The sequence below is a fragment of the Candidatus Tisiphia endosymbiont of Temnostethus pusillus genome (genome assembly GCF_964264675.1).
Lineage (GTDB): Bacteria > Pseudomonadota > Alphaproteobacteria > Rickettsiales > Rickettsiaceae > Tisiphia.
The window spans coordinates 57672-173014 of sequence record NZ_OZ183472.1 but is presented as its reverse complement, the minus strand read 5'-3'; the positions used below and the strand labels follow the sequence as shown (position 1 = coordinate 173014).

Sequence of the window (115343 nt, the reverse complement as noted above, 5' to 3'; positions counted from 1 at the left end):
AGAGTGTTTGGCGCACCCGAGAGGAGTCGAACCCCTAACCTTATGATCCGTAGTCATATACTCTATCCAATTGAGCTACGGGTGCTATATATACTCTTCTGTTTTAAAGAATTGCTTTTTGAGATATTATTGGATTCACGTACCAAAGTACGCTGAGTGCGTTCCTAATTCATTTTCAATTCGTAAGACCATTCGAGTATACTTGAATCCTAGAGAGCATAGTGTGTTCATTTTTATAAAACATCTTAAAATTGAAAATTTTTAGAAAGAGTATACTATATCCCTAAACTCCTATTATGTCAAGATCATAAGTTTCCAAACCTAGAACAGAGCAGTTTAAAAATCGTAACTGTGAGTAGAAAGAAGGTGCAAATGTTTAGAACAGGAATAAAAGAACTAAAAGATACTGCAAGCTAGGAGATAAGGTATCTAGAAAGGGATAAAGATAGTAAGAAAGAGTTGTAATGAATAGTTGTAAAATGTAAAAGTTTGTATAAAATACTCCGTTAATAGATTTACAACTTAAAATAACGGAGCTATTTATAAGCATAATTACATATTTAGAAAAAGTCAAAGATTTTAGAAAAGTGCGGGAACGAAGGTACGATACTGTAAGTGTAGTTAAACTAATAGTAGCAGGGTTGTTAAGCAATAAGAATAACTTAGAATAGATATCCAGGTTTGCAAAAAGTTTTAGCAAAGAAGAATTGTTAAAATTTAACAGAAGTCATTGGTCATGCGAAAATAATTTAAACTGGATAAAAGATAAGGTTTTTGAAGAAGATAAGTCAACTATTAGTACTGGAGAAGCTCCGTTAATAATGTCATTATTGAGGACAATAACTCTTGCTATAATAGCTATATTTTCAAACAAAATTACTGAAACTAGAGAAAATTTTAACAATTACAGACATAGGTTATTTAAATTATTTTCAACTTAAAGTTGGAATTTTTAAACTGCCCTGAACCTAGAACAGCCTAATTAAAATATTATTTAGCCAAACCAATTTATTAAAGTAAAAGTGATAGCATAATGCATGACTGAAGCAAAGATTGCTGCTGCAATGTCATCTACCATAATACCAACACCCCCTTTGATATTAGCATCGAGCCAATTTATTGGCCATGGTTTTATTATATCAAAAAATCTAAATAACACTAAGGGCAAAGCAAATAAAAAGATAAAATTTATTAGTTGTGAACTTAAATATTTTGTAAGTCCTGAGTAGTTTACGAAAACCACAGAAAAACAACTTAGTATTATTGTTAGCATTTGACCAACTACCTCATCAATCACCACTTCTTTTGGATCGTCCTGTGTATCATACTGTATGTATATTGAAGAGAAGTACGTGCCTAATATAAATAACAATAGGCAAATCAAAAGAGTAATAATAAAGAGAGTAATAAGTTGTGCTTGTAAAGTTGTGAAATTAGTAAATGAAAAAATTAGTTGATTAGTTATAGAAAGATATAAGATCAAGTAGCACAAAGGGAAAGCAGCTAAAGACCCAAATGTACCAGGACAATATTTTATTCTACCTATATAGAAAAAAGTTACAAAAAGTTCTACAAATTTTTTTCTTTTAGACATAATTCTGCTTAATTTTCTGATAATTCAAATAATTGATGCAAACAACGTATTGTTTTCTCGGTATCTAGGTCTTTTATTAGGATAGAAATTTTAATTTCTGAGATTTGTATCTTTTTCACTGATATATTTTCTTTTTCTAGTTCATTTAATACCATACCAAGTAGAGTCTGATCATTTTTAATACCATAACCAATAATTGATACTATAGAAATTTGACTGTCAATGATAAAATTATTTATTTGATTAGTATTTTTTAGATCATCTAGTAAATGTTGTAATTTATTTTTATCGGATAGTTGGATAATGAAACTATATTGTATATTTGTCTTAATATTTTCCATTAATTCTAGGTGAATATTATGGTCAGCGATGAGTTTGCATATCTTAGAAAAACTCAATTGGGAGGATACCAGTAATTGTAATAAATTTTTGTTGGAAGTAATACCAGTAATTTGCCTATTTTCCATAATTTTATCTCTAGATGTTATTAGTGTACCATTTTTTTCATGGTATAATGGGAATAAAAACGACGATAAAACGCGTATGGGTACATTATATCTAATAGCAACCTCTAAGGAACGTGGATGCAACACTTTAGCTCCACAAGATGTAAATTCTAGCATTTCTTCAAAACTAATCTGTGATAATTTTGTTGCTCCCGGGACAATGCGAGGATCGGCAGTAAACACTCCTTCCACATCAGTGTATATATCACATCTATCAGCTTTCATAGCAGCTGCAATTAAAGAGGCGGTAGTATCTGATCCTCCTCGACCAAGCGTTGTCAACCTATTATTATTCGTAACACCTTGGAATCCAGCAACTATTGGAATGATGTTTTGCTTAATACATTCTATTAACAAACTAGTAGAGAGTTGTTCAACCAAAGCTTTGCTATAATTATCATTGGTTAGAATCGGTAATTGCCATGCCAGCACAGATCTTGCACTCATGCCTTGTTCTTGTAGTTTAAGGGCTAGTAAAGATGCTGTTACCATCTCCCCGCTACAAAGAGCGACATCATATTCTGCGAGTTCTGAATTGGTCTTAAGACTAGAGACTTCATTACATAGAGTAACTAGTTGGTTGGTAACCCCGGTCATAGCTGAAACGACAATTATTACTTGATTGCCATGCTGCTTTTCAAGCTTAATTATTGGAATAATTTCTTTTATTCTTGCAATGTTAGCAACGGAAGTTCCACCAAATTTTTGAACTATTATTGACATAAATCTGCAAGCGTAATTTTCGATGTCATTCCTACGTAGGTAGCAGAACCTAAAAAAATAGACCAAGAGGGTTTTTTAAACTTTTTTAGACCCCTGTCTACGCAGGGGTAACATTGTGTGGTGAATAGGGATGACATCTGCAGGCAGAAATAGCATCATCACTGCACAATATTGACTATTTTATAGTCTCTCTTACTAGAAAATTCTACTTTGCCTGCAATCAATGCAAATAACGTATGATCTCTACCAAGTCCAACATTTTTACCTGGGTAAAATTTAGTACCACGTTGTCTAACAATAATGTTACCTGGTATCACATATTGTCCATCATATTTTTTAACACCCAACCTACGACCGATCGAGTCTCTGCCGTTTCTAGAACTACCACCAGCTTTTTTAGTTGCCATTTATATATCCTTAAATAAATCCTATTATAGTTTAGTAATGTCTAATATTTTCAGTTCGGTCAATTCCTGCCTATGACCAGTCTTGCGACGATAATTCTGACGACGTTTTTTCTTAAAGACAATAACCTTACTATCTTTAAACTGGTTAGTAATTTCGGCAGTAACAAGAGCTCCTTTAACCATTGGCGTACCTATAAAAGATGGCTTTGAATCTTCACCAATCATCAATATTTGGTCAAATTGGATTTTTGCACCTCTTTCACCGTCAATTTTTTCTACTTTGATGACACTGTTTTTGCCGACTTTATACTGTTTCCCGCCTGATTTGACGATTGCGAACATGAAAAATATCCTAACTAAAATTTAAACAAATTAAGTCGACATTATATTACCAGCAACTATTTTAGTCAATAGCAATTCGTAATTAAATAGATAATGCTATAAATAAAAGATAGCCCGTATTATTTATAATAATACAGTTTCTAATCATTATTATTGACCTTGTATTGTTGACATGATTAGTATACTCTTCTGCTCCTACGAATTGTTTTTTGAAAATACCATGGATTCGCATGTTCACCATTCATTTTCAAATCCAATTCTTCAAATCATTTGAGTATAACAACGATAGTTGCTTGCCTTATCACAACCACACATTCTGTCTTCTTATAATTTTATTTTGGTTTTAACTATTACTTATTTTGGATTTATTTGTTGACTCTTCAGTTGTCTTACACTTTTCTTGTTGTTCAAGTATGCTCAAAATACTTTTGATATACAGTTCGATATCCTCTAAGTGATACACTACGCTTAAAATGTTATCATCTCTTTTACTGGTTACAGCACTTAACTGTTGTAGTTCTTTAAATAAACGAGATGTATCTGCCTTAGCTTTGCCAAATATATTTGAGAAATCTTTACTAGTTATATTTATCTGATGCAAATATTTCAAAGATATTAAGATTAATAAACCTTCAATAATAATTAATATTATTGCTAAGTATTGCTGACACATTCTAATTTCTTATTGTTTTGTTATGATATCGCTTCAACATGTTTTTTTTGTGAACTATCTTGTTCTTTTAATATTGGGATTAAAATATCTTGAGTTGCATCTTGCTGTTCCATACATACTACCCCAATTCGTAATAAGAATTAGTTAATTCTTATTACGAATTGGCTTTAATATAAGGAAAAATGCATTCTTGAAGCAATTCTGCAAGTGCATTTTAACTTTTTTCACCATTCAATATGTGATTTTAATTATTAAAATCACATATTGAATGGAGTGTTATATTTTAACAATCAGGTGGGCAGCCGCTTCAAACCTGACTGTTTCTATATATAACACTGAATTCGATGTAACAAGTTACATCGAATTCAGGTTATTTAAATAAATACTTTGATAAACTACTTTACCTTGTACAAACTTTAGTATATCAATACAGTTAATACTTATAATATTATGCATAATAATATACATTTATTTTTAGTGTATATAAATACATAATATTGTCAACTGAAATGTCTAACTAAATTCATTTATTTATAAGAATGTCACACTTAATTATTAAGAAAAATATTGAAAGGCTATTAAAAGAAAAAAATTGGCGTGTTGCTGATCTTGAAAATAAGATTGGACAAGGTAGAAGCGTTACAAATATATTCAGGGGTACTTCCAAAAATCCTACTATAGAAGTATTGCAATCTATAGCAGGTGCTTTTAATATTGAAATTCAAGAATTATTATTAGATCACGATAACCAAGATTCTATACTTAATATTTCTTTGCTTCGTGATACTTGTGATAAAATCATTAATGAACTTGAGCTAATTCACTATCCTATTGCTGTAAGGTATAGTAACGTATTTGCTCTTATTAAAGAAGTATACGAATACTCTTCACAGTTGAGTTTAAATAAAGCTGATGAAAATTTTACTAAATGGCTTATTCAAAAACATTATAAAAAATAATTCTAATATTTAGATTAACACTGGGTTCTAGAGCATTATTCACTTCAGACAATATGCTTTTATGGGCATACTCCATATAATTTTTTACTCCTAGGGTGATCAGAACCAAAATATGTCAAAAGAAGTGAGTAAAAATAAGTGCATTGTATATGTCTGTCACTTTTATTGGTTAATTTCGTAGCAGTTTTTGCTGCCTGAGAGAAGGCATAACTTACATTATCCATATTGCCGATGTTTTTGATATTAAATATATTCCAATAAATATTTTTAGCTAATCTATAATTAATCATAGCCTCTTCTGCTTTCCCTAAAGTACTTAATATATTTGCTTTTACTACTAAAGCATTAGCTAAAAATATATCTATGGAATTCTCTAACTCATTTTCCCTATTGTTTCTATCTTGGTCTTGTATCAGTATATCAACTGCTTTTACTATATGTTTCCAAGCATCATTCTGCCTCTTTAGTCCTAATTCAGATTTTGACAACTCTGTTAAACAATATGCTATTGTTGTAGATGTGATATCTTTAATTTCATTTAGATCACTACTCATTATCTTAGTATATACATCGTTAGTTATAGCGTAAGCCTCTTCAAATCTTTGCATATTATTTAGTATCTCTGCTTGCAAAGTATAAATGGGTGCAAGCCATGCATTTTCTTGTCTTAATTCTACATCACTTATTTGTGCCAATATCCTAGATTTATTTAGCTGAGCTTTTTCTTTACTTATCGTATCTATAATTGCTAATAAAGCCTGCTGATACTTCCCTTGAGTTAATAATATTCTAGCCATACCATAATCTATCATGCTTGCTTTATGCATAAAGTTTTTATTATTAAGCATTATACTTTGTATAATATGTAAGTTATCTTCTGCCTCCTTTATTTGCCCTGTGAATACCTGAACTTGAAACATTTCATAATAAATTGATGATTTTGCTACCTCATTGTTTGGTAAACTATTTATGGCGTTTTTAGCCTTCACTAAATATTGCATGACTATATCTGAATGGTGATTAACAACAAAGTATTCATATCGTCCTATACGTCCTAAATACCTACTATACGCTACTTGCTCTAATTCTGTCATATTTTGCCAAATCAACTTATGTTCGTGTTCTTTAAACCAACTTACCATTTTTTTGGCATTATATGGTTCTCTAGAACGTAAGTAGTAGCCAAGTAGGCTATTATGCAAGACCATGCTTGTATAAATATTACTATTATACTTATCTGCATTAGCTAGCAGTACTTCTACATTACTTTCAAAGGTATTATCCTGCATAATTAAATAAAATTGATTTACCATCTCCCCTGACATTAAATGTTGTATTTTAATAAGTAGTTTATCAATAGTTTTCTTATTAGTAGCTAAATCGTATATATTTAATATCTCATATTTTACTGCATCATGCATTCGAAATACTTTTTTATTTCTATTGTTACTAATTTGTTCAATTAAACCAAATCTTACTATCTCATCAATTAAATCGGATAATTTCTCCTTATCATCTACTAGATGTTCTAGTAAATTATTACCTATTTTTTGATTATTTAATAACGCCATATAGTATAATAGTGTTTTGGCTTCTGATGTAATTTCATTTAATACTATTGATAAATGTGCATTTAATTTGTTATCATGTTTTCGTATATAATTTATATACTCTTTGATTGTCATGTGGTTATTGCTTTGTAAAAAAATAGCACTATGTCCAATTATATTAGTTGGATAACCTTTTAAATTACATGCCAAATCTTTTTTAAATTCCTCTGATCGCTCGTCTATAAGCTTATTAATTGCCATAAAAATGTCTTTTTCTTGTAAATAAGGAACTGAGATTCTTGGTAGTAAATATTGACTATCTTGCGAACAAATCATAATATGTCCATTATGATGCCAATCAATAATATCCTTAATTTTGTTATTTTCATTAATATGTAAATTATCGAATATTAATAACCACTTCCCCTGAGGTTTAAGATATGTCATAAGGTTTTGTTTAACGCTTCCGGTACTTTCTGAAATGAAACACCCCGTTTTTGAACATATTTTTTGATTTATTTCTTTGGCCAATAAAACAAATTGTGGGATTAAATCTATACTTGCATCTAAAAACGCAATAATATCGTAATCTTGTTGATATTTTTGTGCATATTTTCTAGCTATTTCACTTTTTCCTATACCACTGATACCTGTAATACCTACTATTTTGTCTCTTATTAATAACTTTCTTATGTTGTTAATTTGTTCTTCATGATTAACGAAATAGTATACTGGCTCTTCTTTATTAAAAAGAAGTACTGCATATGCTTCACAAGTAGAAATTACTACTATAAATAGTAATAGTATAAAGTTTTTCATTTTAAGTCGTTAAGTTTTCTATACTTATTCATTTTAATTATCTGTGCCTTTTGGGTAGTGTCGGTATTTAACTCTGTTGGTACATTATCTAATTTTATTTCTATTGTTGTAGAGTACTTATTTTTAGTTACTTGACAATTTATTTTAAAACTTTTTAACAAAATAAATATTTGTCCCAAATTTAATATGTATAAATTAGCTGTATCATTAAATATTTTTTCAGAATATCTTACTGCTAAATTTTGGTCTAAACTAAACCCTTCACCGATAAAGGTAATCAAGTTGTTTTGAAATATTAACTTTACACATCTCGATCTTTCTGTATTTTTATTAAAGTACAAGATATTAGATAATACACTAACCATAATTTGGTTAAATATTTCCGATTCAAAAGGCACTTCAAGTGTCTCTATATTACTGACTATATCTAATTTAATATTAGAATTATAGCAAGCTGTGTATCCTGTATAATAACTTTGTAGATATAAAATTATCGGAGTTAGTTTTATTGTATGGTAGTTAATTTCATTGTGGGACTCTAATGTTGTTATTGGTAATGGAAAATATTCACTATTATATCCTAGTTCTTCTTCTACATTAACAGTATTAGAGATATTAAATGATTTTTTATTATTACTACTTTTAGAATAGTGATAACATTTTAGAGTAAACTCTTCGTTTATTTTGTGAAATAATAGAATATTTTTACTATGTTCCATACTGTTAGTTAAATCTGTCTCTAACTTGTTAAGTTTAAGTTTAATTTTTTTATCTCTATAAGATAGATACAATACTATCATACATAGTACTAAAATTGTAAATACAGAACCTATATTTAATAATAAAATTTGCTGCTTAACCCTAGAGATAGCTTGTTGTGTATAATAAGAATTAGGAGAAATTTGTATTGAGATATTATAAGTGAGGTCTTTATTAATGTAATACTGCTTGTTCACACTCTCCTGAAATTCTACCACACCATTAGATATAATTGAATGATTATTAATAGTAATATTGTATTTAAATGCTTGGTTTGATACTATATCTAGTAGTTCTTGTAGAGTGGTATAAGGTAGATCATTCTTGCCATACACGCTATTTGGTATATGATACTTCGAAATGAAAACATGATTCCTAATATGTTCTTTTAAAATAGAGATTTGATCAGATATATCATTACTACTTAATATATAATTAATATTAAATTTATCAACTAAAAGCGATCTAATTATATTATGATATTCTTCTAATTTTATTAGGTTTTGCTGATGATATTCATGATTGATACAACGACGTACCAATATATTTGTTAATATAACAAAGCTACTCACAAATATCATAGATATTGCACTTGCTTTTAAAATGTTCTTCCTTTTAATAAACATTTTTGTTTTTTTCGTTCATGATTTAATAACATTTTGTTAAGTATTATGGAAAGCAATTTAAGCTCAATAGTATGTAATACCAATCCTCGAATTTATATTTAGCAAATAATTCATACAACAAATCGATTTAATTAGTGAAGCATTTAAATATCTCCCATGCAGCTCACTTCCTCATACATGGAATAATCTTTCGGAAAAACATCACACTTTAAAGGATAATCTTCTATCTGTGTACTATGATCTACACCCCCCAAAAACTTTTATACACTCAATATTCTCAGCACGCAATGCCCTTTTTATGCCATCATGATCAGTTTTTTTATCAAAAACACTAAAACAGCCCCATTATCATTTTCATAAATTTTGCTTGCGTATAACCGAGCATCTGCATTTATTTTAAGTTCTAGAAAACATGAGCCTAATCATTTTAACCCCATTAAGGTTAGGATTTTTTACTATACCTTTCTTTAAAGCAGTGGTAAATTGTTGCTGCTCGGATATCTCTAATGATCCTAACAGTTCAGGGTCAATGCTAGTATAATTATTATGTTTCTTACTAAGACGTACTACAACATCTTTATTCTTTGTTGTATATGATACTTCGTCAGAAATGTTCCAACTTTGATAAGTTTCTTGGTGATTATCAGACTTTTTATCATGAAAAAAGCGAGTAATTTTTTTAATATTTTGATAACACTTTCCTCGCCCTTCTTTAAATGCTCACGAATTAATACAAGATTATATAATTGTCTCCAAAATTTTAATTGTTCCATTGAATTCTTATCCATTTCTTGAACAAACTTTGATACAAATTCCTCTAGAATCTTTATATATTTTATTTTTTCTCCATTAGTTATATTAGTTGCATCAAGGGAACATAAAATATGATTGACTATAAAATTTCCTATTTTACTCGTACCTAAAGAGCTATTTAAAATTGCTTGTAATTTATCATCAAATTGTTGTTGTTTAATACTAGAGTCATGTACTGAACTACTAGCTAATAAGCTAACACTTGTAGACACTTTTGTAGAGTGTTTATGTTTCATATAAGAACCAGTGTTAAGAATGAGCCGTTTTGCTGCCACTTAGAATTAAATTACGCGAATTCGGGATATATTGAAACTCAAGGTGAGTAACGTCTTACATTCTACACGCTAAAGACATATGGGGTTTTACGGCATTTTTTATAAAAACAGAAATATTTTCTTATATATTAAACGACTTCCCACAGCCACAACTACCTTTTTCATTTGGATTATTAAAAGTAAACCCCGATTTAAACTTATCTTCTACATAATCCATTTCACTGGCTAGAAGATACATTAGAGCTTTTGGGTCAATTAATATTCGTACACCTTTATCTTCTATCACCTCATCAAACTTATTCTTGTTATCCGCATATTCTACATAATAAGATAGACCGGAACAACCACCAGACTTTACGCCAATCCTAATACCAAAAGACGGTCTATTACGTTTATCTATCAGTCTCTTTATTTGCTGGGCTGCTGCATCAGTCAATGACATAACATTTTTCATAATAGCTACTTATGGTTTTTTAGTTCTATAATCAGCTATTGCCGCTTTTATGGCATCTTCTGCTAATAAAGAACAATGGAGTTTTACTGGTGGCAAAGATAATTCCTTAGCTATTTCAGTATTTTTTATACTACCAGCCTCATCAAGAGATTTACCCTTAACCCATTCAGTTACTAAAGAGCTTGAAGCAATAGCAGAACCACAACCAAATGTTTTAAATTTGGCATCTGTAATAATTCCATCCTCACTAACTTTAATTTGTAGCTTCATTACATCACCACAGGCAGGAGCTCCCACGAGACCTGTTCCAACATATGCATCATTTTTGTCTAATGACCCTACATTACGAGGATTTTCATAGTGATCCAGCACTTTTAAACTATATCCCATGTTATTTCCTCTTTATTAATGTTCTGAAATCTCACCTAAAATATCACTACCACTATCACTATCATTATCATCTAGTGGACTTAGAGATGCAAATTGACTAGATAACTGCCTATCAAAAAATTCATTATCAACAAATTTATGATCAGGGAATCTTGTCTCCAACAACGTCTGAAGATATGGATGTTGATCATAAAGGTCGTCCAATGAATGCCCCTGACTTTCATCATTAATGTCCAAAGGATATCGCTCAGGATGGTCTAAAATATGTCGAGCATATACTATTCCCGGCTTAACAACTATCTCCTTCTCTCCAATCTTCTGTTTAACCTCCACCTCACATAATTGGAATATAATATCCATCAACGATGATGGTTCATTATAGATAGCTTCTAACAACTTATCTAAATTTTCATCAAATGAAGTCTCTATCCCCTTATCAACACCCCATTCTTTGACCTTCATAACCATAGTCGGATATATAGCATTACCAGCAAAACACAACTTCTTAAGTTTTGGTAAATTCTCAGATGTTATTATATCTCTCATTCCTTCATCATGAATATTATTACCTTGTATATCTAGAACTTCAAGATTGTCTAAATTCTCAGATTCTGCAATATATTTAGCCCCTGTACCAGTTATCCCTTGTGCAGCAAGTGACAAATGAATAAGATCAGAGAATCCTTCTGAGTTCACTATGGCTTTAACCCCTTCATCACCAATAAACTCATCTTCACAATCAGCATTATCAAATGATAATGTATGAAGATTTCCAAAGCAGTCGTCAATATTTACTAAATTTATCACTCCTTCTGCAGTAATAGAGTTAGCACCAAGATAAAGCTCCTGCAACCGATCTAATAATCCATAACGGGTATTATAATATTCTTTTATATCCTCCATCGCTTGATCAGTAATAGCGTTGAAAGATAGATCAAGTGCCTCAAGATTTAATAAGTCACCATAGGTTAATATAGCTGTACTCCCTTTATCACCTATCGAATTACTTGCTAAATTAAGCTTTGTTAAATTCTCAAAATCAGCCTCTGCTATATATTCTGCCCCTTCATCTTTAATCTCATTACCACTTAAGTCAAGATTGGTAAGCTGCTGCACCAAATTAGATTTTACTATAACCTTCACATCATCATTTTCCATGCAATTATTATGTAAGTCAAGAACAGTCAGTTTACTTAAAAATTGCTCATCGAATGGTATAGCACTCATATCACCATCCGCAAGTTGATTATTACTTAAATCCAACTCCTTAATAGCATCATTTAATACACCACTCTGAATCAACAGCTGTAAATCTTCACATGAAATATCAGTATCCGCTAATTTCAGTATTGTAACATTTGGGTTGTCCCGTATAAGCTGTATTAAATCTTCTATCGTCCAATTTTCACGCTTATATCCAGTTAGATCAACAATATCCTTTCCTTCGTTTAAATATTCTTCCAATTTTTTCATTATTCTTCCATATTTTTAGTTAATTATTATTAATACAACACATTTATCAATGCATTGCCCACTTGATTTGCTTTAAATTAATTCCTTCTTGAACCATCTCCCAAAGAGGGCTTAGTTCTCTTAACTTGTTAATTTTTGACTTTATTAACTCTACAGCATAATCTATTTCTTCTTTAGTGGTAAATCTACCAATACCAAACCTAATCGATGTATGTGCCATTTCTTCATCAACTCCCATAGCTCTTAACACATATGACGGTTCTAGCGAAGATGAGGTACAAGCCGAACCAGATGAAACGGCTAAATCTTTAATAGCTAATATCATCGACTCACCTTCCACATAAGCAAAACTTAAATTTAGATTTCCCTTATATCTCATATTCATATCACCATTTAAATAGACATCAGCAATTTGTTTAGTAATATTATTATAAAATCTATCAAAAAGCCCTTCTACATGTTTAGCATCTTTTGCCATTTCAGATAGAGCCAATTCGCTAGCACTACCTAGTCCAACAATTAAAGGGGCTGGTAGAGTTCCAGAACGCATGCCTCTTTCCTGCCCACCGCCATTTAAAATTGGCACCAACCGTACTCTAGGTTTTTTCCTTACATATAAAGCTCCAATACCTTTGGGACCATAAATTTTATGCCCGGAAATACTTGCTAGATCAATGTTACAATCATTAACATCTATAGGAATTTTACCATATCCTTGGGCGATATCTGAATGAAAAAATACCCCTAATTCCCGACAAATTTTACCAATTTCTTTAATTGGTTGGATGACACCTATTTCATTATTTACCGCCATCACTGATACCAACATAGTTTGGTCAGTTATGGCATCTCTTAATTGTTGTAAATCAATCAAACCACTTGGCTGAATTGGCAAGTATGTTACCTTAAAACCTTCATTTTCTAAATGCCGACAAGCATCTAAAACGCATTTATGTTCACTTATCACTGTCACTATGTGATTTTTTTTACTACCATAGAATTTAGCAATACCTTTTATTGCTAAATTATTAGACTCCGTAGCTCCAGAAGTAAAAATAATTTCTTTAGGATCTGCACCAATAAGCTTTGCTATTTGTTCTCTTGACTTTTCCACAGCCTCTTCGGCTTCCCAGCCAAAAGAATGACTCCTAGAGTGCGGATTACCAAACTTAGTGGTAAAATATGGCAACATACATTCCAAGACCCTCGAATCCATAGGAGTTGTCGATTGATAATCCATATAAATCGGTAGTGCTTTACCACTTAATTTTACTTTTTGTCTTAATTCTTCTAATTTATCCATACTAGTTATTCCTTAGTGTCATTCCAACAGGAATGTCATCCTTGCTTCGATGTGGGATATAGATTCCCGCCTACGCGGGAATGACATAAAAACGGGTAATATACTTCTTCAAACGCTTTAACAAATGTCACAACATCTTCAATAGTTTGTTGATAATCAAAACTCACCCTAATCGAAGACCTGGCATCATCCTCACTAAATCCCATAGAAGATAATACATGTGATTTACCAACTTTCCCTGATGAACAGGCAGAACCGGAACTAACCGCTATGCCCCGTAAATCAAAAGCTATCAACTTGGTTTGTGCATCAGTTTTGGACACAATCATCAAGGTAGTATTAGGTAGTCTTTCAACATTTTTTGACACTATTTTTACATTTTTATAGTTGAGTAAATTTTGTTCCAAATATGTTTGTAATTTCTTCATTTCATTATATCTATCTTCTACCTCATCAGCAGCTATTGATGATGCAAGCCCAAACGAAGCGATTGCTAGCACATTTTCTGTACCTGATCTAATATTTCTCTCTTGCCCTCCACCAATCATCATCGCTTTAAGCGTATGTCCTGCCTTGACAATTAAAGCACTACTTCCCTGCATTCCCCCTAATTTATGAGCCGATATAGTAGCAAAATCAACTGCTAATTCTTTAATATTGACCGGTATTTTACCAACTGCTTGTACGCAATCACTATGAAATACCGCACCATATTTTTTGGCAATTTTAACTAGCTGTTGTATATTTTGTACAACACCGCTTTCATTATTAGCCAACATCACAGAAACTAGTTTTTTACTAGCTAGACTTGCCAATAATAATTGCTCTAAATGGTCAATATCAACAATGCCATCACTATCAACACGGATAATTTTAATATTATCTCGATATTTAGTGTGATCAAAAATCGATAAATGCTCTATGCCAGAAACAAAAATTTCTCCATCATAATAATTACTCATCAGTAAATTATTACTCTCTGTGCCAGAGGAAGTAAAAATTACCTGATATTCCCTAGAATTTATATCAATGCCAACAGATTTCGCGACCTGCTGCCTAGCTATTTCTACTAAACTCCTAGCATAACGCCCTTTGGTATGAATAGAAGACGGATTATATGCTTCTTCGAGCAAATCCTTCATAAGTTCCTTAACCTTAGGATGAACGTTAGTAGTGGAATTATGGTCTAAATATAACATATATATAACATAATTTATTCGTCCACTAATACATAAGTTAAAATAATTTTCAAAAACTTTTAGAGCTAATCTAGTGTATCAGCTAGCATGTCAGCTACAGAGATGGTGTCAAAATAGTTCCTTATATGCTTACTTAAACCTAACCATAAATGATGAGCGTTACATTTTACTTTATTAGGTACGCAACTATTCTGAGATTTTCTTAAACATCTTGTCATTTCAATATTCTCATCTACCGCATCAATAATATCAGTAATCTTGATATTATTTAATTTTTCATTAATGATGTAACCACCTTTTGGACCTTTCGCTGATCTAACTATATTAGCTTTCTTAAGCTTTGCAAAAATTTGCTCCAAGTAGTTGACCGGTATATTTTGTTTCACCGAAATTTCAGCCAAGGTAACAGGTATATCCGACATTTGCGATGCGATTTCTAAGATAGCCATTACAGCATATCGCCCCTTTGTAGTTAATTGCATACAAACAACTCCACTATAATAACATTATTATATAATACCCTACTAATTTAGTCAAGTATTATTTTATCATGGCGGTTTAAAAATCGCAGTCAATAATTAATATAAAGCTTACGTTTAACTACTACTGATATCATCTGAGCTATAGTGGGGATTCAAAAAATAACCTGAAAGGCTAGATGATATAGAAAGTAAATTGAAGGTTATATCTCTTACTTTACAAGCTTGCAGCCTAATTTTAAAAATTACTACTATTTAACGTCGAATTATCGTATAAATATATCAAATTTAGTATATAACTAAGCGTTCAAGTTTTGTTAACTTAAGCAGCCTCGGTGTTATCCCAGTCTTCGCTGTCACCCCCGCGAAAGTAGAGGTCTAAAAAACCAGCTGGGAAGACTATCAACATTTTTAGATCCCGCTACCTACGCTGGGATAACATCACTCTTAGAACATCGAGGACTATTATATACTTAAACTTGCACACTTGGTTATATAGTACTATGATACTAAATGACTGCATTTTACATACCCCCTCACTTCAAAAGTTATCTTTAATGCGAGTTTTCTGCAATATATTGATTATTATTACTTTGTTATCGGTTTTTGGTTTTGCAATAGCTGATAAGCAAGAGATGAACAAACAATTTAGCTTTATATCAGCGGATTATATTGAATATAACCAAAAAGAACAGTTTATTTATGCTAAAGGTGATGTTCAAGTTATATTGGATAATTACTTCCTAACAGCTAATTCTTTGATTTATGATATAGGGCAAGATAAACTTTGGGCTGAAGGTGATATTAGAATTAAAGATCAGCAAAATAGAGTTATTCTAGGAGATCTTGTCATATTAAAAGACAAACTAAAGGCAGGGATAATCTCAGATTTTATTTTATATTTTGGTGATAATACACTATTAGTATCAAAACTAGCAGAAAGAGTAAATGAAGATGTTTTTCGTCTGCATAATAGTACCTTTACTCCATGCAAAATACTATGTAACCAAAAACCTATTTGGCAAGTTTCTGCAAAAAATACTGAGATATATCTTAATAAGAATAAAATGGTTTATAATCACCTATTTTTTGAGGTATATGGTGTACCAATCTTGTATATACCATATTTTTCTCATCCAACACCTAAGGCTTCCGCAGAATCGGGAATATTGATACCTAGAGTGCGGGATAATGCTTTGGGAATACCGCTATATTATAGAGCTAAACCTAATCTAGACTTTACTCTAACCCCTAGGATTTTTTGGCAAAAGCATAATATTATATATAAAATTCTTGAACTAGAAGCTCGTTACAAACCGAATAAAACTGATTATATATCTTTAGACGCTAATTATGGTAAAGTGCCATATTCCATAAAGGATGGTGATGTAACGATAAAAAACCGTAAGGTGAACTCATATTATCTATTAAGCAATGGTAATTTTATCAAAAACGATTATAGATATGGATTTAGGTTACAACGTACTTCTGATAAAGCTTATTTAAAAAATTACTATAACAATTATACTCCGTATTTGATGTCTAAGTTATATTTAGAGCATGTCAATAATTATAATTACTTATTGACGGAAGGAATATATTTTGAGGGATTGGGAACAAATGATTCTAGTAGTACGAATCCATTAATTTTCCCCAAGGTTAGAACTAAGAATGTTATACCTCTAAATGACGAAGAAACTAGTAACTTAGTTGTAGAGAATAATGCATTAATTTATAAAGAAAGAAGCGGAAAGGAACTAGGTCGAGTTGCATTACAACTGGCAGTGGATAATAATTTTTTAACTGAGGCAGGTCATTTATTTAATGTTACCTTACGGAATAGATCAGATGTATATTTTATTAATCACCTATATCTAAATGATTCTAGGACTAATCATGTTCTAACTAGAAATATACCTGAAATCCAAAATATTTGGAGTTATCCATTAGCTGGAACAATTTTTGATAAAACTAGCCTGTTTGTAGAACCAATTATATCCGTGACTATTGGACGTAGACATAATTATAATAAGAAATTTTCCTTTATTGATCCATCAAAATATGAACTATCAGAAAATAATATATTCAATTCGAATCGTTATAGTGGTATAGATTATCATGAATTTGGCAATAGATTAAGTTATGGGGTTAATTCTTCTATACTATCGGAGGAGAATTATACAAGTTTATTTCTAGGACAAACCTATAACACTACTATTAATACTAACTCTATTAATAGTATCGAAAATGTTGGTAGAATTGCTAGTAGTTTTTCTGATAAGATAGAGCTATTCTATAGATTTAGAAAAAGTAGAAATTTTGATCCAATTAGAGATGAATTAGGTGGAAGTCTTAACTCTAAGAAAATTCAGTTAACTGCTGGATTGGTTCAGATTTCAAATTTACAGAAATATTATTTTACAGATAAATTAACTGATGAGAAAATAAAGCAATTCTACTATAATCTCACTTATCAATTAACAGAAAATTGGTCAGTTGTCTATGATATGAGAGTAAATTGGCCAAAAAGCAAACTAAATGTTCTTTCTAAGAGTATCCAAGTGACATACTTAAATGATTGTGTTAGAATAGCCGGAAAACTTTCAGACAACTACACGGAAGATGGTAGTAGGGGAATAAAAAAGAATTCTGCTGTACCTACTATTTCTATAGGTTTAAAAATATTAAATATGTGAGTCTAAAATTATGAAGAAGTTATTTTGTTTAGTTGCTATCGTTTTTAACCTAGCTATAGCGAAAGCAGAATTATCCAATATAGTTGCATTAGTTAATAATGAGCCAATTACGTTACATGAATTTTTAGCTAGAAAACACATGATCATGGCACTTAACAATATTAACAATCCTGATTCTCAAACAGATAAGCAACTTGACAAGATGGCAATTAACAGCGTGATTGATGATTTATTGCTTTATCAGTCTGTAAATGGTAAAAAAAGTTCTGATAGTGAGTTAAATGAGTCTATAGAGACTATTGAGCAACGTAATAAAATGGCAAAAGGACAATTAATGCAACTTTTGAAGAGTAAATCTGTAGATATTAATAGTTTTAAATCTCAGATTGGTGCTGAAATTATCAAAATGAATATTTTATCTAGTATTTCTAGATCAGTTGCTATTAGTGCAAAAGAAGTTGATGCTATAATATTAGCGACTAATTCAAAAGATGCAGAAGTATCGGCTCAAATCTTTACTTCAAAAGATAAACAGGATAAAACTTTGCAAAAGATGTATGGGTTACAAAAACGCCTTACAAATTGTCACGATATCAAAGAATCTTTATATAAAGATTTTTCTACGTTAGAGATAGTCAATCAAAATTTAAGTACTCTAGATTCTACGCTACAAACAATTCTCAAGGATTTAAATACAGGAGAGAAAAGTAGTGTTTTTGAGATGCAAGATGGGTTTAAGTTAATATTAATGTGTAATAAAAAGATAGTTAATATTACTCTAGATGAAAATAATTATGTAGTAAATCTTCTGACCAATAAAAAAATGTCACAAAAAGCCCAAAAATACTTTGAGGATATGCGTAAGAAAGCCTATATCAAAATAATGCTACCTTTGTGATATACTCGAATAATCCGAGTACACTACCTTCAATCGCCAAGCATGCTAGCCAACATGGTATTGTTCCTATTAAGAAATATGGTCAGAATTTCATTTTTGATAGTAGTCTATGTGATAAAATAGTTCGCGTAAGTGGCCTCCGAGAAAATGACTCTGTATTAGAAGTTGGTCCTGGTACAGCCGGACTCACTAGAGCTATCCTTTCTTACAACCCTAAATCTTTAACTGTGGTTGAAACTGACGCTAGATGCATACCGTTACTGACGGAAATAAGAGAGTTATACCCTAATCTACATATTATTCATTCAGATGCTTCTAAATTTGATCTATCAACCTTAAGTCACGACAAAACACATGATAAAATAACTATTATTTCAAATCTACCTTACCGAATAGGTACAGAGTTAGTCATAAAATGGTTAAAAAAATCATACTTAATAAGTAGTATGACTTTAATGCTGCAAAGAGAGGTTGTAGAGCGAATATGTGGTAAAGTTGGGACAAAATCTTATGGCAGATTATCAATAATATGTCAGTTACTTTGTTCAGTTGAAAAATGCTTTGATGTTAATCCGCAAGCTTTCTACCCTGCACCAAAAGTCCACTCTGCAATAGTTAGACTTGAGCCTTTTGATAATCCATTAACACCTGAACTAATTGGGAAAGTTGAACTAATTACCAAACTAGCCTTTAGTGAACGTCGTAAAATGATTAAATCATCTTTGAAGAAACTAACCCCGCACATAGAAGATTTGTTGTCTCAATTAAAGATTGATAATTCTTCTCGATCTGAAAATTTATCATCGCAAGATTATTTGTCTTTAGCAAAATTATGCTAGAATGAATCACTACATCGCTATTAATATCACTGCCAGTAAATATTTATTGTTAATTGTCAATTTTTTACTTTGGTATATTTGGTAATGTAATGATACAATTCTATTTACGGTAAAAGCAACCTACTTAATCATACAATCTCAGGTATATTTTTATGAGAATAACCAAAATCTTCCTAGTATATTGTTTCGTAGCTATAGTAAATCTACCTTATGCATTATGTGCAGATACAAATAAAACAATTTATATAACATCAGATGATGGTCCTCTTGGAGGAACCGAAAATGTTATTAATGTCATGACCCAAAAAAAGACTCCCATTACCATGTTCATGGTAGGATTACATTATGATAATTCGAGTCCTAGTCTAAAGAAAGCTGTTGATCTAGCTAAAAAAAACCCTTTTATTGAAATAGGAAATCACAGCTATACTCACGCTAATAACCACTATAGGAATTTTTATCATCAGCTTCCGGATGTAATTAAGGATCTTAAAAAAAATAATACTGTTTTTGGTTTCACTGGTTCACATGTCAATACTAGACTACCAGGTAGAGATGTATTCCGTCTTCCTAACCTAAGTAAAGATGATCCATATATTTCAAAAGAAGAAGATAAAGTAGAAAGAATAGATGATGATGGAATATATAAAAATGGCTTCTATCTATATGGCTGGGATTTAGAATGGGTTCATAATCAGCATGGCAAGCCAATTCAATCCTTAGATGAATTAGTGCAAGAGATAGAAGATAAATTTAACAGAAATGATACTGCCTTACCTAATAAATTAATTTTACTTATGCATGATGAGATGTTTCAAGACCAATTTAATGGCAAAGAAAATTTAAGTCAGTTAGTTGATCTTTTGCATAAAAAAAATTATAAGTTTGATTTTATTAAAAATTATCATGTAGAGTGATTTTTATCTATAAATGCTTTAAAGAATTGGATTTGAAAATAAATGGTGAGCATGCGAATCCATGATATTTCCAAAAAACAATTTGTAGGAGCAGAAGAGTATACACTAATGCTATATCGAACTTAGGTTAAGTAAGTCTATTCGCTTTACACTCCGTGACGTTCTATTATTTGGCTTTTTATCTCTGCAATAGCTTTAGCTGGATTTAAACCTTTCGGACAAGTCTTTGTACAGTTCATAATCGTATGACAACGATATAATTTAAATGGATCTTCTAAAGCATCTAAACGTTCTCCAGTATACTCATCCCTAGAATCAGCAATCCACCGATATGCTTGTAGTAAAATCGCAGGTCCTAAATATTTATCACCATTCCACCAATAACTTGGGCAAGAGGTAGAACAACACGCACATAATATGCATTCATATAAACCATCCAGCTTTTCTCTATCCTTAAGAGACTGCAATCTTTCAGTATTGGAAGGTGGCGGACTGTCAGTTTTTAGCCAAGGTTCTATCGATTCATATTGAGCATAGAAATGCGACATATCAGGTACTAAATCTTTTACTACCTTCATGTGCGGTAGAGGATATATCTTGACATCACCACGAATTTCTTCAATAGCCTTAATGCAAGCAAGTGTGTTAGTTCCATCTATATTCATCGCACAGCTACCACAAATTCCTTCACGACAAGAACGCCTAAAAGTCAATGTAGAATCTATTTCATTTTTTATTTTAATTAAGGCATCTAGAACCATTGGACCTGTTTTGCATAGATCTAACTCATAAATATCAATTCTAGGATTTTCTTCAGAATTTGGATCATATCTATAAATTCTGATATTACGTAACTTAACCGCTTCTCCAGAATGTTTATATGTAGTACCTTTACGGACTTTAGAATTAGGTGGTAATCTAAGTTCTGCCATGTTTATTCCTTATCTAAAATTCTAACTATATTTCAGAGCAATTTAAAAGTTGTAATCAATGGTGAAAAGATGTCATCCCCGTGTAGACGGCACAACTGTTGAAAGTTAAAAATCGTCTATTAGCGAAGCACCGTTAGGCACTGTGGCAATCTTCATGATAGTCAAGACCTCCTTGCCACGTCGCCGCTTGCAGCGACTCCTCGCAATGACGGTTTAAGACTTACAACAGCACTTCGCTAATAGACGATTTTTAACTTTCAACAGTTGTGGGGTGACATCAAGCACACTTCTTTACCGTAGCCACGACTTTTAAATTACCCAGCTGTTCTTTTCTGATTTAGTTTCTTAACTTTTACAGTACCACCATAGTCATTTTTTATTGGAAATAAATTTTCCTCTTCTGAATTCATTGATCTATCACTCAGCAAGTTTTTAATTTGCTGACCAGACAATGTCTCATGTTCAATCAATAATTTAGCTAACAAATGAAGTTGATCAATATGTGTAGTTAATATATTTTTGGCAAAATCATAACCTTTTTCAATAATTTTTCTTACTTCTGTATCAATTAATTCTGCTGTATGTACAGAAGTATGACCTGCTCCCCTACCACTAGTATATAGATCTTCATTACTCGAACCATGATATACTGGTCCTATTGCATCACTTAACCCCCAGTCCGTTACCATAGCTCTAGCCATTTGGGTTGCCATTTTAATATCTGAAGAAGCCCCAGAAGTAACTTTATCTCTGCCAAAAATAAGCTCCTCAGCTACCCTGCCAGCCATTGCCACCGCTATGTCAGCTTCCATTTTATCACGTGGCATAGAAAAACGATCATTTTCAGGAAGTCGCATAACCATTCCAAGTGACCTACCTCTTGGAATAATAGTTGCTTTGTGAATTGGATCAGAAGCAGGACAATACAACCCAACCAATGCATGCCCTCCCTCATGATAAGCAGTTAGTTTCTTCTGCTCATCTGACATAACCATAGAACGTCTTTCTACACCCATTAACACTTTATCTTTTGCCTCTTCTAAATCTGTCATACTTACTTCTTTTTTACCCTTGCGAGCAGCAATTAATGCAGATTCATTGACAAGATTAGCAAGATCTGCTCCTGAAGATCCAGGAGTTCCTCTAGCTATGATTCTAGCGACTATATTTGAGGCACATTTTATTTTCTTCAAATGTACTTGTAAAATTTGTTCTCTACCATCAATATCTGGATTAGGAACAGTAATTTGGCGATCAAATCTCCCAGGTCTTAGCAACGCTGGATCCAATACATCCGGTCTGTTAGTTGCAGCAATAATAACTACCCCTTCATTATCCTCAAACCCATCCATTTCGACCAGCATTTGATTTAGTGTTTGTTCACGTTCATCGTTGCCACCACCCATACCAATACCTCTGTGGCGACCTACTGCATCTATTTCGTCAATAAAAATTATACAAGGAGCATTGCGTTTACCTTGTTCGAACATATCACGGACACGGCTAGCACCAACGCCAACGAACATTTCAACAAAATCAGAGCCAGATATACTAAAGAATGGGACATTTGCCTCGCCGGCTATAGCTTTTGCTAGGAGAGTTTTACCTGTTCCAGGTGATCCTATAAGTAAACATCCCTTTGGAATTTTACCACCAAGTTTTTGGAATTTGCTTGGGTCTCTAAGGAAATCAACAATTTCAGTTAATTCTTCTTTAGCTTCGTTAATTCCAGCAACATCTTTAAAAGTAATTTTTGGGCCTTTGTCTGAAACTAGCTTAGCTTTAGATTTACCAAAACCCATGGCTTTTCCTCCACCTTGCATTTGACGCATGAAAAACACCCACCCACCTATCAAAAGAATCATTGGAAACCACGAAACAAATATGTTAAACAACAAGTTCATTTTTGTATCAGGTGGCACTATTTCAATATGAACCGAATTGCTATTTAGGCGATTTATTAGATCTGGATAGTCAGCAGCATAAGTCGAAAAAGAAGATCCATCGCTTAGAGTTCCCTCAATCATTCTACCCTGAATTTTAACAGCACTAATTGCTTTTTCATCAATTTTGGTTAAAAAATCTGAAAAAGCGATATTACTTCTTCCTCCAATAAAACCATCATTTTGAAATGCATGAAAAACAAGTATCATTAAAACAAAAACCGACACCCAAATTAGAACATTCTTACTTTGATTATTCATCTACTACTCACCTAACAGAAATGTGTAAAACGCGATATAAAATTGGGAGAGAAAGAAACACTAAGCCTTCTTCTCAAACCTTGGTCATTATAATACGATATATGGGGTATGGCTATAACTTTTTCAAGTATCTTGACTACTGGTAGGGTGAATAAAATAGCTATATGATTGTTAAAACTTGCGTCTTTCAGTATTTTAAAATCTAAATCTTGCCTTATTTTACTATAATCCTTGATCGTTAGGTTACTGATCAAATAGCCTGAATTATTAGACTTCTTGTATAATTCTACTTCTGCTGGTAATTTGGACGTCGGTGCGGTACTCGAATCCTCACATGCATTTGAGTATGATGTGGTTCTGCGTTCCGGATATCCTGCAAATTCCTGAGCTAGAGCGAATTCTACAAGAGGTCTATTGATATAGAAATGAAATCTACCATCCCATACATCTACATTATTAAGTCTAATATCTATAGGTAAATTCCTACCAAATTCTCGGTAAATTATTAGATTATTACTAATTTTTTTAATCACGCAACCATGGAGTGTCTTAATAAAGTCTATTTTTTGTTGTAATAGTTCTGTTATCATGCTTATTGAGCCTGATCTACTGGCACGGTTCTTACCGCTAATAATGATAAGTACAAAACTGATTACCTGTAGTGTTATTGCACTAGAAAATTCTGCAAATTTTAATAAATTTACAGTAGCAAAACCAAAATCATAAATTTTTACTGATTCTGCGATGCAAGCAATCAATTCCGGTTGCCATTTCTCTTCTACTACTTGGTTAATTCTAGATTGTTGAGAAGTTATTTGATTCTTTATATATTCTCCTTCTAGGGATAGCTTTTTTCTAATGATATTTCGTTGATATTTGTCAGATTTATTAGATTCATCTTCAAACCATTTTACATTATTGGTAACTAAATATGCAATTAACTGTTGTTTTGGAATGTTAAACAATGGTCTCACTATTTTAACATTATTATACCAATTAATATTGCTGCTACTAAGTCCAAATATACTACTTTTTTTTTCTGATCTTAGACAATAATTCTCTATATAATCATCCAAGTGATGTGCTGTTAAAATTGTCAATATATCTAATTTGCTACATAAATCAGTCATTAATTTATAACGACCTTCTCTAGCCCTTGCTTGTAAATTAGAAAAATTATTTTGGTGATCGAAATGAAGCTGGTGATATCTATGTCCCAATTTATGGCTTAAGTCTCGTACATACTCATGCTCCAACTTAGCCTGCTCTCGTAAATGATGATTAACTAACATCACTACTAGCTTAATACTATTAGTGCTAGTCCATTTATGTGTTAACATTAAAAGGGCTATGGAATCAGAACCACCTGAAATAGCCAATGCGATAGACCTCAGGTGAGGTCTATCAACTAGCTTTTCAATATTCCGCTGAAATTGTTCATAAAGCATTATTTAGGCAAATCTTTTTTGTCAGATTTTTTCTCAATAGAGCTAGTATCCTCTTGGTTTTTAGCTGAATTTTTGCTTAAGGATAGTATTCTTTTTTTATAGTCTCGTTCTTTGGCAAGATAGTTTTGAGCTTCTTGTGAGATTTTTTTATATAATTCACGTTTTTGACCATTAATTTTAGCCACTTCTATTCTATATTTTGTTATTTCTTCTCTTAGTTCTGCTGAAATTCCCGCAGCATAAGACTTGAAATCACTCTCAATTTTTTGTAATTCATCACTAGTGCCACTACTACTAATAATATTAGTTTTATTGGCATTTGATTTTGCAGCTGTTGTACTTGCTAAGCTATTTGAACTTAGTAATAGTAATCCTATTATAGTAGTAATTAATCTATTTTTTTTTATCATCATATGCTCCTAAAATGTTTTTATATATTTTTTGCTAAACGTGAAATCTAGCAAAATTTAATATACACTATAATAATCCTATTTAGTCAATCATAAAGATACTGAAATAATCTTTTTAATACCAAATAATATAGTAATTTTTAATATGCTATTATATTTAGAATATTGGCTATTAAATATAATAATTTTACTTGATATTAATTGATACTTTATCTAAAGTAGTTGAACGCAACAAATTTGTTAATGTACAAGGAGGAAAAAATATGGGACGTAACAAACATAATCAGGGAGACTGGGCTAATAATTACCGGGAACATAATTTTTTAAAACAAGATAAACCTCTTTCTAAAGAAGTAGAGCCTCTTAAGTTATATACAGCTAAAGATATGCTGTTATTGACAACTCTTTCTATGATTCGCTCTAAAGATAATATAGATAATTCTAACTCGATAGATAATATAGATAATCTGTCAGCACATTATATTGCAAAACGTGCAATAAGTGAGGGTGATACATTAGAGGGTGCTACTACCTCTGATGGCATTACTACTCCTAAAAATGATACTACTAAAAAACCAATTTCTCATAATCAGGATGTTAGTGATACAATGTCAACAGGAGAAATTTTATACACAGCTGGTGGTTTAGTTGGTCTTGCTATTATAAGTTCTGTTGGGATTGCTGTATACAGAACATGTAAAAGTTTTGGCAGTAAGAACAAAAACGTTGATCTCCCTATAGTTTTTCCAATAGAAGTATGTGAAAGTTCTGATAGTAAGAACGAAAATATTGATTGCTCAGTAGATACTAACTTGTCAATAATAACAATACCACTAGAAGAGATTCAAGATATATCTTTAGCAGGTAATACAACAACGCAGGTAGAACAGTAATAAAAATAAAGACCTCTTGCATAATTCTACTTCTGCTGGTAATTTGTGCGTCGGTACGGTAGTCGAATCCTCACGTACGTTTGGGAGTACGTTGCGGTTCTGCGTTCCGGTCCTCCTACAAATTCCCTAGCAGAAGCGAATTCTGCAAGAGATCTAATATTAGTATCAATTCTTCGCTGCTTTCAAAAATTATTTTTTGAAAGTAGCATGGATGAGCCGTAGTCACGTATAGCTAACTCTAGAAGGTTTTAGGCAAAAACGATCATTCCTAGCTAAAAGCGGGAATCCAAAAAATAACCTGCAAAGGCTATTAGATATTATGGATTCCCGCTTTTAGTATAAGAATGATATCAAGAGCAGTTAAACTTATGTTTATATCAACTATTGATTATAATTTTTAATTACCCTGCTCAAATTCGTGCTTATTCTTCTTGACACTAAAGACAATAAGCTTTAATATGTAGCCCTAGCCAATAAATAAGTAGGTTAGGCCTTATATGGCAGTCATTTCTAGAATTTTTTCGTATCTCTCTATAACTCGCAACACATCCCCCACCTCAAAACTAACAAATAGATTGTTAGAATACGTGTTTCCTATCGAAAGGCGTGAATTATCTAAGTTTCTAAGTGTAACATTGTTGATGTTTTGTATTTTATTTATACAAAATATTATCAGAGCCTTAAAAGATAGTCTTATTAATACTATGATTGGTACTGAAACTGTATCATTTCTTAAATTTTGGGGGGTTCTACCTTCGGCATTCCTGCTGTCAATAATCTATGTGAAACTAGTAAATAACATAAAAGGAGAGTATATATTTTACCTTATATTGTCAGTTTTTCTACTATTTTTTGCCTTATTTGCCTTTTATATTTTTCCTAATCATCTAGCATTACATTTGAGTAATGAGCATGCCGGCATTTTAATAAAGTCTTATCCCAATTTGAAATGGTTTATATTACTTTTATCTAATTGGAGTTTCTCCCTGTTTTATATTATAGCAGAATTATGGCCGAGCGTGATATTTGCGTTACTTTTTTGGCAATTTGTTAATAATATAACCTCGGTGGAACAATCGAAAAGATTCTATCCTTTATTTGGACTTTTTGCTCAAACAGGACTTTATATATCAGGGAAGTTTCTAGAAAATTTAGCTTATTTAAATCAATCTTTAATTAAAAGGTTTGACCTACAACATACAGAGACTGAACTTTCAGTACAAATTATATTAGGCTGTGTATTGGTATTAGGTGTAGTAGCATTAGCAACTTTTTGGGTGCTGAACCATAAAATATTAGATAAAATTCAGGTAGAAAAACTACAATTTTCTGTCAAGAGACAATCTATGACTATTATAGAAAGTTTTAAAATGGTTATTTCTTCAAGATATATTAGATTAATTGCTACACTACTTGTTTGTTATGGTATAGCTATAAATTTAGTCGAAGGGCCTTGGAAAGCGTCAGCTTCAAAGATTTATAAAACACCGACGGAATTTGCTGCTTTTGTTGGCAGTTATCTAAGTATTACTGGCATATTTACCATTTTATTTGTTATTCTCGGCTCTAATATTGTAAGAAGGTTGGGCTGGTTTACAGCAGCAAGTATAACGCCAATAATGGTCTTTATAACTGGCATGCTATTTTTCTCAGTATCTAACTTTGATGGGTTTTCTGCCATAATCGTGGTTAGCTTTATGCTAACCGATCCTTCTTTGATTGCTATTACCATGGGGCTAGTCAACAATGTTCTAAGTAAGTCAAGTAAATATACTTTATTTGATTCTACAAAAGAAATGTCATATGTTCCTCTAGATGCCGAGCTTAAGACAAAAGGTAAAGCAGCTGCCGACGTAATTGGGACTAAGCTTGGAAAGTCAGCCAGTGCTCTTCTCCAGTCTTTAATATTTATTATTTTGCCTTGTGCAACTTATCAATCTATTTCTATATACTTAATGACAGTATTTGGTATAATTTGTATTATATGGATGTGGGTGATTAGAGAATTGAATAAAGAATACACTAGCATAACATCATACGCGAATTTGGGATAAGAATTGATAAATTCTTATCCCAAATTCGGTGAAATTATCGAAACAATCAGATTTGAAACGGCTCTACATCTGATTTTAAAATCATGTTTTTAGCTTCAGAAAGGTTTAAAATGCATTCGCAAAACCTTTTTAAGAATGCATTTTTCCTTCTATTAAAGCCAATTCGGAATAAGAATTAACTAATTCTTACCCCGAATAGAGGTATTATGAATCTTAAACATTATTCCTTAAATCTAAGATAACAACTAATAGCTACAATTTAGCATATTAATTTTTAACTCCTGCTCTAAAATAACAACTAGATCATCAGAGGATTTTGATTTCCATTTACCAGCAACATAATAAAAATGGTAAGGACCACTAATCGGTGAAGATAACCAAATTTCTTTAGCAGCTGAGTGTTTGTTAATAACAAATACTCCTTGGTTAGTAGTTAGGGTTAGAATATCACCTTGAAAATCAATATCGATAAGACAATTCTTATCTTCTGCCTCAATCGTATCGGCAATTAAAGATATTGTTTTTTCAGCCAATTTGGCAAATTCAGTATTGTCCATACTTAATGCTCCTTTAAACTTTTGCGATACATCTCAACGTACTTATTGTGATCGTTAAGGTTATTAGAAAAATTATGCCCTCCCATAATGTTAACGACAAAATATAATGAATCAATTTTAGCAGGATTTACTACAGCTTCTAAAGATTTTACTCCAGGACAAGAAATAGCCCCAGGTGGTAAATTAAAAACATAATATGTATTATAGGGTGATTGGATAGCTAAGTCTTTTTTAGTTAATCGCCTTGCTAGTTTATCTTTCCCAAGTGTTATAGCATAAATCGTCGTTGGATCTGCTTGCAATTTCATATGTTTGGTAAGGCGATTTAGAAATACAGCAGCAATCAAAGGTTTTTCTGCGTCTAAGCTAGCTTCCTTCTCCACAATGGACGCTAAAATTAAGACGTCAAGACGGGTTTTTAATGGGGAATTGGGTGATAATCTTTCCATGACTTTGTCAAGATGCAGGGACATTAATTTTCGCATTTTATCAATGATCTGCTCTTTTTGATCACCATATGAAAAAAAATAAGTAGATGGCATTAAAAATCCTTCAGGAATTGTTCCTAGAATCTCACCAATTAAGCGTTCTTCATTATTAATCTTTTGTATTATTTCATATACAAGCATACCCTCAGGTATAATCATTTTATGAATAATCGATTTGCCACTGGACAATATTTTTAAAGTTTGCATTGGAGAAATATTTTGAGTAAAAGTATATTCCCCACTTTTTATAGGATGTTTTAATGAATATATTTTTGTAAGAAATGCAAATAAATAAGGATATTTTATGATTTTGTTATCATTTAATATCGTAGTAATTTGATCAATCGACAACTTAGGCTTAATTATTAGAGTTTTACTTTCTGCAAGTAAACCAGGTGCAAATAAGTAAAATATACAAAAATTGATTCCGCTGATCAGCAAAATCAATGTAATAGTTACAAAAACAAATTTTATTTTTAGTATTTTCTTAAACAAGCTATACCTAATTAGAATTAGATGATTTCAGAAGATTATAACATAACTTCAACCATCGATGTAATAAATTAATAATAGGCGGAACAGTAATATAGGTAGTGATAACATTTAAATAATATGTTATCATGCAGATAATTAACATTCATAAAAATTATTAATATGCAAATACAGAAATGCTATCGCGTTATTTTTCAAACCTGTGATCAATCTAATCCTCTAATTTAGTTAAGGAGTATAATCAAATGCCAAGATATGATTTGTATAGAAGTGTACATAAGTTCATTCGTAAGGAGCTGTACCAGTTCGGAGAAGAGCTAGGTAAAACAGATTTTCGAAAAATAGCAGCTGTAACTGATATTAAAGATTCTTTTGATAATATTGTATTTGATCTAAAAATGCATGCACAAAAAGAAGAAAAATATTTTACCCCACTATTTAATAAAAAAGGATCAACCGTGCATAAGCATGTTGAACAAGAGCATTTCAACCAGCAAGATGAGCTGATGGAGTTTCAAGGGATTTTTGAAAATGCGATAAAAATAGTGGATGATGATGAACGGGTTATACAGGGCTGCCATATCTGCTCCTTATATGATAAGTTTTTGTCTAACAATCTTCTACATTTTTATCAAGAAGAAACCATATTAATGCCTGAATTATGGCATCTTTATTCTGATACAGAGCTGCAGCAGGTTACCGTAGATAGTTATAGAGGTCTGCCTAAACATGTTTTATTAGATAGCTCGAGCTTCTTCCCGGTTTTGAATTTTCTTGAAAAGCGTACTTATTTACAAGATCTTAAAGAAGCTTGCTCACCTGAAATGTTTCTTGAAATTTGGAAGCGTACATTAGTCTCAGAAGGCTGTTTCACTAATGATGAAAAATCTGCTTTCGCCATGGAGTTTGATTTGCCTTTAAAAGACAGTACAGAACTTGTGAAACCGTAATATATTTAGTGATTTCAACATATTTACGCTGCATTTAATACAGCAGTTTACCGCTTACGCGAATTTGGGATAAGAATTTGTCAATTCTTATCCCGAATTGGGGTCACTTGTTATACCATTCTCCCTTACTATGTAAAACAGTCCTGATCTACAACAACGGATTAAGACCATCTCTAGAGCAACGCATATGTTGGTGACCTTTGCACAACGATTAATTAAACTTTCTACCGTAGACTCAGCTAAATTACTAGTAAATACAATAGACCTTATATCAGATTCTTGGTGTCCTTCATAATTCACAATTCTACCTCAATGATTTAAAGCATGAGGTATTTTCTTGGAATTAATAGATACATTAAATGCCATAGAGACCCATTTTCCAAGTTCTTCCTGTTGATCTAAAATCTCAGGTAATACTTTCCAATATGACATAGTTACTAGCTTATTTTTGCTATTATAGGTAAATGGCTGTGAGCCAAAAGATTTAAAATATTCAGCAGTGAAGCTATCTGCTTTAAAATATAGCTCACTTTCTGCAATAATCCCTATTATCACTCTATCTTTATACATGCCATAACCACCAAACATCGCACGAGTAGTTATTTGACCAAAAGGGGCTAATATATCTTTTATATATTCAATAAATTCATTATTTCTTACAATCTTGTACATACTTTGTACTTTTTATTTTTATAAGCTCATCATACTTTACTTTAAGCTCATCTAGAGAATAATTACCATCATAATAGCCTTGGATATTAATGATTCTTTCTAAATAAAAATTCAACTGCTCAGCATTACTCTCTAGAATATCATTATCAATTTTTAAGTCTTTCGTAATATAGCCCAATGCTTGATTTTTGATAGCTGAGCAGTATAATTTAAATTCTTGGATTTTTTTTATAATGATTGGAATATCTTCTGGCTTCATTACTATCAGTGCTACTAACATAACCACTAATATTTCTCCTAGAGACATATTTTATACTAATTTTTTATGACGATATTTAGGATTAATAATATTTTCACCTGTTAAATTAATAATATAATCATGATAATCTTGGTAATTTCCTTCAAACCACGTAGCATTTCCATCTTTATCAAAAGCAATAATATGTGTTGCTATTCTGTCTAAAAACCAACGATCATGGCTTATTACTAATACACATCCAGCAAAATCTAAAATAGCATCTTCTAAGGCTCGTAATGTGTCAACATCAAGATCATTAGATGGTTCATCAAGTAATATAACGTTAGCTCCCTCTTTTAGTAATTTGGCTATATGTACCCTGTTGCGTTCACCCCCAGAAAGTTGCCCTACTTTCTTCTGCTGGTCTCCCCCCCTAAAATTAAAAGCTGCACAATAAGCTCGACTTTTCATTGATCTAGAACCAAGTTGCAACTCTTCAAGACCTGAGGAAATCTCATCCCACACAGTCTTGTTATCATCTAAATCATCTCTTGATTGATCAACGTAACCAAGTTTAACAGTCTGTCCTAATTTAATAGAGCCGTGATTTGGATCAGTCTTGCCAGTGATAATGTTAAATAAAGTAGATTTACCTGCTCCATTTGGACCTATAATACCAACAATAGCTCCTGGAACAACCTTAAAGCTAAAGTCTGATAACAATACCTTATCACCGTATCTCTTCGCTATATGCTCTGCCTCTATAACTAAATCGCCTAGGCGTGGACCATTAGGTATAATAATTTGTGCAGTGCCGGATCTTTGTTCTTTTTGTTTGGTCAACAAATCCTGATAAGCGGTAATTCTAGCCTTACTTTTTGATTGCCTAGCTTTTGGTGATTGACGTATCCATTCAAGTTCTCTTTTTAATTGTTTACTTCTATCATCTTCTTCTTTATCTTCAAGCTCTAATTTTGCTTGCTTTTGCTCGAGCCAAGCAGTGTAATTAGAATGCCATGGAACACATCTACCACGATCCACCTCTAATATCCAATCCGTTACATTATCAAGAAAATATCGATCATGGGTAATAACTACTACCGTACCTTTATAATTTTTTAAATAATTTTCTAGCCAAGATACCGATTCAGCATCTAAATGGTTTGTTGGTTCATCGAGTAATAACATATCAGGCTTTTCTAGTAAAAGTTTACATAACCCAACTCGTCTTTTTTCCCCACCTGAGATTTTTGTAACATCGGCATCTTTATTTGGACACCTTAATGCAAACATAGCAATCTCTATTTCCCTCTCTAAACTCCAAGCATCACAACTATCTATTTTCTCCTGTAGATCAGCCTGTTTTGCTAGAAGTTCGTTCATTGCATCATCTGACATTTCCTCAGCAAATTTATAGCTTATTTCATTAAATTCATCAATTAAAGCTTTCTTATCACTTAAACTTTCCATAATATTATCAAAAACATTTTGAGTAGGATCAAGATGCGGTTCCTGAGCTAAATAGCCAACTCTAACCCCACTAGCTACAAACGCCTCACCGTCATATTCTTTGTCAATACCTGCCATAATTTTTAAAAGAGTAGATTTACCAGCACCATTTGGACCAATAATACCGATTTTTGCCCCTGGTAAGAAAGACAAATACGTTTCCTTTAAAATTTGTTTACCGTTGATGGTCTTACTTAGACCATTCATAACATAAACATATTGATACGACATAATCCTTAATCCTTTATTTTTGTAATTTATTTGTAGTTTTTAAATAGTTAATAGAACAGATTAATCTTAACTCTTTAAGGAAGCTATATACTCAATTAACCTGAAGAGTTGGCAAAATGATTAAAAGTTATAGTCTGAAATTGGTCAGTTATAAGAGTAATCAAATTACCTTTGTATTTATCAATATTAGCAAAAAATCTATCTATAGCTTCTGAGAATTGAGCAAAATTATGGTAAAATTTATTATTTGTTACAATTCTATGCATAAATTTCCATAATCGTTCAATCGGATTAAGATTAGGGCTATAGGGTGGTAAAAATACTAATTCTATTTTGCTATTTACTAGATACTCCTTTACTTTCTTTGACTTATGATACCCAGCATTATCACAAATCAAATATATCTTCTCTTTATTAGGATTTTCTGCTTCTAATTTTTGTAGAAAATTGATTATATAATCACCGTTTACTTTAGGATTATCTGTGCTAACTAATTGCAAATCAGATAAATTAATTGCTCCTATTAAATGCTTCCTTTTCCAGCCACTAAATGTTGGTAAAGTTTTATTTTGATTCTTTCTGATCCAACCATAACGGGCTTTTGTTTGATACTGAGGATGAACGCTATCCATAAAATATATAGCTTCTTTAGCCTTGAGAGTACCTTTTAACAAACTATATTCTAGCTTAAATAGTTCTTGCTTATCTATATCAAGCTTGCCGGGTACGATCTTTGGCTTCTTATATACAAAGCCTAATCTGATTAATAGTTTTGTTACTCCTGCTATTGTATAGGTAACACCGTATTTTTCTTCTATGTAATTGCTGATATCTTTGGCATAAACATAATTACATATTTCTAAATGCTCTATTAACTCTTTCTCTTCTAGCTCACTTAGCTTACTTGCACTAACACCGGTAGCTGTCTCTAATTTATTAAATTTTTGATAATCTCTTACATGCTTTCTTATAGCTTCTTCACTTAACAGCAATGCTTCTGCTATTTCTCCATAGCTCCAACCTTTATCATACAGCAAAACTGCCTTAATTCGGTCACATACTCTCCTATCTCGTTCATTACCATGACCTGACTTCAGTACCGTTCTTTGTTCAGATGTTAAAATATTTCCCATTATCATATTCTAGCTTCTTTCTTCTCTTCCTTCAACTCTTCATTTACGAGCAGTATATACATATACAACCTAAATATTTTGTTTATTTGCCCAAGTTGTAAATTCAGACATACTAAAAACACCTTTTAAGTTTCCATAAACTTGATCTTTTAACCATTGTAAAGCACCTTTTTTGTAACCATCTCCATCTATAATGATAATAACATTATAAACACTTTGTTTTCTAACATTTAATATTGTATAAGGGTATTTTTCATCTGCAGAACCGCCTGATTGTTGCCACTTAGATTCAATAACAAGACAATTAGAATGTTTTATAGGATGATATAGAATAAAATCGCATTGCCAAGCGGTATTATAGATAGTTTCTCCTAAACTAAATTGTCTAGTATAGATTGGTTGTGCTAATACTTGTGAAGCAATAAATCTAGTCTTGGGAACAAAACCGTAACCTTCCCTAACAAGACGATTATTTATAAATATCTCAAGTTCATTCCCTGTTTTATTTGCAATTGATCCACCTTGTATTTTATTCATAATTTCTAATCAAAACTTCTTCTGTATTTTTTCTTTCATTAGCTTTACAATTGATAGCACGTGGTGCTTCGATAATCTCTATATAAAAATCTTTATACAGATGCTTTATAAACTGAATATTAGAATTTGAAAGCAAAAAATATATACCTTTATCGTTTAATTCTTTACATTTTTGATAAAGTTTTATCTGATCTGTTTCTGTAAAATCAAGTTTTGTATATTTAGTAAACGATGTATTATTTATAGGATGATAAGGAGGATCAATATAAACAAAATCACCTGTATCTGGAGAAATCTTACTGAAATCTTGATATTTTATATCAACATTTTGTAATAATTTACTACAAGCTAGTATATTTGTCTCATCAACTATTGCTGGATTTTTGTATTTCCCCATAGGCACATTAAACTCACCTTTGTTATTAACTCTATACAAACCATTATAACAGGTTTTATTAAGATATATAAAACGTCCAGCAACTTCTATGTCATTATCATTAATAAATTGTTTCCGGATTTTATAGTAATATTCTTCACAATGATTGACTTTATGTTTTGCCAATAGCTTTATCAATTCTTGAGGTTTATTTTTAATCACGGCATATGTAATAACTAAATCTAGGTTTACGTCTGATATAGTCGCACCAAATGGGGCAAGAGCAAACAAAAGTGCTCCTCCTCCTATAAATGGTTCATAATAGCTTTTATAAGTTTGCGGTGTTCTTGAGGATAATTCTTTTATTAAACTTCTTTTTCCACCTACCCATTTTACAAATGGTTTTGCTTTATCGTCATTTTCAATTATTATGTCATCATTTTTTAGCACACTTTTTCCTATCCTTGATAAGGCTTCATTAAACGATATTCTTAAATTGTTTACTGATTCAATTTGCATAAGAATTTACCAAAATTTCATATGCCAAATATCTTTCGACATTACAAGAATGTTATTAAACATACCACCTATTTTCTGATTCCTCTTTCACCTGTTGTTACCTGAAATAAGCAGTATCTAATTCTTTTTTAATAATTAAATTTTTAATCCAGATTTATCCCAATCTTTATTAAAAATCTCTAAACCGAAGTCTGTTAGTGGATGATCTAATAATTGCTTGATAATTTTACCAGACATTGTAGCAACATCAGCCCCATACATACTAGCTTGATAAACATGGTTAGGGTTTCTTATAGATGCAGCAAGGATTTTTGTTTGATACTGATAATTATCATATACTTGTCTTATATCACTTATTAAACTAATACCATTTTGACCTATATCATCAAGTCTACCGATAAAAGGCGATATATAATATGCTCCGGCTTTTGCAGCGATAAGAGCCTGATTCACAGAAAAGCATAAGGTCATGTTCACTTTTTTTTCTTTATTTGCAAAATATTGGCACGCCTTAATACCATTCCATGTCATAGGTAATTTAATAACAATATTGCTGGATATTTCTAAAATTTTATTTCCTTGACTAATCATAGTATCAACATCATTTGCAACCACTTCAACACTAACATCGGAAGTTATTATCTTACATATTTCTGCAATAGTTGAGACAAAATCATCTTTTGTCTTAGACATTAAGGAAGGATTAGTAGTTATACCATCAATTATACCTAATTGATTAATCTCATCAATTTCTTTAATATCAACACTATCTAAAAAAATTTGCATTTAATTTAACCTCGACAAAATTGAATCAAGTTCTTCTAAATTACTATAGTGAAATATTAATTTTCCACCAATTGGGTAGTTTTCAATAGTTACTTTTATATTAAATCTTTCTGACAATGATTTAGCTAATAATTGTAGATCATTCTCTTTACTATTTTCTTTTAGAAATCTTTTCCCTACATGTCTATCATGTTCTGGGATTTTTGTATATTCATTTTTAGACCAATTTTTTACTATATCTTCAGTTTGTCGAACGCTTAAATCATTTTCAATAATATGGTTAGCTATTACCTCGGCCTGCTGATGATTAATTAGGCATCTTGCATGTCCCATAGTTAAAAGCCCTTCATTTATTTTATCTTTGATAGATTGTGGTAATTGATTTAGTCTTAATAAATTAGCTACATGACTACGACTCTTGCTAAGTTTTTCTGCTAATTTCTCTTGTGTATAACCAAACTCTTTTATTAACCGCTCAAATCCTTCTGATTCTTCTATAACAGATAATTCCTCTCTTTGAATATTTTCAATTAGTGCTATCTCTATAATTTCTTTATCCCCTATATCTTTTACAATAGCAGGAATATCGCTAAGCTTAGCTATCTTACAAGCACGCCAACGTCTCTCACCAGCTATAATTTTATATTTTCCATCACTGGTTGAATTAACAATGATTGGTTGCAATAAACCATTATTACTTATGGAGTCAGCTAATTCTTTTATTTTATCATATTCAAATTTTTTCCTTGGTTGATTATTCCTAGCTTCAATTTTATCAATATCTATAATTTTTATTAATTCATCTTTTTCTACAGTAAAAACCTCTTCTCCAAGCAAAGCCGATAACCCTTTGCCTAAACCTTTGTTTTTCATATATTTCTACCTAAAATCTCTTTTGTAAGTTCTATATAAGCAATAGAGCCAGTACATTTATGATCATAAATAATTGCTGGCTGACCGTAAGATGGTGCCTCAGATAGTTTTACATTCCGCGGAATAACTGTCTTAAATACCAATCTTCCTAAGCATTTTCTAACATCATCCTCTACTTGCTCAGTTAATCGATTGCGCTTATCATACATAGTAAATAAAATACCGGCAATTTTTATTTTCGGATTTAAATTCTTTTCTACAATTTCAATTGTCTTTAGTAAATGACTTAATCCTTCTAATGAATAAAAATCACACTGCATAGGGATTAATACATAATCACAAGCTACTAACGCATTAACTGTTAGTAGGTTAAGAGCAGGAGGACAATCTATAATAATATAATCATATTTACTGACCAACTTATTTAACAAATCCGATAATAAATATTCACGCTTTTTTATACTTAATAAATCCGATTCAGCACCGGATAAATTAGTGTTAGCTGTAATTAATTGTAAATTTGGAATATTCGTTTGTATTATGGCTTCTTCAATCGTTCTTAAACCAATTAATACTTGATAAATAGTAACTTTTCTATCTTGTTGGTTTATACCAAAACCAGTACTACTATTTCCTTGAGGATCTAAATCTATAACCAAGATTTTTTTATCCATTACAGATAAAGCTGTCGATAAATTTACAGTAGTTGTAGTTTTAGCAACTCCACCTTTTTGATTAACTATCGCAACTATTTTTGTCATATATGTTACTAATTTCTAGAATCTTACTATTATCAGAAGTCTCACTATCATACATAGAATGACAAAAAGACCATCTCTTTTTAGCAATTTCAATTTCTTTTTGATATTGCTCACCTTTAAATAATAAATACTTATTTCTTACATTAATATGTTGGGTATAAACAAATATTTTCTCTAACTGAGCACAGGCTCTAGAAGTTAATATATCACAATCTAATTTAACATTTTCTATTCGTTGATTAACCACATTGACTTTATTAGTAGAAATTTTAGAAGCTTGCAATAAAAAAATAGATTTTCTTACATCAGATTCTACTAAAGTAACATTTTTTATTCCAGCAATAGACAAAACTATCCCTGGAAATCCACCACCCGAACCAACATCTATTAAATGAATATTTTGGTTATTTATATACTTCATTAGCTGTAAAGAATCTAAAATATGTCTTACCCAAAACTCACGCTCGGTATTACAAGAAACGAGATTAATAGTTTTATTCCATTTTAATGTCAATGATTGATACTTCTTAAGGGCATCTAATATTTCACGTGGAACATTACGACCGTCATACATTAATGTTTATATCTTGTTTTTATATAAATTATAATTGCTATTAAAGCAGCTGGAGTAACTCCAGATATTCTTCTAGCTGCACCAATAGTCGCCGGTTTATGATAATGGAGCTTTTCTCTTACTTCTGTAGACAAGCTTGGTATTTTAAAGTAATCAATATTCTCATCTAATAATTCCAACTCTTCTTCTTTAAATAATTGAATATCTGCATTTTGTCTAATCAAATAAGAAGAATATCTTGATTCAATACAAAGATAATGAAGGATTTTTTTATTTAATGAAATAAGTTCTGGGAATATCTCTATTGTTTTATCAACACCAAAATTTGGTAGTCCTAGTAAATCAAAGGCTGTTTTATATGAACCATCTTGTGCAATAGACACACCCAAGTTAGCTAACTTAGTGGTTGTTAAAGAAATAGTTTTTACAATATTTTCTACCTTATGAATATCGTCACATTTCTTACTAAAAATCTCTTTGCGTAAATTGGATATAACACCAATATCTATGGCCATTTGAGTTAGCCTTAAATCTGCATTATCAGCCCTAACAGAAAGTCTATATTCAGATCTGGAAGTGAACATTCTATAAGGCTCCACTGTACCAAGGGTAATTAAATCATCAATCATAACACCAATATAAGCATCTGCTCTAGTCAAAATAAAATCTGATTGATTTTTTATCGATAAGGCTGCATTAATGCCAGCCATAATTCCTTGCCCCGCAGCTTCTTCATAGCCAGTGGTGCCATTAATTTGACCGGCAAAATACAAACCTTTAATTTTTTTTGTTTCTAACGTTACTTTTAATTCTCTTGGATCGACATAATCATATTCTATTGCATATCCTGGTTTTAACATAGTGGCATTTTTAAGACCAGGAATTGTTTTTAGCAATGCTAATTGTATATCTTCAGGCAACGATGTAGATATACCATTTGGGTATATAGTATGGTCGTCCAAGCCTTCAGGTTCTAAAAATATTTGATGACTTACTTTAGAGAATCTAGTAACCTTATCCTCGATGGATGGACAATATCTTGGTCCTATACCCTTGATTTGTCCAGAATACATAGCTGATTTATCTAAATTATTCCTAATAATTTCATGAGTTTGTTCAGTTGTTCTAGTAACGAAACAATTTATTTGCTTTATCTTAACAGAATTTGTAAGTTCGGAGAAAGGACGTGGCACGGTATCTCCAGCCTGCACTTCTACTTCGTTATAATCAATTGTTCTTCCATCTATTCTTGGAGGGGTACCAGTTTTTAACCTACCAAGAGAAAAGCCAAAAGATTTTAAAGTGTTAGATAAACCGTATGACGGCTTTTCACCTATTCTACCCGATGGGATTTTTTTAGTTCCTATGTGAATGAGTCCCGATAAAAACGTACCTGTGGTTAATACAACTTTTTGACACTCAATACGCGTACCATTATCTAAGGTTAATGCCTTTACTTTAGAGTCGTGGACTTCAATATTTTCTACAGACGCACATAAAATTGTCAAATTTGGGTGATTTATCAAGACATTATGCATAGCTTTCTTATAAAGTTTTCTGTCAGCTTGAGCTCTTGGTCCCCAAACTGCTGGCCCTTTACTTTCATTGAGCATCTTATAATGGATACCAGCTTGATCTATAATTTTACCCATGAGTCCGTCAAGTGCATCTATTTCTTTTACTAAAGTGCCTTTTGCTACCCCACCTATTGCAGGATTGCAAGACATTTCACCAAGATTATCTAATTTTAGAGTAATTAAAAGAGTATCTACACCTAAACGAGCAGAAGCCGAAGCTGCCTCGCAACCAGCATGACCACCACCAATAACTACAACACTATATCTCATATAGACTATAATTATTCTACAATTTCTTTTTCAGTAAAGAAAAGTTTTATCTCTCTTTCAGCACTTTCCAAAGTATCAGAACCGTGAATACTATTAGCCTCGATATTTTCTGCAAAATCTCTCCGAATTGTGCCTAGTTCAGCATTTTCTGGGTTAGTAGCTCCCATTATTTTACGATTTTGTAAGATAGCATTTTCTCCTTTAAGCACCTGTAAAACAACAGGACCAGAAATAATGCCCTCTATTAAACTACTAAAAAATGTTCTTGATTTATGTTCTGCATAAAAATGCTCTGCTTGATCTTTAGTTAAAATGGTCATTTTTTGAGCTACTATTTTCAGCCCATTATTTTCTAAATAAGAAGTAATCTTACCAATTATATTTCTTCTCGTAGCATCTGGCTTAATCATTGAAAACGTATATTCTTGAGTCACAGTAAACCTTTATTAATTTATTATTAACATTTATATAAATTTATACATTTTTGGCAAGTAAATTCTGACAGCACAGCTAAAGTAACACGTTACGCATTTTTCTAGAACTATAATTCCAAGTTAAGGAAAAAAGTATTGCCCCCAAGAAAGCAGACAAGATAAAAAATAAAAAAACACCATTCCAACCTAAATTATCAGAAATCCAACCAACACATACCCCAGCCAATGCAGCACCAAGATAACCAAATAAGCCTGAAAGACCATTAGCTGTACCAACTGCTTGTTTATTAGTAAAATCTGCTGTAGCAACACCTATTAAGACTTGCGGTCCAGATACAAAAAAACCAGCCAAAGCAAGAATAATCATGCTAAATATTTCATACTCGTTTGGTATTTGCCAAAATAAAATAAGAGTAAAAGCCAAAACAAACATAAATACTGAACCAACTGGACCACGTCGTCCTTGAAATAGATTGTCTGACATCCATCCAGCAACAACACCACCAATTAAACCTAAAATATCATAAGAAGCAACTTGTAGACCAGCTTGAGCAATAGTAACGTTTTTTAGTTCACGTAAAAATACGGGTGCCCAAAAAATTACACCTGACCGTACAATATAAACAAACATATTAGCAAAACACACATACCACACTAACTTATTACAAAATACAATTTCTATTAGTTGACGCGTTAATAAATTATCACCATTGTTTCCAAGAGATATATCACATTCTTTATACTCTTCTACTATGGGCAAATTAACCTCATTGGGAGAATTACGTAATCTATTAAATAAAAATAACGATATTAATAATGCCACTATTCCAGGAATTATAAATGCTGCTTTCCAACCATAAACGTCTATTAAATAGCCACACACTATCATAGTAGTTGCTCCGCCAATTTGATTAGAAGTAGCCCCTAAAGACCATTTCATTCCTAATTCCTTAGAAGCGTACCAATAAGTCAACATACGTGTTGCAGGCGGCCATCCCATGGATTGAAACCAATTATTCAGAATCCATAAAAAACCCAGTAAGGTTATACTAGAAGCAAAACCCGATAACAATGTTATGATGCCTACAAGGGCAAGACCAACCACCATAAATATACGAGCATTTGATCTATCGCTAAAGAATCCATTACACAACTTTCCTACACCATAAACTATAGAAGAGGCTGTTAAAATCCAGCCAAGTTGAGTTTTTGTTACCTCAAAATGATCCATTAAAGCAGGCATTGCAATATTAAAATTCTGACGACAAAATATGAATGTTGAATAACCAATAATTATTGAATATAAAATTCTAATACGCCAACTATTATACTTTCTAGCATAAGGAGGTCTTTCTTTGAAGGATGTACTTATCATCGTTTCCTTAGGTTATTACTTGCAAACATTTGAAGAGAGTATATATGCTTGTCAGGAAAAATGCCACAAGCTATTATGTATTTTGTATCTAAAACTTATTTTTTATCAAATGTACTTGAGATTTATTGCGAACTAGGTTAACCTCCTATAGAATCTAAGACAATAAAATTAATTCCAAACGACAATTATGACAAAATTATTAAGATTTTCTCTGTTTTTTGTTATACTCTTGCAATTATTATCATGCACTCCTGGTCCTCCTTACGAGATTAAAAGCCCTTGTGTGTCTGTTGAATCAACAGATTCTTCGAGTAGTGGCAACCCATGTGTTCGTAGACCGGTAAACTTAACTAGAGATATTGCCTAAAGGTTTGCTTTTATAGTAATGTACAAAATTAGTAGATTTTATAATTACCTAGTAGATTATATCTTGCCAGCAAGATGTTTGTCTTGTGCTGAAATGACTGCCACTAAAGAAGAATTTTGTCTAAATTGTTGGAAGAAATTTGACTTTATTACAAAACCTTACTGCAATATTTGTGGTTGTAGATTAGATATATCAATTTTAGATGATATGTGTTGTGCAAAATGCTTTCAATATAAACCACATTATAACATATCCCGTAGTTTAATTAAATTTAACGAGCATAGCAAGAAAATAATTCATGCTTTTAAATATCAAGACAAAACCATTCTTTCCAAAACTTTCAGCAAATTACTTTATATACAATATCACAGCGAATTTCAAGATATTGACCTGATTATTCCAGTTCCAATGAATAGATTCAAAAGATTGTTTAGAATGTATAATCCTGCTTTGATTATGGCTCAAGAAATCAGCAGACTACTAAAAAAACCTGTAAGTCCTGACGTATTAATTAAGTCAAGATGGACCAAATCCCAAACTTTTTTATCTAAAAAAGAACGAGAAAAAAACTTATCAAATAGCCTTATATTCAATAAAAAATATCAAATTATAGACCAAAAAATATTATTAGTAGATGATGTATTAACCACTGGTACTACCATTAACAAATGTGCTAAAATCTTAAAGGATTCCGGGGCTAAGAGTGTTTATGTTATGACAATTGCCATGACATAAATACTCTTATATCCCCATTTTGCACTCATTAAATTGAGGATAAGCTACTTAAAAATTCACTTTAACCTTCAAACTACCTTGGTGACCAATATATTTGCTGGCAATGTTAACATTATAGATAATACCACATTCCATCATATTATATTTCGCAGTGAAACCAGTACCAACAGTGAAGAAGGTCTTAACAGGTTTAACTGATTTAGTCGGTAATGGTTCATTTATCCCATCTAACCTTGCATCAATAATTGGTGCTTTTCCTTTGAAGTCATGATTAACGTAACCATGCAATTCTGGTATTAACAGTACTTTGTTAGCCTTCAGGGTTGCCGCAGTTCTTAACCCCAAAATACCTTCAAATTTATTGTACGACCTTTTCTTAACAACTAAGTTTTGGAATTTTGTACCAGTTTCCGTATAGCCAGCATCCTTAAATTGCGAATATCTGAACCCAATTGTTGGGGTAATCATTAACTTTTCAGAAGCTATATAATTATACCCTGTAAGTAATTGACCACTATAAGAGATAGATTTATACTTAGCAGCAGCAGTCTCTAGAGCAGTAACATTTCTTTTTACATTCGTTGCAATTAGGCGTCCTTCTGAGTTCCTAACCCTAGTTATACCATATGATGCTATAGCTTCAGTAAACCAATTATTGGTAAGATTATACAAACTATATAAGGAGAAGATATTAGTCTTACCATTAGTTTTATCACCAAATTTCTTATCCTGATGAGACATTTGTGTGTTAATTCGGCTATAAGCTGCACCAAGTAGCAGATTATCATTTACTAAACCATCAAATCCAACTATTCCACCAGCTGATTTCGCTTTATAACCACTAACCCCTTTATACGTTTCTTGGCAAGCAGTACCATAGAATGGACTACCCCATACTCCATACCTTAGCGTATCATCATCACCAGAGCCTACAGCTGATGCAGCATTTTTCATAGGTACTGAATTTCCCATCCTTGTTGCAGTAATTTGGGTATCAGCTTGAGCCATCAATCCTCTAATTATTTCAGATGTTGGATTTCTTGCAAGGCTCTCTCCTATTGGATTTTCATTACCAGGCAATATTCTATCCATCGCTTGAAGGGTATGCTCTCTATCCATCAAACCTATATTGTTCCTGAACTTACCAGCAGAACTATTACGATCTGTTACATTATTCAACAGTGTATAAAATTTCCGTTCTTCCTGTGATAGGGATTTACCAGCAATGTCTTTATCTATAACTTGCTTAGAAATGTCAGTTATATATAGTTTTAGATCACTAGAATCCATGGACCACTGTACAAAACGGTTTTGTTCACCAGTTGGGTCAAGCTTAATTTTACTGTTATCAATTGCAACAAGACCCTGACCATCAACTGATGAAATCACAACATACTTAGCACCACCCTCAGGAATTTTGTTAATATCAGTCTGAGCATTCACTTTTATAGTCAGCTGGTCTGCTTTCGATAAATCCAATTTACTACCTTTCTGAACCTCTATATTACCACCTGCTGCACTTGATGGGTCGTAGGCAGTAACTAATTCTACATCTCCTGTCAGCTGTGCCTGACCAGTATATTTTAATTGATTAGCTGCAATATCTACGGTTAAACCTTTAGCTGCTAAATTACCAGTTATAGAGGCTGTTTTAGGTAATATAATTATCTTAGCTTTATCTGCTTTAATATTAGCAAAGTTAATATTTTGTTCTAATATTACAAACTTATCTGCAGCAAAATTTACTTTTTTCCCATTAGCAGTTTGTTTAAACCAAACATTATCGGTAAACGTTACCTCACCACCAGTAATTTTGGCATCAACCAGTACTGCCTTATCAAATTTTGCAATACCTTCATTTTTTATTTCATCCGAACCAATTTGTGTACTATAGGCAAAACTTTTCAATGATCTTGATATGCTAGCTCCATCTACAGTGGAGTTTGGCACAGATATAGTTCTGTTTATAGCACCAGCAAAAGTTGCAGTCTTATCACTAGCAATGGTTATTTGCTTAGAATAAACATCACCTCTTACCGTAGCATCCTTAGCAAAGGTTACATCAGACAATCTTAATTTATCTGTTCCAAGGTTATAAGCAAAGCTTCTATTCAAGTTGAAAATTACTTTACCAGTATTATTAGTTTGAGTTGATATATCGGAATAGACACCACTATTAATAGTAATTTTATGATCACCCAGTAATTTAATAGATTTTAACCTGTTCTTCTCTAACCCAATATCTTGTATTCCAGTGGTAAAATCTGCAGCTAATGCAAGAGTATGAACATTATTACCATTAGTCCTAATACCACCTACAGTACTTGTCCTTTCTAACGTTAAAGTTACCTCTTTACTAGCATTAGAGAAGTTAATATTATTCGCTGAAACTGCTTGGGTAAGCTTTACATCTGCTCCCGCTATGTCTAAAGTATCTACTGCATTAGTAGCACCTATTGCACTATTAACGGTTATAGTTTCAGCATTACTAAATTGAACTTTACCTTGACCAGCTGCATGTCCCTTAATATTACGAGTTGTCACGCTGTTAGCAAACTCAGCAGTTGCTCCAGCAGATATTATGATGTCCTTATCATTAGCAGTTTGAACTTTGTCGCCAAAGATGGTAGTACCTTGGACTTGTATAGTACCAACAGGACTTGTTGCCGTTCCAGCTACACCAGCAACTCTATTGTTGCCTTCGAATATTAAACCAACTGCATTTCCTCCTGTTGAGTTAATAGAACCTGTTAAATTAAAGTTATTAGCAAAAGTTAAATTACCAACACCATTACCTTGAATTTCAGTAATATTATAATTGCCACCTGCTAATCTTACATCACCTACCCCAGCTCTTAACATCTTTAAGTTAGTAATAGGATTTGTTACTGCACCAATTCCTCGGAATTCTAATGTTCCCTTAGCATCACCAGTACCAGTACTAGTTACACTACCAGTGATGGTCTTACCAGCCTTCAACTTAACTGTACCATCATGATCTTGGAAATCTACATTACCTGTAATATCACCAACGGTAAGTACAGTATTTGTAGCAAATAAAATATTGCTATTAACATCACCCAATGTTAGTTCATTTACATTTAATTCCATATTTCTACTATTAATGGTAATCTGCTGAGTGTCAAATTTACCTCTACCTGAAAAAATTACCTTTTGTAATTTATTAACAGCAGTACCTAAAGATTTAGCTGCTCCAGCAATTGTCAATGTTCTTCCATTCTCAGCAGAATGAAGCTCAACTATACCCTTACCATCAGCACCTGGATTTAAATTATTTACCAAAGTTATAGTTTTATTTCCAGCATCACTATTCCGTAAGGTTAACTGAGCATCTGCATGGTCAAAAGTAATCTGATTATCAGCATGAGCATTTAAATCAAAATTAATGTGTTCTGCATCAAGTATATAATTTGCTGGACCGGCAGCAAAAACACCCCCTCGACCCGCCCCAATATGAATATTGGCAATCTGTGCGGAGGTGGTACTTTTATCGGTAAATGTTGCACCCTTAATAATGCTTAACGTAATCGCTTCATGGACGTCAAGTCCATCAGCACCTCCTGCAATAGTGACACTACCATTAACAAGCAATCCATTTAGTGCAGCACCAGCAGCACCGAAACTCTTTGCTCCTCCTGCAGATTTTAGAGTTAAAGTTGCATTCTTACCTTCCATAAACACCAAACCACCACCACCACCAGCAAATGCTGGTAAATCATCGTGAAAAATTATGCTACGATCATTATTTTCTGTATATAACTCCAAGGTCGAAGCTGCATTCAAGAAGTTAATAGTTTGATTAACAGCAACAGCAGCAGGATCATTAACTCTACCAAGAAGATTAACATCACCAGCTGAGGCATCTATTACTAGAGACCTATTTACTGCAGCGATACCTATATTTATGGTTTTAATCTTTCCAATGTCTTGATGTGTGGCTTTGAGGTTAGCCGTTTTAACATTTAAAGTACCATGATCACCATTTACTATTGTTGAGTCGAAAGTATAAGATCCGCCACCAGCAGGACCGTTAAATGTCAGTATCCCATCATTAGCAGCATCAAAAGTAACTCCTCCTGCAAAATGACCACCAATTGTTACAGTATAACCAGCAACATTACCAAAGTGCAGATCATTAGTATAGACACTTCCTCTGAATGTAGTATCACCATTAATATCAATTCGGGCAAGTCTTGCATCCTTAGCCCCAATATCTCTTAATACCCTACCAACTCCTGCAAAGATTAATGTTCCAGCTCCACCCACAGTAACAACACCACCGATTTCCGCATTATTCGCCAAATTAATTGTACCTGCATTACCGTTAAAATTCACATCACCTCTAATCCCACTAGTATTTAACGTACCAGCCGCATTAAAAGTCACAGCACCCCTAATCCCGGCATTAGCAGTTAACCTACCAGCTGCATTAAAAGTCACAGCACCAGTCATCACACCTGCAGCGGTAACATTAGCAGCAGCATGGTTTATATTAAAACTTGCGGCAGTGGCTGCACCCCTTAACTGTACAGCACCTCCTCCAGCAGCATTTCCAAAATTAACCGCTGCTAAAGCCTTAGTAGTACCAATAGCCCCGGTTACATTACCAGCTCCTGCGAAGTTTAATATACCAGCATCAGCACCAGCAGCACCACCAGCACCATCAGTATTATCCACAGCACCAGTGATTGTCTGAGCATCTCCTAGAGTAATTGTACCTGCATTACCAAGGAAATCCACATTACCCGTAATCCCACCATTGGCAATTAACCTACCAGCCGCATTAAAATTCACCGTACCAGTCATCAAACCTGTAGCAATAACATTAACATTTCTATGGTTTATATTAAATTCTGCGGCATTGGCTACATCCTTTAATGCCACAACACCAGCTCCATTGAAATTAACCTGTGCTAAAGCATTAGTAGCACCAATAGTCCCGATTACCTTACCATCTCCTGCGAAGGTTAATGTACCCTGATTATTTACACCACTGGTGTTATCTACATTACCAGTGATTGTCGTACCAGCTGCTAGGTTAAGTACAGAAACTGCATCGGTAAGTTTAGTATTAGTAGCCCAAACATTACCGCCTAAAGTAACTGCTCCTGCACCGATATTTACGGCTGCTAAAGCATTATTAGCACCAGCAGCACCAATAGTCCCGGTTACCCCACCAGCTCCTTTGAAGGTTAATGTACCCTTATTATTTGCACCAGTGGTGTTAACTACATTACCAGTGATTGTCGTACCAGCTGCTAGGTTAAGTACAGAAGCTATATCGGTAAGGTTAGTATTCTCAGCCCAAACATTACCGCCTAAAGTAACTGCTCCTGCACCGATATTTACGGCTGCTAAAGAAGCACCATTAGCACCAATCTGCCCAACTGTACCACCTGTTGTGAAGGTTAATACGCCCTGCTGATGTACACCAGCCGAGACATTGCCGACAGCTATATCCCCATTATCATCAGAACGAACTACAAGAGTTGAGCCTGCACCACCAAGCGTTACAGCACCCAAGCCAGTGTAGGTATTGGCTGCTGCATCGAAGCCATGCTGAGCTGCAACGGCTGCAGTACCAGTTAAAGTTAGTGTTTTATCAGCTGCTATAGTTATAGGTAACTTACCAGCACCTGCACCAGCAGCATGAGCGTCAGGCACTATAGAACCGATTGATAGATTTTGATTAACTGTAAGATCGCCGGGCTGATGATTAGCTAGGTTGATAGCTTTAATAGTAGCACCTGCGTGGTTAGCATTAAGTGTATGATTAGCAGCACCATAGGTAATTGCTAATTCTGGATCAGGACCACCCCACACAGCCTGTACATCATATACTGCTACTATAGGCTGACCGACTTGATCAATTCTATACCAATTCAGATTAGCAGCAGCATCCGTCAAAGCCGCACCATTGTTTATAATTATAGCACCACGTTCCGCAGCAACACCACCAGCTCCAAATGCCACGTTACTGCCTAGGCTAGCTACAACTGAGGCAATTGCACTACTAGCCAGTAAATATTTAAAGGATTTTTGTTTTTTTGCCATCATTTTACCATTCTATAATTAAAAAAATAATTCATTTCTATATCCCTGCCATCATTACGTTATCCCTATCTCTCTTAACGATGTCACCCCCTGCATAGCACAACTGTTGAAAGTTAAAAAGTCGTCTATTAGCGAGCGATTGTGCTATGCATAGGTAGCGGTCTAAAATAACTTAACTCAACCTGATCTTGGTCATTTTTTTATATCCCCTACCTACGCAAGGAATTGACATCAAACTGAGGTTAATACTTAAGTATCATCCCGAATGGGAAGAGTATCTTTGGTTCAAACTTCACCAATCTTATCAGATATTTAGCACATTCTGTGACTCTGCACAAGAACTTTTCTGTTGATTTTACACTAAAGTTGCAAAAGGGCAAGCACAAAAAAACTCTTTCGTTTAACTATTATACTAGTTGATTATATTTGAAAATTACCATAAAGCCTTATATCTAACAAATTGTAGCACAAATAAGAAGCCTTATGTTGACTAATTTTTAGTATGCCAAAAGCACTACGAGCCTGATTTTTTAGACGTTTCAAGCACTTTTCTGTCTCGAAGATAAAACGTGAGTACCACGCAGTTTTGCGAAACCAATTCTTCAAAGCGGAAGAGTATATATGTCATTCTCACTTTCGCACACTGGTTCTACAACCAAATTGGAGAAAGAATTTTTGACAAAAACTCTTTATGTTTTTGTAACTCTTCCTTAGTTGGTTTGATAATTATAGTATTCTTTTTATTTGCCATAGTAGTTTGAACCGCTAACTCATCTATATTCTGTGCCTTTTGGCTATTAATATTGAAACTTATCTGCCTACCTCCAGTAAGTTCAACATAAACTTCTGCCAGTAATGCCGCATCTTTAAGTGCCCCATGCAACTTACGTGAGGAATTGTCAATTTTATATCTTTTACATAATGCGTCAAGATTAGCTTTCATTCCAGGAAACATCTTCCGAGCTAAAGCAAGAGTATCGATAATATTGGAAAGTTCTAAATACTCTGTAGAAGGTCTTTTGAGCAGAGATAACTCATAATTAATAAATTTAATATCGAATGCTGCATTATGTATAATAAGTCTGCTATTGCTAATAAACCCTAAGAACTCGTCAACAATTTCTTCAAAAGGTGGTTTGTCTTTTAAAAATTCTCCCGATATGCCATGTATTCGATAAGCTTCCGTCGGCATATCTCGCTTTGGATTAATATAAAAATGAAAATGTTTGCCGGTTAAAACTTTATTAACCATCTCAATAGCACCAATCTCAACAATTCGGTGACCATTTTTGGGGTCTAAACCAGTTGTCTCCGTATCTAAAATTACTTCTCTTAATTGCTGCATTTTAATTTTTCTATTAGTTGAGTTATTTGTTTATCTAAATCTACTAGATTAACATCAGTATTAATAACAAAATCTGCTTTTTCTATTTTAATCTGTTGTGGCAATTGAATTTGTGCTATTTTATTATAAGCTGTTAAATTAAAAGCCTCTCTAGACATTGCACGTTTTAATCTAGATTCTTCTGAGCAGAATGTTGTAACATAAAAATCAAAATATTGATCAAATCCAGCTTCAAAAAGTAATGGTATCTCAGCAAATGTAATCTCTGATTTACTATTTTGCTGTTTAAAAAGAAACAAACTTTCCACTACAAATGGATGAATAAAATTTTGCAGTTTGTTTCTTGCTGAATCATTAGCATAGATTAGCTCTGCAATTTTTCTTTTATCAAAGCTTTTTAGATCAGGTAGTAAGTTAAGAACCATATTTTGTATTTCTGACTCTTCGTATAGGTTCTTAACATATTCGTCAGCAGAAAAAGTTGTAAATCCTAGATTAGCTAAATAATTTAAGACAAAAGTTTTCCCTGAAGCATAACTACCGGTGATTCCTACCGCGATCATTCTAATAAATATTTTATTTTTTCTAAGTAATTTTCACTTTAAGGGATTTAAATTTAGATAACGTAATTACCTAACTCATAATTCTTCATTTCTTTTATAAATTCATACATTCTCAGTTGCAATTGAATGTTATTACCGGGGTGAGTTGGGTCGGTTTTTATTTTATGCGAACATAACTTACCATTTCCCCCTTTTCTTTTAAAAGTTATCAAATTACCAATAAGCAAATTACCACCTTTAGATGTAAAAGATATGTCATATTTTAAATGTTTTAAAATATTTTTCATTGAATAAATATGCATCATACTTTCTTGTCTATCGTATAGTACTAGTATTTCTCGAGATTTTTTATAAGACATAGACCATTCCACTATATCTTTTACAATAGGTTTAAATATTAATACTGCTTTCTCTTTTTCACTTTTTGGAAAAAAATCATATTTTGTAGCTCCTCTTTTGGCTTTTTCAACAAGTAGATTTTGCAACCACGTTAAGCAATCCAAATTAAATTTTTCGCAGAACTTTTCAGGTGTGGTTCTTGTTAGTTGATTTAAACCAGTCTTAAAAGCCTTTATATTGGCATCAATATTTCTCCCACAAGAAAATTCCATTTTTACATCTACTTTTTCATTATGTACTCCACTACAAATCGCAGTTATAAAGTTTCCTTGTATTTTAAAGTTTTCTTGAATTTTTTGTATGATTTTTTGATGTTCTCCTATGCTATTTTTAAACAGAACCTCAACATTTTTTCCTATATAAGCATTTCTATTCATAATTATGATATTCCAATTGAATCATAAATATTACTGATCATCTTTGGTATAACAGCATTGCCAAGCTGTTGATAACCTTTTATCCCTTCTATAACATGGTGATTTTTTGGAAATCCCATTAAGTTTTTACATTCATTAACTGATAATCGTCTAATTCTATTATTAATTAAATATAAGCCAGTTCTTGCACCCACTCCTCCACCAAAAGCAGAAAGAGTTATTGCATGTCCCAAGGGGCTATAGATTCTTTCTCCTTGACCGCCTTTATTAACATAACCAATTCTTAGAGGTCTTAAATTTCTTTCAATTTCTTTATTGCCATCTATTACTATGTCATCTCTTTTAATATATAAACTATCATCAACTTTTTCTTCTAAAATATCATCCAAATAAACTTTTGCAAAAGTTTCTTTTGGCGGTAAATATTTAAATTTTAGATCATTATCGTAATCTTTACGTAAACAAACAAAATAAACCCTTTCTCTTGATTGAGGTATACCAAAAAAAGAAGAATTTAGAATATGCCTATAAACTTTATAACCAATTTCATCCAATTTTATATCTATTGTTTTAATTACCGATCCATTATCAATATTAATTATATTTTTGACGTTCTCAAGCAATAAAACATATGGTTTATGATATTGGGCGATTCTAATTATTTCATAAAATAATCTTCCGTTACTGCCTTTTAATCCCAATTGCTTACCAGAAATACTAAAGGGTTGACAAGGAAAACCTGCACATAGAATATCGTGTTTTGGTATTTTTTTTTCTGAGATTTCATTTAAATCGCCATAAGGTCTTTCTCCGAAATTTTTTACATAAGTTTCTTGAATATCCTTATCTATATCTGAAGAAAAAACACACTCCATTCCTTTTCCTTCTAAAGCAATCCTAAATCCACCAATACCGCAAAACAAGTCTATAAATTTATACACATTATTCCTGTTTAAATAAGTTATGATATAGTTAATTCCATTAGATTTGATCAGGGCAATTTAAGAATTGTACCAATAGTTGGTATAAATATAATCTTAACTACTATCGATGCCATTCCTGCAAAAGTGGAAATGACATCGCTTTTAGCTAAGAGTTCCTTGGGTTAGGTATATAGAATGTTGGCAAAGTCATATAAATGCTATATAAAGCAAATTTTTAAGTAATTCTTTAGTTAAATTGCCAACAAAAAAAGTAAAATTATATAATATATTCTCAAAATATGACGATAATTTTACTTTATTACTACTTTGCCAACACCCTTTAATATCATTTGAGTATATATACTCTAGAATAGAAAATCAAGAATTGCATCGTCATTATCCAAGATTCTTGCGGTACTCAGCTGTATTTTTTACTCAAAAATTCTTCAGTTCACGGGTAGTCCTATTATTGCAATATACTTTTTGGACTAAAAATGACCCCAAAAATATACATATATAAACTGTTAATGAATATGCACATTTAAATAATACTTCTTTTAAAAACATCGACAAAACTCTACTTGTAGAGAATATATTTACAAAAAATCCTGACATCACAATGCCATCTACAACCGCACCCATCATTAAACCAGCAAAATTTCTTGTATTCAAAGAACATGTTGACTTGAGTTGTACAAATATACTTGTACTACAATATGTTGATAACAATATAGATACAAAAGATACAAGTATAATTCCATTAATAACACGACCATGAATATAATAATTGAAGTCCCATAACAAACAAAAGCTTACTATTATACTCAACGTTACAGCAATCCAAGCTTTTTTCCTACCATATAGTTCAGATATGATATTTGCAGTTATAGCTAAAAACACAAATACTAAAGAACACTGAGATATTTTATTAAAAAGATTTAATGAATAAGTGAATATACCAAGTAGTATTACTAGTAGCATGTAAAACTTAGTGTTAATATTGTTCATATTACCTCCTTCTTTTTGTTCTAATTTTATCAAATAATATGGATTATTGTTAGTAGATAATTTAGTTGATTTTTTAAAACTTACTTTTTAAAAGACTTGCTTGCAAGGGTAGTTAAATGATTTGGGGAATTGGAACACAAAACAAATGTCTAATGACAATTTGTATACTCTTACGCTTTTAAGAATTGTTTTTTAAAAACATCAGGAAGTCACGTATTACTTTAGTTTACCCCTCATTTTCAAATGCAATTCGTAGGATCATTTGAGTGTACATGACCTTCACAAAAAACTTGCATTGCAAGCTTGGCAGCGACTTACTCTCCCATGCCTCAGGGCATAGTACCATCAGCACTACGAGGTTTCACGTTCGAGTTCGGTATGGGATCGGGTGTTTCACTCGTGCTATAACCACCAAGCTAGCAATACAAATTTTTTATATATAGACTTCTTTAGACATTTATTCATAGAACCATAATTTCAAAAGAGGTCTAAAATTTGAGTTGTTGATAAAACTGAAAACCTTTTTATGTTTCTTGCAGAATTAATGCTGTACACAAGTACAACCTCAGCAAAGTAAAACAATCGAGCTATTAGTACTAGTTAGCTACACACGTTACCGTGCTTCCACACCTAGCCTATCAACGTGGTGGTCTTCCACGGCTCTGATAGGGAAGTCTAGTTTTGAGGTGGGTTTCCCGCTTAGATGCATTCAGCGGTTATCCCTTCCGTACTTAGCTACCCAGCTATGCCGCTGGCGCGACAACTGGTCCACCAGAGGTACGTCCACCTCGGTCCTCTCGTACTAAAGGCAGATCCTCTCAAACTTCCTACACCCACGGCAGATAGGGACCAAACTGTCTCACGACGTTCTAAACCCAGCTCACGTACCACTTTAATCGGCGAACAGCCGAACCCTTGGGACCTTCTCCAGCCCCAGGATGTGATGAGCCGACATCGAGGTGCCAAACGATTTCGTCGCTATGGACGCTTGGAAATCATCAGCCTGTTATCCCCGGAGTACCTTTTATTCGTTGAGCGATGGCCCTTCCACTCGGGACCACCGGATCACTATGACCGACTTTCGTCTCTGCTCGTCTTGTCAGACTCGCAGTCAGGCTAGCTTATGCCATTGCACTCTAACAGTTGATTTCCGACCAACCTGAGCTAACCATCGCGCGCCTCCGTTACTCTTTGGGAGGCGACCGCCCCAGTCAAACTACCCACCATGCATTGTCTCGGACCCTGATTCAAGGATCGCGGTTAGATATCAAGAATCAAAAGGGTGGTATCTCAAGGATGACTCCACAGTGGCTTGCGCCACCGCTTCATAGTCTCCCACCTATCCTGCACATCTAATTCCTAATACCAGTGCAAAGCTATAGTAAAGGTTCACGGGGTCTTTCCGTCTAACCGCGGGAACTCCGCATCTTCACGGAGAATTCAATTTCGCTGAGTCGATACTGGAGACAGCGGGGAAATCGTTACGCCATTCGTGCGGGTCGGAACTTACCCGACAAGGAATTTCGCTACCTTAGGACCGTCATAGTTACGGCCGCCGTTCACTGGGACTTCAATTCAGAGCTTGCACCCCTCCTCTTAATCTTCCAGCACTGGGCAGGCGTCAGACCCTATACTTCGTCTATTGACTTTGCAGAGCCCTGTGTTTTTAATAAACAGTCGCTACCCCCTGGCTTGTGTCACCTATAAATGGTTGCCCATATATAGGTCATCCTTCTCCCGAAGTTACAGATGCAATTTGCCTAGTTCCTTCAGCATCGTTCTCTCAAGCGCCTAGGTATACTCTACCTGTCCACCTGTGTCGGTTTAGGGTACGGTCTTCAATAAGGGTGTTATTTCCTGGAAGATATTCACTGCATATAACAATCCAATAAGCATATACAATTTACTATCTTCGTCACACCCTTTCGGTTCAGGAATATTAACCTGATTCCCATCGATTACGCCTTTCAGCCTCACCTTAGGGGCCGACTAAACCTGCGCAGATTAACTTTACGCAGGAACCCTTGGACTTTCGGCGAGAATGTTTCTCACATTCTTTATCGCTACTTATGTCAGCATTCTCACTTCCGATACCTCCAGCAAACTTCACAGTTCACCTTCACAGGCTTACGGAACGCTCCGCTACCATCTGCACTATTAAAGTGCAAATCCGCATCTTCGGTACATGACTTGAGCCCCGTTACATTGTTGGCGCAGGAAAACTTATTTAGACTAGTGAGCTATTACGCTTTCTTTAAATGATGGCTGCTTCTAAGCCAACATCCTAGTTGTTTTGGTTTTCCCACATCCTTTAACACTTAGTCATGATTTAGGGACCTTAGATGGCGGTCTGGGCTTTTTCCCTCTCGACTATGGACCTTAGCACCCACAGTCTGTCTGCTATGCTGTACTCGTCGACATTCGGAGTTTGGTTGAGTTTGGTAAGTCTGTAGGACCCCCTAGCTCATCCAGTGCTCTACCTTCGACGGTAATCGCTATAACGCTCTACCTAAATAGATTTCGCGGAGAACCAGCTATATCCGAGTTTGATTGGCCTTTCACCCCTAGCCACAACTCATCCCCTACTTTTTCAACAGTAGTGGGTTCGGTCCTTCAGCGGATATTACTCCACCTTCAACCTGGCCATGGCTAGATCACTCGGTTTCGGGTCTAATTCATCTAACTAAAGTCGCCCTATTCAGACTCGCTTTCGCTACGCCTACACCTAACGGCTTAAGCTTGCTAGATAAACTAAGTCGCTGACCCATTATACAAAAGGTACGCCGTCACAGAACATATAAACGAGCTTTAAAACTCAATGTCTGCTCCGACTGCTTGTAAGCATTCGGTTTCAGGTCTATTTCACTCCCCTTATCGGGGTTCTTTTCACCTTTCCCTCACGGTACTTGTTCACTATCGGTCACTAGAGAGTACTTAGGCTTAGAGGGTGGTCCCCCTATGTTCAAACAGGATTTCACGTGTCCCGCCTTACTCAAGGACTCCAAAACTTTTTACCTATAAGGGGCTATCACCCTCTATGGCCAACCTTTCCATGTTGTTCTAGTTTTTATTCTGAAGCCACTGGCCTGGTCCGCGTTCGCTCGTCACTACTAACGGAGTCTCGGTTGATGTCCTTTCCTCCAGCTATTGAGATATTTCAGTTCACTGGGTTTGCTTCGCATAGCTATGTATTCACTATACGATACCTGCTAAGCAGGTGGGTTTCCCCATTCGGAAATCTTCGGATCAAAGCTTATTCGCAGCTCCCCGAAGCTTATCGCAGCGTATTACGTCCTTCATCGCCTTCTAGTGCCAAGGCATCCACCAAATGCTCTTATTTTATTTACTTTGATTCTTTTAAAGCTTGAGATTGTACGATGTGTACAGAACTAATTCTGCTACTTATACAGTATCCACTCACGATCATAAATTTTTATTATCGCAGTGTGTATTTAGTTTTCAGTTTTATCAACTTTTCAAACAGCTACAGGATTTTTGCCCTGTGTGAAGTTTTATACCGATTATTCAGAACAATGTCAAACATTATTTTATCTGATTAACAGATTTGTTTGTCTTTCTTTGTTAGCATTTCTATCATATCTCTCTCTATGTTCATTTGATGATATTGTTTGACTTGCTTTAGGTACTGGTGGAATAACTTCTATTTTTTTTACAGTAGCTTTATTCAAATCTACATTTTTTAGCAAAGGATTTGATTTAACTTCTTCGCTTATATTCCCAACAACTCTTATATTATCTAAATTCATTGTTTTTTCCGGATGTTTTTTATTATATTTTTTAATTTCCGGAAGAAGTGTAGTTAAAGTATTACCATCAATGGTAGCTCCTTCAAAGTCTATATGTTCTTTAAAAGTAACTCTCTTAAAAGAGCATTCTTTCAACTCAGCATTTTTCAGAGAACATTTTCCTAACGTCACTTCATTAAAATTAAACCCTTTAATTTCAAAATTATCTAATTTCATATCTACTTTTTCAAAAGATAATCCTCTCAAATCTTTATTATTTAAGGAATAATAAAGTATCGGTGAATACTCAGATGAATTATTTCGACTATATTTCTCAGCCTGCTCCTGAAAGATAGAAGATAAATCTATTTTCTTGTCTGACTTAGCTATCACAAGAGGATTGGACAAAACATCTTCCATAATTTGGTTCATTTTTTCACCAATTACTTTTTCACGTGTTGAATTAGACACAAAATGTTTTTGAAAATTATACTTCCAAAGGTTAACAGTAGCTTCTACAGCTAAACTTAGAACTTTTGTATCAGATAACAAATTAATCAATGGACGAACCATTGCACTATATTCTCCCTTCTTATATGAAGCCGTTATTGTTCCTACTTCCTTAGCATGATCCCCTAGTGCTTTAACAATTGCTTCACCTTTTAGTTTTAGTTTTTTACCCATCTCGGTTTCATTTAAAAATTTCTCAACCACAGGGCCAAGGTCTTTAGCATGTTTTATTAAAAGCTCAGGTATTTTTTCTTGTAAAACTTCTTTAACCTTAGGATTATCCTTATTAAACTTAATAAGAGAGTTTACTAATTTACCAACTTTTTCTGCTTGTTTGGATTCAGGTACGTTCATAACCTCTTTAGTTTGCTCAATGATTCGCTCTAACCCCTCTTTGTCTGCTAAACAACTTTCAGTAAGTTCTGCTATTATCGGTAAAACATCAACAATAAATGGAATAGTTGCTGCTGTTGCATCACGTACAAATTTAGGATTCAGACCAAGAGATCTTATATTTTGCTGCACTTCTGTTTTATCCAAAAATTCTAAAATATTCTTTTTATTATCAGCAAAATATTGTGGTAGAGTCGATTTTAAGGCAGGAGCTAGATCTTGAACAACCTTACTAGTATTATCTAAAATAGACAATATCATGGCTTTTTGTGTTTCCACTATTTCTTCTATTCGAGTCGAAGATAAATTGTTATCAGCCAATAATTCCAAGCCAATATCTTGATGTTTCATATAGAACTCATAAATCGCAACCATTTCAGGAGTATGCTCTAATATCGTGCTACTTGCATTAGTTGCTAGTGATACAGTATCCCTAAAAAATTCTTTTGACACAAATCTAGTAAATTTATCGTCTAGAACATTCTCAGCAATTTTGGTAATTTCTTTTTGATTAGCTGAATCACGTAAAAACTCAACTAAATCTTTTTTGACTACTTCTGCTACTTTAGGGCTGGTAAAGATTTCTAAAGCATTTTTAATGATATCACGCCCTGAATTCTCGTTAGAAATTATTAGATTTTTATAAATTTCTTGTACTTTTTTATTTGATTCTCCTTCTAATACGCCACCTCCTAATTTTAGCACCAACGGCACTATCCTTCTAATAAAATTTTTATCTACTCCATCAAATATATCAGGATTAACTCTACTAGCTTCTGTAGGTGAAATCATTGGAGCGGGATTTAACACAGCTTCTAAAACTGGCAACAAAACACGCTGAGCGATCTGATCTTTCAATAGATCAGATCGTGCTTCATTCAGAGCAGGAATATATATATCAGCCACTGCACCAGCTCCCTTGATTAGATTAGATACATGTTCTACTTGTTCTTTTTGTAATTTTTGCCTTTCTTCAATTAGCAACTTATCACTTAATAATTTTCCACTCACTTCTTGAAATTTTAGGAAATCAGCATATAGCTCATCATATAATAGCTTCTTTGTATCCAGCGGATTCCTAATAGCTGAAGGTACTATAGTAGCAATATCAAGAAGAAATGTCCCTGTCTCTTTTAATAAACCTACAGCGATGTGAGGTAAATTCTCTAGTGTTAATTCTAATTGCTCCGCTTTTTTTACTTGCTCCAATTGTTTTTGCTCTTCTTGAAGCTTTTGCGGAATAATTTCTTGACCATTCTGAATGAATGTGCCTTGTAAACCAATCAAATTTACGTCCACAATATCAGTATCAATATCGACCGTAGCTTTAGACAAATCAGCCTCAGCTAACTTTGCCGCACGTAAATTAACCCCTTCTAACTTAACCTTTTCTGCTTGTACTTTTTCCAATATCGCTTGCTGCAATTTTGATTTTGTAAGATCACCATTCATGAATATTACTTCGGTAAAATCCCCTTCCTGAGCGTCAATACTCCTCATTATACTATTCGAGAAATCAGCCTTTTGTGCATGAACTTTTTTTAGTATACTATAACTTGCATTGATTCCTTTAGCCTTCGCTCCTTCTAAAATCGCCTCTGTTAAGTTAGCAAATTTGACCTCTACTCCTTCTAAAATTGCATTTCTGAAATTCGCCTTTTGTGCTTCCACCATATTTAGATTGGCATTAATAAAATTCACTCCTTCAGCATTAATCCTTCTTAGAATAGCCGCTTCTAAATTCGCTCCATCCAACTTAGTCAAACCACTTAACTCAGCATCCGACAAATCTAATCCTTTTGCTTCTATGTTCTGCAATATAGTATCTTTAAATTTTGCCTTATGTGCTTCAACCTTTTCCATCAAAGCATTAGATAAATCACTCTCTATAACTTGACACTTTGTTAAAACAGCTTTATCTAATATTGCATGCTGCATTTGTATTCTTCGTAAATCTGCTGAAATTAAAGAGATACCTTGCAAATCTGCCTGATTAAATGTTGAATCAGTCAATTTTGCGTTATCCCATTTACCATTTTTTATATTCGCATAATCAAAGTTGGAGTTATTTATCACAACCTCCTGACCATTAGAACGAGCCATAAAAGCATGTGTAAACTGACTATTATCAACGACTGCCTGACTTAAATTACTATTAAAAAAATTCGCGTTATCTGCTTTAGACCCTAAAAAATTAGCTCGATCAAGTTCTGCACTCTCGAAATTCGCTTCACTAATATTAGTACCATTAAATCTACATCCGGATAAAACGGACCCTGCGAACACAGCACCCCCTAAATCTGCTCCAGAGAAATCTAAGCCCGATAAATCCACTCTATCATACCATTCATTATTAGTAGAAGTATCAACTCTACTAGAACAATCTGCAATAATTCTTGCTCCTGATCTTATCTGTGATTTCTCTAATTTAGATTTAGCAAAATCATTTAAGCTTAAATTCTCATTACTCTTTCTTGCCTGCAAATATTGCTCTATATCTTTCCGAGCTAAAGGTACATATTGCGTTTCTTGATCCCGCTGTTCTTTAGTTGATCCTCGTACATAAGCTGGATCAAAAGTACAACTGCTACTGCCAAAAATGTTTTGAAAAGTTTCATGCATTGAATTATCTTCTCTAGGAAATATTTTTTGCTCAACCATTAGTTGCAGCTCTTCTTGCAGCCTATCATATTCTGAATTCCCAGTTTTATAACCTCCAATACGCCAAGCCTGAGCTTTCAAGCTTAACTTCTTCTCCGCCTCCTCTAATTCTTTTTGTTTACTACTTATAAGATCTTGCTGCTCTTTTTTGCGAACTAAGTCACTTTTTATGTCAGCATATTTTCTGCCTAAAGAAGAAGTGGTACTGAATTTTATCCCCTCAATATCACGTTCTTTCCCTATTTGAGAGTATCCTTTATAGCCATCAGAAAACCTACAATTAGCAAGGTCAGCCCCTCTAAAATCTATGTTTTTTAGAATAGTATCTTCGAAATAAGCATTGTCAAAATCAACATCACAAAACACCGCATCAGCCAAATTACATCCTGTAAAAGTAGTATTTTTAAGTATACAACCAGTAAAATCTCCTCCGCTTAGGTCTGTTACATTACCAGATCTACTAAAAGTCCTATCGGATAAATCTGCAACTACTACTACATTATCATCTGAAAAATATTTTTCCTTTAAATATTGGTTAAGGCTTAAACTTTCCTTAGGGTCACTTGCTAAAGTTGCATGCTGAGCTGTAATATAATCCTTTATATCCTTGCTAGTAGGACGAAATTTTTCAATCTTAACAGCGAGATCATAGAAAACAGGTTTATTTTTCACCATAACTTATACTCCTTCTTTGTATTAAAGATTTAATAACAATTTCTCAGGATTCTCAATCAATTCCTTTATTTTTACAAGAAAAGTAACTGCTTCTTTGCCATCAATAATACGATGATCATAAGATAAAGCAACGTACATCATGGGACGTATTTCTATCTTACCATTAACCACTACTGGTCTTTCTTCAGTCTTGTGAAGACCTAAAATACCTGATTGAGGAGGATTAATAATCGGAGTTGATAATAGTGATCCATAAACACCGCCATTTGAAATGGTAAATGTTCCACCTGATAAATCAGACATAGATAATTTTCCTTCTCTAGCCTTTTTACCCAAACCAGCAATTTCTTTCTCAACCTTAGCAAAACTCAATTTGTCAGCCTGCCTAACTATTGGCACTACTAGACCCTGCTCTGTCCCTACTGCAACACCAATATCATAATAATTCTTATACAAAATCTCATCCCCTTCTATCTCGGCGTTTACCGATGGGACTGCTTTAAGAGCTTCAATAGTAGCTTTTACAAAAAATGACATAAATCCTAGCTTCACGCCATGTTTCTTCTCAAACTCTTCACGATACTGCATACGCAAATTAATAACTTTCAACATATCAATTTCATTAAAAGTAGTTAGAATAGCTGCAGTATTTTGTGATTGTTTTAAACGATCCGCTATAGTTTTACGAAGACGTGACATTTTAACACGCTCAACCATCCCTTCATTTGCACGTACAACATTGGCTATAACAGGTAATTCTGTTTCTTTCACAGGCGGGGTATTTATGAACTCTAGTACATCTCCCTTGGTTACTCTGCCTTCTCGACCAGTACCTTTTATGTCAGCTAATTGCAGTTTATTTTCGCTCACTAATCTTTGCACCGAGGGCGGAACATCAACCTTGTTGGTACTTGCAGGTTGCTGTTTTATCTCTTTGTCTAATGTACTAGGTGAAGCTACACTAGAAGCTTCTCCTTCGGTAATTTGTCCCACGCTCTCACCCACATATACTGTATCGCCCTCATTCTTAAGTATTTTGCTTATTACACCAGAGGAAAGTGCATTTACTTCCAACGTAACTTTCTCTGTCTCAAGTTCTAAAAGTAGTTCATCCACTTTTACCGCATCTCCTTGTTTTTTATGCCACTTAGCAATAGCCGCTTCTGATACAGACTCTCCAAGAGATGGAACTATAATTTCAATACTCATAATTATTTTATTCTCCCAATTATATTCTATTATACTATTATTTATATCTTGCACTAATAACAAAAATTGTTTTAGCACTCAAATGATGTTAAAAACATCTATCTATAAAACATCTATTTTTTGCAGTCATTTTAGTATACTATTATTTTATTTACCACTAATATATATTAAGGATATTATAGGGAATGAAATGAAAGATCGGAAAGAAATTGAGCCATACATGGCATATAAGCCTACTCAGATATATAATGTCTTGAAAGATTTATCTAGAAAGCAAGAATATAAACTATCAGCAGAGACGTATGAAAATCCGGGAAATCCTGAGAATAAAATCAATTATTATCTCAAAAAAGACAATAATTATATCACTGCCCCATCTCATGATGCTCAAAAAGGCAATACGCTTACAACAACTGCAGCCCCATTAAAGGATACACTTGGAGTATTAAACCAAGATCCTAATTGGGAGAAAGCAATAATTCCTATTTGTCAGTCTAACAAATATTTTTTTGGACTTCTGACAAGGAGACACTTCACATATTTAGAACTTAATAAAGATACTGCTGGCAATATAACATCTCATCATCATGATTCCAAAGGATGGCTTAGCCGTTTCTACCCACTAAAGCCAATTAGAGATTCACTAGAAGAAACATTTGGAAAAGATAGAGTTACCTTTAAATCATCATATCTAGGTCATCAGAAAATAGCTGATAATATAAATTGCGGTCGATTTATCCTGTCTTATATAAAAAACGTTATTACTGGTGATCCTGCTAAAAATAAAATAAATCCTCAAACTCAGACAAGTTTATTTAGCGATTTTGACACAACAATTAACAAACCACCTAAGGAGGAAAAGATTTTACCTAAAGCTAAAGTCCCAACACCAAAACCTCCAAATATGGTAGACCACGTATCACGCATTAGTAGAAAACCTAATAATCCAGCAAGAACACATTAAGTCACGCGAATTCGATATAAGAATTAATAATTCTTATATCGATACTTGCTTTGTTATAAGGAAAAATGCACTCTTGAAGCGGCTGACGCGGGTGCATTTTAACTTTTTTCATCATTCAATATGTGATTTTAATTATTAAAATCACATATTGAATAGAGTATTATATTTTAACAATCAGGTGGGCAGCCGCTTCAAACCTGATTGTTTCTATATATAATACTGAATTCGATGTAACAAGTTACATCGAATTCAGGTTAAGTAGTACCACTCCTCCTACCATCCATCTCAGCGAATACATCTTCCCACGATCCAGTAGTTGCAGCTTTGGTATATTCTGTCACCCTTCCTTCAAAGAAATTAGTATGTTCAGCACCGTTTAAGATTTCATCAAGCCAAGGCAACGGATTAGTATCAATTAAATAAATCTCTTTAAGTCCAAGCTGCATTAATCTGCGATCGGCAATATAACGAATATATTGTCTTACCTCTCTAGCTGTCAGACCTTCAATGCCACCAACTTCAAATGCTAGTTCAATAAAGGCATCTTCAAAATGCACAATAGTAGCACACGCTTCATAAAGACGGCTACGAAGCTCTTCAGTCCATACTTCAGGGTTTTCCCTAATAAAAGTTTTAAATAACATAATGATAGAATCAGTATGTAACGTCTCATCCCTTACTGACCAACTAATAATTTGCCCCATACCTTTCATTTTATTAAAACGAGGAAAATTAAGTAAAATAACAAATGAAGCAAATAACTGTAACCCTTCAGTAAATGCACCAAATACTGCTAAAGTAGTAGCAATATCTTCTTTAGTTTCTACACCGAAACGCTGCATATAGTCGTATTTATCTTTCATTTCTCTATATTTGAGAAATGCTGAATATTCGGTTTCTGGCATACCTACGGTATCAAGCAGATGAGAATAAGCAGCAATATGAATTGTTTCCATATTAGAAAACGCTGATAACATCATCAGTACTTCTGTTGGCTTAAATACCCTAGAGTAATGTTTCATATAACAATTATTTACTTCAATATCAGCTTGAGTAAAGAAGCGAAATATTTGGGTTAATAGGTGTTTTTCTCCTGGACTTAAATTATATTTCCAGTCTTTTAGATCATCAGCTAGCGGCACTTCCTCTGGTAACCAATGAATTCGTTGTTGAATATGCCACGCTTCATAAGCCCATGGATAAGAAAATGGTTTGTAGATTGGACTGGCATTAAGTAAAGACATATTATATTTCCTTTTTAAGTATACTACTATAAAACATCATTGCGAGGAGACCATAGGTCGACGAAGCAATTGTAAGTTAAAAGTATGATATAATAGATGTTGAAGTCAATATAAATAATGATTTATACTGACTTATAAGGGGGTATTACAGCGATAGTCATTAATAATACTAAATGACTATCGCTGTGCAGGCGTGAGCGACCGTGAAGCAATTGGTCTTAAGATCGTATGGATCTTGGTACTCTAGCCCAAATCCCCGAGACGTTTGAATAGTTGATTGGGATGCCTTTGCACTCCCGCTTACAATCGTAAACATTAAAAGTCTTCGAGGTATTATGCCATTATATAATAATTTTATTGGTCTTGATATAGGAAAATTCAATTTTGTTGTTGCTATTCATGGAAAAAAAGAAACTAAAGAATATAATAACAACTCTAATGGAATAGCTGATTTTATCAAGGATTACAAAAAAGAGATTAGTTCTGCATTGTGTGTTTTAGAAACCACAGGTGGATATGAAATGGAACTATTACTAACGCTTTGCAATCAGGGTTTTGCTGTACATAGAGCCAATACTCGCAAAGTTAAAAACTTTATTAGGTCTTTTGGGAATGCAGCTAAAACTGATAGTCTTGATGCTAAAGCTCTAGCACTTTATGGTTTTGAACGGTCAGAAAGATTAGAACTATTTAAAGTACAATCTAAGCAAGCTTTAAACTTGTATGAATTAGTCGGACGTAGGAACGACCTCAAACAAATGTTGATTGCAGAAAAAAATAGGTTTCAGTCCCCGAAAGCTGATTTAATCAAGTCTAGTTGTGTTAAAATAATCGAAGTACTAGAAGAACAAATTGCATCTATTACTAAAAAAATAGATGACTTAATAGCAAAAGATAAACTCTTGCAGGCTAAGAAAGAGACACTGCAAACTATTAGTGGTATAGGCACAGTAGTATCTAATGAGCTTATAGCTTTGTTACCTGAACTTGGTACATTGAACCGCAAACAAATAGCATCATTAGTAGGTGTTGCACCAATATCTAATGATAGCGGTAGATATAGCGGATATAGACATACAGGTCATGGTAGAAGTTTTGTTAGACCTATGTTGTTTGTAGCTGCTATGGCTGCTAGAAATTCTAACTCTGAACTGAAGGTATTTTATGAAAAATTGATCAATAGAGGAAAAAAGAAAATGGTGGCGATGGTAGCATTAATGCGGAAAATCATTGTGATTGCAAACGCTAAGTTACGTGATTTAACTAGCTCTGCAGAAGCAATAAAAATTTAAACCAAATTTATTTAAATTTTTATTGCGAACATAGTTGATCTATATGACAAGCTTCATAGATTGCCACGCTCACATACGTTCGCTCGCAATGACATATACGTCTATAAAACGTCATTGCGAGAAGACCGTAGGTTGACGAAGCAATCTATATGACAAGCTTCATGGATTGCCACGCTCACATACGTTCGCTTGCAATGACGATTGGATAAGAATTGACAAATTCTTATCCCGAATTCGCGTATATTCATTAGACTTCCTGCATAATTCGCTTTTGCTGAGGAATTTGTAGGAGACACGGAACCTCGACCCGCAGCGTACTCAAATTCCGTTACGGATTCGAGTACCGGATCGACGCACAAATTACCAGCAAAAGTAGAATTATGCAGAAAGTCTATTACTGACAGGATAAACATTCATCATAAGACACAACTTCTTTTTCTTGTTTTTTCTTATTATCTCTTTCAATATCTTGAAAATCCGCTTTCTTGACATCGTGTGATACTTTATCAGCTCTTTGAATTGAGGTTGATCTACAATAATATAAACTCTTAACCCCTTTTTTCCAAGCTCTAAAATGGATATTATTTAAATACATCTTACTTACATTGCCTGCTAAGAAAACATTTAGAGATTGAGATTGTGAAATATGTGGTGTCCTATCTGCTGCTAGATCAATAAGCCAATTTTGATCAATCTCATAAGCAGTTCTGAAAACATCTTTTTCATGGCTGGATAAAAAGGTTAGATGTTGAACTGAGCCTTCATGAGTTGCAATTGATGACCAAACCTGCTCATTATTAAAACCTTTGGTGCTTAACAGCTTTTCTAAATATTTGTTACGTACATTAAAAGATCCAGTAAGAGTCTTTTGGACAAAACTATTAGCAGCAAATGGTTCAATTCCAGGCGAACTATTGCCAGCAATAATAGAGATTGATGCCGTAGGAGCAATAGCTGTTTTATTACTAAACCGTTCGTTAATACCTACTTCAACTGCATCGAGGCAAGCACCACGTTCATCAGATAGAACTACTGAAGCTTTATCAACTTCTTTATGAATATGTTCAAATATTTGATTATTCCAAACCTTTGCCATTACCGACTCTATTGGTACATCCTTTGATTGCAGGAATGAGTGAAAACCCATAACACCTAAACCTACGCTACGTTCACGCATTGCTGAATATTTAGCTCGCTCCATGGTACTAGGTGCTTTAGTAATAAAATCTTCAAGTACATTATCTAAAAAACGCATTGCGGTGGGAATAAATTCGGGATCATTCTGCCAATCATCAAAATATTCTAAATTTACAGAAGACAAACAACACACCGCAGTTCTAACCTTACCCAAATGATCAATGCCAGTTGGCAGGGTAATCTCGCTACAAAGATTAGAAGTTTTTACTTGTAGCCCAAGTTTTTTATGGTGCTGCGGAATATATTTATTGACAGTATCAATAAATAAAATATAGGGTTCTCCAGTTTCTATTCTAGTAGTTAGTAACTTAACCCACAAATCTCTAGCCTTAACTTCACGTACAACTTTTTTAGTAGCAGGGCTGATTAATGGAAAATTTCCATCACTCTCAACTGCTTGCATAAATGCATCTGTTACAGCTATGCCGTGATGCATGTTTAAAGCTTTACGATTAGTATCACCACCAGTATGGCGTCTTAAGTCTATGAATTCCTCAATTTCAGGATGATCAATTGGTAAATATATAGCAGCATTACCACGTCTAATTGACCCTTGAGAAATAGCTAAAGTCATAGAATCGACAACCTTGACAAATGGAATAATGCCAGAAGAAGTACCTTTGCCTTTAATTGCTTCATTAATAGAACGAACATTGCCCCAATAGCTTCCTATACCACCACCACGTGAGGCTAACCAAACATTCTCAGTCCAAAGATCTACAATACCTTCTAAACTATCATCTGTTTCATTTAAAAAACAAGAGATAGGCATCCCTCTGTCAGTTCCACCGTTACTAAGAACCGGTGTAGCTGGCATAAACCACAACTTGCTTATGTACTCATATAATTGCTGAGCTGATTTTGCATTATCAGCATAATAGCTAGCTACTCTAGCAAATAGATCTTGAAAATCCTCTCCGGCTAGTAAGTACCTATCCTTTAGGACAGCTTTACCAAAATTAGTCAGTAAATTATCTCGTTTCTTATCAATTTCTATAGGAAATTTAGTATTTGCTTGCGTTGCCATTATTATATTATCTTATATCTTATTGTTTTAATTAAATTGGGATCATAGCAGATTTTTGTCTTAGCACTAATACCATAATCACATAATTTCTAAAAATTTTTCTAATTCTACAAGACTCGAAACATTAATCAAATTAAATTTATGATCAGTTTTTTTCAGCATATTAGTTAGAACCTTACCTGCACCTATTTCAACTATTTGTTCTATTTTCAGATTTTCCAATTCGTTTAAAGTTTGACGCCACCTCACCCTACCACAAATCTGGGAGATTAAGTTTTGTTTTATCTCTATAGGGTTAGTTATTGGTTTAGCTGTAACATTTTGTATCACCGGAACAAACGGTTTGTTAATTGCTACTTTGTCTAAAGCCTTTGCCATTTGCTCTTCTGCTGGCTTCATCAAACTACAATGAAAAGGACTACTTACATTCAATTTAATAGCTTTATAGCCTAAATCTTTTACGATAGATATTACCCGTTCCACTGCTATAGTTTTACCACTAATTACCACCTGCCCATCTATATTATCGTTAGCTATATCAAGGTCTATAACCTCTTCGATGATTTTTTCAAGCTTTTTTAGAGGTACGCCTATACATGCCGCCATTGAGCCTTGATCAACCGGATAGGCTTCTTGCATGGATTTACTACGTACTGCTAGCAATTCGGTAGTTACTTGTATATCTATACTTTCCGCTGCACATAATGCACTATATTCTCCTAAAGAATGACCTGCAACATATGAACACAGGTTAGTAATATTTCTATTTGTTTGTTGCTTAATGACATTCAATATTGCCATAGATACTGCCATTAGTGCTGGTTGAGCATTAATAGTCAAAGTTAAATCTTCACTTGATCCATTAAAGACAATATGGCTTAATTTTCTTCCAAGAGTATTATCTACCATTTCAAATGTCTCTTTTGCCACCTGAAAGTTATCGTAGAATTCTTTCCCCATACCAACCATTTGTGACCCTTGACCTGGAAAGACAAATGCTCTATTCATAATAATACCATAATAATTTAATTTATCCGCTGTCGATTATGAGAATTTCAACAATACTGTCAATAGTTTTAATTATTCTAAATTTATTAATATCAGAGTCAATGGCATCGGACTATGTCAAAGAAACTTTTATACATTTAGACAAAAAAGCATGGCAAGATTGTGAAAAGATGGCAAAGTCTTCAAAAGATAAAACCTTAATCAAAATTATTATATCTCAAAGATTCTTAGACCCGAATTATAAGAAAAATAGCTTTGAAGAGGTAATAAAATTTATACAAAACAATCCCCACTGGCCGCAAGTCGATAAACTAAAAGAGATGGCAGAACAATATTTAAACTATAACACAGACCAAGCTTTAATTGTAAACTGGTTTAGTGAAAACGAACCAATTACTGCTTTAGGCTATAAATTTTATGCTTTAGCCAGTAGAAAATTAATAAAAGATCCACAAAAATTAGCGAAGATTATGAAAAATGGTTGGATTTATGGGGTTTTTACGCAAACAGAAGAAAGCAATTATTTGAGTAATTTCAAAAATATATTATGTGAAGAAGATCATGTAAAAAAAATTGATGAATATTTATGGGCAGGGGATATGCGTAGTGCAAAAAAATATATGCATTATGTCAGTAATGGCTATAAACAAAATTTTATTGCCCAAATTGCTATCTTAAATAAATCTAATGATAGTGAAAAACTTTTTCAACAAGTATCAGAAAAATATTATACCCCAGCTTTATTATTTAACTATTTGGATTCCAAGAAAACAGAGATTCCTACCAGCCAAAGTATCGCTCTATTTAAAAAAGTAAAGCAAGATAAAAGACATTCCGCCTATTGGGCTCGTGTACAATCTTATTATGCTAGAGAATTTATTGATCAGAAAGATTTTGCTAGTAGTTATAAGATAATTAGCATGCCAATTACTGTTGATCCCGAACATGTAAGAGAAGCAGAATGGCTTAGTGGTTGGCTTGCCCTTAGATTTTTGCATAAGCCTGATATTGCTTTAAGTCATTTTAACAAATTTATGAAAGTTGCAGCTAAACCATTAAGCGTATCAAGGGGGCAATATTGGCTAGCTAGAACTTATGAAGCCAAAGGGGATAAAGAGCAAGCGAATAAATTTTATCATATGGCCAGCAAGTATTCCCATAGTTTCTATGGACAGTTAGCTAATATCGAACTTAACAAACGGCACTTCATTTTACCACAAAAGCCTACCTCCACTAAGCATAATAATGAAAATAGTGAAATTATTAGAGCCATAAAATATTTGACTAAATATGGTAAGCATGATTTAGCTCTGTTATATGCTAAAACGGCTATTGAAAAATCATCAACCCCATCTAAGATTGTATTAATTACCGATATCATTAGCACAAAGGGTAATATTCATCATACAGTAGATGTAGCAAAAACTGCTTGTCAACATCATACTTTTATTAAGGATTATGCTTTCCCTACCCCTTATACTAAGGCAATAAAAAATACCCCCCTAGAACCAGCTTTAACATACAGTATTATAAGACAAGAGTCAGTTTTTAATCAGCATGCAATTAGTACAGCTAAAGCTAAGGGGTTAATGCAACTTACGGATACAGCTGCTTATGATACGGCTAAATCTGTTGGCCATAAATGTCATATTAAAAAGCTAACTCTTGACCCTAAATATAATATCATGCTCGGTACTAATCATTTTAAAGAATACTTACAACTATATAATGGTAATTATCTTTTAGCCATTGCAGCTTATAATGCTGGTCCTTGTAGAATCACAAGATGGATTAATCTGTTTGGTGATCCTCGTGACTTTAAGAATTTACGACAAATAATTGATTGGATTGAACTAATACCATATGCAGAAACTAGGAACTATACTCAACGTGTTTTGGAAAATCTGCAAGTTTATCGATCTATTATCAATAGAAATAATAATATAAAATTAGAACAAGATCTTTTAAAGACTAAAGATAATAAGAGAGAAATATAGATATACTCAGGCAGAACTTCAAGAATTGGCGTCGTCGCGTCTAAAGATCTCCGCTGCTCCGTTACTCATGTACGCTACGCCGCTCGACTTTGCTACTGCCTAGCCCTTCTTGAAGTTATACTATCGTCTACCAACTCTTCATTTACGAGCAGTATATATATATCCTAGTTTAAATAATGTTATTTAAGTTGACAGTTTAACATTATCTGACTATAAAGAAATATATTATTTCGTATTGGATATGAATTTATGAAACGTACATTTCAACCTAGCAATTTAGTAAGAAAAAGAAGACATGGATTTAGGGCAAGGATGGCAACTGTCGGCGGTAGAGAAATTTTAAGGAAACGCCGAGCAAAAGGCAGAAAAAAATTATCAGCGTAGTAAGTGCTTATCTCATCCCTAAAAAATCAGAAAGAATTTGACCTAGTTAATAAGTTAGGAAAAAAGTTCCATAGCCCTTATTTTATCACAATAATAGCAAAGAATTCTACTAAGCTCTTTGCAAAGCTAAATGTAAAAGGTAATATTGACAACCTATGTAAGAAATCTAGTGAGATTTTATATAATTCGTCAAATACATTACTTTTTGGCATGAAAGTCGGAAGAAAGTTAGGAAATGCTGTTATTCGTAATAAAATCAAAAGACGTATCAGGCATTTAGTTAGACTGCTAAGCAAAGAATCAAAATTCAAACAAAATAGTTGGGCAATGATAGTCATCCCTAGGAAAGGTTTTGAGCAAATTGAATTTGCAACTTTATTAAGTGAACTATACAAGATAGTTTCACAAGTGTAATCCTTACTGCATAAATTACCTCCTGCAATCAAAAGTTATCATTCGTGTAAAAAATATCATCCTAGCCTTGATGCGGAATCCAGCCCTTATTCAGCTACCATCAAGTTACCCGAATTCGCATAAGTTAAGTTGGAAATAATTTGGATTGCATAATACTGATACTAGGCTAGTGGAATTTAGGTTCAGAATTAGCAAACAAACTTTCCTACTTTTTAATGATTTTTATTATTAATATTCAAACCTAAGTTGAGTTATTTTTGCTTATTCTTTATAATTATTCGTAATAATAACCTGAATTCGATGTAACAAGTTACATCGAATTCAGTATTATATATAGAAACAATCAGGTTTGAAGCGGCTGCCCACCTGATTGTTAAAATATAATACTCCATTCAATATGTGATTTTAATAATTAAAATGCACTCACGTCAGCCGCTTCAAGAATGCATTTTTCCTTATAACAAAGCAAGTATCGATATAAGAATTATTAATTCTTATATCGATGCTGAGGTTAATAATATGTTTTATACGTACCGTTAGGGCATAATTTATTTTTCAACAGTTTCATTATATGAAAAAATTTTTAACATTATTCATATCACTAATTATTTATAGTAATACTTTTGCTCAAGTACAAGTATCTAATCTTATCACTCCAGTTAGTTATTTTGTCAATCATGAGCAACAACTTAAAATTCTTGATGAATATTTAAGTAAATATAGACAAGCAAGTATAGTGGGTACTAGTGGTATAGGTAAAACTCAACTGATTAGAATGTATGCTTATAAAAATAATTATGATCTAATTTGGTTTTTTGATTGTAACCTTGATTTGAACGAGCAATTTGTTAAATTAGCCAAACAACTCAATACTATCAAACAAACTAATATATCTGAAGAAGTTGCTTTAGCAAAAAAAGAAGTAATATCATATTTAACCACTACTAATAAATGGTTATTAGTGTTTGATAATTTAAAAGTTAATGAAAATAAAAAAGTACAAGATTTAATTGATTGGGAGCATAATGGTCAGGTCGTGTTTTGTTCGCAAGATAATGAAAAGTTATCTAATATTATAGCAATGCCCCTACTTGATGTGTCTACTATTGTAGCTTTAGCTAATAACTTATTAGACAATAAAAATAATATCGAATTTTTAATGCAATCTTTTAGTGGTTATCCAATATTGATAGTGCAAGGAGCTCAATTACTTAACAAAGTTAAAGGTTTAGATAAAGAGGAATATAAAAAGAAAATTTATCAATCGACTGATAAAATAGCAACAAATATTAAAATGGCTATTCAAGAATTAAAACCTAGTGCTGTAAAATTACTTAATAAAATAGCTTTACTCAATAATCAAAGTTTCTCAAAACAGCTGCTTACCATCATTACTGATAATACAAATACTTTAGATGATGATATATATCAATTATCTAAATTTATGCTAATCAGTAATATTGATCCTAACAAGGATAATCCTATTTTTGAAATGCATGATATAATCAGCAATAAAATAATGGAATTAAATGGTGATAATAATAAAATATATTTAGAAAATATTATTAACAAATTACCTAAATTTAAAGGTCCTTATTCAGGATATTTGTGGAAAAGTACCAAAACTATACCAGAAAACTTAGAAATCCTTCTAAATAATTCTGAAAAATATAATATTAATCTATCCGCAATACTTATCTTAAGAGTGGAGTTATTTGCTCTACACGCAAACACCTGCCCCAACAAAGTCAAACAAATGTTTGATTGGTTTTATCAAAAAGAGAAAAATAAGGAATTTAAATTATGGCAAGTGCCTGAATCTCAAAAATGTTATTATGCTAGGTACTTAGGAATAGTGGGAGCGTATTATAAAACAATATTAATGGATTTTAACACAGCAATTTCTTATTTTACTAAAGCATTAAATATTCTAGATAAGCTTGATAATGAAGCTGATTATTACGCTATTAAATTAAATCTTCTCTCTAATCTAGCTATGACTTATATATTCTTAGGTGAAATAAAAATATCTGAAGAACTTTTTAAAAAGATAGAAAAGCTAGTAAAATCAAGAGTAATGCAAGAAGATGAAATATATACACTATATATTATAAAAGCTTCATTCTTTGAGATGCAAGGTCACTATCAAGAAGCTTTAGAGTGTGCAGATAAAGTTATTGAAATATTTATAAAAAATGGTCATAATATTAATGACTCATACGCTTTTACAATTTATATGTATAGAGCATATATGTTGAATTTTTTAGGTAGATATCAAGAAGCTTATACTCAGGTTCAATCATTATATAACTCAATACACAATGAGTATGAAGATGGAGATATTTATGCAATAATGGCAAGAAGTGCATTAGGTTTAGGTAAAGTAGATCAAGCTTATGAATATATTAGTAATGCTATCCTCCTGTTCTTAGCAGAAGACAAGAAAAATGCAGAGAACACAAATTATTCTAAAAATCGTTATTTAGCAGAGGCTTATGTAGTACAAGGTGATATTTTATCTGCTCAAGATAAACTGAATCAAGCTATAGAATCTTATAAAAAAGCTTTTGTTATATATCATTATTTATATGGAGATAGAAGTCAAAATGTTGCCCAAATGAGTTATTTGTATAATCATGGAGCAAAAGCTGCCTGTAAAAGCAAAGATTTATATAATTACAAATTTTTTGGCAAGCCACAAATTAAGGAATTTGGCATACACCATCCTAACACAGTTGATATGTTTGAATATTGCAAACAATATAACATGGATTTGTGGGTCAAGAACAATTAAATATTAAGGTTCAATCGTTGGAACTTTATATTAAGTGGCAGCTCATCGCAACTACCTTAACATTGGTTCTATCTATGCAATTGCTAATAGAGATTTCCAACGAGTATATACTCCACTGAATCGGTTGATGGAGTAATAGCTAATTTATAACCATATTCCGTAATTAAGTAGTAAGTGTAATATTCATGAACGTTTTCGATACTTAAATCATCAATAGTTCTGTTTCCAAGCAAAATATCTGCTCTATCCTGATCAAGCCTGAGGTTTGGAGATGTTACTACAATTTTTATACCAATAAAATTATCATTTTGTATCTCTAGTTCAATCTTAATAACAGCATCTCTGTATATATTGCTAGATGCCGCAACAATTAAACACATAATAATCTGAGCTATATTGTCATCGATATTTGTGCTGATTAACCTTGTGAACACTAGTTCAATATTATGATTTTTTGATTTTAAAAAATCAGTACTTAATCTATTAATTTCTGCAATAGCAATTTTGTTCCCCTCAGAAGGTAGAGAGTATACATAACGATGAAACTGTAAATAGCTCATGAGTCTATTTATACTATCCTGAACCAGTTTAGTAGCTTTCTCTTGATACTCTATAGTTTTTATTAACCCAATAGCATTATCTATAACACCTATTGATCCTGCAAAATCATGACATATTTTTTCATTTAAAGCTTGGCATAATTTTAGTGAATTTAGCATATTCTTAATAAACTCGTTTAGCTGGCGAAATGCTATCTACTTCATCTGTCAAAGTTGTAAGAGTTACAGGTTTGTAATCTAACTTCACCTTACCTTTCTCATCAATCCAAGCGAGTGTATGTTTCATCCATTCTTCATCATTACGCTCTGGGTAATCCTCCCTAGAATGAGCTCCCCTACTCTCTTTTCTAGCCGCTGCGCAGTGTACAGTAATTACCGCTTGATCTAATAAATTAGCTAGTTCTAATGCTTCAACCAAGTCGCTGTTCCATATTAATGATCTATCATTAACCTGAATATCAGCATATTCCTTTCGTGCCTGGTCAATCATTTCTATTCCTTCATCTAGAACCTCTTGAATTCTAAATACCGCTGCATGATTTTGCATGATTTTTTGCATTTTAAGTCTTAAGTCAGCTACTGGTAGGCCCCCTTTAGCATGACGTATACCATCAAATCTGCTAATTATTTTATCCAATATAGACTCCGGCAAGCTTTTATGCTTTTGCCCTACTTTAACAATTTCAGCAGCTTTTTGTGCTGCGGCTCTACCAAATACTACTAAATCAAGCAGAGAGTTTGATCCTAACCGATTGGCCCCATGTACTGAAACGCAAGCAGCTTCACCGATTGACATTAACCCAGGAATAATCTTGTTATGACCATCCTGATCTTTATCAATAACTTGCCCATGATAATTTGTTGGTATTCCCCCCATATTATAATGCACTGTTGGTAATACAGGTATTGGTTGAGTGTTAACATTAACACCAGCAAAAATTTTAGCCGTCTCTGAAATACCGGGTAAACGTTCGTGAAGAATTTCCGGCGGTAAATGATCTAAATGTAAGAATACATGATCTTTATGCTCTCCTACCCCTCTATTTTCTCTGATTTCCATGGTAATAGCTCTTGATACTACATCTCTTGAAGCAAGATCCTTAGCAGCGGGAGCATATCGTTCCATAAATCGCTCTCCATTAGAATTTACTAAATACCCACCTTCTCCTCTAGCACCTTCGGTAATTAAGCAACCAGCTCCATATATACCAGTTGGGTGGAATTGGACAAATTCCATATCTTGCAAGGCAATAGAACTTCTTGCCGCCATGCCACCTCCATCACCAGTACAAGTATGAGCACTTGTTGCAGAAAAATAAGCTCTACCATACCCGCCAGTAGCTAATACCACTAAGTGAGCATGGAAACAGTGAATTGTTCCGTCATCAAGATTCCAAGCAACTACCCCTACACATTCTCCATTATTCATTAATAAATCAAGGGCAAAATATTCGATAAAAAATTGGGCTTTATTTTTTAAAGCCTGTTGATATAAAGTATGTAATATTGCATGACCAGTACGATCTGCTGCAGCACAAGTCCTTTGAGCTGCTTGTCCCTTACCATAATTTGTTGTCATGCCACCAAAGGGACGTTGATAAATTTTGCCTTCTTCTGTTCGAGAAAAAGGTACTCCATAATGCTCAAGCTCTAGCACTGCTGCAGCTGCATGTTTACACATATACTCAATTGCGTCTTGATCACCCAACCAATCCGAGCCTTTTACTGTATCGTACATATGCCAACGCCAATCATCTTGCCCCATATTACCAAGAGAAGCACTAATGCCCCCTTGGGCAGCCACAGTATGACTCCTAGTTGGGAAAACCTTACTAATGCAAGCAGTATTTAAGCCCTCTTTCGCCATACCAAAAGTAGCCCTAAGACCAGCCCCACCTGCTCCAACTACTACTACATCAAATTCATGGTGGATAATATTATAAGATTTAGACATTTATATAAATTCCTTTTGTTTGTAATAATCCTTTTGTTCATAGTACCCTACATTTTTTATATAACCACTATTAAAATGGCTGCTGATCGTCTATTAGCGAGGAGTCGCGAAAAAGCGGCGACGCGACCAATCTCATGAAACAATATCTACCTTTATTAGGCGACCTCGAGGTAATTTAAGCTCTTCTTCACAAGATTGCCACGTCGGCACTTTGTGCCTCCTCGCAATGACGGTTTTTGCTAAAACCTTTTCGTGTTAGTTATACATCGAATTCAGGTAAATATTAAACCTTAACTGGCATAATCACAAAAACATCTTTAGGATTCTGAAGGGTTTTCAATAACATTGGTGATGATGCATTTAAAAAGTATAGCTCAACTTGGTTTGCTTTAGTAGCACTTAACACAGCACTTAGTGCATCAGTAAGATATTTAGGATTAAAACCTATAGACAGAGTATCTTCATGATCAAAAATGCATAAATTACTTTCATCTAGAGAACATGGTATACATTCTTTAGCCACACCTCTTGTTTCTCCAGAAGCGGTAATTTCAAGCAAGTCTTTTGATAAAATCAATTTTATTGCTTGAAATTTGTCTATAGTTATTGTCGCTACTCTATCTATAGCATCAGCTAGCAACTTGGTATTAATAGTAAGTTTATAGTTGTTCTCTACTGGGATAAAAGCTTGATAGTCCGGAAAAGTTCCATCAATTAGTTTTGATACCATTATAATATCATTACAAACAAATTTAATCCTATTAACACTTAGAAAAATTTTAGTCTCTAGTTGGATATTCTTAGGATCTTTCAATATCTTAACAATTTCCTCGAGAGTCTTTTTAGGTAAAATAACGCCAAACTCGCTAGCATTATTGGCTATTTTTACTACTGACACTGATAATCTATGCCCATCGGTGCTAGCCATACAACATTCTTCATCTTTTACGTAGAAATAAACACCATTAAGATTATAACGAGTTTCATCAACGGATACCGAAAACAAAGTACCGTCGATCATTTTAACAAAATCACTACAAGATATTTTTAAAGTAGCTTCAACATTAATATCATCTAACGCAGGGAACTGGTTAGCATGTAGGGTTAGTAGGTTAAAAGCACAATTCTTTCCTAGAATTTCAAGTTGATCTGTTTCATTTGAGACACTAAGTGTTACATCATTATCAGATATCTTTCTTATTATGTCATTTAATGTTTTAGTAGATACCATTATTTCGCCTTCACTTATTACTTGAGCTGCTACTTTTTGGCTTAAATATATTTCCATGTTAGTAGTTATTAGCTCTAGCTTACCATCCTTAGATGATAATTTAACATGACTAAGCTCAGCAATTACGTTACGTTTTTCTACCACAGAATTGGCAAAAGCCAAAGCATGAGTTAATGTTTTTGTTTCAACTATTGTTTTTAAGTTATTATTATTCATATTATTTATCCATAATTAACCTCAGTGCAAACTTACTCTTGAAGTAGGAGAAGTATACATATTATATACTATCTAACAAATAAATACAAATATGTTTCCCATGTAGTTGATTCTCATCTAGTGTTATTTATCCTTTAATTACAATGGTGGATAATATGGTACGGTTATATAATTCTCCAGTATGACAGGAACGTCGATAACTTGGATATTTCTCAGGGGTAGTATATGTATCTTCTAGCATCCTTGTTATATCTTTAATACCAGCTTCTTGCAGTTGAAGTTCTACATAAGCTGGTAAATCAAACATATAATGCTTTGTTCTCAAAGAGGCACTAAAAAACTTTGAGTTCTCAGACCGTTGCTTTATAAAATTATCGTAAAATTCTTGGTCTACCTCATAAGAATATTGTTGAATACTAGGGCAAATAATAGCTTTAATATTTTTTGCTCCTTTCTCATGCATTAGTTTTACCAAATTATTAGTGATACCAGCTTTAGCTCCACGCCAACCACAATGAGCTGCCCCTATAACCTTACCATCTTCGCTACTAAGTAGAATAGGAACGCAATCAGCAGTTTGTACTGTTAGTACTAGATTTTTTTTGGTAGTAACTGCCCCATCAGCTTCGGGATCAGTCTCAATATCACTATCAGCATCAATAACTTTGTTACCATGAACTTGCTGTAGGATAACAATGTTCTTGGCATCATAATGTTTAACTACTGTTAGCCGATTATTCTCGACACTTTCTAATATCCTAGAATCACCCAACTTATTTTTTTTACTATAAATATGACTAGATTGCTTGAAGCTTCCATCAAAAATTTTATAATAAACTTTATTTTTTATAAACTCATCCATATGGTCACCCTACAGAAATTTATCCATACACTATCAGATCATTTGCAAAAGAACAATGCTTTACAAAAAATCATTAAGAAATTTCGAACAGACTACTCGCTAATAGCTTGCATCGGAGTGGAAATAGAATTTTATTTAAGCAAAAATATTGATCCACTCGAATTTCAGACTCTACTTGGAATAGCAGTTAAGAAAGAAAAAGGAGCTAATCAATTTGAGGTAGATTTGCCGCCTTCCACTAACATAATTGAGTATATAGAAAAAATTAGTAGCACTAAGTCTAAAATACAAATTATTGCAGAAAAATTACAGGGTAATGTAAATTTTTCTGCCAAACCATTTGCAAGCGATTATGGTAGTAGTATGCATTTTCATGTAAATTTTATATTCCCAAATGATTTGGAGAATTGTATACTTAATATTGATCTAATGGCTCAAAGTATCTGTCATTATATGCTTGACACTTTCTTGATATTCATGCCAAATGAAGATGATTATCTTCGTTTGGATAAGAATTTTATGGCACCAACTAATGTATCTTTTGGTAATAATAATAGAACTGTTGCACTGCGCATCCCTGATCTCTCTCCTAAAAGACTAGAACATAGAATAGCAAATCCACTCACTGATCCTTATTTAGCAATCTTTACTATTTTAAACTCTATATTTCTAGGTCTAAAATTTCCTGATAAAATAAATAATATCAACAAAATATATGGCAATGCTTTTGATCAACAATATAATTTAGTGTCATTCCCCAAATCATTAACAGAAGCATTAGAGCTATTTAATTTGGAGTTTTTTATATATACTCAATAGACAAAGAGAACTAGCTACTCTAGAATCACTACTAGAAATAATGAAGAAATTATAGTGTTACAAACTTTAAAAAAAAATACTTTAAAAATCGGTAAGTGCCAAGTTCAATTATTACCTTTATTACTTACTATATTAGCATTTGTAATTCTCTTATCACTTGGGTTTTGGCAAATTGCTAGATTACAGGAAAAAGAACTGTTTTTAAGTTCAATGAAAAATAATCTTAATAATCCGCCAATTAATATAAAAACACTTAGTGGAAATAAATTATATGCTAAAATAAGGGCGAACGGCTATTTTCTAGAGGGTAAGAATTTACATCTTTATGGACGCAGATCAATGTCCACTGAAAAAGATGGTTATTATTTAGTTACCCCATTTCAAACTGATGATAACAAGATAATCTTGGTTGTACTAGGGTGGTTTGCTGGGAGGCATAAAAAAAATATTGATAATATAATAGATAACTCTATGGAAATCACAGGTGTAATTCTTCCCGGTGAAAAAACAAAGCTGTTTGTACTGGATAATGATGTTAAAAACAATGTTTGGTTTACCTTGGATTTAACTCAAGCCTCTAATGTTCTTGGCTTAAAATTAGAAGATTTTTATTTAGTTATGGAGGGTAATAACAATCGATCTGATATTCTTAAAAGTTTGTCGATTGAAAATTTGCTGAATGTCAGAAATGATCATTTAGAATATGCCATAACTTGGTTTGCATTAGCGATCTCGTTAGCAGTAATTTTTGTAATTTATAATTTGTCTAAAAAAGAAATAAAATAAATATAAAGGAGTAGTTATGATATTAAAAATAGGTGATATTGCACCAAATTTTACTATGCCAATAGATAATAATAGTACAGTTAATTTGTCAGATTTAGCAGGAAAGGTTGTTGTATTATATTTTTATCCTAAAGATGATACACCAGGTTGTACTATCGAAGCCGGTGACTTTAATAAATTAAAACTAGAATTTGAAAAAATGAATGCTGTCATTATTGGTGTATCAAAAGATGACTTAAATTCTCACGATAAATTCAAGAAAAAATATTGTTTGGACTTTGATCTTGCATCAGATTCTAATTCCGATACTTGTGAAAAATATGGAGTTTGGGTAGAAAAATCAATGTTTGGTAAAAAATATATGGGAGTTAATAGAGCTACTTTCTTAATAGATAAAAAAGGCAAGATAGCTTACATTTGGTCAAAAGTACAAGTAGTTGGACATGCTGAAGACGTATTAAATCAAGTACGGAAAATAATAGACTTACTGCATAAGTCAATCTAGTTGGTGATTTTGTCGTCGAAACTCGCCTCCGCTCCTCACGTACGTCTGTGTACGCGAAGGTAGCCGGCTTCGTTTCTCCTAAAAATCCCTCAACTATCTTTGATTTATGCAGCAAGTCTAATATAAACATGTCTATATTTTAACAGTCTATCTTCCAAGAACATATACAAAAGTGAACAAAAACAACCATACTACATCGACAAAATGCCAGTACCAAGCTGCAAATTCAAAACCCAAATGACCATTACCTTTCACAAAGTCACCTCGCCGCACTCTATAATAACAAACACCTAGAAATATAGTGCCAATTATCACGTGAACACCATGGAAACCGGTTGCTAGATAAAAATTAGAAGAATAGATACCATCTTTAAATTTAAAAGTTGCATGATGATATTCGTAAGCTTGCATTAAACTAAATAATACCCCAAGTATTATGGTAAAGCTAAGAGCGGTCATACAATCCTTTTGGTTATTTTCCTCAAGAGCATAATGTGCCCAAGTTACTGTTGTACCGGACAACAAAAGAATCAATGTGTTAATAAAAGGAATGTCAAAAGGATCAAATGTTTGAATACCAGCAGGAGGCCATACACCAGGCTTTACCACCCATACACCATCTAGCAGTCCTACAGGGAAAAGGTTTGCTTTAAAAAATGACCCAAAAAATACAGCAAAAAACATTATTTCTGACAAAATAAATAGTGCCATACCTATCCTTAAGCCGATTCTTACTGGCTGCGTATGATGTTTTCCAATTAACCCCTCTTTAATTACATCACTCCACCATGAATATACACAAAAAATCACTGAAAGAATACCAGCTCCAAAAACATATTCACCAAATCTATATGCATGCATAAACATTATGCTACCGCTAGCTAAAAGCAATAAGGCAAATGAAGTCAGGATTGGCCAAGGACTCGGATCAACGAGATGAAATAGATGTTGTTTTTCTTCTAAAGAAACAACATCATTGTTTTTAATATATCTATGTAACATAACAAACTCATAAGCAATTCACTGCTTGGTTATTTTATGCTATCTTCTGTAAATATCAAGAATATACTCAACAGACGCGAATTCGGGATAAGAATTAGTTAATTCTTATCCAAATTGGGGTAATTACAATTAATACACTTCAGGAGGAGCGTGTGAAAAATCTGAGCCTCTTCCATCACACGGTACGTCTTGAGCTAAAGCTTCTTGACCACAAGTATTATAATCATTATCAGGTATAAACATCTTACTAAAAGAGTTAAGAAGCATATTTTGAGAATTAGTTAACTCAGGTATCTCATCCATATGGTTACCGTTGATGATTGAGCTAATCCGACCGGATAGAGCTTCAATTTGTGTATTATCTAATACTTGTAAGAACATTTCTAGAAGCTGAGATTCCCTAGGAGTTAAAGTACTCAAGCTTTTTTGTAAAGTTTCATATTGACTATCATTTAAATCTTTAATCAATAATTGTTGTTTATCACATTCTTTTGATATTACACGATTACTAACAGTACTGGAAGCATTATTATCTTGCTCTTCATTAGTATTATCACTCGCTACTAACGCACTAGAAACATTAGATTCGTCAATATCTGTTGCTTTTAAACTCTCTTCCATAGCTTTGGCATTCTTGACCAAATCCTTACATAGATTCTCAATAAACTCTTTATTATCTTCTATATATTTTGTACTAGCTGCTTTTAATTTAGCCATATTCTTTGGACTAGAATTATCTAATTTCGTAGATCCTTTCGGCACAGGAAGTAATAAGTTGAAAAATTGCTTTTCCGGTAGGTCTCTTTCAACTTCCTTCGTGGCAGCATCTTGAGAAGCTTTCATCATGTTGTTCACTAGCCCATTAGCTAGCTGAGGTATAAGACCATCAAGGTGAGGTGGTAGTACATCTTGTTTTTCAAGAGGCGATTGAAAATTAAGGGCAACAAGCGTCATGTTATCTAACATTTCTCCTTGTTGTTCACGATTTAATCCCTCTTTAAAATATTTTATAGCTTCTGCCCCTGGACGATTACAAGGACCTACGCCTCCATCAATCAGAATATGCTTACCTTCCTCATCCTCAATTTTCACGCTTTTTAAATAGCTAGGAGCTGCCGTAGTAGCACGGACTACATCTTTTGCCTTAACCTTATGTTTATGACTATCAAACATCTTAATAGAACTTTCTTTGTTTAACTCAAAAGCTGTTACAAGAACATGACCCAGCAGATCATCAAATTTCATATCACCAAGATATTTGTCTAACAGTGCTTTAAGAGGTTTCTGGCTATATTTATGACTAAATATTTGACCAATTTTTCCTTGATGATACCAATGTTGTGGGAAAATATCAGCAACACTATCTTCGAATAGTTTTAAAGCTTCTTGCGCTGAGAGAAGAGGTTTTGTTGAACCTGGTTTGGGAATGCCGAATAAAACGGCAAGTAATCCACCGACGCTAGTACCAACAATAACGTCAAATAATTCGACTATATATTTCCCTGTAATTCTTTCAATTTCTGCAAGCACAACCAATTGAGCGATCCCTTTGACTCCACCTCCTGAGAGAGAGAGAACTGTCTTTGGTGTTGTCATGACAATAACTCCATAATTCTTAATTAAGTTTAATAACACAATATCATATCAGGTCATTATAGCATAATGAATGTCTCGCTCAAAAGAATCAAGTAATAGATAATATAAATTGCTAATTATTAGATAAAAATTAATTATATAGTAATAATTATGTTACTATGTAACTAAAAGTTGGCAAAATTAAAATAATCTGATAAATTAATTATATGATATAATTGGTTGTGTTGATTTTTTTAAAAGAAATGATTACAGAAAATAAAATTATTTTACACTTTATAAGTTGATTAAGTAGTCTATAATCCGATTTAATTAAATTTGATTGATAAGATATAGATGAGCAAACCTAAATCCGTTTTTTTATCAGCAATTTCAGGAAATATACTAGAATATTATGATTTCACAGTATATTCAGTATTTGCATTAGTAATTGGTCACACATTTTTTCCTTCAAGCTCAAAATTTCTACAAATATTATGGACTCTCGGGGTATTTGCAGTAGGATTCATTACTAGACCAATTGGTGGTATATTTTTTGGTTATGTTGGCGATAAATATGGAAGGCGTATAGCCTTAATTATTTCCATGCTTGGTATGACTATACCAACATTTACTATAGGACTAATTCCTTCCTATCATGACATAGGAGTTTATGCACCGATAATATTAATCATAATGCGTCTTTTTCAAGGCTTATGTATTAGTGGTGAAGGGGCTGGAGCTGCTATTTTTATTCTAGAACATCATCAAAATTTACGACCAGGTTTTACTGCTGGTTTAGTACATGGCTCAAATATGGCTGGTACGTTAATAGCCACCCTTGTAGGAATTATTATTGAACAATATTTTTATCATTTTGATTTTGCTTGGCGTTTTGCATTTTTACTAGGCGGGGCTATGGGGCTTGTCGGTTTCTATTTGCGTCTTCGTGTATCAGAGACTCCAATTTTCAAAATGTTAGCTGAACAAAAGAAAACTTTAAAAGCACCTTTTATCAACGTAGTTAAGACAGCTTGGAAAGCGATGTTTTTAACCTTTTGTACAGGTGCAGTTGCTAGTAGCGTCGTCTATTTAGTAAAAACCTACATTAATGTGTATTACCAGGATGTTATGCATTTTGATAATACAACTTCCCTTATTTATTCATTATATGCAAATTTTATAGCGATGGTATCTATGCCATTATTTGGTGGATTAACTGATATTATTGGAAAATTTAAGACTTTAGCTTTAGTAAGCTTAGCGATCTTGATATTGGCTTTACCTATTTTGTTATCTATGTCATTACCGTTCATGTGGCAACAAATTCTAGCACTAACTATCTTAGGTATTCTTAGTGGGGCAATAGCTGGGGCAGCCTATAGCTTTATTATATCTTTATTTACTCCTGAACAAAAATTTTCAGGGGTATCCTTTAGTTATAATTTGGGTATTACTATATTTGGCGGCACTTCTCCTCTTATTTCTCGTTGGCTTGTTGAAAAAACAGGCTTGTTTTATGCTCCTGCCTTTTATATTATGACTATTTCTAGTATATTTTTAGTTGTCATTTATTTTATGAGAAATGAAATAAGACGATTAATTAAAAATAATAGCTATAAGAGAGAAATATAGCTAATCCGTTAAGGTTCTAGATAACCTATCTGTCATTTTTTACGTTTAATTATACTAAGGTATATATGATAAGTTACGAGGAATTAAAAGCTAGTCTAGATGCAAACATATCATTAATGGAACAAAAAGTTGCTGTTATAGATAACTTAAGAATAAACAGGGAAAAACTACCTAACACAGAACAAATGAAACTATTAGACTCCGGATCAACCCAACATTCTTCAATAATAGCTTTAATGCTTCAAGCAAAATCCAATGCTCGAGCAGAACATGGCATAAATTACCAACCGGTGATAATTAAGGATCATGAGAGTTTGGACAAACTTAAAGACATAGTAAAACAAAAATATGACTCTAAGCAGCCTCTTCACTACGATCTTATCATACAAATGCCTGTTCCAGGAAGAGGAGACGCTCATTGCACACCTCTTCAGATACATTCTAATGGTGATAATATGGAGATTTTTCACATTGATGCAGCAGGAGTTATAACAAATCTCCCTTTTATTTTACAAGTTGCTAACACAGTGAAAATCGATAGCAAATTATATTATAATAATGCTATACAAAAAGATATTTTTAGCTGCTCTACTTTTAGTATTCAGGATTTAAATAGTATGACAAATCTCGGAGCCAAAAATCTGAACCAATCTCTAAACTCCATAGAATCTATACGAGCAAAAGAACACGGCACATGTGACATATTAAAGTTATCCCCACGCTTTGTTAAAAATGCTCAGAGCGGCAAAGCAATAAGAGAGAATCTTGCTAACGAAGCGAATAGAACAGTTATAGTTAGTAAAAACAAAACCCTTGAACAGCATATAGAAGATTATTCAATAACGGTTGAAGTTGCAGAACAAGCCACAGGAGCAATTACAAGAAAAAAACAAAACCGTGCTATTGATTATAAAACTCTAAAATATCTTAAAGCTGCTAGAAATGAGCTTGAGAAAATATATCAGAAAGGTGGAGAGGAACTGATTCAAAAAGTAATTGCCGAGAGAACTGGTGGTATTATTTTTATACCAAGACCGATACAAGAACTAACAAAAGCTGATAAATATAAGATAATGCAATCAACAAAAGATATTTTAACTAACAATAAAGATATAATATCGTTTAATAATGAGATGGATAAATTTATTGATCAATTGACTGTTGATAAAATTGGTAAACAGGCAAATGATCAAGACAAACAACAAATAAGAGAAAGAGTTGAAGCAAAATTAGAGAAAATTATAGCAAAATCACCGGAGAAGGACATTTATACGCAAGCATTACAGCTAATGAAGCAGAAAGATACCGTAAAAGATATAGGAAATATTATACACAATCAGAAACATACTAATGATAGTAGTAAAGCTACATCACTACTTAGAACACAACAAGTAAAACATAACACAGGCTATAGAAATTCAATATAAAAAAAATTATTTTTTCTTAAAGTATTAGTGGAAGAAATTTTTGGAGTATACTGTAAATGACTGGAAAAATTATGATAACTAACAAAGAAAAGGCGATAACATGGTTTAGTAATTTACGTGATCAAGTATGTAGCAAATTAGAGGAAATTGAGCTTGAATATAGTAAGGCAAGAGATTTAGTACCCGCAAAATTCATACGAACACCTTGGGAGAGAAAAAGCGGTGGTGGGGGAGTAATGTCTGTAATGCGTGGTAACTTATTTGAGAAAGTTGGGGTGAATATTTCTACAGTTTTTGGAGAATTATCTCCAAAGTTTAGTAAAAATATACCGGGTACGGAAAATAGTAGGCAATTCTTTGCTACTGGTATTTCTATCGTGGCTCATCTTACTTCTCCATTGATACCAGCGGTACATTTCAACACCCGCTATATTGAAACTGCTAATCATTGGTTTGGCGGTGGTGGAGACCTAACGCCATTTTACCCTAATGAAAATGAGACGACAAAATTTCACAATGCTTTTAAACATGCTTGTGATAAACATGATCCAAATTATTATCCTAAATTTACAAAACAATGTGATGAGTATTTTTACTTAAAACATAGAAATGAGCCAAGGGGAGTAGGCGGTATATTTTATGATTATTTAAATACTGGAAATTTTAATAATGATTTTTCTTTTACTAAGGACGTGGGACAAACATTCTTAACAGTATATCCTGAAATTGTTAGAACAAAGATGCTACTGCCTTGGACTAATGAACAAAAGGATTATCAATTAGTGCGTCGTGGTAGATATGTTGAATTTAACTTATTATATGATCGTGGGACAATGTTTGGCTTAATGACAGATGGCAACGTTGAAGCAATATTAATGTCTCTGCCCCCAGAAGTACGCTGGTAGCTTTTATAATAAATATCAAATTTGTGCAAAAGGTAAAAGCCACTATTATAGAACCTTTTTCACTCATTATTAAATCCTTAGACTCTCAAGTAATTGGTGCATTCGATTGGATTCGAACCAACGACCTCTGCCTTCGGAGGGCAACGCTCTATCCAGCTGAGCTACGAATGCTTAATTTATTGCTGCTTCTCAAACATGAAAATACAATAGATATTTTTCGCTAATAGCAAATACTGATCGTGACTTTTAAATTACCCTATGGCTTTATCTGAGAGAAGAATTTTTAACCTAACAAATATGGGGCGAATGACGGGACTTGAACCCGCGACCCTCAGATCCACAATCTGATGCTCTAACCAACTGAGCTACATCCGCCATGTAACCTGCGTTAAAGTAAATTATTATCACCTATAAGTCAAGTATATTCAAACCAAGTTACCATGACTTAATACTTTTATTCTTAGAATTTTTGCTGTCATAATTATATGATATTATTTTACTAATTCATCTAACTTACCTTCTTCTTCAAGTTTATGAAGAGCGTCACATCCACCAATATGCTTATCATTAATAAATATTTGTGGTAATGTACGTTGTCCATTAGCTTTAGCTTGCAACTCTAATCTTTGCTTGTCACTATAATTGTCTACGATTATTTCTTGATAAGGTATATTTTTTTGATCAAGTAGCTTTTTGGCCTTAGTGCAATAGGGACAATATGTTAATGTATAAATGATGACCGTATAAAAAAGAATGCTTTTCATAAGAGTTACCCTATTTAATTGGTTATAAAACTATTATCCACATATAATAAACTTTTAGCAAGTTACAAGTTAATGATAAATAAGTTTTCAATAGTATCTAAATATAGTCCAGCTGGCGATCAGCCAAAAGCAATTAATGAAATCGTTAAAGGTCTTGAATCTAGAATGCGTTCACAAATACTCTTTGGTATTACTGGTTCTGGTAAGACCTTTACTATGGCAAATATTATTGAGAGAACCGGTCGACCATCGCTTATTATGGTACATAATAAGACATTAGCTGCACAAATTTATTCAGAAATGAAGGCAATTTTTCCCAATAATGCCGTTGAATATTTTGTATCATATTATGATTATTTCCAACCTGAAGCATATATTGCAAAAACCGATACTTATATAGAAAAAGATTCTTCGATAAATGAACAAATAGATTTATTACGACACTCTGCTACTAGGTCACTGCTGGAACGTCGGGATGTAATTGTTGTATCCTCAGTTTCTTGTATTTATGGTCTTGGTTCACCAAATCTTTATTATCAGATGACAATAAGCCTTAAGTCTGGGGAAATTTATGCTAGAGATAAATTGCTTAATGACTTAGTAAATTTACAATATGAGCGTAATGATGTGGGGTTTGAACGCGGTACGTTTAGGGTAAAAGGTGATAATATTGATATATTTCCAGTACATTATAACGATAAAGCTTGGCGATTGTCATTTTTTGGCAATGAACTTGAATATATAAGCGAATTTGATCCGCTTACAGGTGAAAAATTAGCTAAATTGGATCAAGCTGTGATTTATGCTAAGTCCCACTTTGTAACACCTAAAGAAGTAGTACAAAATGCTATATCGCAAATTGAAGAGGAATTACAACGACGTTTAGAATTTCTTAAAGCACACGATAAATTAGTAGAGGCTCAAAGATTAAATCAACGTACCCAATATGATATGGAAATGATGATGGAAACTGGCAGTTGCAAAGGCATTGAGAATTACTCTCGATTCCTAACTGGTAAAGCAAATGGGCAACCCCCGCCAACCTTATTTGAATATTTGCCTAAAGATGCTTTACTATTTGTCGATGAAAGTCACGTATCTGTCCCGCAAATTAGAGCAATGTATAATGGTGATAGGGCAAGAAAAGAAGTATTAGTGGAACACGGGTTTCGCCTTCCATCAGCCTTAGATAATAGACCATTAAAATTTGAGGAATGGCAAGATTTTAGACCTCAAACGGTTTTTGTTTCGGCTACACCGGGGGCTTTCGAATTGGAAGAAACAGCAGGAGTTACGGTTGAGCAAATTATTAGACCAACAGGGCTACTTGACCCAGAATGTATTATAAAACCAGCAACCAACCAAGTTGAAGATTTGCTAAATGAAATTCAATATACGATAAATGCAGGATTCCGTGTTTTAGTGACAACATTAACTAAAAAAATGTCAGAAGATTTAACAAATTATCTACAAGAATTAGGGTATAAAGTATCATATTTGCACTCTAATGTTCATACTCTTGAACGTATGGAAATCATAAGAGATTTACGCCAAGGTACTATAGATATTATTGTTGGTATTAATTTATTGCGAGAAGGTTTAGATATTCCAGAATGTGGACTTGTTGCGATACTTGATGCTGATAAAGAAGGTTTTTTGCGTTCTGAAGTCTCATTAATTCAAACTATCGGCAGGGCTGCAAGGAATAGTCAAGGAAGAGTAATACTCTACGCAGATCGCAACACCAAGTCTATTGATAAGGCTGTAGGTGAGACATATAGAAGAAGAAAAATTCAGGAGGAATATAATAGGCAACATGGTATAGTACCGCAGACAATTAATCACCATATCCATGCACTAATCGAATTAGAAAAATTGGATAGTAAGTTAGATAATAAAAAACAAACTCATATATTATTGGACAATCCAATGAAATTGAAAGCTCATATCGATAGATTAAAGAAGGAAATGTATGAAAAGGCTAGTAATTTAGAATTTGAACAGGCGGCAAAAATACGAGATCAAATTAATGTACTAGAAGAAGCAGCCTTAGAGCTAACTTAATTTAAAGTACTTTCTGTTCCAATTAACCATTAGTTTGGGATAAGAATAAGCCTTTTAAAGAATGAATAATAGTAGAGTAATAGTAATGTACTGGTTAGGGGATGAACAAAATAAGCAATACCGCAAAAATAATGAAAACAGCTATTAGTGGATCATAAAAATCTGTTATATTTATAGATATAACCGAATTTGGAATAACTTGTTATATTAAATTCAGGTTATTTATTACCGTGTATCATCACAACACTCGCAAAAATAAGTTGATGAGTTCTGTAGATTAATAACAGAGATAATTACGATATGTTTAATTTGTTGATAAAACAAGCTGTTTTGTGAAATTGGAATATTCTATATGTATACTAAAAGATTAGAAGCGTCTGTAACGCATGATATTTTAGTCCAACTTGATAATCTTGGTTGGATTGTCGATGAAAAAGACCCAAAATGTAACGTATTTCAACAAAGAGTGAAACTTACAAAGCAAAAAGAATTACTTAACGGTAAAATGCCTGACTTTGTGCTATACAAGGAAGGAAGTAATGAACCAATAATAATAATTGAGGCAAAAAAACCGAATGAAAGTATACAATTAGCAATAAACCAAGCATTGAATTTGTATGCTAAACCACTAAATACGCCACTTATATTTGCTTATAATGGAAGTTATATTGAAACCCAATATTTGTATAATGGGCGTAATCTTAAAATTGATGGAGAAGATGTAAGGCAATTTGTAAATCATCATACGGCACTCAGATTTGTTAACGAAGGATCTGAAATACTATCTGCAGTAAATTTTATTCAGCATTCAAGAGACGAGCTTATTAAGATATTTAAAAGAGCAGCTAATTTACTAAGAGAGGATGGTCTACAAGCAGGTCTTGATAGATTTGGAGCATTTTCTGATATTTTGTTTTTAAAAATTCTTGATGAGATTTCTGTTCTAAAGATGTTGGGGGGCGAGGAGAATACATTAGATGAGTACCTTAGATGGAGTTCATTTTCTCAGAGAAAAGGAAACGAATTGTATCAATATGTGAAAGATGTTGTTTGGATTAAGATTAACAAGAAATATGGTGATATTTTTAGCGAAGCATTCCCTATTAATTCACCTGATATTTTTGAAGAGATTATTTATGAGATTTCAAAACTTAACCTTACAGCTTCAGATAGTGATGTGAATGGTGATGCTTTTGAGTATTTTTTAAAAAATGCTTACCAAGGCATCAAAATTAAAGATTTAGGTGAATATTTTACACCTAGAAACATTGTAAGAACAATGATAAGTATGGTTAATCCTAAAATTGGCGAAACCATTTATGACCCTTTTTGTGGTACAGGAGGGTTTTTAATTGAAGCGTTTAGATATTTAAAAATCAGAACTTCGTTTAACGATGAGATGCAAAATATTCTAAGAAAAAAAACAATTTACGGTTCTGAGATTACTGTAAATGCAAGAATTGCAAAAATGAATATGATTTTGTTCGGAGACGGGCATAGTAATATCAAAAAACAAGACACCCTGTCTGATTATGTAAATCAAAAATATGATATTGTAATTACAAATCCACCATATTCGCAACAAACAAGGTTTGGGTATTTATATCCCATTCAATCAAATAATGGTGACGCTATTTGTGCTTTACATTGCTTTGAAGCTTTAAAACTAGGTGGTAGAGGTTGTTTACTTGTAAAAGAAAACTTTCTTTCAGATGGGGGCGATGTTGGAAAGGTAAGAGAGTATATTTTTAATAATTCATCAAATGTTTCTATTGTTTCATTGCCAAGAAAGCTTTTTGAACCTTACACACCAACAAAAACAAGCATTGTGTATTTCGAGAAAAACAGAAAGATATCAAACACATTCTTTTTTGCAGTTAATGCGGTTGGTCATGAACTTGGTTCAAGAAAGAAGCCAATTAAGGACAATGATTTGCCAGCTGCACTTGATGCTTTCAACAATAAAAAGACTGTTTTAGAAATTGAATCTGCTATAATAGCATCAACTGAAATCTCCAAGAATGGTTATAGTTTGTGGATTTATGATTATTTTGATATTTTTGCTAATTTAAAAGGTGATATTATAAAACTTGGTAATTATATTGAGGAGATAACAGAAAAAACAGAGCCCTCTTTACAGCCAATTACAGATTTTAGAATTTTAGGTGTAAGTAATAGTATTGGTGTTTTTGACAATGAAATTTTAAAAGGTGAGGACATAAACCAAAAATACAAGCAGGTTCAAGCTGGAGATTTGGTATATAATCCGCATAGGATTAATGTGGGTTCTTTAGGTTTAGTCTTTGAAGATTTAAGCGGTGGTTATGTAAGTGGTATTTATACCGTATTTAGAGTTTTAAAGAAATTCCAAGATATTCTACCATCCGAATATTTATTACATATTTTAAAGTCAAAATATTATTTAGCCATTATTGGCAAATACGATACAAAATATGGAGCTGTTAGAGCGAATTTAACTTATGAACAGCTTTGTAATATACAGATACCATTACTTAAAAAAAATGAAATGAAAGAATTTTTAGAAAAGATAAGTAAACTAAATAATATCATGGAAGAATTTCAGAAAATTAAAAATAATCTTAAAGAATCTATACATAAAATTTTACCTTAATTTTTACAACCTTATTAACCTAAAAGTTTCAGCATTATAAATGCTAACACAAAAATTTGTCCTGCAATAAGCCAATTGTTATGCCTTAGAAAAAAGTTGATTATCGAGTAACAAATTACATACTATACTACAACTAAATATGCCTTTGGAGAAAGCATGCCATCAAATCAATTATATTTATTTCGAGATATGCGTTTTTTGCCTATCTTCATAGTACAATTTTGTGGTTGTATGAATGATAGTATACTAAAAAATGCTCTAATTATATTAATTACTTATAAACTATCTAGTCAATTGGTAGAATCAACCCAATTGCTTGTACTTGCTGCTAATACTATTTTTGTATTGCCTTTTGTTATATTTGCAAGTATTGCAGGGCAAGTGGCTGATAGATATGAGCGATCAACTTTAGTTAAAATCATTAAATTATTTGAACTATCCATAGTGCTTTTCGCTACTTATGGGTTTTTCAATAATAATTTAGTAATACTTTTTTTGTCTATATTTTTTATGGGTATACATTCAACATTTTTTGGACCAATCAAATACAGTGTTCTGCCAGATCATTTATACAAAAATGAACTATTGGGAGCTAATGGATTTGTTGAGGCAGGAACATTTATCTCTATTTTAGTTGGTACTATTATTGGAGGATACTACACTATAAGTGGCAATTTAATCATCACTATTCTGATAATAATTGCTATGGTTGGTGTTGTTGCTAGTTATTTTATGCCAAGATCGAATAATTCTAACTGTGAAATTAAAATAAATTTAAATTTATTTCGTGAAAGTATAGAAATGATTAAATATGCTAAAGCTAAAAAGCAAGTATATTTGGCAATTCTTGGTATATCTTGGTTTTGGTTTATCAGTGCAGCAATACTTGCTCAAATTCCATCTCTTGCCAAAGATACTTTTGGAGCGGATGAAAATGTTGCTAATTTGTTCCTTGCAACATTTTCAATTGGAGTAGGGGTTGGTTCTTTTTGGTGTAGTAAGATTTTTGGAAATGAAATTACCACGAAATATGTTTTTGTCTCGGCACTTGGTATCAGTATATTTGGTATTGATTTATTTTTTGCCAGTCGCATTAGTGCAGTTCATTATGAACCGGAACAGTTAAAGAGTATATTTGTCTTTTTATCTAAAAAGCATAATTGGCGAATCATTATCGATTTATTTTTTATAGCTGCCATTGCGGGGCTGTATATTGTTCCGCTTTTTGCAGTATTACAATATTTGAGTTCTTCAGCTCATCGTAGTAGAATAATTGCTATAAATAATTTTGTTAATGCTATATTTATGGCTGGGTCTACTGTAATACTTTCATTGTTATTCCATTGGGGATATTCGATACCATTTGTTATATTATTTATTAGCCTACTTAACATAGTGGTAGCTTATTATATTTATCAATTAATTCCCGAAGTAAAAATAGTACCTTTTGCTGTTAACCGAGCTATTTTAAAATTTCTTTTTGATTGCATGTACAGAGTGGAAGTAAAAGGTATTGAAAATTTTTATAAAGCTGGTAAAAGATCAGTAGTTATCGCCAATCATATTTCATATCTTGATCCTGCATTACTGGCAACTTATCTACCTGAAGAAATGACTTTTGCCATTAATACAACTATGGCTAAAGTGTGGTGGGTAAAACCATTCTTAACGATGGCAAAAACTTTACCCATTGATCCTTCTAATTCAATGGCTATAAAGAGCTTGATTAGGGAAGTACAAAAAGATAAAAAAGTTGCTATATTCCCTGAAGGAAGAATAAGTATTACTGGTTCCTTAATGAAGATATATGAAGGACCTGGCATGATTGCTGAGAAATCTGATGCGACAATTCTACCTGTAAGAATAGATGGTACACAATTTACTCATTTTTCTAAACTTAAGAATATATTAAAAACACGGATGTTTCCTAAGGTTACTATTACTATTTTGCCACCAGTAAAATTTCCTTCTAAGCCGAATATAGATAATAGGGAAAAGCGTAAATATATAGGTCAGGCTCTTTATGATATCATGGCTGATATGATGTTTGAAAGCTCTGATTATCAGAATACTATATTTCAGTCTCTAATTGAGACAGCAAAAGCTTACGGTTTTAACAAAAAAATAATACAAGATATTGATGATAAATCTGTTACCTATCGCCAATTAATATTGGGATCTTTTACTTTAGCAAATTTAATAAAACAGGATACGGAAGTAGCTGACTATGTAGCTCTTATGCTACCTAATATGGTTGAAACTATGGTTACTTTTTATGCTATGCAAGCCTGCTGCCGTCGACCAGTTATGATTGACTATATGAGTGAGGTGAGCAATATAGTGGCTTCATGTAAAACAACGTCCGTTAAAATGGTATATACTTCAAAACAGTTTGTTGAAAAAGCTGGATTACAGGAAGTGGTAGCAAAAATCTTAGCAGCCAATATAAAAATTATTTACCTTGAAGATTTAACACAAAGAATTGATTTATATTTAAAAATTAAGGCTATTATTGCCAGCTTCTTCCCACAAAGTTATTACAACAATATATGTAGCAGTTATGATGATAATGATCCATCAGTTGTAGTATTTACTTCTGGTATTTCAGCAACAGCTAAAGCTGTAGTATTATCACATAGGAACTTGCAGGCTAATAGATGCCAACTTCTAGCTAAGGTACATTTTAGTCCTGATGATTCTGCCTTTATGGCTTTACCGCTTTTTCACTGTTTTGGTTTATCTGGAACAATAATGATGACACTCAATGCTATACCAGTGTTTCTTTACCCGTCTTCTCTGCATTATAGGAGTATTCCTGAGGTAATATACGATATCGGAGCGACAATTATGTTTGGTACGGATATATTTTTGCATGGTTATGCTGTCTATGCTCATCCTTACGATTTTTATTCTATAAGATACGTATTTGCCAGTAGTGAGAAACTGAGAAAAGACACAAGGGAATTATGGCTTGATAAGTTTGGTATAAGAATTTTTGAAGGATATGGTACGTCAGAAACATCTCCAATAATATCTTGTAATACCCCAATGCATTATCGTGCTGGAAGTGTAGGGCGTTTGATGCCTAAAATAGAATATTATATTAAACCAATTCACAATAGACCTCTTGAAGAATTTGTTTCTGCTGAGGAATTTAAAGAAACCACGGAGCTTCGAACCGTAGCGTACTCAAATGTAGGCGAAGAGCAGAGTACCGGTAGTACGAATAAATTACCAGCAGAAATAGAATTATGCGAGAGGTCTATTGGAATAGAGGGGGTAGGACAACTATTCATCAAAGGACCAAATATTATGCTTGGCTATATGCACTCTAATAATCCCGGAATTATCCACCCTACATCATCAGAAGAATTGGGTTTGGGATGGTATGATACTGGAGATATAGTAAAAATTGATGAAGATGGATATCTTACCTTATTAGGTCGTATTCAGCAATTTGTTACAATAGAAGAAGTAATGTCGCTGATATTAATAGAGGATTTAGCTAATATGATCGATGTTGATAGTAAGCATGTTGCTATTTGCCCTGATAATGATAATAAAGACAAACAGATTTTTCTATTGACCACAAGTCAGACCATAAATAGTGAAAAATTCATAGAAATAATGCATAAAAATTCAATAGACTCAAACCAAAAGAATATACCAGTTATTATCCCTGTTAAAGAAATACCAATTCTACCAATAGGTAAAGTAAATTATCGGCAAATAACTAAAATGCTTGAAAATTATAGAAAAGTAACTAGAATGCTGAAATAAGGTACATGAGTGTCATATATGGACGCCAATATACTATATAACTTGGACTAATAAACCATTTATAACAAACTAATCTATTTAATAGAAAAATATTATGCATAATGTTGTTGGTAAAGTATTATTAATTATTGTTGTTGTTCTTCTAGCATTATTTGCTTATAAAACTATGAAGATTCCTAGTGCTTCTACTACGGTTTCGATTAACACTCTCGATCAGCAAGTGTTAGACAGAAAAGAAGAAGTGGAAAAAACTGAACAAATTATAAAAGAATATTTATTAAATAATCCCGAAATAATCATTCAGGCAATAGAAGGTCTTCAGCAGCGTAAAATGCAAGAAATGGAAATAAAAACTGGCGAATATATAAAAGATAATAAATCTGAAATAGAAGATTCTCTTACATCTCCTGTACTTGGTAACCCGAATGGAGATGTAGTCATCGCTACTTTTTATGATTATAATTGTAGTTATTGTAGAAAAGGTCATAACTTTATTAACCAGTTAATCAAATTAGATACGGGGGTTAAAGTCGTTTTAAAACCGTTCCCGATTCTTGGTGATGCATCTAATTATGCTGCAACTATTGCTTTAGCTGTTTATAAAACCACTCCGAGTAAGTTTCAAGATATTCATAATGGTTTAATGGACTTAAAATCTATTACCAAAGAATCTGTAGAAAAATTGTTACTAGTAAATGATCTAAATCATGAAGTAATTGCGGAAGAAATCAATAAAGATGAAATAAAAAATCTCATCGACAAAAATGTTAAGTTAGCAAAGGGTTTAAAAATACAGGGAGTACCTGCTTATATTATTAATGGTAAATTAATAGCAGGAATGGTAGATCTAGACCAATTGCAGACGATAGTTGCTGATATACGAAGTCAAAATAAGTAGTTTTGCTGTTATCCGAGCTACGGTGCATGGAGACTTTGCCTAAAAATACCAATGTAAGTAATGGTACTACAAGACCAAAAACGATATCGACAACGCAATTCTTCAAAGTAGCACCACTACGCATTATGTAAAAACAAACTATTAGAAGCAGTTTGTTAGGAGCTAACACTTGATAGGTGCTATCAAGTTCATAATGGAAGAAGCAAAAATGCTCAAAAATCAATATGTTAGATAGTTGTTTCCTAGAAGAGTATACACCTAATAACTCAAAATCAACATATCTCGATCTATTCTGAAACCTTTAAAACGCTCTAATAACGACATGCCTAGTAACGATACGTCAAGACCGCCAGTACCTATGTGAGCTTCAACATTTCTAAAAAAAGCTCCTCTACCAATCTCAACACTATTTAATCTCACGGGAGCAGCCCTACTCGTACCATTAGCTGTAGAGTAAGTTCTGGTGTAATTTAGTTTTGATAAGTCAAATCCCAGCATTTTAGCATCGTTAGTAGTAAGGGCAACATCACTTGCTCCGGTATCAATCATAAACTTAATCTTTACCCCATTTACTAGTGCATTAATATAAAAATGCCCATCGCTACTACGACTAATCACTAATTCCCCTTGTTTATTGACCCAATTATATGATGGTATTAGTACGGATATGACTCTTTGAGCGGCGTAATTTAACTCAAACTTGAAAGCATAACTAGTAATTATAATTAAGAAAATTCCGCCCCAAGTTAATAATTGAATAGAGAGTATCCTTATACCTTTTTGACTAAAGGAATTATAAACTATACTGATAATCACCAAAATCATTATAAAACAAGTTATACTTTTTTGGTTATCCCAAGAAAAAGCAGCAAATTGTGCAGCTACTAGTTTACGTACACAGAAAGTAATGACAATACTAATGCATAGAATAATTATTAACTTTATAAGACTTTTATTACTCACATTAAATCACCTATATTCTCTAAAAATAATCTTGCTCTATGAGATTTGGGTTTTTCAAAAAACTCTACTGCCGGCTGATCAGCTAAAACTTGTCCGTGATTCATAAAAATGATCCTATCCGCTATCGCTTTGGCAAATTTAATATGGTGAGTAACAACAATCATCGTCATTTGACTTTTTAATAAAGAGATAATTTCAATAATATCTTTAATATTTTCAGGATCTAAAGCTGAAGTAGGCTCGTCAAATAACATTATTTCTGGATTCATCATCAAGGCTCGGCAAATCGCCACTCTTTGTTTCTGTCCCCCAGATAAATTGACAGGAAAGGCGGTAATTCTTTGTCTTAAACCAAATTGTTCTAATAATTTCTCTGCCTTAGCAATGGCAGCCATTTGCTTCATTCCTAAAATATTAACAGGAGCATATATTAAATTATCTTGGACATTTAAGTGCGGAAAAAGATTAAACGCTTGAAAAACCATGCCAATTTTAAGACAAAGTTTCCTTTTATTTTTTTGCGTCAATTTTTTGTCATCGATTAACACATGCCCACTGGTGGGAACTTCTAAAGCATTGATAATTCGCAATAAAGTAGATTTACCACTACCAGAAGATCCTATAATCGCTATAGTTTCTTTTTTCTTGAACTCAAGACTAATATCTTTAACAGCATAGGTTTTGCCATAATTTCTTGAAACCTTATCGAGTATTATCATATACTCCTAATAATTTGAAAAGTTGATAGACCTACGTGAATTCGGGATGAGAATTAACTAATTTTTATCCCGAATTGGGGTAACTCAGGTTTGTTAAACTATAAATTTGTAACCATCATATAGAGGTTTTATATTACTTGGCAATATTTTTGATATCTCATGGTAATCAATAAAATGATTCATATTCGTTAATAATATTTGTTGAGGTTTATATTCATCGTTCCACTGTAAAACTTTATCTAATCCTGCATGGCAATCATTAGATTCATACGCCATACAGTCTAATATCCAAACATTGATATTTTTCAAGAATGGTTTAGATTCTGCCGGAAAAGCTAGCACATCACTAGAATATACAAAATCATCCATTCTAATACCTAAACTATCTATAGGACCATGATGTTGTCTGAAGAATTGTACATCTATGGTATTAATTTTAAATTTTGCAAAAAAATCTACCGGTCTTGCAATCAGTTTGTCTGGAGCAAATAAATGTTGGTGACGATTCTCAGTTTTCAATGCTGTGCTACTGTCAGAAAAAATTTCTAGTGGTATTTTTTGGAAAAATGGAAATACACGTAACTCATCAATACCGTTAACATGATCTGCATGATAATGGGTTAATATAGCACCATCCAATTTTTTAATCTTTTCTCGCATTAATTGATTCTTGATATCAAAACCAAAATCAACAAGAATTTGACTATTACCATCATCGATGTATATTGATGATCTAGTTCTTTTATTGTAACTTGAAGTAGAAGTGCATATATTGCAATCACAATTAATTATCGGCATACCAAGTGATGAGCCACATCCTAGCACTGTTATTTGTAGCATATACTTAAACCAAACAAAATTGAAATTGAAAATGTTTGAACTTTTATATAATTTCCATGGTCTTAATCAAGAGATATTCTTGTGGATCAATAGAATTACTAACCATTTTAGCATAATAGCTTATATTCTACAAATTATCTCTTATTGTTTTAATATTACCAACTTTGCTATCGTTTATTTTATATATTGTGGATATTTCTATATCCAGTTAAAAAAGATTCAAGATTTTAATCAGCGTCAGATCAAATTTTGGTCTATATATAATAAAATGGTAATGATTGGTATAATTTATGCTATATTCGGTTGTACTTATGCTCTATTTAAGTTTTCGGTTAATATACCTAGACCATTTTGCTCATTACCTCTTAATAGTTTTGTAACAATTGCTAATGTTGAAGTTGAAAGATGTTTATCCAGTTTTCCAAGCAGTCACTCCGGATTAGCATTAATGGTATCTTACTGTATTTGGTCATATATAACAATGTGGCAAAAAATTATAGCCTTTTTGATTGTTTTATTAGTGGCAGTCTCACGTATTACTCTTGCTATGCATTACCCAGCTGATATTATTTATAGTTTCCTTATCACCATAATGATTATAGTGGTTAGTAAAATGATTTTTAAAATTTTTACCAACAATTTAATAAAATGGTTTGGTGAAAGGATTCTTTCTCTATTATATCATTATTTTCTAGACCACTAATATAATTAGTGATTTTTATTTTGAATAAATTTCACTTATGTTTTATAGTAGTAAGATACTAAAAAACTCTTATATAGCTTCAAATTTATGCAAAATATGGAAATTATTGAGACTATCTCTACATCCGTATCATGTTTTGGCAAAGAACCACCTTTTGATCATCCAAGAATTTATTTGAAGATTGATTCAACCAAAGGCTCTATTGTGTGTCCTTATTGTAGTAAAACATTTGTGTTAGTAAGTAATGAAGATAAAACTCCTGTCAGATAGTACTATAAACCGCATCGCTGCTGGGGAAGTAATTGAACGACCAGCTTCGGTAGTAAAAGAATTAGTTGAGAATGCTATTGATGCAGCTAGCACTAAGATAGATATAAGCTTACAGCAAGCAGGGAAAAATCTTATTATTATTTCTGATGACGGAATAGGCATGTCTGAAGAAGATCTAAAAATTGCTGTAGAACGTCATACTACTTCTAAACTTGATGAGTCAGATTTACAAAATATTCACACTTTTGGCTTTCGCGGAGAGGCATTACCTTCAATAGGTTCTGTAAGTAAGATGTTGATTACTTCAAAGGCACGTGGGGCTGATAGGGCTTATCATATACAACTTAGCGGTGGGCATAATAGAGAGATTAAACCTACCATTCATAACGAGGGTACTAAGATTGAAATACGTGATTTATTCTTTGCCACCCCTGCAAGACTAAAGTTCTTAAGATCTGATAAAACTGAATTGGCAGCTTCGGTTGATGTAATCAAGAAAATTGCATTAGCTCATCCTAAAATCAGTATTAATTTATCTCATGATGGCAAAAATATCATAAAAGTAAAAGGTCAAGATGGAAATTTTGATGATCTGTTAAAGCAAAGAATAATTGATATATTGGGTTATGATTTTATTGAAAATTCTGTCCATATTAATCTACAAAGACCGGAAATATCAGTATATGGCTTTACCAGCATTCCTACCTTTAATAGAGCTTCTGCTGAGGATCAGTTTTTATTTGTTAATAATAGACCCGTTAAGGATAAATTACTACAAATCGCTCTAAGACTAGCTTATCAGGATTATTTAGCTCGGGATAGACATCCAGTTTCAGTTTTGTTTCTACAGATAGATCCCCACATGGTCGACGTTAATGTACATCCTGCCAAAACAGAAGTAAGGTTTCATGATCCGGGTACTATACGGGGATTACTAATAAGCTCTATCAAAGATGCCCTTGCCACTAGAAGTCATATGGTGTCAACGAATATTGCCACAACTGCCTTAGGTCTTTTTCGAAATACTACTACTAACTTTGTTAAAACAAATAAGGCATTTCAAAAGAACCCTGCCTCTTCTTCTGACAAAGTATATCCAAATGGTTTAAGTATATCTGATAATATCAGTACTTATAAGGCTCAAAATTTAACCATCCCTAGGCACAATGATAGTTCTAATGTTCAGCAACAATTAATAAAGACAGACCCACATGCTAAAGTAGAAGTGCTAGAGGATGATATCCTAGACCTAGATTGTAATAATAAACCTCTTGCAAAATTCACTTCTACTAGGGAATCTGCAGGAGGATTGAAACCTCATCCTTCAAGCAGTATGGCAAATTCCGTTATGGATTCGAGTCTAGCACCATTGCCTAAATTACCAGCAGAAGTAGAGTTATGCAAAAAACCTAATGTGCTACTCGGAGCAGCGAGAGCCCAACTACACGGCACTTATATAATATCACAAACAGCAGATAGTATTATTATCGTAGATCAACATGCAGCACATGAGCGTTTGGGATATGAGAAAATTAAGCAAATGATAAGTAACAATGGCTTAATTAAGCAACGATTACTCATGCCTGAGATAGTAGAATTACCGGATGTCAAAAGAGCTGATTTATTGTATAATAAAAAGGATGATCTTTCTAAATTAGGTTTAAGCCTAGAAAAATTTGGCGAGCGATCTATCATTGTATCAGAGAGTCCAAGCTTACTTGGAAATACCGATATAAACCGACTTATCCAAGACTTGGCAGATAATTTATCTGATCTTGGTGAAAATATTTCCTTGATTCAATTGATTGAACATGTTACAGAAACCTATGCATGTCATTATGCTATCAGAGCAGGTCGTAAATTATCTTCTGAAGAAATGAATGAATTATTAAGACAAATGGAAAAAACCCCATTTTCTGGTCAGTGTAATCATGGTAGACCAACTTACATCGAACTCAAACTCAAAGATATTGAGCGATTATTTGGACGTAGGTAACCTGAGGTTAGGTAGGTTTTAAACTGTATAAAAAAATAATATAATGTCTAACTATAATAATATATTTGATAATCACATAACTAGAATTAAACAAGAAGGCAGATATCGTGAATTTGTTCCTGTTCAAAGGCAGGCAGATAACTTTCCGTCTGCTTGGCATGGTGATAAAGAAATTGTTATGTGGTGTATCAATGATTATCTTGGTATGAGTAAGCATCCAGATGTTACCAAAGCTGCTCTAGAGGCTACAACCAAATATGGAATTGGTTCTGGTGGCACAAGAAATATAGGCGGCAATAATAGCTGCATAATAGAATTAGAGCAAGAACTAGCAACCCTACATAATAAAGAATCAGCTTTAGTATTTACGTCCGGTTATGTTGCCAATGATACTACCCTTGCAACACTGGCAAAAATAATGCCTAATATAGTTTTTTTCTCAGATGAATTAAATCACGCTTCTATTATTTCCGGTATCTGTAACTCAAAAGCTGAAAAACATATTTATCGACATATTGATATTCAACATCTTGAAGAATTACTCAAAGGAGTGGATATTAATAGACCAAAGATTATTGTTTTTGAGTCAGCTTATTCTATGGATGGATTATTTTCTCCCATAGAAAAAATAGTGAACTTAGCTAAAAAATATAATGCTTTAACCTTTATTGATGAAGTACATACAGTGGGTCTATACGGCAAGCATGGTGCTGGCATTGCCGATCTTCAGGGTTGTGCTGATAAAATTGATATGATCCAAGGAACGCTTGGTAAGGCTTATGGCACTATTGGTGGTTATGTTGCAGCCAATCGTCAAATTATCGATTCTATAAGGCTTACTGCACCAGGTTTTATATTCACCACCTCTCTACCCCCAGTTATTGCTTCAGCAGCAACTGCCAGTGTTCGTCATTTAAAAAATTATAATATAGAGAGGGAAACTTACCAAAAGGTAATAGCCAAGGTAAAAGAATCTTTTGATAAAGCTAAAGTGAATTATTTTAAAAATGATAGCCATATTATACCAATAATTATTGGCGATCCAATTAAAGCCAAACAAGCCTCTAATATGTTGCTAGATAACTATAATATTTATGTTCAGCATATTAACTTCCCAACAGTACCACGTGGCACAGAACGTTTAAGAATCATCCCAACACCTAACCATACCTACCAAATGATTCATGACCTCACCACAGCCCTTGTTGAAATTTTTAGTACTCTCGATATATCACCATCAATCAATTCTTACTCTATAATAAAATTACCTTTACACCCTGCAGCGTAGCATAATTGCAATCAGTAGTTAATGTACATAGTAGCATTAACTACCAAAGATGCCATTCCTACTTGTCACTATGTCATCAACCATGATTTTAATAGCAGGTGTAGCAATAATAATTCTTCTTACTAATACATTTGCTTCGATCGATTTCTAAAGAAAATAATGTATAATAGACCTCTTTCGAAACTCGCTTGTGCACAAGGGTGTGAAGGAGACGCTTCACCTCGAACCGCAGCGTACTCTAATTCCGTTACGGATTCGAGTACCGCATCATTGTCCAAATCACCAGCAGAAGTAGAGTTTCGAAAGAAGTCTAATGAAAATTATTAAGAAATGAACTAACATGACCACAATATAACACTGAATTCGATGTAACTTGTTACATCGAATTCAGGTTAGCGGTAGATATAGCGGATATAGACATACAGGTCATGGTCGAAATTTTGTTAGACCTATGTTGTTTGTAGCTGCTATGGCTGCTAGAAATTCTAACTCTGAACTGAAGGTATTTTATGAAAAATTGATCAATAGAGGAAAAAAGAAAATGGTGGCGATGGTAGCATTAATGCGTAAAATCATTGTGATTGCAAACGCTAAGTTACGTTGAAGAATTTTGTGTGTATTACCTGCCCATTAACTTAGCAATAGTTTTATTAGCTTCTTCTAGCTCCTGTTTAGTATTTACTCCAAGCACTATGTCGTGGTCTGAAGATAGCAAATATGATACTTTTTCTCCGCTATCCTTAGCTATTTTTACAAGGGCGGTCAAATACAACTCTTTTGATCTATCAACCTTACCTAAAAAAATACTAGGTAGATATTTTTTTAATATACCAGCTTCAAAAGCCATAATACCAGAATTACAAATTGTTATAGCTTGTTCTTCACTCGTTGCCTCTTTAAATTCCACAATTTTTAAGAAATATCCTAGTTCATCAGTAACTATTCGTCCATATTGCCCCGGGTTATCACGTCTAAAGCATAACGTTGTAATGGCTGAATTGGTAGAAACTAGGTGGTCTAGTAAATCATTAATAATATTTGCGGTGATTAAAGGATTATCTCCGTACAGCACTGCTACAATTTTATTATCGTCAACTAAGTCTAAAGCAGTATATACTGCATGAGCAGTACCAAGAGGTTCTAGCTGTAATGCAAATTTACAAACCTCCTTATAAGAAGAGGTATATTCTTCTAATTGCAATGAACGAACTAAAATGATATCGTTAGTCACTTTGTTAGCATTTGTTATCACCCTATCAAGCATAGGTCTACCACCAACTTCGTGCATTACTTTTGGTAACGAAGATTCCATTCTTCTCCCATTACCGGCAGCTAAAACAATAACTTGGCAATCCATATTAAGCATCTTTCATAGTTTCATAAATTGCGTCAGATAATTCATAATTACCAAAAACTTTTTGCACATCATCACTTTCTTCTAAAATATCCACTAATTTTAATAGCTTCTCTGCTTTATCATTATCTTCTATAATTATGGTATTTTTAGGCACCCAACCTACGTAAGATTCTTCAGGATGTCCATATTTATTGGTCAGAAAATCAACAGCTTGCATAAAGTTCTCAATATCCGTGTAGATTAAATATGTATCTTCTTCAGAAATCACATCTTTTGCCCCAGCCTCTAGGCTACTGTCAAACATAGCTTCTGTTGTTGCTAAATTTGCCGGATATTGTATTACTCCAAGATGATCAAACATATAACTGCTACTTCCAGTTTCACCTAAATTACCACCAAATTTGCTAAAAGCTGCTCTAATTTCCGCAGCCGTACGATTTTTATTATCAGTTAAAGCCTCTATTATTATCGCAATCCCACCAGGAGCAAAGCCTTCATATCTAATTTCTGTATAATTTTCATTATTACTCGAATCACTTGCTGCACTTATTGCCTTATCTATTCGCTCCTTTGGCAAATTTTGACTACGAGCTGCCGCTATACTACTTCGCAATCGTGGATTATTGCTTATATCAGCCCCTAGTTTAGCAGCAGTAATAATTTCTCTAACTAACTTAGTAAAAATTTTTGCTCTTTTCTTATCTTGTGCACCTTTTCGGTGTTGAATATTTTTAAATTTTGAATGACCAGCCATATTGTAATCTTAAATCATTTTAAAAAATCTACTCATTATAGCTAAACTAACGCCTCTTCGCAATGACGGAGCAACGCTAATCAGGTTAGCTATAGTAGCCGAATCGTACCAAAAGGCTGCTTAAAGTCAATAATAAATTCTTCAAATTATAGAAGTAATTCTTGAAACCCATCTTTGATCGAATAAGTATGCACATTAGTAGCACCAGCATATTGTGTTAATAACCTTGTCATTTCATGCATTTGTTCTTGTAACAACTGATTTCCATCAAAACTAAAAATTATTGTAATAAGATCAGTTGTTGAGTCCTGAATTAAGGCCTTACTTGAATCAGATGTAGGGCTGCCAAATGGTCCATCCTGATCACATAACACGGGTAAATGCTCAAGATTAATTGCCCTCTTTGTAGTACCAATATAAGTTTCCCCTAGTTTTCCTGGTCGAAATTCAATATCTCCTGATAACTTAGATAAATCATAAGATCCTACAGACCGTAATGAAGTAATAGAAATATAATTATTTATGTCTACAACCGTATTAATTTGATATAATCCCTTATCTGAAAGAATTCTTTTTAATAAAGCTTCATTAGAGCCCGGGTAACTAGAAACTTTTACCCCTAAGTTCTTGTAAGCATCGCGTAAAGCTTTAATAGGAATTAGTTCACTAATTGTTTTAGGAGCATGTTTTTTTTGACTTTTGCCACTATCTTGCAACAAATCCCATAAGCTTTGGTTTAATGAACTTACTTGCACCTTTGCTGTAACAACTCCTAATACTAGAACCCCTCCTGAGGCTTCCATCAATTCTTTGCTGATACTTATTCGTCTGTTAAACTCTCGTACCACACTTTTCATAATTGAATCTCCAATAATTTAATAATAAATTCTTCAAATTTTTTTACCATCCCATATTTTTTACTTTAATAAAACTACATATCATCTTATTATTGTCTAACTATAGCATATGGAGTTAAGCCCACTAAGTATTATTTATGAAAAAATTTATAATTTTATATCTTTTATTTGCTCACGATTGCTTAGCATCAGAACCTCAGGCGTGGCAAATGTTGCTACAAACTCCAGCAAGCCCTCTTATGGAGGAGCTACAAGGGTTTCATAATTTCCTGCTACTCATATCAGGAGGGATAGTTGTCTTTATTTTCGTTTTACTAATGTATGTTTGTATTAGATTTAATGCCAAAGCCAATCCCATTCCAGCAAAGTTCTCTCATAATATATTGATTGAAGTTATTTGGACGATAATTCCTATAATAATTTTGGTTATTATTGCTGTACCATCGTTCCGTATTTTACGGTTTGCCGAAAAAATCCCTGAGATAGACATGACGGTTAAAGTTGTAGGATATCAATGGTATTGGCACTATATCTACCCTGATCATGAGAATATTGAATTTGATAGTTATTTAATTACTGATGAAAACTTAAAACCTGGTCAAAAAAGATTATTAGAAGTTGATAACCGTATTATCATACCAGAAAATACTACGGTAAAATTTCTAATTACGGCAGGAGACGTCATACATAGTTTTGCAGTACCAGCACTGGGCATAAAGATGGATGCCGTTCCTGGAAGAATCAATGAAACTTGGACTAAAATTAGCAAAAAAGGTGTGTATTATGGTCAGTGTTCAGAGCTTTGTGGTATTAACCATGCTTTTATGCCGATTGCCATTGAAGTGGTAAGCAAGGAAGAATTTCAAAACTGGTTGATTATGGCAAAGTCAAAATTCTCTATGAATATGAAGACTAACAAAAAATTAGCCTTCAAATAAATTAAATAAAAGAGTTACTATGGTACATTTCAACAAGCATTATCCCCATCTTTACGCAAAACAGGTTAAAGAAACTATATTTTTAAAACATTTTATTCATAATCCTAACATAATGGTAGGTGATTATAGTTACTATCATGATAGCCACTATCCAGAACAGTTTGAACGTAATAATGTTATAGGTTGTCATCAGTGTAAATTAATTATCGGTAAGTTTTGTGCTATTGCCAAAGGAACTACCTTCATCATGGATGATGTAAACCATCTCATGGATGGTTTTTCTACTTATCCATTTTTTATTTTTGAAGGTTGGAATAATTATACTCCAACTTGCAACAAAGCTAGAAGTACAATAGTTGGTAATGATGTGTGGTTTGGTACGAATTCAGTCATTATGCCAGGAGTAACAATAGGAGACGGAGCAATTATCGGAGCATATGCAGTGGTCACCAAGGATGTACCACCCTATTCTATAGCTGTAGGTAATCCTAGTAGAATTATTAGAAAAAGATTCTCAGAAGACATAGTAGACAAATTAGCACAAATAAAATGGTGGGACTGGGATTATGATAAAATTACTAGAAATATCGAAGTCATAGTAGGTGCAGATATTGATCAACTTAAAGAATGTAAATAGTAACCATTATGACACTTAAAGATAAAGCCTCTATTAGACCTCTTGCAGAAGTAATATCTGATCATCACGAAACCCCTAAGGGGTTACAAAGATGGATTTTCTCCACCAATCATAAAGATATTGGCATAATGTATATTATATTCGCCATATTTGCTGGACTTGTTGGTGGATTATTTTCTGTTATTTTTAGGTTAGAACTAGCAGTACCCGGTGGGCATCTACTAGGTGGTAATTATCAGCTATACAATGTATTAATTACTGCTCATGCGATAATTATGGTATTTTTCATGATTATGCCAGCTTTATTTGGTGGATTTGGTAATTACTTTGTACCAATTTTAATAGGTGCCCCGGATATGGCTTTTCCTAGGCTAAATAATATAAGTTTTTGGCTACTTGTCCCTGCTTTTATATTATTAATGCTGTCAGGTTTGGTTGATGGAGGAGCTGGTACTGGCTGGACACTGTATCCTCCTCTAAGTAGTCTAGTAGGGCATCCTGGGGCTGCTGTCGATATGGCTATTTTAAGCTTACATCTTACAGGGCTTTCCTCCATTCTTGGTTCAATTAATATGATTGTCACTATCTTTAATATGAGAACTGATGGTATGGGGTTATTTGAAATGCCCTTATTTGTTTGGTCAATTTTGGTTACTGCCTTCTTGCTGATACTAGCAATCCCGGTACTAGGCGGTGCAATAACCATGTTATTAACTGACCGAAATTTTGGTACTACTTTCTTTAAACCAGAAGGGGGTGGAGATCCAGTATTATTTCAGCATTTATTTTGGTTCTTTGGTCATCCAGAGGTATATATCGTAATATTACCGGGGTTTGGGATAGTCAGTCAGGTCATCTCTACTTTCTCCCGTAAACCGATATTCGGTTATTTTGGTATGGTGGTAGCTATGGTAATTATAGGATTTGTTGGCTTTATAGTTTGGGCTCACCATATGTTTACTGTTGGTCTTTCGTACAATGCATTAATATATTTTACTGCTGGTACTATGATTATAGCTGTACCTACTGGTATCAAAATCTTTAGCTGGATTGCCACAATGTGGGGAGGATCAATTACTTTTGAAACGCCTATGTTGTTTTCCATAGGGTTTATCTTGCTATTTACTATTGGCGGAGTTACCGGCATAATATTATCAAATTCAGCAATCGACAGAATTTTACATGATACATATTATGTTGTAGCACATTTCCATTACACCATGTCGCTTGGGGCTTTATTTACCGCATTTGCTGGGTTCTATTATTGGTTTGGTAAAATGTCAGGGCGGCAATATCCTGAGATGATGGGCAAAATACATTTTTGGGTTACCTTTATCGGTGTTAATTTGACATTCTTTCCTCAGCATTTTCTAGGATTAGCTGGGATGCCAAGAAGAATACCGGATTATCCGGACGCCTTTGCTGGCTGGAATATGGTATCATCTATCGGAGCAGTTATTTCCTTTATTGCAGCTCTTTATTTTGTATTTATTGTTATTTATACTATGAAATATGGCAAAAAATGCCCAAATAATCCTTGGGGTGATGGGGCTGATACCCTTGAATGGTCAGTATCATCTCCACCACCATTTCATACTTTTGAAACATCACATAAAGGAAACTAATTTTATGAATGAATATATCTATTGTGGGTTTTGGCGAAGATCTATTGCTGTAGTTTTGGATCGAATTTTCTTAATTATTTTTCTTCTAATTTGTATTATTATGATACTACTAAGTAACCTTCCACTAGCCGATACACTATCTGATTCTTTCATTTCGACATCAATAATACTATCATTAACAATATTATATGATCCAATATTTGAGTCATCTTCAATGCAAGCAACTCTTGGTTGCTATATTTTAGGTATGAAGATCATAAACGAGGATGGTACGCGAATAAGCTTTTTAAAATCGTTGATTAGATTTATTATATTAGCACTAATAAGTAGTACTGTAATATTGGGGATTATAAGTATTATCTGCATGATATGTACTAATGAGAAAAAGTTTCTACATGACATGATTTGTGGTACTCGCATGGTAAAGCGATAAGGTTAATATGATACAAAAAAAACCAGTAATAGGGATTACTCTAGATTTGGCTAATAATTCTGAAAAGTATGCCTATGCTCCTTTTCCTTGGTATGCAATTAGACAAAATTATGCAGATAGCGTGATAAAAGTTGGGGGAATCCCCTTAATGCTACCCTATCAATATGATACAATTGAAGTGATGCTGTCAATTATCGATGGGCTAATTATTCCTGGTGGTGATGAGGATATTCACCCTAAATTTTATGGTCAAGAATTCACTTGTGATAGAACAGCTACCAACGAGCAACGTGATAATTTTGAGTTACTACTTATCCAAAAAGCTCTAGAAAAGAATATGCCATTCCTTGGAATATGTCGTGGTATGCAGATGTTAAATGTAGTATGTGGTGGCAACCTTATCCAGCATATACCTGATTACATAAAGTCACAAGCAGGGGTAACTACAACTATTAACCACGAGCAGCCTGCTCCCAAACATACATTATCGCATTCTATAACGATAGAACCAAACACTATTCTTGCAAACTTATCGGGAAATAAGCAAACTTGTATGGTTAACTCGAGCCATCATCAAGCAGTAGGAAAAATAGGCAAGGAGCTCCAAGTTGCAGCAACAGCACCGGACGGAATAATTGAAGCAATTGAGTCAATAAATCACAAATTTGTTATAGGAGTAGAATGGCATCCTGAATATTTAAACCCTAATGATTTAGATTTAAATTTATTTAAAGGATTAATCGAAGCTATAGCTAAACTGGAAAGGTTTTAGCCAAAGAACCGCCTATTAGCGAGGGAGACGATGAAATCGCCGACGTGGCGATCTCATGAAGTAATATCTGCCTTTGTTAGGTGACCTCTAGGTGATTTGAGTACTACTTCACAAGATTGCCACGTTGCCGCTTCTTGCAGCGGCTTCTCGCAATGACGGTTTAAGCCTTACAATAGCACTTCGCTAATAGACGATTTTTTAACTTTTTTCATCATTCAATATGTGATTTTAATTATTAAAATCACATATTGAATGGAGTATTATATTTTAACAATCAGGTGGGCAGCCGCTTCAAACCTGATTGTTTCTATATATAATACTGAATTCGATGTAACAAGTTACATCGAATTCAGGTTAACTAGAACCTAACATAAACCGATTTAAAAATTCAAAATCTTCAGTTTCTAGACATAAAATTTCTGGTAAATGGACTCGAGCAGTAAAGTTATTATTTATATACCCTTTGCCTTTCAAGTGTTGGCGTTGTGGCACGATGGAACTTCGCGTAGGAACAACGATTTGACTACGCCTAGTCTGCTCACCACTTGTACACCTAGCCAACTCTTGAAATTCATCTTGTATACTCACTTTAAGCAGTAAAATTATTCTTGTATTACTACGTTCAGGGCTAATACGGTTTTTAAGCAAATCAACGATTTGACATAGTTCATAATGATTTTGTGGATAGAGTTTTATCTCTAGTCGTTCTTCATTCATTATATCGTCAATAGTTGTGAAGCTTTTAGCGATTAACCTTGTTCCTCCAGCATCCTTAAACAAATCACAGTTTGCCACAACTAGACATTGAATGTCAAGTAAGTGAACAAAATTTTTAAGTATTTCTTCACTATAAATAGTTAATTCGAAAATACCAAACTGATCAGATAGTTGTAAGGTTATAAACCTTCCACGAGATGACATACGTGAATCTTTTTTTTGTATTACCCCAGCTATCCTTATCTGCCTACTAGAAGTAGCACCACTATCATTTTGTAAGTCAAGTGATGTTGCAATATTAAGCCTAGCTAGCAAATCTTGATATCTTGATAATGGATGTAGCGTAATGAATAGTCCTAATACTTCAAATTCATAAGAAGAGACAGTATTATTATCAAGTGGTTCTGCTTCAATTAACACTTGTTGACTTGCAGAATTTACCTTAATCAGGCTAAATTGATCAGAAACTTTTTCTGCATGATAGGAAGAGGCGTAAGCTAAAAGTTTAGCGATACTTAACAGTAACTGATTACGATTAGAATGTAACGTATCAAAACACCCGGCTTTA

General features: G+C 33.1%; 95 protein-coding genes, 3 tRNA genes, 2 rRNA genes and 1 pseudogene (1 of these 101 only partly in view). 37 read left to right on the top strand and 64 right to left on the bottom strand.

What is annotated here, in order from left to right; all coding sequences use genetic code 11:
* Window positions 1–8: 8 nt before the first annotated feature.
* Window positions 9–85, bottom strand: a tRNA-Arg gene (locus ACFEL2_RS00810).
* Between the two features lie 622 nt (window positions 86–707).
* On the opposite strand from ACFEL2_RS00810, the gene ACFEL2_RS00805 reads away from it, so the two are divergent.
* Window positions 708–941, top strand: coding sequence for a hypothetical protein (locus ACFEL2_RS00805; RefSeq protein WP_375332030.1), 234 nt, complete (start codon window positions 708–710; stop codon window positions 939–941).
* A 53-nt stretch (window positions 942–994) separates the two neighbouring features.
* Here the strand turns inward: ACFEL2_RS00805 and ACFEL2_RS00800 are convergent, their stop codons facing one another.
* The 5 genes from ACFEL2_RS00800 to ACFEL2_RS00780 form a co-directional block, all read right to left on the bottom strand.
* Entirely contained in the window at window positions 995–1594 is a 600-nt protein-coding gene (locus ACFEL2_RS00800) for a phosphatidylglycerophosphatase A (RefSeq protein ID WP_342259898.1), read from the bottom strand.
* A gap of 8 nt (window positions 1595–1602) precedes the next feature.
* On the bottom strand, window positions 1603–2823 hold the full coding sequence (locus ACFEL2_RS00795) for an aspartate kinase (RefSeq protein WP_375332029.1): 1221 nt from the start codon (window positions 2821–2823) through the stop codon (window positions 1603–1605).
* A 158-nt stretch (window positions 2824–2981) separates the two neighbouring features.
* Entirely contained in the window at window positions 2982–3230 is a 249-nt protein-coding gene (gene rpmA, locus ACFEL2_RS00790; RefSeq protein WP_341755317.1) for a 50S ribosomal protein L27, read from the bottom strand.
* 24 nt (window positions 3231–3254) lie between these two features.
* Window positions 3255–3572 carry a 50S ribosomal protein L21 gene (gene rplU, locus ACFEL2_RS00785; RefSeq protein ID WP_341751386.1) on the bottom strand — a complete coding sequence of 106 codons (318 nt, stop codon included), beginning with the start codon at window positions 3570–3572 and terminating at the stop codon, window positions 3255–3257.
* A 343-nt stretch (window positions 3573–3915) separates the two neighbouring features.
* Window positions 3916–4245 carry a hypothetical protein gene (locus ACFEL2_RS00780; protein WP_375332028.1) on the bottom strand — a complete coding sequence of 110 codons (330 nt, stop codon included), beginning with the start codon at window positions 4243–4245 and terminating at the stop codon, window positions 3916–3918.
* A gap of 539 nt (window positions 4246–4784) precedes the next feature.
* Between ACFEL2_RS00780 and ACFEL2_RS00775 the strand changes: the two genes are divergently transcribed.
* The gene (locus tag ACFEL2_RS00775; RefSeq protein WP_341755318.1) at window positions 4785–5204 is read left to right on the top strand and encodes a helix-turn-helix transcriptional regulator; all 420 of its coding nucleotides are present in this window, start codon (window positions 4785–4787) and stop codon (window positions 5202–5204) included.
* A gap of 59 nt (window positions 5205–5263) precedes the next feature.
* Here the strand turns inward: ACFEL2_RS00775 and ACFEL2_RS00770 are convergent, their stop codons facing one another.
* The 9 genes from ACFEL2_RS00770 to ACFEL2_RS00730 form a co-directional block, all read right to left on the bottom strand.
* Entirely contained in the window at window positions 5264–7573 is a 2310-nt protein-coding gene (locus ACFEL2_RS00770; protein ID WP_375332027.1) for an NB-ARC domain-containing protein, read from the bottom strand.
* Window positions 7570–8958, bottom strand: coding sequence for a hypothetical protein (locus ACFEL2_RS00765; RefSeq protein ID WP_341751391.1), 1389 nt, complete (start codon window positions 8956–8958; stop codon window positions 7570–7572). Before ACFEL2_RS00765 ends, ACFEL2_RS00770 begins: the two co-directional genes overlap by 4 nt.
* A gap of 566 nt (window positions 8959–9524) precedes the next feature.
* A complete protein-coding gene (locus ACFEL2_RS00760) occupies window positions 9525–10007 on the bottom strand; it encodes a hypothetical protein (RefSeq protein WP_341751392.1) in 483 nt (160 codons plus the stop codon).
* 160 nt (window positions 10008–10167) lie between these two features.
* Window positions 10168–10500, bottom strand: coding sequence for a HesB/IscA family protein (locus ACFEL2_RS00755; RefSeq protein ID WP_341755322.1), 333 nt, complete (start codon window positions 10498–10500; stop codon window positions 10168–10170).
* A 9-nt stretch (window positions 10501–10509) separates the two neighbouring features.
* Window positions 10510–10890, bottom strand: coding sequence for a Fe-S cluster assembly scaffold IscU (gene iscU, locus ACFEL2_RS00750; RefSeq protein ID WP_375332026.1), 381 nt, complete (start codon window positions 10888–10890; stop codon window positions 10510–10512).
* Between the two features lie 15 nt (window positions 10891–10905).
* A complete protein-coding gene (locus tag ACFEL2_RS00745) occupies window positions 10906–12363 on the bottom strand; it encodes a hypothetical protein (RefSeq protein WP_375332025.1) in 1458 nt (485 codons plus the stop codon).
* A 46-nt stretch (window positions 12364–12409) separates the two neighbouring features.
* The gene (locus ACFEL2_RS00740; RefSeq protein ID WP_375332024.1) at window positions 12410–13666 is read right to left on the bottom strand and encodes an IscS subfamily cysteine desulfurase; all 1257 of its coding nucleotides are present in this window, start codon (window positions 13664–13666) and stop codon (window positions 12410–12412) included.
* A gap of 35 nt (window positions 13667–13701) precedes the next feature.
* The gene (locus ACFEL2_RS00735) at window positions 13702–14865 is read right to left on the bottom strand and encodes a cysteine desulfurase family protein (protein ID WP_375332023.1); all 1164 of its coding nucleotides are present in this window, start codon (window positions 14863–14865) and stop codon (window positions 13702–13704) included.
* A 65-nt stretch (window positions 14866–14930) separates the two neighbouring features.
* Window positions 14931–15347, bottom strand: a complete 417-nt coding sequence (locus ACFEL2_RS00730; RefSeq protein WP_341748359.1) for an Rrf2 family transcriptional regulator — start codon at window positions 15345–15347, stop codon at window positions 14931–14933.
* Window positions 15348–15901: 554 nt separating this feature from the next.
* Here ACFEL2_RS00730 and ACFEL2_RS00725 point away from each other — a divergent pair.
* The 4 genes from ACFEL2_RS00725 (at window position 15902) to ACFEL2_RS00710 (ending at window position 20694) form a co-directional block, all read left to right on the top strand.
* Window positions 15902–18040, top strand: coding sequence for an LPS-assembly protein LptD (locus tag ACFEL2_RS00725; protein ID WP_375332349.1), 2139 nt, complete (start codon window positions 15902–15904; stop codon window positions 18038–18040).
* A 10-nt stretch (window positions 18041–18050) separates the two neighbouring features.
* On the top strand, window positions 18051–18938 hold the full coding sequence (locus ACFEL2_RS00720; RefSeq protein WP_341748361.1) for a SurA N-terminal domain-containing protein: 888 nt from the start codon (window positions 18051–18053) through the stop codon (window positions 18936–18938).
* The gene (gene rsmA, locus ACFEL2_RS00715; RefSeq protein ID WP_375332348.1) at window positions 18938–19777 is read left to right on the top strand and encodes a 16S rRNA (adenine(1518)-N(6)/adenine(1519)-N(6))-dimethyltransferase RsmA; all 840 of its coding nucleotides are present in this window, start codon (window positions 18938–18940) and stop codon (window positions 19775–19777) included. Before ACFEL2_RS00720 ends, rsmA begins: the two co-directional genes overlap by 1 nt.
* Before the next feature lie 152 nt (window positions 19778–19929).
* Window positions 19930–20694 carry a polysaccharide deacetylase family protein gene (locus tag ACFEL2_RS00710; RefSeq protein WP_375332022.1) on the top strand — a complete coding sequence of 255 codons (765 nt, stop codon included), beginning with the start codon at window positions 19930–19932 and terminating at the stop codon, window positions 20692–20694.
* A 146-nt stretch (window positions 20695–20840) separates the two neighbouring features.
* On the opposite strand, the gene ACFEL2_RS00705 is transcribed toward ACFEL2_RS00710, so the two are convergent.
* From ACFEL2_RS00705 to ACFEL2_RS00690, 4 genes are all read right to left on the bottom strand, one after another.
* Window positions 20841–21626 (bottom strand): succinate dehydrogenase iron-sulfur subunit, encoded by a 786-nt coding sequence (locus ACFEL2_RS00705; RefSeq protein WP_341748364.1) that lies wholly within the window; start codon window positions 21624–21626, stop codon window positions 20841–20843.
* 314 nt (window positions 21627–21940) lie between these two features.
* Window positions 21941–23830 (bottom strand): ATP-dependent zinc metalloprotease FtsH, encoded by a 1890-nt coding sequence (gene ftsH / locus ACFEL2_RS00700; RefSeq protein ID WP_375332021.1) that lies wholly within the window; start codon window positions 23828–23830, stop codon window positions 21941–21943.
* An 11-nt stretch (window positions 23831–23841) separates the two neighbouring features.
* Window positions 23842–25278: a tRNA lysidine(34) synthetase TilS gene (gene tilS, locus ACFEL2_RS00695; protein WP_375332020.1), complete on the bottom strand. Its 1437-nt coding sequence runs from the start codon at window positions 25276–25278 to the stop codon at window positions 23842–23844.
* On the bottom strand, window positions 25278–25691 hold the full coding sequence (locus tag ACFEL2_RS00690) for a hypothetical protein (protein WP_375332019.1): 414 nt from the start codon (window positions 25689–25691) through the stop codon (window positions 25278–25280). The genes tilS and ACFEL2_RS00690 overlap by 1 nt, the downstream gene beginning before the upstream one ends.
* 188 nt (window positions 25692–25879) lie before the next feature.
* Here ACFEL2_RS00690 and ACFEL2_RS00685 point away from each other — a divergent pair, with 188 nt between their 5' ends.
* Together ACFEL2_RS00685 and ACFEL2_RS00680 are read left to right on the top strand one after the other, a co-directional pair.
* The gene (locus ACFEL2_RS00685) at window positions 25880–26581 is read left to right on the top strand and encodes a hypothetical protein (protein WP_375332018.1); all 702 of its coding nucleotides are present in this window, start codon (window positions 25880–25882) and stop codon (window positions 26579–26581) included.
* A 533-nt stretch (window positions 26582–27114) separates the two neighbouring features.
* Window positions 27115–28635 carry an Npt1/Npt2 family nucleotide transporter gene (locus tag ACFEL2_RS00680; RefSeq protein WP_375332347.1) on the top strand — a complete coding sequence of 507 codons (1521 nt, stop codon included), beginning with the start codon at window positions 27115–27117 and terminating at the stop codon, window positions 28633–28635.
* Between the two features lie 245 nt (window positions 28636–28880).
* On the opposite strand, the gene cyaY is transcribed toward ACFEL2_RS00680, so the two are convergent.
* Together cyaY and mltG are read right to left on the bottom strand one after the other, a co-directional pair.
* Window positions 28881–29192 carry an iron donor protein CyaY gene (gene cyaY / locus ACFEL2_RS00675; protein ID WP_341751403.1) on the bottom strand — a complete coding sequence of 104 codons (312 nt, stop codon included), beginning with the start codon at window positions 29190–29192 and terminating at the stop codon, window positions 28881–28883.
* Window positions 29193–29194: 2 nt separating this feature from the next.
* Window positions 29195–30163 (bottom strand): endolytic transglycosylase MltG, encoded by a 969-nt coding sequence (mltG, locus tag ACFEL2_RS00670; protein ID WP_375332346.1) that lies wholly within the window; start codon window positions 30161–30163, stop codon window positions 29195–29197.
* Between the two features lie 254 nt (window positions 30164–30417).
* Here mltG and ACFEL2_RS00665 point away from each other — a divergent pair, with 254 nt between their 5' ends.
* Window positions 30418–31122, top strand: coding sequence for a hemerythrin domain-containing protein (locus tag ACFEL2_RS00665; RefSeq protein ID WP_341751405.1), 705 nt, complete (start codon window positions 30418–30420; stop codon window positions 31120–31122).
* A gap of 87 nt (window positions 31123–31209) precedes the next feature.
* Here ACFEL2_RS00665 and ACFEL2_RS00660 read toward each other — a convergent pair whose 3' ends face one another.
* The 14 genes from ACFEL2_RS00660 to ACFEL2_RS00595 form a co-directional block, all read right to left on the bottom strand.
* Window positions 31210–31422 carry a hypothetical protein gene (locus ACFEL2_RS00660; RefSeq protein ID WP_341751406.1) on the bottom strand — a complete coding sequence of 71 codons (213 nt, stop codon included), beginning with the start codon at window positions 31420–31422 and terminating at the stop codon, window positions 31210–31212.
* A gap of 9 nt (window positions 31423–31431) precedes the next feature.
* Entirely contained in the window at window positions 31432–31794 is a 363-nt protein-coding gene (locus ACFEL2_RS00655; RefSeq protein WP_375332017.1) for a TfoX/Sxy family protein, read from the bottom strand.
* The gene (locus tag ACFEL2_RS00650; protein ID WP_341751408.1) at window positions 31772–32101 is read right to left on the bottom strand and encodes a DUF2672 domain-containing protein; all 330 of its coding nucleotides are present in this window, start codon (window positions 32099–32101) and stop codon (window positions 31772–31774) included. The genes ACFEL2_RS00655 and ACFEL2_RS00650 overlap by 23 nt, the downstream gene beginning before the upstream one ends.
* A gap of 3 nt (window positions 32102–32104) precedes the next feature.
* The gene (gene ettA, locus ACFEL2_RS00645) at window positions 32105–33772 is read right to left on the bottom strand and encodes an energy-dependent translational throttle protein EttA (protein ID WP_341751409.1); all 1668 of its coding nucleotides are present in this window, start codon (window positions 33770–33772) and stop codon (window positions 32105–32107) included.
* Between the two features lie 95 nt (window positions 33773–33867).
* Window positions 33868–34905, bottom strand: a complete 1038-nt coding sequence (locus ACFEL2_RS00640) for an IS630 family transposase (protein WP_375332016.1) — start codon at window positions 34903–34905, stop codon at window positions 33868–33870.
* A gap of 69 nt (window positions 34906–34974) precedes the next feature.
* Window positions 34975–35442, bottom strand: coding sequence for a PD-(D/E)XK nuclease superfamily protein (locus tag ACFEL2_RS00635; RefSeq protein WP_341751410.1), 468 nt, complete (start codon window positions 35440–35442; stop codon window positions 34975–34977).
* A complete protein-coding gene (locus ACFEL2_RS00630; protein ID WP_341751411.1) occupies window positions 35435–36337 on the bottom strand; it encodes a DNA adenine methylase in 903 nt (300 codons plus the stop codon). The genes ACFEL2_RS00635 and ACFEL2_RS00630 overlap by 8 nt, the downstream gene beginning before the upstream one ends.
* Window positions 36338–36472: 135 nt before the next feature.
* On the bottom strand, window positions 36473–37123 hold the full coding sequence (gene fsa, locus ACFEL2_RS00625) for a fructose-6-phosphate aldolase (protein WP_341751412.1): 651 nt from the start codon (window positions 37121–37123) through the stop codon (window positions 36473–36475).
* Window positions 37124–37996, bottom strand: a complete 873-nt coding sequence (locus ACFEL2_RS00620) for a ParB/RepB/Spo0J family partition protein (protein ID WP_375332015.1) — start codon at window positions 37994–37996, stop codon at window positions 37124–37126.
* Complete coding sequence (locus ACFEL2_RS00615) at window positions 37993–38757, bottom strand: AAA family ATPase (RefSeq protein WP_341748380.1); 765 nt, start codon at window positions 38755–38757, stop codon at window positions 37993–37995. Before ACFEL2_RS00615 ends, ACFEL2_RS00620 begins: the two co-directional genes overlap by 4 nt.
* Entirely contained in the window at window positions 38732–39331 is a 600-nt protein-coding gene (rsmG, locus tag ACFEL2_RS00610) for a 16S rRNA (guanine(527)-N(7))-methyltransferase RsmG (protein WP_341751414.1), read from the bottom strand. Before rsmG ends, ACFEL2_RS00615 begins: the two co-directional genes overlap by 26 nt.
* Entirely contained in the window at window positions 39331–41178 is a 1848-nt protein-coding gene (gene mnmG, locus ACFEL2_RS00605; RefSeq protein ID WP_375332014.1) for a tRNA uridine-5-carboxymethylaminomethyl(34) synthesis enzyme MnmG, read from the bottom strand. Before mnmG ends, rsmG begins: the two co-directional genes overlap by 1 nt.
* 11 nt (window positions 41179–41189) lie before the next feature.
* Entirely contained in the window at window positions 41190–41612 is a 423-nt protein-coding gene (ndk, locus tag ACFEL2_RS00600) for a nucleoside-diphosphate kinase (protein ID WP_341751416.1), read from the bottom strand.
* A 76-nt stretch (window positions 41613–41688) separates the two neighbouring features.
* The gene (locus tag ACFEL2_RS00595) at window positions 41689–42987 is read right to left on the bottom strand and encodes an MFS transporter (protein ID WP_375332013.1); all 1299 of its coding nucleotides are present in this window, start codon (window positions 42985–42987) and stop codon (window positions 41689–41691) included.
* Window positions 42988–43174: 187 nt separating this feature from the next.
* Between ACFEL2_RS00595 and ACFEL2_RS00590 the strand changes: the two genes are divergently transcribed.
* Both ACFEL2_RS00590 and ACFEL2_RS00585 read left to right on the top strand, forming a co-directional pair.
* Window positions 43175–43354, top strand: a complete 180-nt coding sequence (locus ACFEL2_RS00590) for a DUF2706 domain-containing protein (RefSeq protein ID WP_341748385.1) — start codon at window positions 43175–43177, stop codon at window positions 43352–43354.
* An 18-nt stretch (window positions 43355–43372) separates the two neighbouring features.
* Window positions 43373–44089 carry a ComF family protein gene (locus tag ACFEL2_RS00585; protein ID WP_341751419.1) on the top strand — a complete coding sequence of 239 codons (717 nt, stop codon included), beginning with the start codon at window positions 43373–43375 and terminating at the stop codon, window positions 44087–44089.
* Window positions 44090–44137: 48 nt separating this feature from the next.
* Here ACFEL2_RS00585 and ACFEL2_RS00580 read toward each other — a convergent pair whose 3' ends face one another.
* The 10 genes from ACFEL2_RS00580 to odhB all read right to left on the bottom strand — a co-directional run bounded on the left by ACFEL2_RS00580 (window position 44138) and on the right by odhB (window position 63973).
* Entirely contained in the window at window positions 44138–50167 is a 6030-nt protein-coding gene (locus ACFEL2_RS00580; protein WP_375332012.1) for an autotransporter domain-containing protein, read from the bottom strand.
* A gap of 646 nt (window positions 50168–50813) precedes the next feature.
* A complete protein-coding gene (dnaQ, locus tag ACFEL2_RS00575; RefSeq protein WP_375332011.1) occupies window positions 50814–51509 on the bottom strand; it encodes a DNA polymerase III subunit epsilon in 696 nt (231 codons plus the stop codon).
* Window positions 51497–52072, bottom strand: coding sequence for a dephospho-CoA kinase (coaE, locus tag ACFEL2_RS00570; RefSeq protein ID WP_342271616.1), 576 nt, complete (start codon window positions 52070–52072; stop codon window positions 51497–51499). Before coaE ends, dnaQ begins: the two co-directional genes overlap by 13 nt.
* 53 nt (window positions 52073–52125) lie before the next feature.
* A complete protein-coding gene (locus ACFEL2_RS00565; RefSeq protein WP_375332010.1) occupies window positions 52126–52848 on the bottom strand; it encodes a hypothetical protein in 723 nt (240 codons plus the stop codon).
* Window positions 52849–52850: 2 nt separating this feature from the next.
* Window positions 52851–53789 carry a DNA cytosine methyltransferase gene (locus tag ACFEL2_RS00560; RefSeq protein ID WP_341751424.1) on the bottom strand — a complete coding sequence of 313 codons (939 nt, stop codon included), beginning with the start codon at window positions 53787–53789 and terminating at the stop codon, window positions 52851–52853.
* A 417-nt stretch (window positions 53790–54206) separates the two neighbouring features.
* Window positions 54207–54779: a VUT family protein gene (locus ACFEL2_RS00555; RefSeq protein ID WP_375332009.1), complete on the bottom strand. Its 573-nt coding sequence runs from the start codon at window positions 54777–54779 to the stop codon at window positions 54207–54209.
* Window positions 54780–55080: 301 nt separating this feature from the next.
* A 5S ribosomal RNA gene (rrf, locus tag ACFEL2_RS00550) occupies window positions 55081–55195 on the bottom strand.
* 153 nt (window positions 55196–55348) lie between these two features.
* A 23S ribosomal RNA gene (locus tag ACFEL2_RS00545) occupies window positions 55349–58128 on the bottom strand.
* A 199-nt stretch (window positions 58129–58327) separates the two neighbouring features.
* Window positions 58328–62764, bottom strand: coding sequence for a pentapeptide repeat-containing protein (locus ACFEL2_RS00540; RefSeq protein WP_375332008.1), 4437 nt, complete (start codon window positions 62762–62764; stop codon window positions 58328–58330).
* Between the two features lie 21 nt (window positions 62765–62785).
* Window positions 62786–63973 carry a 2-oxoglutarate dehydrogenase complex dihydrolipoyllysine-residue succinyltransferase gene (odhB, locus tag ACFEL2_RS00535; protein WP_341751427.1) on the bottom strand — a complete coding sequence of 396 codons (1188 nt, stop codon included), beginning with the start codon at window positions 63971–63973 and terminating at the stop codon, window positions 62786–62788.
* A gap of 190 nt (window positions 63974–64163) precedes the next feature.
* Here odhB and ACFEL2_RS00530 point away from each other — a divergent pair, with 190 nt between their 5' ends.
* On the top strand, window positions 64164–64937 hold the full coding sequence (locus ACFEL2_RS00530) for a hypothetical protein (protein WP_375332007.1): 774 nt from the start codon (window positions 64164–64166) through the stop codon (window positions 64935–64937).
* A 254-nt stretch (window positions 64938–65191) separates the two neighbouring features.
* On the opposite strand, the gene ACFEL2_RS00525 is transcribed toward ACFEL2_RS00530, so the two are convergent.
* The gene (locus ACFEL2_RS00525; RefSeq protein ID WP_341751429.1) at window positions 65192–66181 is read right to left on the bottom strand and encodes a ribonucleotide-diphosphate reductase subunit beta; all 990 of its coding nucleotides are present in this window, start codon (window positions 66179–66181) and stop codon (window positions 65192–65194) included.
* Window positions 66182–66516: 335 nt separating this feature from the next.
* Here ACFEL2_RS00525 and ACFEL2_RS00520 point away from each other — a divergent pair, with 335 nt between their 5' ends.
* A complete protein-coding gene (locus ACFEL2_RS00520) occupies window positions 66517–67473 on the top strand; it encodes an IS110 family transposase (protein ID WP_375331608.1) in 957 nt (318 codons plus the stop codon).
* A gap of 394 nt (window positions 67474–67867) precedes the next feature.
* Here ACFEL2_RS00520 and ACFEL2_RS00510 read toward each other — a convergent pair whose 3' ends face one another.
* Window positions 67868–69697: a ribonucleoside-diphosphate reductase subunit alpha gene (locus ACFEL2_RS00510; RefSeq protein ID WP_341751430.1), complete on the bottom strand. Its 1830-nt coding sequence runs from the start codon at window positions 69695–69697 to the stop codon at window positions 67868–67870.
* Between the two features lie 78 nt (window positions 69698–69775).
* A complete protein-coding gene (gene fabD, locus ACFEL2_RS00505) occupies window positions 69776–70705 on the bottom strand; it encodes an ACP S-malonyltransferase (protein ID WP_375332006.1) in 930 nt (309 codons plus the stop codon).
* A 38-nt stretch (window positions 70706–70743) separates the two neighbouring features.
* Here fabD and ACFEL2_RS00500 point away from each other — a divergent pair, with 38 nt between their 5' ends.
* The 4 genes from ACFEL2_RS00500 to ACFEL2_RS00485 all read left to right on the top strand — a co-directional run bounded on the left by ACFEL2_RS00500 (window position 70744) and on the right by ACFEL2_RS00485 (window position 76294).
* Window positions 70744–72702, top strand: a complete 1959-nt coding sequence (locus ACFEL2_RS00500; protein ID WP_375332005.1) for a transglycosylase SLT domain-containing protein — start codon at window positions 70744–70746, stop codon at window positions 72700–72702.
* Between the two features lie 249 nt (window positions 72703–72951).
* Window positions 72952–73086, top strand: a complete 135-nt coding sequence (gene rpmH / locus ACFEL2_RS00495; protein WP_341748129.1) for a 50S ribosomal protein L34 — start codon at window positions 72952–72954, stop codon at window positions 73084–73086.
* 3 nt (window positions 73087–73089) lie between these two features.
* The gene (gene rnpA, locus ACFEL2_RS00490; RefSeq protein ID WP_341751433.1) at window positions 73090–73500 is read left to right on the top strand and encodes a ribonuclease P protein component; all 411 of its coding nucleotides are present in this window, start codon (window positions 73090–73092) and stop codon (window positions 73498–73500) included.
* Window positions 73501–74071: 571 nt separating this feature from the next.
* Window positions 74072–76294, top strand: coding sequence for a tetratricopeptide repeat protein (locus tag ACFEL2_RS00485; RefSeq protein WP_341751434.1), 2223 nt, complete (start codon window positions 74072–74074; stop codon window positions 76292–76294).
* Window positions 76295–76377: 83 nt separating this feature from the next.
* Here the strand turns inward: ACFEL2_RS00485 and ACFEL2_RS00480 are convergent, their stop codons facing one another.
* The 4 genes from ACFEL2_RS00480 to pgeF all read right to left on the bottom strand — a co-directional run bounded on the left by ACFEL2_RS00480 (window position 76378) and on the right by pgeF (window position 81117).
* Window positions 76378–77013 carry a histidine phosphotransferase family protein gene (locus tag ACFEL2_RS00480; protein ID WP_341751435.1) on the bottom strand — a complete coding sequence of 212 codons (636 nt, stop codon included), beginning with the start codon at window positions 77011–77013 and terminating at the stop codon, window positions 76378–76380.
* 4 nt (window positions 77014–77017) lie between these two features.
* Window positions 77018–78808 (bottom strand): succinate dehydrogenase flavoprotein subunit, encoded by a 1791-nt coding sequence (sdhA, locus tag ACFEL2_RS00475; protein ID WP_341751436.1) that lies wholly within the window; start codon window positions 78806–78808, stop codon window positions 77018–77020.
* A 283-nt stretch (window positions 78809–79091) separates the two neighbouring features.
* A complete protein-coding gene (dnaN, locus tag ACFEL2_RS00470) occupies window positions 79092–80255 on the bottom strand; it encodes a DNA polymerase III subunit beta (protein WP_341751437.1) in 1164 nt (387 codons plus the stop codon).
* A 127-nt stretch (window positions 80256–80382) separates the two neighbouring features.
* Window positions 80383–81117: a peptidoglycan editing factor PgeF gene (pgeF, locus tag ACFEL2_RS00465; protein ID WP_375332004.1), complete on the bottom strand. Its 735-nt coding sequence runs from the start codon at window positions 81115–81117 to the stop codon at window positions 80383–80385.
* On the opposite strand from pgeF, the gene ACFEL2_RS00460 reads away from it, so the two are divergent.
* The 3 genes from ACFEL2_RS00460 to bcp all read left to right on the top strand — a co-directional run bounded on the left by ACFEL2_RS00460 (window position 81118) and on the right by bcp (window position 83227).
* Window positions 81118–81936, top strand: a complete 819-nt coding sequence (locus ACFEL2_RS00460) for a glutamine synthetase (protein WP_341751439.1) — start codon at window positions 81118–81120, stop codon at window positions 81934–81936.
* A gap of 87 nt (window positions 81937–82023) precedes the next feature.
* Complete coding sequence (locus ACFEL2_RS00455) at window positions 82024–82722, top strand: SURF1 family protein (protein WP_375332417.1); 699 nt, start codon at window positions 82024–82026, stop codon at window positions 82720–82722.
* 16 nt (window positions 82723–82738) lie between these two features.
* A complete protein-coding gene (bcp, locus tag ACFEL2_RS00450) occupies window positions 82739–83227 on the top strand; it encodes a thioredoxin-dependent thiol peroxidase (RefSeq protein ID WP_341751441.1) in 489 nt (162 codons plus the stop codon).
* 147 nt (window positions 83228–83374) lie between these two features.
* On the opposite strand, the gene ACFEL2_RS00445 is transcribed toward bcp, so the two are convergent.
* Complete coding sequence (locus ACFEL2_RS00445; RefSeq protein WP_341751442.1) at window positions 83375–84229, bottom strand: cytochrome c oxidase subunit 3; 855 nt, start codon at window positions 84227–84229, stop codon at window positions 83375–83377.
* Window positions 84230–84358: 129 nt separating this feature from the next.
* On the bottom strand, window positions 84359–85825 hold the full coding sequence (locus ACFEL2_RS00440) for a patatin-like phospholipase family protein (protein WP_375332003.1): 1467 nt from the start codon (window positions 85823–85825) through the stop codon (window positions 84359–84361).
* Between the two features lie 333 nt (window positions 85826–86158).
* On the opposite strand from ACFEL2_RS00440, the gene ACFEL2_RS00435 reads away from it, so the two are divergent.
* The 3 genes from ACFEL2_RS00435 (at window position 86159) to hemF (ending at window position 89768) form a co-directional block, all read left to right on the top strand.
* Window positions 86159–87436 carry an MFS transporter gene (locus ACFEL2_RS00435; protein ID WP_341751444.1) on the top strand — a complete coding sequence of 426 codons (1278 nt, stop codon included), beginning with the start codon at window positions 86159–86161 and terminating at the stop codon, window positions 87434–87436.
* Between the two features lie 65 nt (window positions 87437–87501).
* Window positions 87502–88863 carry a hypothetical protein gene (locus ACFEL2_RS00430; RefSeq protein WP_375332002.1) on the top strand — a complete coding sequence of 454 codons (1362 nt, stop codon included), beginning with the start codon at window positions 87502–87504 and terminating at the stop codon, window positions 88861–88863.
* 68 nt (window positions 88864–88931) lie between these two features.
* Window positions 88932–89768 carry an oxygen-dependent coproporphyrinogen oxidase gene (gene hemF, locus ACFEL2_RS00425; protein ID WP_341752324.1) on the top strand — a complete coding sequence of 279 codons (837 nt, stop codon included), beginning with the start codon at window positions 88932–88934 and terminating at the stop codon, window positions 89766–89768.
* 94 nt (window positions 89769–89862) lie between these two features.
* On the opposite strand, the gene ACFEL2_RS00420 is transcribed toward hemF, so the two are convergent.
* The 3 genes from ACFEL2_RS00420 to grxC form a co-directional block, all read right to left on the bottom strand.
* Window positions 89863–89939: transfer RNA gene (locus ACFEL2_RS00420), tRNA-Arg, on the bottom strand.
* A 127-nt stretch (window positions 89940–90066) separates the two neighbouring features.
* Window positions 90067–90143 (bottom strand) — tRNA-His (locus ACFEL2_RS00415).
* Between the two features lie 116 nt (window positions 90144–90259).
* On the bottom strand, window positions 90260–90532 hold the full coding sequence (grxC, locus tag ACFEL2_RS00410) for a glutaredoxin 3 (protein ID WP_341751446.1): 273 nt from the start codon (window positions 90530–90532) through the stop codon (window positions 90260–90262).
* A gap of 75 nt (window positions 90533–90607) precedes the next feature.
* Between grxC and uvrB the strand changes: the two genes are divergently transcribed.
* The 4 genes from uvrB to ACFEL2_RS00390 all read left to right on the top strand — a co-directional run bounded on the left by uvrB (window position 90608) and on the right by ACFEL2_RS00390 (window position 99906).
* A complete protein-coding gene (gene uvrB, locus ACFEL2_RS00405; RefSeq protein WP_341752325.1) occupies window positions 90608–92596 on the top strand; it encodes an excinuclease ABC subunit UvrB in 1989 nt (662 codons plus the stop codon).
* Between the two features lie 352 nt (window positions 92597–92948).
* Window positions 92949–95228, top strand: a complete 2280-nt coding sequence (locus ACFEL2_RS00400; protein WP_341751447.1) for an N-6 DNA methylase — start codon at window positions 92949–92951, stop codon at window positions 95226–95228.
* A gap of 156 nt (window positions 95229–95384) precedes the next feature.
* Window positions 95385–99008: an acyl-[ACP]--phospholipid O-acyltransferase gene (locus ACFEL2_RS00395; RefSeq protein WP_410521670.1), complete on the top strand. Its 3624-nt coding sequence runs from the start codon at window positions 95385–95387 to the stop codon at window positions 99006–99008.
* 94 nt (window positions 99009–99102) lie between these two features.
* Window positions 99103–99906 carry a DsbA family protein gene (locus tag ACFEL2_RS00390; RefSeq protein ID WP_341751448.1) on the top strand — a complete coding sequence of 268 codons (804 nt, stop codon included), beginning with the start codon at window positions 99103–99105 and terminating at the stop codon, window positions 99904–99906.
* 258 nt (window positions 99907–100164) lie between these two features.
* Here the strand turns inward: ACFEL2_RS00390 and ACFEL2_RS00385 are convergent, their stop codons facing one another.
* From ACFEL2_RS00385 to ACFEL2_RS00375, 3 genes are all read right to left on the bottom strand, one after another.
* Entirely contained in the window at window positions 100165–100869 is a 705-nt protein-coding gene (locus tag ACFEL2_RS00385; RefSeq protein WP_341751449.1) for a TIGR02281 family clan AA aspartic protease, read from the bottom strand.
* Window positions 100866–101588 (bottom strand): amino acid ABC transporter ATP-binding protein, encoded by a 723-nt coding sequence (locus ACFEL2_RS00380; RefSeq protein WP_341751450.1) that lies wholly within the window; start codon window positions 101586–101588, stop codon window positions 100866–100868. The genes ACFEL2_RS00385 and ACFEL2_RS00380 overlap by 4 nt, the downstream gene beginning before the upstream one ends.
* A gap of 93 nt (window positions 101589–101681) precedes the next feature.
* The gene (locus ACFEL2_RS00375; protein ID WP_375332416.1) at window positions 101682–102386 is read right to left on the bottom strand and encodes an MBL fold metallo-hydrolase; all 705 of its coding nucleotides are present in this window, start codon (window positions 102384–102386) and stop codon (window positions 101682–101684) included.
* A gap of 73 nt (window positions 102387–102459) precedes the next feature.
* Between ACFEL2_RS00375 and ACFEL2_RS00370 the strand changes: the two genes are divergently transcribed.
* The 5 genes and pseudogenes from ACFEL2_RS00370 to ACFEL2_RS00345 form a co-directional block, all read left to right on the top strand.
* Window positions 102460–103131, top strand: coding sequence for a phosphatase PAP2 family protein (locus ACFEL2_RS00370; protein ID WP_341751452.1), 672 nt, complete (start codon window positions 102460–102462; stop codon window positions 103129–103131).
* Window positions 103132–103227: 96 nt separating this feature from the next.
* Window positions 103228–103401, top strand: coding sequence for a zinc-finger domain-containing protein (locus ACFEL2_RS00365; protein ID WP_341752326.1), 174 nt, complete (start codon window positions 103228–103230; stop codon window positions 103399–103401).
* A complete protein-coding gene (mutL, locus tag ACFEL2_RS00360) occupies window positions 103376–105397 on the top strand; it encodes a DNA mismatch repair endonuclease MutL (RefSeq protein ID WP_375332001.1) in 2022 nt (673 codons plus the stop codon). Before ACFEL2_RS00365 ends, mutL begins: the two co-directional genes overlap by 26 nt.
* A gap of 43 nt (window positions 105398–105440) precedes the next feature.
* Window positions 105441–106685 carry a 5-aminolevulinate synthase gene (gene hemA, locus ACFEL2_RS00355; RefSeq protein WP_375332000.1) on the top strand — a complete coding sequence of 415 codons (1245 nt, stop codon included), beginning with the start codon at window positions 105441–105443 and terminating at the stop codon, window positions 106683–106685.
* A 394-nt stretch (window positions 106686–107079) separates the two neighbouring features.
* Window positions 107080–107289: pseudogene (locus ACFEL2_RS00345) on the top strand (IS110 family transposase); the annotation flags it as partial.
* 15 nt (window positions 107290–107304) lie between these two features.
* Here the strand turns inward: ACFEL2_RS00345 and ACFEL2_RS00340 are convergent.
* From ACFEL2_RS00340 to ACFEL2_RS00330, 3 genes are all read right to left on the bottom strand, one after another.
* Window positions 107305–108051: a sugar phosphate nucleotidyltransferase gene (locus ACFEL2_RS00340; protein ID WP_341751456.1), complete on the bottom strand. Its 747-nt coding sequence runs from the start codon at window positions 108049–108051 to the stop codon at window positions 107305–107307.
* Window positions 108044–108796 (bottom strand): YebC/PmpR family DNA-binding transcriptional regulator, encoded by a 753-nt coding sequence (locus ACFEL2_RS00335; RefSeq protein WP_341751457.1) that lies wholly within the window; start codon window positions 108794–108796, stop codon window positions 108044–108046. The genes ACFEL2_RS00340 and ACFEL2_RS00335 overlap by 8 nt, the downstream gene beginning before the upstream one ends.
* Before the next feature lie 146 nt (window positions 108797–108942).
* Window positions 108943–109653, bottom strand: a complete 711-nt coding sequence (locus ACFEL2_RS00330) for a B3/4 domain-containing protein (protein ID WP_341751458.1) — start codon at window positions 109651–109653, stop codon at window positions 108943–108945.
* A 137-nt stretch (window positions 109654–109790) separates the two neighbouring features.
* Between ACFEL2_RS00330 and coxB the strand changes: the two genes are divergently transcribed.
* From coxB to ACFEL2_RS00305, 5 genes are read left to right on the top strand one after another with little or no spacing between them, the layout of a single operon-like run.
* Complete coding sequence (coxB, locus tag ACFEL2_RS00325) at window positions 109791–110591, top strand: cytochrome c oxidase subunit II (RefSeq protein WP_375331998.1); 801 nt, start codon at window positions 109791–109793, stop codon at window positions 110589–110591.
* 19 nt (window positions 110592–110610) lie between these two features.
* Window positions 110611–111228 (top strand): CatB-related O-acetyltransferase, encoded by a 618-nt coding sequence (locus tag ACFEL2_RS00320; protein WP_341751460.1) that lies wholly within the window; start codon window positions 110611–110613, stop codon window positions 111226–111228.
* Window positions 111229–111236: 8 nt separating this feature from the next.
* Window positions 111237–112853: a cytochrome c oxidase subunit I gene (gene ctaD / locus ACFEL2_RS00315; protein WP_341751461.1), complete on the top strand. Its 1617-nt coding sequence runs from the start codon at window positions 111237–111239 to the stop codon at window positions 112851–112853.
* 4 nt (window positions 112854–112857) lie between these two features.
* Entirely contained in the window at window positions 112858–113286 is a 429-nt protein-coding gene (locus ACFEL2_RS00310; protein ID WP_375331997.1) for an RDD family protein, read from the top strand.
* Window positions 113287–113296: 10 nt separating this feature from the next.
* Window positions 113297–114058 (top strand): gamma-glutamyl-gamma-aminobutyrate hydrolase family protein, encoded by a 762-nt coding sequence (locus ACFEL2_RS00305; RefSeq protein WP_341752327.1) that lies wholly within the window; start codon window positions 113297–113299, stop codon window positions 114056–114058.
* A gap of 354 nt (window positions 114059–114412) precedes the next feature.
* Here the strand turns inward: ACFEL2_RS00305 and dnaE are convergent, their stop codons facing one another.
* Window positions 114413–115343: the end of a DNA polymerase III subunit alpha gene (dnaE, locus tag ACFEL2_RS00300; RefSeq protein ID WP_375331996.1), read on the bottom strand. The gene runs 2654 nt beyond the window's last position; only the last 931 of its 3585 coding nucleotides appear in the window; the start codon falls outside the window, past its right edge; it ends in the stop codon at window positions 114413–114415.

What these genes read in the sequence shown, in the direction of transcription:
- ACFEL2_RS00800 (WP_342259898.1), bottom strand. Translation starts at nt 1,594, where the DNA reads ATGTCTAAAAGAAAAAAATTTGTAGAACTTTTTGTAACTTTTTTCTAT.
- ACFEL2_RS00795 (WP_375332029.1), bottom strand. Translation starts at nt 2,823, where the DNA reads ATGTCAATAATAGTTCAAAAATTTGGTGGAACTTCCGTTGCTAACATT.
- rpmA (WP_341755317.1), bottom strand. Translation starts at nt 3,230, where the DNA reads ATGGCAACTAAAAAAGCTGGTGGTAGTTCTAGAAACGGCAGAGACTCG.
- rplU (WP_341751386.1), bottom strand. Translation starts at nt 3,572, where the DNA reads ATGTTCGCAATCGTCAAATCAGGCGGGAAACAGTATAAAGTCGGCAAA.
- ACFEL2_RS00780 (WP_375332028.1), bottom strand. Translation starts at nt 4,245, where the DNA reads ATGTGTCAGCAATACTTAGCAATAATATTAATTATTATTGAAGGTTTA.
- ACFEL2_RS00775 (WP_341755318.1), top strand. Translation starts at nt 4,785, where the DNA reads ATGTCACACTTAATTATTAAGAAAAATATTGAAAGGCTATTAAAAGAA.
- ACFEL2_RS00770 (WP_375332027.1), bottom strand. Translation starts at nt 7,573, where the DNA reads ATGAAAAACTTTATACTATTACTATTTATAGTAGTAATTTCTACTTGT.
- ACFEL2_RS00765 (WP_341751391.1), bottom strand. Translation starts at nt 8,958, where the DNA reads ATGTTTATTAAAAGGAAGAACATTTTAAAAGCAAGTGCAATATCTATG.
- ACFEL2_RS00760 (WP_341751392.1), bottom strand. Translation starts at nt 10,007, where the DNA reads ATGAAACATAAACACTCTACAAAAGTGTCTACAAGTGTTAGCTTATTA.
- ACFEL2_RS00755 (WP_341755322.1), bottom strand. Translation starts at nt 10,500, where the DNA reads ATGAAAAATGTTATGTCATTGACTGATGCAGCAGCCCAGCAAATAAAG.
- iscU (WP_375332026.1), bottom strand. Translation starts at nt 10,890, where the DNA reads ATGGGATATAGTTTAAAAGTGCTGGATCACTATGAAAATCCTCGTAAT.
- ACFEL2_RS00745 (WP_375332025.1), bottom strand. Translation starts at nt 12,363, where the DNA reads ATGAAAAAATTGGAAGAATATTTAAACGAAGGAAAGGATATTGTTGAT.
- ACFEL2_RS00740 (WP_375332024.1), bottom strand. Translation starts at nt 13,666, where the DNA reads ATGGATAAATTAGAAGAATTAAGACAAAAAGTAAAATTAAGTGGTAAA.
- ACFEL2_RS00735 (WP_375332023.1), bottom strand. Translation starts at nt 14,865, where the DNA reads ATGTTATATTTAGACCATAATTCCACTACTAACGTTCATCCTAAGGTT.
- ACFEL2_RS00730 (WP_341748359.1), bottom strand. Translation starts at nt 15,347, where the DNA reads ATGCAATTAACTACAAAGGGGCGATATGCTGTAATGGCTATCTTAGAA.
- ACFEL2_RS00725 (WP_375332349.1), top strand. Translation starts at nt 15,902, where the DNA reads ATGCGAGTTTTCTGCAATATATTGATTATTATTACTTTGTTATCGGTT.
- ACFEL2_RS00720 (WP_341748361.1), top strand. Translation starts at nt 18,051, where the DNA reads ATGAAGAAGTTATTTTGTTTAGTTGCTATCGTTTTTAACCTAGCTATA.
- ACFEL2_RS00710 (WP_375332022.1), top strand. Translation starts at nt 19,930, where the DNA reads ATGAGAATAACCAAAATCTTCCTAGTATATTGTTTCGTAGCTATAGTA.
- ACFEL2_RS00705 (WP_341748364.1), bottom strand. Translation starts at nt 21,626, where the DNA reads ATGGCAGAACTTAGATTACCACCTAATTCTAAAGTCCGTAAAGGTACT.
- ftsH (WP_375332021.1), bottom strand. Translation starts at nt 23,830, where the DNA reads ATGAATAATCAAAGTAAGAATGTTCTAATTTGGGTGTCGGTTTTTGTT.
- tilS (WP_375332020.1), bottom strand. Translation starts at nt 25,278, where the DNA reads ATGCTTTATGAACAATTTCAGCGGAATATTGAAAAGCTAGTTGATAGA.
- ACFEL2_RS00690 (WP_375332019.1), bottom strand. Translation starts at nt 25,691, where the DNA reads ATGATGATAAAAAAAAATAGATTAATTACTACTATAATAGGATTACTA.
- cyaY (WP_341751403.1), bottom strand. Translation starts at nt 29,192, where the DNA reads ATGGACAATACTGAATTTGCCAAATTGGCTGAAAAAACAATATCTTTA.
- ACFEL2_RS00665 (WP_341751405.1), top strand. Translation starts at nt 30,418, where the DNA reads ATGCCAAGATATGATTTGTATAGAAGTGTACATAAGTTCATTCGTAAG.
- ACFEL2_RS00655 (WP_375332017.1), bottom strand. Translation starts at nt 31,794, where the DNA reads ATGTACAAGATTGTAAGAAATAATGAATTTATTGAATATATAAAAGAT.
- ACFEL2_RS00650 (WP_341751408.1), bottom strand. Translation starts at nt 32,101, where the DNA reads ATGTCTCTAGGAGAAATATTAGTGGTTATGTTAGTAGCACTGATAGTA.
- ettA (WP_341751409.1), bottom strand. Translation starts at nt 33,772, where the DNA reads ATGTCGTATCAATATGTTTATGTTATGAATGGTCTAAGTAAGACCATC.
- ACFEL2_RS00640 (WP_375332016.1), bottom strand. Translation starts at nt 34,905, where the DNA reads ATGGGAAATATTTTAACATCTGAACAAAGAACGGTACTGAAGTCAGGT.
- ACFEL2_RS00635 (WP_341751410.1), bottom strand. Translation starts at nt 35,442, where the DNA reads ATGAATAAAATACAAGGTGGATCAATTGCAAATAAAACAGGGAATGAA.
- ACFEL2_RS00630 (WP_341751411.1), bottom strand. Translation starts at nt 36,337, where the DNA reads ATGCAAATTGAATCAGTAAACAATTTAAGAATATCGTTTAATGAAGCC.
- fsa (WP_341751412.1), bottom strand. Translation starts at nt 37,123, where the DNA reads ATGCAAATTTTTTTAGATAGTGTTGATATTAAAGAAATTGATGAGATT.
- ACFEL2_RS00620 (WP_375332015.1), bottom strand. Translation starts at nt 37,996, where the DNA reads ATGAAAAACAAAGGTTTAGGCAAAGGGTTATCGGCTTTGCTTGGAGAA.
- ACFEL2_RS00615 (WP_341748380.1), bottom strand. Translation starts at nt 38,757, where the DNA reads ATGACAAAAATAGTTGCGATAGTTAATCAAAAAGGTGGAGTTGCTAAA.
- rsmG (WP_341751414.1), bottom strand. Translation starts at nt 39,331, where the DNA reads ATGTATGACGGTCGTAATGTTCCACGTGAAATATTAGATGCCCTTAAG.
- mnmG (WP_375332014.1), bottom strand. Translation starts at nt 41,178, where the DNA reads ATGAGATATAGTGTTGTAGTTATTGGTGGTGGTCATGCTGGTTGCGAG.
- ACFEL2_RS00595 (WP_375332013.1), bottom strand. Translation starts at nt 42,987, where the DNA reads ATGATAAGTACATCCTTCAAAGAAAGACCTCCTTATGCTAGAAAGTAT.
- ACFEL2_RS00590 (WP_341748385.1), top strand. Translation starts at nt 43,175, where the DNA reads ATGACAAAATTATTAAGATTTTCTCTGTTTTTTGTTATACTCTTGCAA.
- ACFEL2_RS00585 (WP_341751419.1), top strand. Translation starts at nt 43,373, where the DNA reads ATGTACAAAATTAGTAGATTTTATAATTACCTAGTAGATTATATCTTG.
- ACFEL2_RS00580 (WP_375332012.1), bottom strand. Translation starts at nt 50,167, where the DNA reads ATGATGGCAAAAAAACAAAAATCCTTTAAATATTTACTGGCTAGTAGT.
- dnaQ (WP_375332011.1), bottom strand. Translation starts at nt 51,509, where the DNA reads ATGCAGCAATTAAGAGAAGTAATTTTAGATACGGAGACAACTGGTTTA.
- coaE (WP_342271616.1), bottom strand. Translation starts at nt 52,072, where the DNA reads ATGATCGCGGTAGGAATCACCGGTAGTTATGCTTCAGGGAAAACTTTT.
- ACFEL2_RS00565 (WP_375332010.1), bottom strand. Translation starts at nt 52,848, where the DNA reads ATGAATAGAAATGCTTATATAGGAAAAAATGTTGAGGTTCTGTTTAAA.
- ACFEL2_RS00555 (WP_375332009.1), bottom strand. Translation starts at nt 54,779, where the DNA reads ATGAACAATATTAACACTAAGTTTTACATGCTACTAGTAATACTACTT.
- ACFEL2_RS00540 (WP_375332008.1), bottom strand. Translation starts at nt 62,764, where the DNA reads ATGGTGAAAAATAAACCTGTTTTCTATGATCTCGCTGTTAAGATTGAA.
- odhB (WP_341751427.1), bottom strand. Translation starts at nt 63,973, where the DNA reads ATGAGTATTGAAATTATAGTTCCATCTCTTGGAGAGTCTGTATCAGAA.
- ACFEL2_RS00530 (WP_375332007.1), top strand. Translation starts at nt 64,164, where the DNA reads ATGAAAGATCGGAAAGAAATTGAGCCATACATGGCATATAAGCCTACT.
- ACFEL2_RS00525 (WP_341751429.1), bottom strand. Translation starts at nt 66,181, where the DNA reads ATGTCTTTACTTAATGCCAGTCCAATCTACAAACCATTTTCTTATCCA.
- ACFEL2_RS00520 (WP_375331608.1), top strand. Translation starts at nt 66,517, where the DNA reads ATGCCATTATATAATAATTTTATTGGTCTTGATATAGGAAAATTCAAT.
- ACFEL2_RS00510 (WP_341751430.1), bottom strand. Translation starts at nt 69,697, where the DNA reads ATGGCAACGCAAGCAAATACTAAATTTCCTATAGAAATTGATAAGAAA.
- fabD (WP_375332006.1), bottom strand. Translation starts at nt 70,705, where the DNA reads ATGAATAGAGCATTTGTCTTTCCAGGTCAAGGGTCACAAATGGTTGGT.
- ACFEL2_RS00500 (WP_375332005.1), top strand. Translation starts at nt 70,744, where the DNA reads ATGAGAATTTCAACAATACTGTCAATAGTTTTAATTATTCTAAATTTA.
- rpmH (WP_341748129.1), top strand. Translation starts at nt 72,952, where the DNA reads ATGAAACGTACATTTCAACCTAGCAATTTAGTAAGAAAAAGAAGACAT.
- ACFEL2_RS00485 (WP_341751434.1), top strand. Translation starts at nt 74,072, where the DNA reads ATGAAAAAATTTTTAACATTATTCATATCACTAATTATTTATAGTAAT.
- ACFEL2_RS00480 (WP_341751435.1), bottom strand. Translation starts at nt 77,013, where the DNA reads ATGCTAAATTCACTAAAATTATGCCAAGCTTTAAATGAAAAAATATGT.
- sdhA (WP_341751436.1), bottom strand. Translation starts at nt 78,808, where the DNA reads ATGTCTAAATCTTATAATATTATCCACCATGAATTTGATGTAGTAGTA.
- dnaN (WP_341751437.1), bottom strand. Translation starts at nt 80,255, where the DNA reads ATGAATAATAATAACTTAAAAACAATAGTTGAAACAAAAACATTAACT.
- pgeF (WP_375332004.1), bottom strand. Translation starts at nt 81,117, where the DNA reads ATGGATGAGTTTATAAAAAATAAAGTTTATTATAAAATTTTTGATGGA.
- ACFEL2_RS00460 (WP_341751439.1), top strand. Translation starts at nt 81,118, where the DNA reads ATGGTCACCCTACAGAAATTTATCCATACACTATCAGATCATTTGCAA.
- bcp (WP_341751441.1), top strand. Translation starts at nt 82,739, where the DNA reads ATGATATTAAAAATAGGTGATATTGCACCAAATTTTACTATGCCAATA.
- ACFEL2_RS00445 (WP_341751442.1), bottom strand. Translation starts at nt 84,229, where the DNA reads ATGTTACATAGATATATTAAAAACAATGATGTTGTTTCTTTAGAAGAA.
- ACFEL2_RS00440 (WP_375332003.1), bottom strand. Translation starts at nt 85,825, where the DNA reads ATGACAACACCAAAGACAGTTCTCTCTCTCTCAGGAGGTGGAGTCAAA.
- ACFEL2_RS00435 (WP_341751444.1), top strand. Translation starts at nt 86,159, where the DNA reads ATGAGCAAACCTAAATCCGTTTTTTTATCAGCAATTTCAGGAAATATA.
- ACFEL2_RS00430 (WP_375332002.1), top strand. Translation starts at nt 87,502, where the DNA reads ATGATAAGTTACGAGGAATTAAAAGCTAGTCTAGATGCAAACATATCA.
- grxC (WP_341751446.1), bottom strand. Translation starts at nt 90,532, where the DNA reads ATGAAAAGCATTCTTTTTTATACGGTCATCATTTATACATTAACATAT.
- ACFEL2_RS00400 (WP_341751447.1), top strand. Translation starts at nt 92,949, where the DNA reads ATGTATACTAAAAGATTAGAAGCGTCTGTAACGCATGATATTTTAGTC.
- ACFEL2_RS00395 (WP_410521670.1), top strand. Translation starts at nt 95,385, where the DNA reads ATGCCATCAAATCAATTATATTTATTTCGAGATATGCGTTTTTTGCCT.
- ACFEL2_RS00390 (WP_341751448.1), top strand. Translation starts at nt 99,103, where the DNA reads ATGCATAATGTTGTTGGTAAAGTATTATTAATTATTGTTGTTGTTCTT.
- ACFEL2_RS00380 (WP_341751450.1), bottom strand. Translation starts at nt 101,588, where the DNA reads ATGATAATACTCGATAAGGTTTCAAGAAATTATGGCAAAACCTATGCT.
- ACFEL2_RS00375 (WP_375332416.1), bottom strand. Translation starts at nt 102,386, where the DNA reads ATGCCGATAATTAATTGTGATTGCAATATATGCACTTCTACTTCAAGT.
- ACFEL2_RS00370 (WP_341751452.1), top strand. Translation starts at nt 102,460, where the DNA reads ATGTTTGAACTTTTATATAATTTCCATGGTCTTAATCAAGAGATATTC.
- ACFEL2_RS00365 (WP_341752326.1), top strand. Translation starts at nt 103,228, where the DNA reads ATGGAAATTATTGAGACTATCTCTACATCCGTATCATGTTTTGGCAAA.
- mutL (WP_375332001.1), top strand. Translation starts at nt 103,376, where the DNA reads ATGAAGATAAAACTCCTGTCAGATAGTACTATAAACCGCATCGCTGCT.
- hemA (WP_375332000.1), top strand. Translation starts at nt 105,441, where the DNA reads ATGTCTAACTATAATAATATATTTGATAATCACATAACTAGAATTAAA.
- ACFEL2_RS00340 (WP_341751456.1), bottom strand. Translation starts at nt 108,051, where the DNA reads ATGCTTAATATGGATTGCCAAGTTATTGTTTTAGCTGCCGGTAATGGG.
- ACFEL2_RS00335 (WP_341751457.1), bottom strand. Translation starts at nt 108,796, where the DNA reads ATGGCTGGTCATTCAAAATTTAAAAATATTCAACACCGAAAAGGTGCA.
- ACFEL2_RS00330 (WP_341751458.1), bottom strand. Translation starts at nt 109,653, where the DNA reads ATGAAAAGTGTGGTACGAGAGTTTAACAGACGAATAAGTATCAGCAAA.
- coxB (WP_375331998.1), top strand. Translation starts at nt 109,791, where the DNA reads ATGAAAAAATTTATAATTTTATATCTTTTATTTGCTCACGATTGCTTA.
- ACFEL2_RS00320 (WP_341751460.1), top strand. Translation starts at nt 110,611, where the DNA reads ATGGTACATTTCAACAAGCATTATCCCCATCTTTACGCAAAACAGGTT.
- ctaD (WP_341751461.1), top strand. Translation starts at nt 111,237, where the DNA reads ATGACACTTAAAGATAAAGCCTCTATTAGACCTCTTGCAGAAGTAATA.
- ACFEL2_RS00310 (WP_375331997.1), top strand. Translation starts at nt 112,858, where the DNA reads ATGAATGAATATATCTATTGTGGGTTTTGGCGAAGATCTATTGCTGTA.